The 110,214-nt window shown below is 70.6% G+C and carries 107 protein-coding genes, 2 tRNA genes and 2 pseudogenes (2 of these 111 cut by a window edge); 47 read left to right on the forward strand and 64 right to left on the reverse strand.

What is annotated here, in order from left to right; all coding sequences use genetic code 11:
• Positions 1 to 221: the 3' portion of an alternative ribosome rescue aminoacyl-tRNA hydrolase ArfB gene (gene arfB / locus PGN25_16950; GenBank protein ID MEH3119224.1), read on the forward strand. 205 nt of this gene lie to the left of the window's left edge; 221 of the gene's 426 nt are visible here — the last part of the coding sequence; the start codon falls outside the window, past its left edge; its stop codon occupies positions 219 to 221.
• A gap of 73 nt (positions 222 to 294) precedes the next feature.
• On the opposite strand, the gene ntrC is transcribed toward arfB, so the two are convergent.
• Genes ntrC through dusB form a run of 3 tightly spaced genes read right to left on the reverse strand, consistent with a single transcriptional unit; the run spans position 295 to position 3,939 of the window.
• Positions 295 to 1,761 carry a nitrogen regulation protein NR(I) gene (ntrC, locus tag PGN25_16955; GenBank protein MEH3119225.1) on the reverse strand — a complete coding sequence of 489 codons (1,467 nt, stop codon included), beginning with the start codon at positions 1,759 to 1,761 and terminating at the stop codon, positions 295 to 297.
• 10 nt (positions 1,762 to 1,771) lie between these two features.
• Positions 1,772 to 2,905, reverse strand: a complete 1,134-nt coding sequence (locus PGN25_16960) for an ATP-binding protein (protein ID MEH3119226.1) — start codon at positions 2,903 to 2,905, stop codon at positions 1,772 to 1,774.
• Entirely contained in the window at positions 2,905 to 3,939 is a 1,035-nt protein-coding gene (gene dusB, locus PGN25_16965; GenBank protein MEH3119227.1) for a tRNA dihydrouridine synthase DusB, read from the reverse strand. Before dusB ends, PGN25_16960 begins: the two co-directional genes overlap by 1 nt.
• Before the next feature lie 126 nt (positions 3,940 to 4,065).
• Here dusB and PGN25_16970 point away from each other — a divergent pair, with 126 nt between their 5' ends.
• Both PGN25_16970 and PGN25_16975 read left to right on the forward strand, forming a co-directional pair.
• Complete coding sequence (locus PGN25_16970) at positions 4,066 to 5,355, forward strand: bifunctional 2-C-methyl-D-erythritol 4-phosphate cytidylyltransferase/2-C-methyl-D-erythritol 2,4-cyclodiphosphate synthase (protein ID MEH3119228.1); 1,290 nt, start codon at positions 4,066 to 4,068, stop codon at positions 5,353 to 5,355.
• Positions 5,352 to 5,867, forward strand: a complete 516-nt coding sequence (locus tag PGN25_16975; protein MEH3119229.1) for a CinA family protein — start codon at positions 5,352 to 5,354, stop codon at positions 5,865 to 5,867. The genes PGN25_16970 and PGN25_16975 overlap by 4 nt, the downstream gene beginning before the upstream one ends.
• A gap of 632 nt (positions 5,868 to 6,499) precedes the next feature.
• Here the strand turns inward: PGN25_16975 and PGN25_16980 are convergent.
• From PGN25_16980 to PGN25_17015, 8 genes are all read right to left on the reverse strand, one after another.
• Positions 6,500 to 8,743 carry a xanthine dehydrogenase family protein molybdopterin-binding subunit gene (locus PGN25_16980; protein MEH3119230.1) on the reverse strand — a complete coding sequence of 748 codons (2,244 nt, stop codon included), beginning with the start codon at positions 8,741 to 8,743 and terminating at the stop codon, positions 6,500 to 6,502.
• Entirely contained in the window at positions 8,736 to 9,785 is a 1,050-nt protein-coding gene (locus tag PGN25_16985) for a xanthine dehydrogenase family protein subunit M (protein MEH3119231.1), read from the reverse strand. Before PGN25_16985 ends, PGN25_16980 begins: the two co-directional genes overlap by 8 nt.
• Positions 9,782 to 10,279 (reverse strand): (2Fe-2S)-binding protein, encoded by a 498-nt coding sequence (locus PGN25_16990; GenBank protein MEH3119232.1) that lies wholly within the window; start codon positions 10,277 to 10,279, stop codon positions 9,782 to 9,784. The genes PGN25_16985 and PGN25_16990 overlap by 4 nt, the downstream gene beginning before the upstream one ends.
• Positions 10,280 to 10,726: 447 nt before the next feature.
• Positions 10,727 to 11,107, reverse strand: a complete 381-nt coding sequence (locus PGN25_16995) for a DUF305 domain-containing protein (GenBank protein ID MEH3119233.1) — start codon at positions 11,105 to 11,107, stop codon at positions 10,727 to 10,729.
• A gap of 28 nt (positions 11,108 to 11,135) precedes the next feature.
• Positions 11,136 to 11,435 (reverse strand): hypothetical protein, encoded by a 300-nt coding sequence (locus tag PGN25_17000; GenBank protein ID MEH3119234.1) that lies wholly within the window; start codon positions 11,433 to 11,435, stop codon positions 11,136 to 11,138.
• A 25-nt stretch (positions 11,436 to 11,460) separates the two neighbouring features.
• Positions 11,461 to 14,637 (reverse strand): efflux RND transporter permease subunit, encoded by a 3,177-nt coding sequence (locus tag PGN25_17005; protein MEH3119235.1) that lies wholly within the window; start codon positions 14,635 to 14,637, stop codon positions 11,461 to 11,463.
• Positions 14,638 to 14,649: 12 nt separating this feature from the next.
• Entirely contained in the window at positions 14,650 to 16,362 is a 1,713-nt protein-coding gene (locus PGN25_17010) for an efflux RND transporter periplasmic adaptor subunit (protein MEH3119236.1), read from the reverse strand.
• A gap of 67 nt (positions 16,363 to 16,429) precedes the next feature.
• Positions 16,430 to 16,870, reverse strand: coding sequence for a hypothetical protein (locus PGN25_17015; protein ID MEH3119237.1), 441 nt, complete (start codon positions 16,868 to 16,870; stop codon positions 16,430 to 16,432).
• A gap of 577 nt (positions 16,871 to 17,447) precedes the next feature.
• On the opposite strand from PGN25_17015, the gene PGN25_17020 reads away from it, so the two are divergent.
• From PGN25_17020 to PGN25_17060, 9 genes are all read left to right on the forward strand, one after another.
• Positions 17,448 to 17,936, forward strand: a complete 489-nt coding sequence (locus tag PGN25_17020; GenBank protein ID MEH3119238.1) for a MucR family transcriptional regulator — start codon at positions 17,448 to 17,450, stop codon at positions 17,934 to 17,936.
• A gap of 153 nt (positions 17,937 to 18,089) precedes the next feature.
• Complete coding sequence (locus PGN25_17025) at positions 18,090 to 18,590, forward strand: chemotaxis protein CheW (GenBank protein ID MEH3119239.1); 501 nt, start codon at positions 18,090 to 18,092, stop codon at positions 18,588 to 18,590.
• Between the two features lie 11 nt (positions 18,591 to 18,601).
• Complete coding sequence (locus PGN25_17030) at positions 18,602 to 20,065, forward strand: protein-glutamate methyltransferase (protein ID MEH3119240.1); 1,464 nt, start codon at positions 18,602 to 18,604, stop codon at positions 20,063 to 20,065.
• A complete protein-coding gene (locus tag PGN25_17035) occupies positions 20,062 to 20,637 on the forward strand; it encodes a chemotaxis protein CheW (protein MEH3119241.1) in 576 nt (191 codons plus the stop codon). The genes PGN25_17030 and PGN25_17035 overlap by 4 nt, the downstream gene beginning before the upstream one ends.
• 49 nt (positions 20,638 to 20,686) lie before the next feature.
• Positions 20,687 to 22,363: a methyl-accepting chemotaxis protein gene (locus PGN25_17040; GenBank protein ID MEH3119242.1), complete on the forward strand. Its 1,677-nt coding sequence runs from the start codon at positions 20,687 to 20,689 to the stop codon at positions 22,361 to 22,363.
• 24 nt (positions 22,364 to 22,387) lie between these two features.
• Complete coding sequence (locus PGN25_17045) at positions 22,388 to 24,634, forward strand: response regulator (protein MEH3119243.1); 2,247 nt, start codon at positions 22,388 to 22,390, stop codon at positions 24,632 to 24,634.
• On the forward strand, positions 24,631 to 25,719 hold the full coding sequence (cheB, locus tag PGN25_17050; GenBank protein MEH3119244.1) for a chemotaxis-specific protein-glutamate methyltransferase CheB: 1,089 nt from the start codon (positions 24,631 to 24,633) through the stop codon (positions 25,717 to 25,719). The genes PGN25_17045 and cheB overlap by 4 nt, the downstream gene beginning before the upstream one ends.
• Positions 25,716 to 27,437 (forward strand): response regulator, encoded by a 1,722-nt coding sequence (locus PGN25_17055; protein MEH3119245.1) that lies wholly within the window; start codon positions 25,716 to 25,718, stop codon positions 27,435 to 27,437. The genes cheB and PGN25_17055 overlap by 4 nt, the downstream gene beginning before the upstream one ends.
• Positions 27,434 to 29,302, forward strand: coding sequence for a response regulator (locus PGN25_17060; protein MEH3119246.1), 1,869 nt, complete (start codon positions 27,434 to 27,436; stop codon positions 29,300 to 29,302). The genes PGN25_17055 and PGN25_17060 overlap by 4 nt, the downstream gene beginning before the upstream one ends.
• Positions 29,303 to 29,822: 520 nt before the next feature.
• Here the strand turns inward: PGN25_17060 and PGN25_17065 are convergent.
• The 4 genes from PGN25_17065 to PGN25_17080 all read right to left on the reverse strand — a co-directional run bounded on the left by PGN25_17065 (position 29,823) and on the right by PGN25_17080 (position 31,947).
• Positions 29,823 to 30,254: a DUF2442 domain-containing protein gene (locus PGN25_17065; protein MEH3119247.1), complete on the reverse strand. Its 432-nt coding sequence runs from the start codon at positions 30,252 to 30,254 to the stop codon at positions 29,823 to 29,825.
• Positions 30,238 to 30,486: a DUF4160 domain-containing protein gene (locus tag PGN25_17070; protein MEH3119248.1), complete on the reverse strand. Its 249-nt coding sequence runs from the start codon at positions 30,484 to 30,486 to the stop codon at positions 30,238 to 30,240. The genes PGN25_17065 and PGN25_17070 overlap by 17 nt, the downstream gene beginning before the upstream one ends.
• A gap of 192 nt (positions 30,487 to 30,678) precedes the next feature.
• Positions 30,679 to 31,176: an N-acetyltransferase gene (locus PGN25_17075; GenBank protein MEH3119249.1), complete on the reverse strand. Its 498-nt coding sequence runs from the start codon at positions 31,174 to 31,176 to the stop codon at positions 30,679 to 30,681.
• 108 nt (positions 31,177 to 31,284) lie between these two features.
• Positions 31,285 to 31,947: a phosphoribosylanthranilate isomerase gene (locus PGN25_17080; protein ID MEH3119250.1), complete on the reverse strand. Its 663-nt coding sequence runs from the start codon at positions 31,945 to 31,947 to the stop codon at positions 31,285 to 31,287.
• 347 nt (positions 31,948 to 32,294) lie between these two features.
• Between PGN25_17080 and PGN25_17085 the strand changes: the two genes are divergently transcribed.
• Together PGN25_17085 and PGN25_17090 are read left to right on the forward strand one after the other, a co-directional pair.
• Entirely contained in the window at positions 32,295 to 32,468 is a 174-nt protein-coding gene (locus PGN25_17085) for a metallothionein (protein MEH3119251.1), read from the forward strand.
• Positions 32,469 to 32,998: 530 nt separating this feature from the next.
• On the forward strand, positions 32,999 to 34,249 hold the full coding sequence (locus PGN25_17090; protein MEH3119252.1) for a molybdopterin molybdotransferase MoeA: 1,251 nt from the start codon (positions 32,999 to 33,001) through the stop codon (positions 34,247 to 34,249).
• Between the two features lie 158 nt (positions 34,250 to 34,407).
• On the opposite strand, the gene PGN25_17095 is transcribed toward PGN25_17090, so the two are convergent.
• Positions 34,408 to 36,066 (reverse strand): glucan biosynthesis protein G, encoded by a 1,659-nt coding sequence (locus PGN25_17095; GenBank protein ID MEH3119253.1) that lies wholly within the window; start codon positions 36,064 to 36,066, stop codon positions 34,408 to 34,410.
• Between the two features lie 34 nt (positions 36,067 to 36,100).
• Here PGN25_17095 and mdoH point away from each other — a divergent pair, with 34 nt between their 5' ends.
• The gene (gene mdoH, locus PGN25_17100; protein ID MEH3119254.1) at positions 36,101 to 38,035 is read left to right on the forward strand and encodes a glucans biosynthesis glucosyltransferase MdoH; all 1,935 of its coding nucleotides are present in this window, start codon (positions 36,101 to 36,103) and stop codon (positions 38,033 to 38,035) included.
• A gap of 18 nt (positions 38,036 to 38,053) precedes the next feature.
• Here the strand turns inward: mdoH and PGN25_17105 are convergent, their stop codons facing one another.
• Entirely contained in the window at positions 38,054 to 38,518 is a 465-nt protein-coding gene (locus PGN25_17105) for a hypothetical protein (GenBank protein ID MEH3119255.1), read from the reverse strand.
• Positions 38,519 to 38,608: 90 nt separating this feature from the next.
• A complete protein-coding gene (locus PGN25_17110; protein ID MEH3119256.1) occupies positions 38,609 to 39,829 on the reverse strand; it encodes a PLP-dependent aspartate aminotransferase family protein in 1,221 nt (406 codons plus the stop codon).
• 107 nt (positions 39,830 to 39,936) lie between these two features.
• Here PGN25_17110 and PGN25_17115 point away from each other — a divergent pair, with 107 nt between their 5' ends.
• Positions 39,937 to 40,452: a tryptophan-rich sensory protein gene (locus PGN25_17115; GenBank protein ID MEH3119257.1), complete on the forward strand. Its 516-nt coding sequence runs from the start codon at positions 39,937 to 39,939 to the stop codon at positions 40,450 to 40,452.
• A 4-nt stretch (positions 40,453 to 40,456) separates the two neighbouring features.
• Here the strand turns inward: PGN25_17115 and PGN25_17120 are convergent, their stop codons facing one another.
• Both PGN25_17120 and hpt read right to left on the reverse strand, forming a co-directional pair.
• A complete protein-coding gene (locus tag PGN25_17120; protein ID MEH3119258.1) occupies positions 40,457 to 40,822 on the reverse strand; it encodes a response regulator in 366 nt (121 codons plus the stop codon).
• Positions 40,823 to 40,985: 163 nt separating this feature from the next.
• Positions 40,986 to 41,555: a hypoxanthine phosphoribosyltransferase gene (gene hpt, locus PGN25_17125; protein ID MEH3119259.1), complete on the reverse strand. Its 570-nt coding sequence runs from the start codon at positions 41,553 to 41,555 to the stop codon at positions 40,986 to 40,988.
• Positions 41,556 to 41,906: 351 nt separating this feature from the next.
• On the opposite strand from hpt, the gene PGN25_17130 reads away from it, so the two are divergent.
• Together PGN25_17130 and PGN25_17135 are read left to right on the forward strand one after the other, a co-directional pair.
• Complete coding sequence (locus PGN25_17130) at positions 41,907 to 42,467, forward strand: MarR family transcriptional regulator (protein ID MEH3119260.1); 561 nt, start codon at positions 41,907 to 41,909, stop codon at positions 42,465 to 42,467.
• Between the two features lie 49 nt (positions 42,468 to 42,516).
• Complete coding sequence (locus PGN25_17135) at positions 42,517 to 43,215, forward strand: DUF4166 domain-containing protein (protein ID MEH3119261.1); 699 nt, start codon at positions 42,517 to 42,519, stop codon at positions 43,213 to 43,215.
• A gap of 3 nt (positions 43,216 to 43,218) precedes the next feature.
• Here PGN25_17135 and rsfS read toward each other — a convergent pair whose 3' ends face one another.
• The 4 genes from rsfS to proB form a co-directional block, all read right to left on the reverse strand.
• Complete coding sequence (gene rsfS / locus PGN25_17140; protein MEH3119262.1) at positions 43,219 to 43,521, reverse strand: ribosome silencing factor; 303 nt, start codon at positions 43,519 to 43,521, stop codon at positions 43,219 to 43,221.
• Positions 43,522 to 43,707: 186 nt separating this feature from the next.
• Positions 43,708 to 44,268, reverse strand: a complete 561-nt coding sequence (locus tag PGN25_17145; GenBank protein ID MEH3119263.1) for a nicotinate-nucleotide adenylyltransferase — start codon at positions 44,266 to 44,268, stop codon at positions 43,708 to 43,710.
• Between the two features lie 55 nt (positions 44,269 to 44,323).
• A complete protein-coding gene (locus PGN25_17150) occupies positions 44,324 to 45,622 on the reverse strand; it encodes a glutamate-5-semialdehyde dehydrogenase (GenBank protein ID MEH3119264.1) in 1,299 nt (432 codons plus the stop codon).
• A 136-nt stretch (positions 45,623 to 45,758) separates the two neighbouring features.
• On the reverse strand, positions 45,759 to 46,892 hold the full coding sequence (gene proB / locus PGN25_17155; GenBank protein ID MEH3119265.1) for a glutamate 5-kinase: 1,134 nt from the start codon (positions 46,890 to 46,892) through the stop codon (positions 45,759 to 45,761).
• A gap of 276 nt (positions 46,893 to 47,168) precedes the next feature.
• Here proB and PGN25_17160 point away from each other — a divergent pair, with 276 nt between their 5' ends.
• Positions 47,169 to 47,597, forward strand: coding sequence for a response regulator (locus PGN25_17160; protein ID MEH3119266.1), 429 nt, complete (start codon positions 47,169 to 47,171; stop codon positions 47,595 to 47,597).
• On the opposite strand, the gene PGN25_17165 is transcribed toward PGN25_17160, so the two are convergent.
• The 3 genes from PGN25_17165 to ftsE form a co-directional block, all read right to left on the reverse strand.
• A complete protein-coding gene (locus tag PGN25_17165; protein ID MEH3119267.1) occupies positions 47,581 to 48,273 on the reverse strand; it encodes a YdcF family protein in 693 nt (230 codons plus the stop codon). The genes PGN25_17160 and PGN25_17165 overlap by 17 nt on opposite strands.
• A gap of 250 nt (positions 48,274 to 48,523) precedes the next feature.
• A complete protein-coding gene (locus tag PGN25_17170; GenBank protein MEH3119268.1) occupies positions 48,524 to 49,531 on the reverse strand; it encodes an ABC transporter permease in 1,008 nt (335 codons plus the stop codon).
• Positions 49,528 to 50,229, reverse strand: a complete 702-nt coding sequence (gene ftsE / locus PGN25_17175) for a cell division ATP-binding protein FtsE (GenBank protein ID MEH3119269.1) — start codon at positions 50,227 to 50,229, stop codon at positions 49,528 to 49,530. Before ftsE ends, PGN25_17170 begins: the two co-directional genes overlap by 4 nt.
• Positions 50,230 to 50,397: 168 nt before the next feature.
• Here ftsE and PGN25_17180 point away from each other — a divergent pair, with 168 nt between their 5' ends.
• A complete protein-coding gene (locus tag PGN25_17180) occupies positions 50,398 to 51,150 on the forward strand; it encodes a zinc-ribbon domain-containing protein (protein ID MEH3119270.1) in 753 nt (250 codons plus the stop codon).
• A gap of 84 nt (positions 51,151 to 51,234) precedes the next feature.
• Here the strand turns inward: PGN25_17180 and PGN25_17185 are convergent.
• From PGN25_17185 to PGN25_17200, 4 genes and pseudogenes are all read right to left on the reverse strand, one after another.
• Positions 51,235 to 51,348, reverse strand: a pseudogene (locus tag PGN25_17185) (type II toxin-antitoxin system RelE/ParE family toxin).
• 227 nt (positions 51,349 to 51,575) lie between these two features.
• The gene (locus PGN25_17190) at positions 51,576 to 52,628 is read right to left on the reverse strand and encodes a galactose mutarotase (GenBank protein ID MEH3119271.1); all 1,053 of its coding nucleotides are present in this window, start codon (positions 52,626 to 52,628) and stop codon (positions 51,576 to 51,578) included.
• A 77-nt stretch (positions 52,629 to 52,705) separates the two neighbouring features.
• Positions 52,706 to 54,496: an ABC transporter transmembrane domain-containing protein gene (locus tag PGN25_17195; GenBank protein MEH3119272.1), complete on the reverse strand. Its 1,791-nt coding sequence runs from the start codon at positions 54,494 to 54,496 to the stop codon at positions 52,706 to 52,708.
• A 92-nt stretch (positions 54,497 to 54,588) separates the two neighbouring features.
• On the reverse strand, positions 54,589 to 55,125 hold the full coding sequence (locus PGN25_17200) for a Spy/CpxP family protein refolding chaperone (protein MEH3119273.1): 537 nt from the start codon (positions 55,123 to 55,125) through the stop codon (positions 54,589 to 54,591).
• A gap of 191 nt (positions 55,126 to 55,316) precedes the next feature.
• Here PGN25_17200 and PGN25_17205 point away from each other — a divergent pair, with 191 nt between their 5' ends.
• Positions 55,317 to 56,237, forward strand: coding sequence for a metal ABC transporter substrate-binding protein (locus PGN25_17205; protein ID MEH3119274.1), 921 nt, complete (start codon positions 55,317 to 55,319; stop codon positions 56,235 to 56,237).
• A gap of 213 nt (positions 56,238 to 56,450) precedes the next feature.
• On the opposite strand, the gene moaD is transcribed toward PGN25_17205, so the two are convergent.
• The 4 genes from moaD to PGN25_17225 form a co-directional block, all read right to left on the reverse strand.
• Positions 56,451 to 56,702, reverse strand: coding sequence for a molybdopterin converting factor subunit 1 (gene moaD / locus PGN25_17210; protein MEH3119275.1), 252 nt, complete (start codon positions 56,700 to 56,702; stop codon positions 56,451 to 56,453).
• A gap of 261 nt (positions 56,703 to 56,963) precedes the next feature.
• Positions 56,964 to 57,563: a CDP-diacylglycerol--glycerol-3-phosphate 3-phosphatidyltransferase gene (pgsA, locus tag PGN25_17215; protein ID MEH3119276.1), complete on the reverse strand. Its 600-nt coding sequence runs from the start codon at positions 57,561 to 57,563 to the stop codon at positions 56,964 to 56,966.
• Between the two features lie 85 nt (positions 57,564 to 57,648).
• Positions 57,649 to 59,706, reverse strand: a complete 2,058-nt coding sequence (gene uvrC / locus PGN25_17220) for an excinuclease ABC subunit UvrC (GenBank protein ID MEH3119277.1) — start codon at positions 59,704 to 59,706, stop codon at positions 57,649 to 57,651.
• 56 nt (positions 59,707 to 59,762) lie between these two features.
• Entirely contained in the window at positions 59,763 to 60,488 is a 726-nt protein-coding gene (locus tag PGN25_17225; GenBank protein ID MEH3119278.1) for a chemotaxis protein, read from the reverse strand.
• A gap of 270 nt (positions 60,489 to 60,758) precedes the next feature.
• On the opposite strand from PGN25_17225, the gene PGN25_17230 reads away from it, so the two are divergent.
• Complete coding sequence (locus PGN25_17230) at positions 60,759 to 61,475, forward strand: L,D-transpeptidase (GenBank protein ID MEH3119279.1); 717 nt, start codon at positions 60,759 to 60,761, stop codon at positions 61,473 to 61,475.
• 191 nt (positions 61,476 to 61,666) lie between these two features.
• On the opposite strand, the pseudogene PGN25_17235 reads toward PGN25_17230, so the two are convergent.
• Together PGN25_17235 and PGN25_17240 are read right to left on the reverse strand one after the other, a co-directional pair.
• Positions 61,667 to 61,813, reverse strand: a pseudogene (locus PGN25_17235) (IS5/IS1182 family transposase).
• Positions 61,814 to 61,845: 32 nt separating this feature from the next.
• Positions 61,846 to 62,553 (reverse strand): sigma-70 family RNA polymerase sigma factor, encoded by a 708-nt coding sequence (locus PGN25_17240; GenBank protein MEH3119280.1) that lies wholly within the window; start codon positions 62,551 to 62,553, stop codon positions 61,846 to 61,848.
• A 390-nt stretch (positions 62,554 to 62,943) separates the two neighbouring features.
• On the opposite strand from PGN25_17240, the gene mscL reads away from it, so the two are divergent.
• Positions 62,944 to 63,369 (forward strand): large conductance mechanosensitive channel protein MscL, encoded by a 426-nt coding sequence (gene mscL, locus PGN25_17245; GenBank protein ID MEH3119281.1) that lies wholly within the window; start codon positions 62,944 to 62,946, stop codon positions 63,367 to 63,369.
• A 108-nt stretch (positions 63,370 to 63,477) separates the two neighbouring features.
• Here the strand turns inward: mscL and PGN25_17250 are convergent, their stop codons facing one another.
• The 6 genes from PGN25_17250 to PGN25_17275 form a co-directional block, all read right to left on the reverse strand.
• On the reverse strand, positions 63,478 to 63,768 hold the full coding sequence (locus PGN25_17250; protein MEH3119282.1) for a hypothetical protein: 291 nt from the start codon (positions 63,766 to 63,768) through the stop codon (positions 63,478 to 63,480).
• Positions 63,769 to 64,014: 246 nt separating this feature from the next.
• Complete coding sequence (locus tag PGN25_17255; GenBank protein MEH3119283.1) at positions 64,015 to 64,428, reverse strand: DUF1236 domain-containing protein; 414 nt, start codon at positions 64,426 to 64,428, stop codon at positions 64,015 to 64,017.
• A 525-nt stretch (positions 64,429 to 64,953) separates the two neighbouring features.
• Complete coding sequence (locus PGN25_17260; protein MEH3119284.1) at positions 64,954 to 65,145, reverse strand: hypothetical protein; 192 nt, start codon at positions 65,143 to 65,145, stop codon at positions 64,954 to 64,956.
• 131 nt (positions 65,146 to 65,276) lie between these two features.
• A complete protein-coding gene (locus PGN25_17265; GenBank protein MEH3119285.1) occupies positions 65,277 to 66,683 on the reverse strand; it encodes an ATP-binding protein in 1,407 nt (468 codons plus the stop codon).
• A gap of 7 nt (positions 66,684 to 66,690) precedes the next feature.
• The gene (locus PGN25_17270) at positions 66,691 to 67,419 is read right to left on the reverse strand and encodes a response regulator transcription factor (GenBank protein MEH3119286.1); all 729 of its coding nucleotides are present in this window, start codon (positions 67,417 to 67,419) and stop codon (positions 66,691 to 66,693) included.
• Positions 67,419 to 67,988: a MarR family transcriptional regulator gene (locus tag PGN25_17275; protein MEH3119287.1), complete on the reverse strand. Its 570-nt coding sequence runs from the start codon at positions 67,986 to 67,988 to the stop codon at positions 67,419 to 67,421. Before PGN25_17275 ends, PGN25_17270 begins: the two co-directional genes overlap by 1 nt.
• A gap of 220 nt (positions 67,989 to 68,208) precedes the next feature.
• Between PGN25_17275 and PGN25_17280 the strand changes: the two genes are divergently transcribed.
• Both PGN25_17280 and PGN25_17285 read left to right on the forward strand, forming a co-directional pair.
• The gene (locus PGN25_17280; GenBank protein MEH3119288.1) at positions 68,209 to 69,096 is read left to right on the forward strand and encodes a branched-chain amino acid aminotransferase; all 888 of its coding nucleotides are present in this window, start codon (positions 68,209 to 68,211) and stop codon (positions 69,094 to 69,096) included.
• A 97-nt stretch (positions 69,097 to 69,193) separates the two neighbouring features.
• A complete protein-coding gene (locus PGN25_17285) occupies positions 69,194 to 69,445 on the forward strand; it encodes a DUF3072 domain-containing protein (GenBank protein MEH3119289.1) in 252 nt (83 codons plus the stop codon).
• Positions 69,446 to 70,044: 599 nt separating this feature from the next.
• Here the strand turns inward: PGN25_17285 and PGN25_17290 are convergent.
• The 3 genes from PGN25_17290 to PGN25_17300 all read right to left on the reverse strand — a co-directional run bounded on the left by PGN25_17290 (position 70,045) and on the right by PGN25_17300 (position 74,530).
• A complete protein-coding gene (locus PGN25_17290) occupies positions 70,045 to 70,845 on the reverse strand; it encodes a DUF937 domain-containing protein (protein ID MEH3119290.1) in 801 nt (266 codons plus the stop codon).
• Between the two features lie 348 nt (positions 70,846 to 71,193).
• Complete coding sequence (locus PGN25_17295) at positions 71,194 to 72,639, reverse strand: MATE family efflux transporter (protein MEH3119291.1); 1,446 nt, start codon at positions 72,637 to 72,639, stop codon at positions 71,194 to 71,196.
• Complete coding sequence (locus PGN25_17300; GenBank protein MEH3119292.1) at positions 72,632 to 74,530, reverse strand: monovalent cation:proton antiporter-2 (CPA2) family protein; 1,899 nt, start codon at positions 74,528 to 74,530, stop codon at positions 72,632 to 72,634. Before PGN25_17300 ends, PGN25_17295 begins: the two co-directional genes overlap by 8 nt.
• A gap of 310 nt (positions 74,531 to 74,840) precedes the next feature.
• Between PGN25_17300 and ispH the strand changes: the two genes are divergently transcribed.
• Entirely contained in the window at positions 74,841 to 75,863 is a 1,023-nt protein-coding gene (ispH, locus tag PGN25_17305) for a 4-hydroxy-3-methylbut-2-enyl diphosphate reductase (GenBank protein MEH3119293.1), read from the forward strand.
• An 89-nt stretch (positions 75,864 to 75,952) separates the two neighbouring features.
• Positions 75,953 to 76,927: a homoserine kinase gene (gene thrB, locus PGN25_17310; GenBank protein MEH3119294.1), complete on the forward strand. Its 975-nt coding sequence runs from the start codon at positions 75,953 to 75,955 to the stop codon at positions 76,925 to 76,927.
• Between the two features lie 40 nt (positions 76,928 to 76,967).
• On the opposite strand, the gene PGN25_17315 is transcribed toward thrB, so the two are convergent.
• Complete coding sequence (locus PGN25_17315; protein ID MEH3119295.1) at positions 76,968 to 77,450, reverse strand: peroxiredoxin; 483 nt, start codon at positions 77,448 to 77,450, stop codon at positions 76,968 to 76,970.
• Positions 77,451 to 77,573: 123 nt separating this feature from the next.
• Here PGN25_17315 and PGN25_17320 point away from each other — a divergent pair, with 123 nt between their 5' ends.
• Complete coding sequence (locus PGN25_17320) at positions 77,574 to 78,182, forward strand: YqgE/AlgH family protein (protein ID MEH3119296.1); 609 nt, start codon at positions 77,574 to 77,576, stop codon at positions 78,180 to 78,182.
• 168 nt (positions 78,183 to 78,350) lie between these two features.
• On the opposite strand, the gene PGN25_17325 is transcribed toward PGN25_17320, so the two are convergent.
• The 3 genes from PGN25_17325 to PGN25_17335 all read right to left on the reverse strand — a co-directional run bounded on the left by PGN25_17325 (position 78,351) and on the right by PGN25_17335 (position 83,052).
• Positions 78,351 to 79,415, reverse strand: coding sequence for a putative zinc-binding peptidase (locus PGN25_17325; protein MEH3119297.1), 1,065 nt, complete (start codon positions 79,413 to 79,415; stop codon positions 78,351 to 78,353).
• Positions 79,416 to 79,540: 125 nt separating this feature from the next.
• Positions 79,541 to 82,228, reverse strand: a complete 2,688-nt coding sequence (alaS, locus tag PGN25_17330) for an alanine--tRNA ligase (protein ID MEH3119298.1) — start codon at positions 82,226 to 82,228, stop codon at positions 79,541 to 79,543.
• Positions 82,229 to 82,323: 95 nt separating this feature from the next.
• Entirely contained in the window at positions 82,324 to 83,052 is a 729-nt protein-coding gene (locus tag PGN25_17335; GenBank protein ID MEH3119299.1) for a YafY family protein, read from the reverse strand.
• A 74-nt stretch (positions 83,053 to 83,126) separates the two neighbouring features.
• Here PGN25_17335 and PGN25_17340 point away from each other — a divergent pair, with 74 nt between their 5' ends.
• Positions 83,127 to 83,729, forward strand: a complete 603-nt coding sequence (locus tag PGN25_17340; protein MEH3119300.1) for a glutathione S-transferase N-terminal domain-containing protein — start codon at positions 83,127 to 83,129, stop codon at positions 83,727 to 83,729.
• 80 nt (positions 83,730 to 83,809) lie between these two features.
• Here PGN25_17340 and recA read toward each other — a convergent pair whose 3' ends face one another.
• Positions 83,810 to 84,910: a recombinase RecA gene (gene recA, locus PGN25_17345; GenBank protein ID MEH3119301.1), complete on the reverse strand. Its 1,101-nt coding sequence runs from the start codon at positions 84,908 to 84,910 to the stop codon at positions 83,810 to 83,812.
• A gap of 504 nt (positions 84,911 to 85,414) precedes the next feature.
• Here recA and PGN25_17350 point away from each other — a divergent pair.
• Entirely contained in the window at positions 85,415 to 85,627 is a 213-nt protein-coding gene (locus PGN25_17350; GenBank protein MEH3119302.1) for a hypothetical protein, read from the forward strand.
• Positions 85,628 to 85,931: 304 nt separating this feature from the next.
• Here the strand turns inward: PGN25_17350 and PGN25_17355 are convergent, their stop codons facing one another.
• From PGN25_17355 to flgB, 7 genes are all read right to left on the reverse strand, one after another.
• A complete protein-coding gene (locus tag PGN25_17355) occupies positions 85,932 to 88,628 on the reverse strand; it encodes a response regulator (GenBank protein MEH3119303.1) in 2,697 nt (898 codons plus the stop codon).
• Positions 88,629 to 88,772: 144 nt separating this feature from the next.
• A complete protein-coding gene (gene flhB, locus PGN25_17360) occupies positions 88,773 to 89,840 on the reverse strand; it encodes a flagellar biosynthesis protein FlhB (protein ID MEH3119304.1) in 1,068 nt (355 codons plus the stop codon).
• 24 nt (positions 89,841 to 89,864) lie between these two features.
• On the reverse strand, positions 89,865 to 90,641 hold the full coding sequence (gene fliR / locus PGN25_17365; GenBank protein MEH3119305.1) for a flagellar biosynthetic protein FliR: 777 nt from the start codon (positions 90,639 to 90,641) through the stop codon (positions 89,865 to 89,867).
• 48 nt (positions 90,642 to 90,689) lie between these two features.
• Positions 90,690 to 90,956 carry a flagellar biosynthesis protein FliQ gene (gene fliQ, locus PGN25_17370; GenBank protein MEH3119306.1) on the reverse strand — a complete coding sequence of 89 codons (267 nt, stop codon included), beginning with the start codon at positions 90,954 to 90,956 and terminating at the stop codon, positions 90,690 to 90,692.
• A gap of 90 nt (positions 90,957 to 91,046) precedes the next feature.
• Positions 91,047 to 91,370, reverse strand: a complete 324-nt coding sequence (gene fliE, locus PGN25_17375; protein MEH3119307.1) for a flagellar hook-basal body complex protein FliE — start codon at positions 91,368 to 91,370, stop codon at positions 91,047 to 91,049.
• Between the two features lie 5 nt (positions 91,371 to 91,375).
• The gene (flgC, locus tag PGN25_17380) at positions 91,376 to 91,786 is read right to left on the reverse strand and encodes a flagellar basal body rod protein FlgC (GenBank protein MEH3119308.1); all 411 of its coding nucleotides are present in this window, start codon (positions 91,784 to 91,786) and stop codon (positions 91,376 to 91,378) included.
• 21 nt (positions 91,787 to 91,807) lie between these two features.
• A complete protein-coding gene (gene flgB, locus PGN25_17385) occupies positions 91,808 to 92,224 on the reverse strand; it encodes a flagellar basal body rod protein FlgB (GenBank protein ID MEH3119309.1) in 417 nt (138 codons plus the stop codon).
• 461 nt (positions 92,225 to 92,685) lie between these two features.
• Between flgB and PGN25_17390 the strand changes: the two genes are divergently transcribed.
• Both PGN25_17390 and PGN25_17395 read left to right on the forward strand, forming a co-directional pair.
• The gene (locus PGN25_17390) at positions 92,686 to 93,858 is read left to right on the forward strand and encodes a hypothetical protein (GenBank protein MEH3119310.1); all 1,173 of its coding nucleotides are present in this window, start codon (positions 92,686 to 92,688) and stop codon (positions 93,856 to 93,858) included.
• Between the two features lie 35 nt (positions 93,859 to 93,893).
• A complete protein-coding gene (locus tag PGN25_17395) occupies positions 93,894 to 94,988 on the forward strand; it encodes an NAD(P)/FAD-dependent oxidoreductase (GenBank protein MEH3119311.1) in 1,095 nt (364 codons plus the stop codon).
• A 2-nt stretch (positions 94,989 to 94,990) separates the two neighbouring features.
• On the opposite strand, the gene PGN25_17400 is transcribed toward PGN25_17395, so the two are convergent.
• On the reverse strand, positions 94,991 to 95,830 hold the full coding sequence (locus PGN25_17400) for a transglutaminase family protein (protein MEH3119312.1): 840 nt from the start codon (positions 95,828 to 95,830) through the stop codon (positions 94,991 to 94,993).
• A gap of 414 nt (positions 95,831 to 96,244) precedes the next feature.
• Between PGN25_17400 and PGN25_17405 the strand changes: the two genes are divergently transcribed.
• The 11 genes from PGN25_17405 to PGN25_17455 all read left to right on the forward strand — a co-directional run bounded on the left by PGN25_17405 (position 96,245) and on the right by PGN25_17455 (position 103,398).
• Entirely contained in the window at positions 96,245 to 97,051 is an 807-nt protein-coding gene (locus PGN25_17405; GenBank protein MEH3119313.1) for a heme ABC transporter permease, read from the forward strand.
• An 83-nt stretch (positions 97,052 to 97,134) separates the two neighbouring features.
• Entirely contained in the window at positions 97,135 to 97,287 is a 153-nt protein-coding gene (gene ccmD, locus PGN25_17410) for a heme exporter protein CcmD (GenBank protein MEH3119314.1), read from the forward strand.
• On the forward strand, positions 97,284 to 97,889 hold the full coding sequence (locus PGN25_17415) for a DsbE family thiol:disulfide interchange protein (protein MEH3119315.1): 606 nt from the start codon (positions 97,284 to 97,286) through the stop codon (positions 97,887 to 97,889). Before ccmD ends, PGN25_17415 begins: the two co-directional genes overlap by 4 nt.
• 121 nt (positions 97,890 to 98,010) lie before the next feature.
• Complete coding sequence (locus tag PGN25_17420) at positions 98,011 to 98,754, forward strand: (Fe-S)-binding protein (protein MEH3119316.1); 744 nt, start codon at positions 98,011 to 98,013, stop codon at positions 98,752 to 98,754.
• The gene (locus PGN25_17425; protein ID MEH3119317.1) at positions 98,751 to 100,325 is read left to right on the forward strand and encodes a lactate utilization protein B; all 1,575 of its coding nucleotides are present in this window, start codon (positions 98,751 to 98,753) and stop codon (positions 100,323 to 100,325) included. The genes PGN25_17420 and PGN25_17425 overlap by 4 nt, the downstream gene beginning before the upstream one ends.
• Positions 100,322 to 100,927, forward strand: a complete 606-nt coding sequence (locus tag PGN25_17430; GenBank protein MEH3119318.1) for an LUD domain-containing protein — start codon at positions 100,322 to 100,324, stop codon at positions 100,925 to 100,927. Before PGN25_17425 ends, PGN25_17430 begins: the two co-directional genes overlap by 4 nt.
• Positions 100,928 to 101,015: 88 nt before the next feature.
• The gene (locus PGN25_17435; protein ID MEH3119319.1) at positions 101,016 to 101,219 is read left to right on the forward strand and encodes a hypothetical protein; all 204 of its coding nucleotides are present in this window, start codon (positions 101,016 to 101,018) and stop codon (positions 101,217 to 101,219) included.
• Between the two features lie 417 nt (positions 101,220 to 101,636).
• On the forward strand, positions 101,637 to 102,098 hold the full coding sequence (gene rplM, locus PGN25_17440; protein ID MEH3119320.1) for a 50S ribosomal protein L13: 462 nt from the start codon (positions 101,637 to 101,639) through the stop codon (positions 102,096 to 102,098).
• 2 nt (positions 102,099 to 102,100) lie between these two features.
• Positions 102,101 to 102,586 carry a 30S ribosomal protein S9 gene (rpsI, locus tag PGN25_17445; protein ID MEH3119321.1) on the forward strand — a complete coding sequence of 162 codons (486 nt, stop codon included), beginning with the start codon at positions 102,101 to 102,103 and terminating at the stop codon, positions 102,584 to 102,586.
• A 147-nt stretch (positions 102,587 to 102,733) separates the two neighbouring features.
• On the forward strand, positions 102,734 to 103,105 hold the full coding sequence (locus tag PGN25_17450) for a DUF2293 domain-containing protein (GenBank protein MEH3119322.1): 372 nt from the start codon (positions 102,734 to 102,736) through the stop codon (positions 103,103 to 103,105).
• 83 nt (positions 103,106 to 103,188) lie between these two features.
• Positions 103,189 to 103,398, forward strand: a complete 210-nt coding sequence (locus PGN25_17455) for a TOBE domain-containing protein (protein MEH3119323.1) — start codon at positions 103,189 to 103,191, stop codon at positions 103,396 to 103,398.
• Here PGN25_17455 and PGN25_17460 read toward each other — a convergent pair.
• Together PGN25_17460 and PGN25_17465 are read right to left on the reverse strand one after the other, a co-directional pair.
• Positions 103,382 to 104,296 (reverse strand): aldose 1-epimerase family protein, encoded by a 915-nt coding sequence (locus PGN25_17460; GenBank protein MEH3119324.1) that lies wholly within the window; start codon positions 104,294 to 104,296, stop codon positions 103,382 to 103,384. The genes PGN25_17455 and PGN25_17460 overlap by 17 nt on opposite strands.
• 50 nt (positions 104,297 to 104,346) lie before the next feature.
• Complete coding sequence (locus tag PGN25_17465) at positions 104,347 to 106,131, reverse strand: ABC transporter ATP-binding protein (protein ID MEH3119325.1); 1,785 nt, start codon at positions 106,129 to 106,131, stop codon at positions 104,347 to 104,349.
• A gap of 435 nt (positions 106,132 to 106,566) precedes the next feature.
• Between PGN25_17465 and PGN25_17470 the strand changes: the two genes are divergently transcribed.
• Positions 106,567 to 107,049, forward strand: a complete 483-nt coding sequence (locus PGN25_17470) for a hypothetical protein (protein ID MEH3119326.1) — start codon at positions 106,567 to 106,569, stop codon at positions 107,047 to 107,049.
• Between the two features lie 788 nt (positions 107,050 to 107,837).
• Here the strand turns inward: PGN25_17470 and PGN25_17475 are convergent.
• The 3 genes from PGN25_17475 to PGN25_17485 form a co-directional block, all read right to left on the reverse strand.
• A tRNA-Phe gene (locus PGN25_17475) sits at positions 107,838 to 107,913 on the reverse strand.
• Positions 107,914 to 108,249: 336 nt separating this feature from the next.
• Entirely contained in the window at positions 108,250 to 108,456 is a 207-nt protein-coding gene (gene yacG, locus PGN25_17480) for a DNA gyrase inhibitor YacG (protein MEH3119327.1), read from the reverse strand.
• On the reverse strand, positions 108,453 to 109,124 hold the full coding sequence (locus tag PGN25_17485) for a Maf-like protein (GenBank protein MEH3119328.1): 672 nt from the start codon (positions 109,122 to 109,124) through the stop codon (positions 108,453 to 108,455). Before PGN25_17485 ends, yacG begins: the two co-directional genes overlap by 4 nt.
• Before the next feature lie 143 nt (positions 109,125 to 109,267).
• On the opposite strand from PGN25_17485, the gene PGN25_17490 reads away from it, so the two are divergent.
• From PGN25_17490 to PGN25_17500, 3 genes are all read left to right on the forward strand, one after another.
• Positions 109,268 to 109,343, forward strand: a tRNA-Thr gene (locus PGN25_17490).
• 135 nt (positions 109,344 to 109,478) lie between these two features.
• Positions 109,479 to 109,634 (forward strand): hypothetical protein, encoded by a 156-nt coding sequence (locus PGN25_17495; GenBank protein MEH3119329.1) that lies wholly within the window; start codon positions 109,479 to 109,481, stop codon positions 109,632 to 109,634.
• Positions 109,635 to 109,833: 199 nt separating this feature from the next.
• Positions 109,834 to 110,214: the start of an IS481 family transposase gene (locus PGN25_17500; GenBank protein MEH3119330.1), read on the forward strand. It continues 612 nt past the right edge of the window; the window shows 381 of its 993 coding nt (coding positions 1–381); it begins with the start codon at positions 109,834 to 109,836; its stop codon lies beyond the right edge, outside the window.

Genomic DNA, 110,214 nt, shown 5'->3' on the forward strand with positions numbered 1-110,214 from the left:
AGGGGGTGCTCGTCATCACCGCCCAGCGCTTCCGCACCCAGGAGCGCAACCGCTCCGACGCCCGCGATCGCCTCGCGGCGATGGTCGCGGAAGCGGCGGTGCCGCCGACGCCGCGCCGCGCGACGCGGCCGACGCTCGCCTCGAAGAAGCGGCGCCTGGACGAGAAGAGCCGCCGCGGCAGCGTGAAACGGCTGCGCGGCGGCCCCGGTGACGACGGTTGATGACTTCGGCCTGTCCTGCGTCCTTGCGAGCCGTCAGGCGAAGCGATCCAAGCGACGCTGCCGGGTGTGGAGGTCACCGTGAGGTGCGAAACACCTGCAGGTCGAGATCCCGCACCTTCTTGCGCAGTGTGTTGCGGTTCACGCCCAGCAGCTCCGCCGCGCGGATCTGGTTGCCGCGGGTGGCGGCGAGCGCCGCGCCGATCAGCGGGCCTTCGATCTCGCGCAGGATGCGGTGATAGAGGCCGGGCGGGGGCAGGGTGTCGCGATACCCCGAAAAGTAATCGGCGAGGTGTCGTTCGATCGCGCCCGACAGCGTCTCGCTGTCGGACGCTCCGTTCTTGCGGGCCGCGCCGTTGCCGGCGGAGGCGGGCTGGGCCAGCGGAAGGGTGTCAAGTTCGGCTTCGATGACGGGCCCGGTGATGGTCTCCTGCGGGTAGAGCGCGGCCAGCCGCCGGACGAGGTTTTCGAGCTCGCGCACGTTGCCCGGCCAGCGGTAGCGCTTCAGCCGCTCCATGGCGTCGGCGTCGAGGGTCTTGCGGGTCAGGCCCTCGCGCTCCACCAGGACGAAGAAGTGGCGGATCAGGTCCGGTACGTCCTCCGAGCGCTCGCGCAGGGCCGGCAGCCGCAGCGGCACGACGTTGAGGCGGAAGAACAGGTCCTCGCGAAAGATGCCCTGCTGGATCGAGACGCGCAGATCCTTGTTGGTCGCGGCGATGATGCGCACGTTGGTCTTGATCGGCACGCGTCCGCCGACGGTGGTGTACTCGCCCTGCTGAAGCACGCGCAGCAGCCGGGTCTGCGCCTCCATCGGCATGTCGCCGATCTCGTCGAGGAACAGCGTGCCGCCCTCCGCCTGCTCGAAGCGGCCGGCCGAGCGGGAAAGCGCGCCGGTGAACGCGCCCTTCTCGTGGCCGAACAGTTCCGATTCGATCAAGTCGCGCGGGATCGCCGCCATGTTGACGGGCACGAACGGCCCGGTGCGGCGGCGGCCGTAATCGTGCAGCGCGCGGGCCACCAGTTCCTTGCCGGTGCCGGATTCGCCCGTGATCATCACGGTGAGATCCGTCGGCATCAGCCGGGCGAGCGCGCGGTAGATCTCCTGCATCGCCGGCGAGCGGCCGACCAGCGGGATGTCCTCGTTCTCCGGCCCCGCGCCCGGGGCGGGCGCGCCGCGCGGCCGGGAGAGCGCGCGGCCGACGATCGCCGTCAGCTCCTTCAGGTCGAAGGGTTTGGGCAGGTACTCGTAGGCGCCGCGCTCGGAGGCGCGGATCGCGGTCATGAAGGTGTTCTGCGCGCTCATCACGATGATCGGCAGTTCCGGCCGCACCCGCTTGATGCGCGGCAGGAGGTCGAACACGTTCTCGTCGGGCATCACCACGTCGGTGATGACGAGGTCGCCCTCGCCCTGGGCGACCCAGCGCCAGAGCGTCGAGCAGTTCGAGGTGGTGCGCACCTCGTAACCGGCCCGGGAGAGGGCTTGGTTCAGCACGGTGCGGATGGCGGCGTCGTCGTCCGCGACGATGATGTGGCCGTTGGGCATGGCTCTCGCCTCAGCGCTCCGCGGCCGATTCACGCCCGTCGCGGGCGCTCGACATGGGAAGCAGGATCCGGAAGGTGGTGCGGCGGGGAACGGGATCGCATTCAACGATGCCCCCATGATCACCGACGATCTTGGCCACCAATGCAAGTCCGAGGCCGGACCCCTGAGCCTTGGTGGTGACGAAGGGATCGAACAGGTCGGACAGCATGTCGGGCGGGATGCCCGGCCCGTTGTCGCGCACCGCCACCTCGATCGGCAGGCTGACGCGCTCGCGCGACCCCGGAATCTGGAGGCGCAGGCCGGTGCGGAAGGCGGTGGAGAGGGTGATCTCGCCCTCGACCGTGTCCGTGCCGATCGCCTCGGCGGCGTTCTTCACGAGGTTGAGGATCACCTGGATCAACTGGTCGCGGTTGCCGAGCACGGGCGGCAGCGAGGGATCGTAGTTCTCGATGAAGCGGATGTGACGGGCGAAGCCCGACTGCGCCGAGCGCTTCACCTGATCGAGCACGCCGTGGACGTTGACGGGGCCGCGCTCGACCGGCCGCTCGTCGCCGAACAGCTCCATCCGCTCGACGATGCGCACGATCCGGTCCGATTCGTCGCAGATCAGGCGGGTCAGGAGCCGGTCCTCGTCGTCGCGCTCCTGTTCGAGCAACTGCGCCGCACCGCGGATGCCGGCCAGCGGGTTCTTGATCTCGTGGGCGAGCATGGCACCGAGCGCGATCATCGAGCGGGCGGCGCCGCGATGGGTGAGCTGGCGGTTCATCTTGTCGGCGATGGTGCGCTCCTGAAGCATCAGCACCACCGAATCGTCCTCGTCGCGCAGGGGCGTGGCGAACACGTCGACGCTGCGCTCCTGCCCGGAGCGGGGCTGAACCAGTTCGACCCGGTATTCCGAGACGCTGGAGCGGCGGCGGCGCACCTCGGCGACGAGGGCGATGATCGGCGAGGAGAACGGGATGATGTCGCGAAGCCGCCCGCGCAGCATCAGCCGGGCGGAGGCGTCGAAGAACAGTTCGGCGGCGTGGTTGACCCGCAAGATCCGCTCGTCCGGCCCGATGGTCAGCACCGGCAGCGGCAGCGAGTTCAGCACCGCTTCGGCCGGCGGCAGGAATTCGGGGGCGGGCTCGTCGGAAAAGGGCATCAGGCCGCCTCGCCGAAGGGCGTCTTCGCCGCTCCGGCCGGTTCGAGAAACGCGCGCCGCAGGAAGCGCAGCGCCTCCGCCGGATCGGTGGTGGTGACGAGGCGGCGCCGGTCGTCGGGGTTCAGGGCGTTCGCGCCGGCCGCGTCGGCATAGGCCGCGAGGTGCTTGCGGGCGTGGCGCACGCCCATCGCCGCGCCGTAGAGGGCGATCAGCCCCTGGTAATGCTCCGCCGCCACCGCCGCGCGCCGCTCGGCCGGGAGCGGGACCACGGGGCGCCCGGCCAGACCGGCGGCGATCTCGCCGACGAGCCACGGTCGCCCGACCGCCGCGCGTCCGACCATCACGCCGGCCGCGCCGGATTCGCGCAGGCAGGTCCGGGCCGCTTCCAGGCCGGTGACGTCGCCGTTGGCGATGACGGGAAGGCGCACCGCCTCGACCACGGCCCGGATCGCCGACCAGTCGGCCCGGCCCTTGTAGAATTGCTGCCGGGTGCGGCCGTGCACCGTCACCCCGTCGAGACCGAGCGCTTCGGCCCGCCGCGCCAGTTCCGGCGCGTTGAGGCTGGCGTGGTCCCAGCCGAGGCGCATCTTCACGGTTACCGGCACGTCGACCGCCCCGCGCACGGCCGCGAGCAGACGGGCGGCGTGGTCGAGGTCGCGCATCAGCGCGGAGCCCGATTCGCCACCGGTCACGGTCTTGGCCGGACAGCCCATGTTGACGTCGATGGCGTCGGCCCCGTTCGCCACGGCGATCCGGGCGGCCTCGGCCATCGGCTCGGAGGCGCAGCCGGCGAGCTGAACCACGTGGGGATTCACGCCGGCGCCCTCGGCCCGCACCTGCGATTCGGCGTCGCCCTTCGCGAACTCCGCCGCGGCGACCATTTCGGAGACGACGGCGCTGGCGCCGAGCCCCTGCGCGAGGCGGCGCATGTGCAGGTCGGTGACGCCCGACAGGGGCGCGAGCAGCACCGGCGGACTGATCGTCCCCCGGTCGGCCCCACGGCGCAGCGCGCTCAAATAATGGTCAGGTGTCATTGTGCACAATAAATAGCCAAATGCCGGCGGGACGCAAGCGCGGTGTCGTTTGCCTTCGGGCATGACGATGCCTAAGAGCGCGACGATCCCATCCATCCCCAGATGATTTCAGTTCGAGGCCCCAGCATGTCCGATGAAGCCGCACGGCAGCCGGGGAACGAGAAAGTCGCGGCGGTGGTGGTGGCCGCCGGCAAGGGCCTGCGGGTCGGCGGCGACCTGCCCAAGCAATACCGCCGCGTCGGCGGCCGGGCGGTGCTGACGCGGACGCTCGCCGCTTTGGCGGACTCGCCCCGGATCGCGCGCATCCAGCCGGTGATCGCGCCCGACGCGCGCGATTTCTTCCGCGAATGCCTCGCCGACCTCGAACCGGCCCAGCGCGGGAAGCTGGCCGAGCCGGTCCCGGGCGGGGCGACGCGCCAGCAATCGGTGGCGGCGGGCCTCGAAGGGCTGGCCCGCGCCGCCGCGCCCGACCTCGTGCTCGTCCACGACGCGGCGCGCCCCTTCGTGGACGAGGCGCTGATCGCCCGCGCGGTCGCGGCCGGGGCCGAGCACGGCGCGGCGGTGCCGGGCGTGGCGGTCTCCGATACGATCAAGCTGGTGGAGGCGATCGCGCCGGGGATCGGCCGCGTCCACGAGACGCCGGCCCGCGAGAACTTGCGCGCGGTGCAGACGCCCCAGAGCTTCCGCTTCGGCCTGCTTCTCGACGCGCACCGCCGGGCGGTGGCCGAGGGGTGCGACGGCTTCACCGATGACGGGGCGCTCGCCGAATGGGCCGGGCTGCCGGTCGTGGTGTTCGAGGGCGATGCCCGCAATCGCAAGATCACCCAGGCCGCGGACCTGATCGAGGCGGACCGGGCTTTCTCCGACACCGCGCCCGCGATATCTGGTGCTCCCATGACCACCTACGTGACCCGCCTCGGCACCGGCTTCGACGTCCACGCCTTCACGGAGGGCGACCATGTCTGGCTCGGCGGCGTGAAGATCCCCGCCGACCGCGGCGTGCTCGCCCATTCCGACGGTGACGTGGCGCTGCACGCGCTCACCGACGCGCTGCTCGGCGCCATCGCCGACGGCGACATCGGCACGCACTTCCCGCCCTCCGACGAGAAGTGGCGCGGCGCGTCCTCCGACCGGTTCCTGGCCCATGCCTGCCGGCTCGTGCGGGCGCGCGGCGGCCGGATCGACCATCTCGACGTGACGGTGCTGGCCGAGGCGCCGCGCATCGGTCGGCACCGCGACGCGATCCGCGCGCGCATCGCCGAGGTCGCGGGCGTGCCGCTCTCCTCCGTGTCGATCAAGGCGACCACGACCGAGAAGCTCGGCTTCGTCGGCCGGGCGGAAGGCCTCGCCGCCCAGGCGGCCGCGACCGTGCGCCTGCCGGAAGTCTGCGCCGAGACCGACGAGCGGCGTTCGTGATCGCGGACGCCGCCCTGCTCGCCCGTGCCGAGGCGCTGGTGCGGGCCTATGCGGCGGCGGGGCGTAGGATCGCGACGGCCGAGTCCTGCACGGGCGGGCTCATCGCCGGATTGCTGACCGCGGTGCCCGGCTCGTCGGCGGTCGTGGAGCGCGGCTTCGTCACCTATTCCAACGAGGCCAAGGCCGAATCGATCGGCGTGCCGATGGACCTGATCGCGGCGCACGGCGCGGTGAGCGAGCCGGTGGCCCGCGCCATGGCGGAGGGGGCCCTGCGCGCCTCGCGGGCCGATGTCGCGGTCTCGGTGACCGGCATCGCCGGGCCGGGCGGCGGCAGCGCCGGGAAGCCGGTCGGCCTCGTCCATTTCGGGCTCGCGGTGGAGGGCGGATCGACGCGCCACGCCGAGCGCCGCTTCGGCGACGTCGGACGGGCAGAGATCCGGCGGTCGTCGGTGGCGGAGGCTTTGGCACTTCTGGAGGAGGCGGTTGGTCTTCCGCACCGCGGCGAGACATGAGCCGATATCCGGCTGATGACTTCGGCCTCTTCCTGCGTCATCGCGAGGCGAAGCCGTGGCAATCCAGGGCGCGCCCTTTCCGGATCTGTCGCGCCTTGGATCGCTTCGCGGCCGCTCGCGATGACGGAGGGGGCCAAACCCGAAGCGATCAAGCGGAAACGGTATGATACGGTTTCCGGTTGATCGGCTCGGTTCCTCACCCGTCATCGCGAGCGAATGCGAAGCGATCCAGGCCGCCGCCCTATCCGGAGGTGTCGCGCCCTGGATCGCCGACGCCTCGCCTCGCGATGACGGAGCATGGCAAAGACCGAAGCGATCCAGGCGCGACCTGTCCGGAAAGGGCGCGCCCTGGATTGCCACGGCTTCGCCTCGCAATGACACACGAGAGGCCGAGGTCATCAACCGGATGTCGTATGAGACGCAGCGTGGCTGCATCACGCCAGCCCACTTCCGGCACCGTCGCGCTCCTGGATCGCTTCGCCTGACGGCTCGCGATGACGGTGAGGGCCACCCTCTTCGTCATTGCGAGGCGAAGCCGAAGCAATCCAGTGCTCGACGTCAGCCGGCTCGGCGCTCGGTCGTCCCCATTCGCCAGCGACCTCGGCCGACGTCGTAGGATGGATGCGTCAGCCTCACACCAGCAGCCGGTCCAGCGTGATCGGCGTCTTGCGCACCCGCACGCCCGTGGCGTGGTAGACCGCGTTGGCGATGGCGCCGGCGGTGCCGGTGATGCCGATCTCGCCGACGCCCTTGATGCCGAGCGGGTTCACGTGCGGGTCGTGCTCGTCGACGAGGATCGCCTCGATCGAGGGCACGTCGGCGTTCACCGGCACGTGGTACTCGCCCAGATTGGCGTTCATCACGCGGCCCGAGCGCGGATCGACCACGGCGTTCTCATGCAGCGCGAAGGACACGCCCCAGATCATCCCGCCGTAATACTGGCTGGTGACGAGGCGGGGGTTGACGATCCGCCCGGCGGCGAAGGCGCCGACGAGGCGGGTGACGCGGATCTGGCCGAGATCGGGATCGACGCCGACCTCGGCGAAGACCGCGCCGTGGGCGTGCATGGCGTAGGCCTCGCGCGCGGCGGCATCGGCCGCGCCCTGGCCCTGCGCTGAAACGGAGGCCCGCCCGGCCCGCGAAAGAATCTCGGAGAACGACTCGCTGCGGCCCTCGTCGTCGCGGCGCACCAGCCGGCCGCCGCGGGCGTAGACGCCGGCGTTGCCGGCTCCGTAGAGAGCCGAGCGTTCGTCGTCGGTGGCGAGATCGGCGAGCTGCGCCAGCACGGCCGCCGCGGCGGAATGGATCGCCGAGCCGGCGGTCGCGGTATGGGCCGAGCCGCCGGCGATGCCGGCATTCGGCAGATCGGACGTGCCGCTCCGGAAATCGAGCCGGTCGAGTTCGATCCCGAGCCCGTCGGCGGCGATCTGCGCCAGGGCGGTCCAGGCCCCCTGGCCCATGTCGTGGGCGCCGAGCGCCACGGTTCCCGTGCCGTCGGCGCGGATCTCGGCCCGCGCCTCGGCCTGCATCATCAGGGCGGGGAACAGGGCGGTGCCGATGCCGTAGCCGATCAGCCGGCCGGCCGCATCGCGCATGGAGCGGGGCGCCTTGCCGCGCCTGTCCCAGCCGAAGCGGGCGGCGCCTTGCGCGTAGCATTCCCGCAGCGCCTTGGAGGAGAACGGCCGGCCGGAAATCGGCTCGGCCTCGGCATAGTTCTTCAAGCGGAATTCGAGCGGGTCGAGGCCGCAGGCCTCCGCCATCTCGTCGATGGCGCCCTCCAGCGCCACGCTGCCCGAGGCCTCGCCCGGCGCCCGCATGAACAGCGGCGTGCCGGTATCGACCCGCACGCCCGAATGCCCCGTCGAGACCGCGGGCGCGGCGTAGAGGTAGCGGGACAGCGCGCTGGCCGGCTCGTAGAAGTCGTCGAAGCGGCTCGTCGCCGTGAGCGTGTGGTGGTCGAGGGCGGTCAGCGCGCCGTCCGCGTCGGTGCCGAGCCGCAGCGTCTGGCGTGTCTCGGCCCGGTGGCCGACCGGGCCGAACATCTGCTCGCGGCGCAACACCAGCTTCACCGGCCGTCCGACGAGCCGGGCCGCCATCGCGCCGAGCACCTGCGGCCCGGACAGGAATCCCTTCGAGCCGAAGCCGCCGCCGAGGAAGGGCGAACGCACCAGGACGTTCTCGGGAGCGATGCCGAACAGGCCGGCGAGCCGCATCTTGGCCATGGCGAGGCCCTGGCTCGGCGTGTCGACGGTCAGCCGGTCGCCGTCCCACCGCGCGACGACGGCGTGCGGCTCCAGCGCGTTGTGGTACTGCGCGGCGGTCTCGTAGGTCGTCTCCAACCTCCGTTCGGCCTGCTTCAGGCCGGCCTCGACATCGCCGCGGGAGACGACCGCCGCGTCGCCCGCGCCGACCGCTTCGGGTTCCTGCGGCGCTTCCGCGTCGAGCCCGATCCGGACGGGCTCCGCCGCGTAGCGCGGCGCCAGCAGTTCGGCGCCCTCGGTCGCGGCCTCCAGCGTCTCGGCGATCACCACGGCGATCGGCTGGTGGGCGTAGCGCACGCGGTCGTTCTGGAGCAGGTCGAGCCGGAACATGAAGGGGTTGTCCTTCGCATCCGGGTCCTGGGCGAGCTTCGGCGCATTGGCGCCGGTCATCACCTCGACCACCCCGGGATGGGCCCTGGCCGCCGCCACGTCGAGGCCGGTCACCCGGCCGCGGGCGATGCGGCTCACCGCCATCACCGCGTGAAGCAAGCCTTCCGGCCGGTTGTCGGCGGCGTAGGTCGCCTGCCCCGTGACCTTCAGGAAGCCGTCGCGGCGCGTCAGCGGCTGGCCGACGCTCGACCCGTGCCGGGCCTGCTCGGTGGCGATGTCAGGCATGGAGGGCGTCTCCCGAGAAGGCGGAAGCCGGAAGCGCCGGCATGCGCTCCGGCGTGCCGGCGGCGGCGAGGACGAGCGTCCGCACGATCAGGCGGCGGGCCAGCTCGATCTTGAAAGCGTTGTCGCCGGAGGGTCTCGCCTCGGCGAGCGCCGCGTCGGCGGCCGCGCGGAAGCTCTCTTCGGTCGGCTCGACGCCCGCCAGAACGGCTTCCGCCGCGCGGACGCGCCAGGGCTTGAGCGCGACGCCGCCGAGCGCGAGGCGTGCCTCCCCGATGCGTTCGCCGTCGAGCCGCAGCAAGGCCGCGGCCGAGACCACGGCGAAGGCGTAGGAGGTGCGGTCGCGGACCTTGAGGTAGCGCGAATGCGCGGCGAAGCCCGCGGCCTCCGCGGGCAGGCGCAGGGCGACGACGAGGTCGCCGGGCTCCAGCACCGTCTCCCGATCCGGGCTCTCGCCCGGCAGGCGGTGGAAGGCCTCGAGCGGCACCGCGCGGGCCCCGGCCTTGCCCTCGATCTCGACGGTCGCGTCGAGGGCGACCAGCGGCACGCAGAAATCCGACGGGTTGGTGGCGATGCAGCGCTCGCTCCAGCCGAGCACGGCGTGGAGCCGGGTCTCGCCGCCGCGCGCGTCGCAGCCGGCCCCGGGATCGCGCTTGTTGCAGGCGCTGGCCGGGTCGTGGAAGTAGGGGCAGCGGGTCCGCTGCATCAGGTTGCCGGCGACCGTCGCCGCGTTGCGCAACTGCGCCGAGGCGCCCGAGAGAAGCGCTTCGGCCACCGACGGATGGGCCGCGGCGAAGCCGGGATCGTAGGCGAGGTCGCTGTTGCGCACGAGCGCGCCGATGCGGACACCGCCGCCGGGTTCGTGTTCGATCCGGTCGAGGCCGGGCAGATGGGTCACGTCGACGAGGCGGCTCGGCCGGGCGATGCCGCCCTTCATCAGGTCGAGCAAGTTGGTGCCGGCGGCGAGGTAGCTCGCGCCGGGCTCGGCCGCCGCGGCCACGGCCTCGGCGACGCTGGCGGGGCGGACGTAGTCGAAGCGGTTCACGCGGCCTCTCCCTGCTCGGTGGCGGAGAGGCGCGCCTGCGCGTCGAGGACGGCCCCGGTGATGCCGATATAGGCGCCGCAGCGGCAGAGGTTCCCGCTCATCCCCTCGCGCACCCGTTCGGGATCGTCGCCCGCATGGCCCTCGCGGATCAGCCCGACGGCACTCATGATCTGGCCCGGGGTGCAGAAGCCGCACTGGAAGCCGTCATGCTCGATGAAGGCGGCCTGGACCGGGTGCAGCCGATCGCCGCGCGCCAACCCTTCGATCGTCAGCACGTCGGCGCCGTCGAGGCTCACGGCGAGCGCGAGGCAGGAATTCACCCGGCGCCCGTTCACCAGCACGGTGCAGGCGCCGCACTGGCCGCGGTCGCAGCCCTTCTTCGACCCGGTGAGGTCGAGCCGCTCGCGCAGGAGATCGAGGAGGGTGACCCGCGGATCGTCGAGCGCGATCGCGCGGGTCTCGCCGTTGACGGTGAGGGTCAGGCTAAAGCTCATGGAATCGCTTCCTGTCTGGAAGCGTTTCAATTAGCCCGGCCGTCCCGCGCGACCAGTGCGGCGTGCTGCACCGACGGCAGGCGGTTCCACCGGCCCTCGGGCGGCTCTCCGCTTCGTGAAGGGTCGAGAGAGCGGCTTCGTTCACGCGGGGATTTGCCCGCGCCGTCGGGGAGGCCATGCGAAGCCGGCAACCGCAGCGGTCCGGCTTGCTTCGGCTGAAGCGATCCTGCCGGCGAATAGGTCATGGATGACGCGCGTGCCTCATCCGGCCTGCGTCGCGCCCTGGATTGCTTCGCTCCGCTCGCAATGACGGTGCGGGAAACCCTCTCCGTCATTGCGAGCCGTCAGGCGAAGCGATCCAGGACCGCGACGGTGCCGGGAGAAGCCGGATCGTCGAGACGGCACGTCGCCAGTTGCTGAAGAGGCTCCCGCCCTCCTTGGGCCGCCCTACCTGGCCTCTGCCGCCTTCTTCTTCAAGAAAGCTTCCATCTGCGCGATCTCGGTGTCCTGCGCCCGGACGATCTCCTCGGCGAGCCTGCGGATCTCCGGATCCTTCGAGTGTTCGAGGGCGATCTTCGCCATCGCGATCGCGCCACGGTGATGCGGGATCATCCCACGCACGAAATCGACATCCACGTCGTTGGTGTAGCGGATGTCCATCTCGCGATGCATGCGGGCATCCGCATCGCGAAACGCCCTGGTCGCCGGGCTGTCACCGGCGCCCGTCTCCGAGCCGGATGCGCCGTGTCCGTGATGGGGTGCGTCCTCGGCGAACGCGGCGCCGGACAGGGCGCAGGCGACGAGGGCGGCGGCGATCGATTTCATCATCGGTGATGCTCCTGAGTTGAAAGGTCGATCAGTCGAAGCGGGCGTTGGCGGTGGCGCCGTCGGGGGCGAGGGGGATGCGAACGGCTCTGGAGCCGGACTTCAGGACCGCGACCGCCTTGAAGCCGTCGACCGGCAGCGGCGTGCCGTCGCCGTCGCTGAGATAGACCGCGACGGCCTCGGCCCTCGTCACGAGTTCGGCATGCCACTTCCCCGCATCCTCGACACGCCCGCCGTTGGGGCCGGGCGGGTGATCGTGGGCGTGGCCGTGCCGGGCTCCGGCGGCGAACAGGGTCAGCGCCAGGGCGGCGCATCGCGTCGCGCGGTTCATCGATCGTCTCCTCGGTTCGGTTTCGTCAGAAGGCCTCGCGCGCGGGCGCCTGGAGGCTGTCGCGGGATGCCGGCTCGTGGAGCCGGGCGAAGGCGCCGCGCCCGAACCTCAGCACGAGCACCGGCGTCAGCACGGCGTCGAGCAGCGTCGCGCTCATCAGGCCGCCGAAGATCGTCACCGCCACCGGATGCAGGATCTCCTTGCCCGGCGCGGTGCCGTCGATCAGCAGCGGCACCAGGGCGATGCCGGCCGACAGCGCCGTCATCAGCACCGGGGTCATCCGTTCCAGGCTCGCCCGGATCACGAGATCGGGGCCGAGCGGCAGGCCCTCGTCGCGGCTGAGGTTGAGCATGTGGCTGATCTTGAGGATGCCGTTGCGGGCGACGATGCCGGTGAGCGTGACGAAGCCGATCATCGAGGCCACCGAGAGCGGCAGGCCGGCGATCCCCAGGGCGGCGACGCTGCCGATCAGGGCCAGCGGGACGTTGCCCATCACGATCAGCGCCAGCGGCACCGAGCGGTAGCGCCCGTGCAGCAGGGCGAAGACGAGGGCGAGCGAGACGAGGCTGAGCCCGCCGATGGTGCGCACGGCCTCCCCTTGCGCCTCGTCGGTGCCCTCCAGACGCGCGCTCACGCCCTCCGGCAGGCGCGTCCCGTCGAGGACCCGGCGGATGCCGGCGACGATTCCGCCCATGTCGGTCCGGCCGTCGGAATTGGCCTGGACGACGATGCGCCGCCGCCCGTTCTCGCGAAGGATCTGGTTCGGACCGTCGGTCTCGCGGATGTCGGCGATCTCGCGGGCGGGCACCCAGCCCGAGGGCGTCTCGATCAGCAGGTCGCCGAGCGCCTGCGGGCTGCGCCGATCCTCCGGCAGGCGCAGGGTCACGTCGAAGCGGCGCGGTCCGTCGGCGATGGTCGAGAGGGTGCGGCCGTTGGCGAGGCGCGCAATCGTCTCGACCACGCTCGACGGCGACACGCCGTAGAGCGCGGCGCGGCCGTGATCGACCCGGATGTCGAGCTGCGGCACCCGCACCTGCCGCTCGACCTGAAGGTCGGTGACGCCGGGCACCTCGGCCGCGATCCTCTCGCGGACGCCCTCGGCCGCGGAACGCAGCGCGTCGAGGTCGTCCCCGAACAGCTTGAGCGCGATCTCGGCGCGCACGCCCGAGAGCATGTGGTCGAGCCGGTGCGAGATCGGCTGACCGACATTGACCGTCACCGGCAGGGCGGAGAGCCGCTCGCGGATCTCGGCGATCACCGTCTCGCGGGGCCGGCCGGCCTTCAGACGCACTTCGAGATCGGAGGAGTGGACGCCCTCGGCATGCTCGTCGAGTTCGGCCCGGCCGGTGCGGCGCCCGACGGTCGCGGCCTCGGGCACGTCGAGGACGAGCCGTTCGGCGATTCCTCCGACGCGGCTGCTCTCGGCCAGCGAGATGCCGGGACGGAAGGTGACGTTGATCGTCAGCGAGCCCTCGTTGAAGGCCGGCAGGAAGGCGCGGGGCAGGTGCGCGGCGGCCACGCCCGCCCCGACGACGCAGAGCGCGACGCTCGCGACCAGCGAGCGCGGATGGGCGAGGGCCCCCTTCAGCAGCGCCGCATTGCCGGCCTTCAGCCGGCGCACCAGGGCCGGCTCGTGCCCGGCCGGCGAGCGCAGGCCCGGCAGCAGCCAGGAGGCGAGCACCGGCGTCAGGGTGACCGAGACCAGCAGGCTCGCCAGGATCGCGACGATGTAGGCCTGCCCCAGCGGCGCGAACAGCCGGCCCTCGATGCCCGACAGCGCGAACAGCGGCACGAAGACGAGCACGATGATCGCCGTGGCGTAGACGATGCCCGAGCGCACCTCGCCGGAGGCGGCCACCACGACATCGAACACGCTGCGGGGCGAGCCCTCGGCCCGGTTCTCGCGAAGCCTGCGAAAGATGTTCTCGACGTCGACCACCGCGTCGTCGACCAGCTCGCCGATGGCGATGGCGAGCCCGCCCAGCGTCATGGTGTTGATCGAGAAGCCGAGTCCCCAGAACACCAGGGCGGTGGTCAGGATCGACACCGGAATCGCGGTGAGCGAGATCAGCGTGGTGCGGGCGTTCATCAGGAAGGCGAACAGCACCACCGCGACGACGGCGACCGCCTCGATCAGCACCCGCTCGACGTTGCCGAGCGAGGTCTCGATGAAGTCGGCCTGCCGGAACAGGATCTTTTGGGCATCCATGCCCTTCGGCAGGGTCGGCGCGATCTCCTTCAGCGCCGCCTCGACCGCCTGCGTCAGGCGCACCGTGTCGATGCCGGGCTGCTTCTCGACCGAGAGGATCACGGCCGGTTCCCCCCGGTAGCCGGCGTCGCCGCGCTTCGGCCGGGCGGCGAAGGCCACCTCGGCGATCTGGCGCAGGTAGACCCGGCCCTCGATCGCCGGGTTGCCGGTCCCCGGCAGGTCGGCCGCCGCGGTCGCCCCCTGCGGGCCGGTCGGGATCGTGAGGTTGCGCAGATCTTCCAGGCTCAGGGTGCGGCCGATGTTGCGGATCAGGATTTCGCGGGCGTCGGCATCGCTGAACCCGCCGCCGGCATTGGTGCCGAAGCCGGAGAGCGCGTTGGCCAGAGCCTCGTTGCCGACGCCGAGCGCGCGCATCGCCGCCGGGTTCGGGCTGACGCGGAACTGGCGCACCTCGCCGCCGATCGGGATCACCTGGGCCACGCCGGGGATCGAGAGCAGGCGCGGCCGCAGGGTGAAATCGGCGGTCTCGCGCACCTGCATCGGGCTCGAACCCTCGCCGGTCACCGCGACGAGCAGGATGCCGCCCATGATCGAGGCGACCGGGCCCATCTGCGGGACGACGTTCGCGGGCATTTCGGAGCGGATCAGGGCGAGGCGCTCGGCCACGAACTGGCGGTCGCGGTAGAGGTCGGTCTCCCAGCCGAACTCGACCGTGACGATGGAGAGCCCGGCGCTCGACACCGAGCGCACGCGGGTGACGCCGGGCAGGCCGTTCATCCGGGTCTCGATCGGATAGGTCACGAGTTGCTCCACCTCCGGCGGAGCGTAGCCCTCGGCCTCCGTCATCACCGTGACGGTGGGGCGGTTGAGGTCGGGCAGCACGTCGACGGGAAGCCGCGTCAGCGCGAGGCCGCCCGCCAGCACCAGGGCGAGGCAGATCGCCAGGACCAGCACCCGGTTGAGCAGGGCACCGCGGACGAGGAGGGCGAACATGGCGCGTCTCCCTCAGCGGACCTGATCGAGCAGTTCGGCGCCCTGCACCACCACCCGCCGGCCGGCGGGCAGGCCGCCCGCCACGATCACCTGGCGGGCATCGAGCGGCTCGACGCGCACGGCCCGCGGCTCGAAGCGCTCGGCGGAGACGTGCTCGTAGACGACCGCGCCGCCCTCGCTGCGGACCACCCCGGAGCGGGGCAGGGCGAGGCCGGCGGTCGTCTCGCCGGTCGGCGCCAGCACGGTCACGAACTGGCCGAGCCGCACGCCCGCGGCGGAACCAGTGATCGCGAACTGCACCGGCACCGCTTGGTTGCGGTCGGCGAGACCCGCGCCGCGGGAGGCCAGCGCGAGGATGCGCCCGTCGGGCAGCCGCGCGGTCGCCGCGGCGCCGGGCTCCAGGCCGACGAAGCTCAAGGCCTCGACGTAGAGCTTCTCCGGATCGACGATGCGGAACACCATGGTGCCCGGCGCGGCCATCTGCCCGGCCACCGCCGCGCGCTCGGCGACGACGCCGTCCACGGGAGCGGTCAGTTCTTCCGGCGCGCGGCGGATGGCGTCGAGGGCGGCGCGGCGGTCCTTCAGGCCGGCGAGTTCGGCGCGGGCATCCTCCAGCGCCGTCTGCGCCACGGCGCCGGTCGTCGCGAGCCGCTCGTAGCGGGCGACCTTGCGGCCGGTGATGGCGATCTGCTGGTCGAGATCCCCTTGCGTCTGGCGCATGTCGGAGAGGTCCACCGCCTGGACGGGGGGAGTGACGGTGGCGAGCACGTCGCCCCTGCGGACCCGGGCGCCGAGATCGGGAAATCCGCCGGGCGGCGGCGCCAGCCGCCCCCCGACCGAGGATTGCACCACGCCGCTGGCGTTCGGGTCGGCGATGACCCGGCCCGGCAGCTCGACCGTGCGGCGATGGTCCGCGGTCGCGGTGACGCCGGTGCGCAGCCCGAGCAGGCGCTGCGTCGATTTCGGCACGAACACCGCCCCGTCCGGCAGGCGCCGCGCCCGCTCGATCCCCGACGCGGGCGGCGCGACGAGGGCGGAACCCTGAACCGGCGCCTCCTCTCCGGCCCCCCGATCGTGGCCTTCGTGCGCGAGCGCCGCGCCCCCGAGCAGCAGGGTCAGGGTCAGGGCGAGCACCGCAAAGGCCGGCAGCGTCCGGCGGGCGCGCGCGAGCATGATCACGGCGAGCCCGAGCAGGAAGCCGCCCGCGGCGGCCCCGATCGGCCCCTGATGCGTCAGATGGCGGCGGAAGTTGGCGAGCCAAGCCGGCGCTTCGGCCGCGACCGGTGGGGTGGCCGCCGGTGCGGGGAGATGCAGGTCGAGGGCGAGCACGTCCGCCGCATCGCCGGCCGTCACGGTGGCGAGCAGGTCGTGCCGGCGGCTGCGTCCGAGCCAGGGCGCGGGGATCTCGTAGACGCCGTCGCCGAGCGCCGTCGCCTCGACCGCCCCGTCCGGCGTCTCGACCGCGAGATCGGCGCCGGTCACCGGCTCGTTGGTGGCGAAGCGGTCGAGATAGAACCGGATCCTGCCGCCGGCCGCCACCGCCACCAGCTCGAATGCGGTCGAGGCGGCCTCCGCCCGGGGAGCGGCTTGCGCGGGGGCAGGCGGCGGCTCGGCGCCGTGATCGTGACCCTCATGGGCGAGCGCCGCGCTGCCGGCGAACGATGCGGCGACCAGCGCGAGCCAGACGGCCGACGCGCGAAGCGTCGCCGCGAGACGAATGGACATGTCGGAGGATGCCTTCGCAGAAGCGATGATGTCACCCGGCGCAAGGGCCACCGGGCGGGTTCACGCGTCAGGCGAAGGATCGTGGAGGCTCGGCCTGCGCCTCGGGCACGATGCCCGACAGGCACGGCCCGTCGCGGGCCGGGGCGCGGCCGCTCGTCGCTGGAGGGACGACCCCGGGAAGCGGGCAGGGGGTGAGCCCGACCGCGCAGCAGGAGGACGGAGCGTGCCCGCAGGCCGCGCAAGCCGGACAGGCGCAGACGAGACGGGCCTGCCCGATCGCCGTCGTCACCGCCCGCCCGCCCCCGACGGCGGACGCCGTGATCCGAATTTCGGTGAGGGCCGCGACGGCGCCGGCGGCGGCAGGCGCCGCGGCGTTGCCCGGCTCCGCCCGAACCGGATGCTCATGGGCGTGAGCCTCGTGCGCGCGTGCGCCGGACGGCATCAGCGCGGCGGCGACCGTCACGATCACCGCGGCGAGCCAGAGCGCTATGTGGCGGGCGGGCTTCATGGTGCGCCACGCTTAGCATGGGAAGACGAATTCCGACAGGGGGCCGCGGGCTTTCATGAGTTTTCAAGACGCGCTCGTCGGCCGAACCTCTCTTGCGAGCCGAGCGGCGGCCCGGCTCGATCGAAGCCGAACGCCCGGCGCCGGCGCGGCAGATCGTCTCGCAGGCGTTGCAGGGACGCGGGTCGGGGCACGCCGGGGAGGTCGTTCTTCCGGTCCATCGGACCGGCCGACCGGGCCGTGCGGAAGGACGGGCCTCGACGCTTCGAGAATCCCGGGCGGATTTGCGAACGAGACTTCGAATCTCATGCTCCTGCCGCCGTTTAACCGCGTCCGCGGGCGACGCAGCGCCCGTGATGGGTCGGACAGGCCGGGCCGGGCGAAGCCGTACTCTGATCCACCACTGCACCGTGCAAGCTTATCCTCCATTTTGCCTTCTACGCTTCATCGCCAGCATTGGACTTGAGTGTTTCGGCCTCAATACCCACAAGGCATACGTCGTTTTTTAGATTCGTCTCTTGCATCGCTGCGCCCTGCGTATGATCCTGGCCCCCGGGGGCCCTCGGAACGGAAAAGCAGGATGACGGAAGAAAACCAAAAATCGTTCAACGACTTCGTCGAGTTGGCGAGTGACATCGTTTCGTCATATGTGTCGAACAATTCAGTGCCCGCCTCCGAGCTTCCGGGCCTGATCGTCAACGTCCATGCGGCGCTGACCGGCCTCAGCGGCCCCGCGGCCGCGTCCGCTCCCGCCGAGGAAGTCATCGAGAGGCCGAGCTCCGCTCAGGTCCGCAAGTCCGTCACGCCGGACGCGATCATCAGCTTCATCGACGGCAAGCCCTACAAGACCCTGAAGCGCCATCTCGGCACCCACGGCCTCGACCCCTACTTGTACCGCCAGCGCTACGGCCTGCCGAACGACTACCCGATGGTCGCGCCGAACTACGCCGCCCAGCGCTCCGCGCTCGCCAAGTCGATCGGCCTCGGCCGGCCCGGCGGCCGCATCGAGGAGGAAGAGGCGGAGCCCGCCCCCGAGCCGAAGTCCCGCTCGCGTCAGAAGGTTGCCTGATCCGGCATTCCCCCCGCATGGGCGGGCTATGTATGGGCGGGCGTTCACGTTCGCCGTCGCGCAACCTTTGCCTTCCGCAGGCGTCAACCGCATGATCGAGACGATGAGGCCCTCATCGTCCGCCCCCGCGACGAGTCGCCCGAAGGACCTGCGATGGCGCGTTTGGCGACCCTTCTCCTGGACATTGCCGGGACGACCTGCGCGCTGCCGCAGGCGGAGATCCGCGAGATCCTCCCGCTGCCGCGCCTGCACGCGCCGCCGGCCGCGGGCGGTCCGCTCGCCGGCTTCCTCGACCTGGCCGGCGAGCCGGTGCCCGTGATCGACCTCGCCGCCCTGTTCGACCTTCGGAAGAGCGGGAGCGGCGACGATCCGTACCGGCACGTCGTGCTGGCGCGCCAGGGCGGCATCGCGCTGCTCGTGGATCGCGCCCTCGACCTCGTTCAGGTCGGGGAGGGCGCCCTGCGGCCGGTCGAATCGGCGCGCAGCCTGAACGGCTGCGTCGTCGGCGAGTTCGCCCAGGGCGGCCGGCTCGTCCATCTCCTCTCGCTCGACCGTATCCTCACCCTGGAGGAGCGGGCCCGACTGGACGCGCTGACGCAGCAGGCCAGGACGCGGCTTGCCAGGTTCGCACCGGAAGAGGCACGGGCCGTCTGAGGCTGCCGACCGTGACCGATCCCGCCGAAAGGACCCGGCGCGCCGCGGGTGCGTCGGCCGATCCGGGTTTCCCGGCATTGAAGGAGCGGGTGATCGCCCGCACCGGGCACGATTACTACGAGGACAAGGACGATCTGCTCTATGACCGCCTGCGCAAGCGCATGCGCACCCGCGGCGTCGCCGACTGCACCGCCTACCGCCTCCTGCTCGACGGTGCCGCTGGGCGGGAGGAATGGGCGGCGCTGGAGGCCGAGATCACCATCGGCGAGACCTTCTTCTTCCGCTACGCCGAGCAGTTCGCCGCCCTGCGCAAGACGATCCTGCCGGCATTGATCGAGGGGCGCGGTTCGATCCGCAGCCTGCGGATCTGGAGCGCGGGCTGTTCGACCGGGGCGGAGCCCTACTCCCTCGCCATCCTCGTGCACGACCTTCTCGGCGAGCGGCTCGCCGACTGGTCCGTGACCATCCTCGGAACCGATCTCAGCGCCGCGGCGCTGGCCACCGCCCGCGAGGCCGAGTACGGCCCCTGGGCCCTGCGCACCCTGGACACGGAGGAGCGTGCCCGCTGGTTCCGCCGCACACCGGCCCGGCCGGGGCGGCCGCACGGCGGCTACGCCCTGCGCCCGGCCTTCCGCCGCATGGTGCGGTTCGAGCGGCAGAACCTGATGAGCCTGATCGACGGGTCGGAGCGCGGACAGGACGTCTTCGACCTGATCCTGTGCCGCAACGTGCTGATCTATTTCCGTGCCGATCACGTGAACCGGATCGTGCGGGCGCTGGCCGAGCGGCTCGACCCGCAGGGCTGGCTCCTGGTCGGACATGCCGAGCCCAACCCCGCCTTCTCCCAGTGGCTGCGGCCGGTGGCGCTGCCCGGAACGGTGGCCTACCGCCCGGCCGACACGCCGACGGCCGAGCCGCCGCCCGTGCCGATGCCTGCGATTCCGGATGCCCTGCCGGTGCCGCTCTCCCTGCCGCAGGCCGAACCGGTCGCCACGGTTCCGGTGCCGGCCGCAACGCCGGCCGCCGTACCGATTCCCGTCCCGCCCGCCACGGACCATCCTCTGTCGCCGGGCGACCTGCTCGCCGAGATCCGCGTGCTCGCCGATGCGGGCGAGACCGCCCGGGCCTGGCGCCGGCTGCACGAGGCGATCGGCGGCTACGCCACCGATCCGGCCCTGCGCTACTACGAGGGGCTGCTCGCCCTCGACCTCGGGCGCGAGCGGGAGGCCGAGCGGGCCCTGCGCGGTGCCCTGTTCCTCGACCGCGGCTTCGTCATGGCGCATTTCCAGCTCGGCCTGCTGCTCGCCCGCGCCGGACGCACCGCGGAAGCCTCCCGCGCCCTCGACAACGCGCTGCGCCTCGCGCAAGGACTGCCCGCGGACACGGTTCTGCCGGAGGGAGACGGGGTGAGCGCCGCACGCTTGGCCGAGAGCGCACGCCGGGCTCTCGCTGGAATCGGGATCGGCGACGCATGAAGATCGGTCTCACCGCCGGAGCCGACCCGAAGGCGCGCACCGCCGCGCTGCTCGACGCGCGCGCCGCGGCCCTCGCCGGCCGCAGGGCGGCGCAGGAACGGCCGGTCGAGACGAGGGCCTATCTCGTCTGCGCCTGCGGAGCGGAGCGCTACGGCCTGCCGCTCGCGGCGGTCGCGGGCGTGAGCCCCGAGCGGCCCTGCACGGCCCTCCCCGGCGCGCCGCCGGCCTTGCGCGGCATCACCGCGGTGGCGGGCGCCATCGTCAGCGTGCTCGACCTCGCCGCCTGCCTCGGGCTCGACCGGTCGGCGGCCGATGGCGGCGGCCACGTGGTGCGCCTGCGCGGCCAGGAGCCGCCCGTCGCCCTCGCCGTCGACCGGGTGATCGGCATCGCCCGGATCGACGCCGCCCTCGCCGGGGCCGGCGCGTCGGGGGGCTCGGCGGGAAGCTCGGAGGGTTTGGGAGGCGGCCCGCTTCTGGGCTATGCCCCGCCCGGCTCGGACGGGACGGGAGACGTCCGCGAGGGTTTCTCGCTCGTCGATCCGCCGGCCCTGCTCGCCCGCTTCCTCGCCTGACCTCCCGCCTTCCGCCTTTCCCGCACCGCCTGCCGGAGTCCTGTCGCCCGTGTCGCTCTCGATCGGAAAACGCATCCTCCTCGGTTTCGTGGCGGCCAGCCTGATCGTGGCGGCGCTCGGGGCCTACGCGCTGCGCCAGATCGGCACCGTGCGCGACATGACCGATCTGATCGTCTCCCGCGACATCGGCGTGCTGCGCCAACTCGACGATCTCGGCAACGTCGCCCGCAACATGGGCCTCGTGCGCCGCAACGCGGTGATCGCGGTGCTGACGCAGGCGCAGGGCTCCTCACCCAACCGGCAGGACGACTTCCTCGGGAGCTGGCGCCAGAACGTGTCCGAGCTGGAGCGTCTGCTCAACACGATCGCCGCCGAGGTGCGGGAGTACCGCGGCACCGCCATCTCGCCCGATCGCGTGACGGCCTGGACCCGGCTCGGCGTCGTCGTCGACGAGACCGGAGAGGCCTTCCGTCAGGTTCGCGGGGCGAGCGAGGTGCAGTTGCGCGCGGTCGACGCCCGGGACGTGGCGACGGTCGAGTCCAGGAACGACGAGATCAACCGGCTCCACGACAGCCTGCTGCGCAGCATCGCCAAGGCCCGCACGGCCCTCGACGGCGTGATCGGCGCCGGTCAGCGAAGCGTGGCCGACGTCTACGCCGACAGCCGCCTCTCCATCGCGATCACCGTCGCCGCCTCGATCCTGCTCTCGATCCTGGTGACGGTGCTGATCAGCCGCGCCGTGGTGCGCCCGCTGGAGGACGTGATGGGCTTCGTCGCGCGCATCGGCGCGGGCGACCTGACCGGGCGGCTGGAGCGGACCGGCGACGACGAGATCGGCCGTCTCGGGGCGACGCTCAACGAGATGGCGGCCGGATTGTCGGACCTCGCCCGCACCAACCGCGCCGCGACCGCCGACCTCAACGCCGCGGCGGCCGAGATCCGCGCCTCGGCCCAGGAGCAGGCGGCGAGCGTCGAGGAGCAGTTCGCCGCCGTTCAGGAGACCGCGGCGACCGTGGACGAGATCACCCATTCCGGCGCGCAGATCTCGAAGCGCGCCACCGAGGTGATCGCCAGCGCCCAGGCCGCGGCGCAGACCGCCCGCTCGGGCCTGCGTGCGGCCACCGACACCGCCAAGGCCATGGAATCGATCCGCGAGCAGGGCGAGGCCGTGGCCGGCAACATCGTCGCCTTGAGCGAGCGGACACAGGCGATCGGCGAGATCATCGTCACCGTCAACGACATCTCCGAGCGCACCCACCTGCTCGCCCTCAACGCCGCCATCGAGGCGGCGGCGGCCGGGGAGGGCGGGCGCAGCTTCGCCATCGTCGCCGCCGAGATGAAGCTCCTGGCCGATCAGGCCAAGGCCGCGACCACCCAGGTGCGCGGCATCCTCGGCGAGATCCAGCGCGGCATCAATTCCTCGGTGATGCTGACCGAGGAGGCGGTCAAGCGGGCCGCCGCCGGCAAGTCCCGCACCGATTCGACGGTGCGCACCATCGAGGAGATGGCCGCGCGGGTGGAGGAGGGCGTGCAGACCTTCCAGCAGATCGTGGCCTCGACCAACCAGCAGCAGCTCGGCATCGAGCAGGTGATGGGCGCGCTCCAGAACATCCGGCAGGCGAGCCAGCAGACGGCGGCCGGCACCCGCGAGGTCGAGACGGCCTCGGCCAACCTGACGGAGCTGGCGCAGGGGCTGATGGCGCTGGCCGAGCGCTACCGGCTCTAGCGGTTCGCACGGGCCGCCCGCCGCATGGACATCCGCCAGCAGCTTCTCGCCGCCTTCGAGGTCGAGCACCGGGAGCATCTCGACGCGATCCGCGCCGCCCTCGCGGCCGACGGTCCGGTCGATTGGCACGACGTGTTCCGCCGCGCCCACAGCCTGAAGGGGGCGGCCCGCGCCGTCGACCTGCCGCCGGTCGAGGCGGTGTCGCACCAGCTCGAAACCCTGTTCGAGCGCATCGGCACGGGCAAGCGTCCCCTCGACCGCGCGGCGCGGGCGGCGACCCATCTCGCCCTCGACCGGATCGAGGCCTACGTCGCCGCGAGCGCCACGGGGCACGCCGTGATGCCGGACGACGCGCTCGCCGCGCTGAACGCCTGCCTCGACCCGGCCGCGCCGGCCCCTGTTTCCCCGCCGCCGGATGACCCCGTCACCGCCCGGCCCGCCGCATCCGCGGCGGCGCCCACCGCCCCGGCGACGGCGGAGCCCGCGACGGAGCCGTCGCACGCGGTGCTGCGGGTGCCGGCCGCGGTGGTGGAATCGCTGTCGCGGGCGAGCCACGGCCTCTGGGCGGTTCTTCCCGGTCAGGCCGCGCTCGCCGAGCGGATCGCGCGCCTCTCGGCCAACGCGGGCGAGCTGCGCCGACGCACCGAAGCCGCCCGCCGCGTCTCGGGCGCGGCGGGCGCCGGAGAGGGCGAGACGGAGACCGCCGCCCTGCGCCGGGCGCTCGCCGGGATCGAGGCGGGGCTCGCCGCCCTGACGCGCGAGGCGTCCGATCTCGCGCAGGGGCACAAGGCCGCGGTGCTGTCGATCGAGACCGCGGCGCGGCGGCTGCGGGAGGAGACCGAGCGCCTCGCGCTGGTTCCCGCCGAGACCGTGTTCGGCGGCCTCGCCCGTGCGGTCCGCGACATGGCCCGGACCGACGGAGCGGAGGTGGAGGTCGCCACCCGCGGCCTCGACCTGCCGGTGGAGCGCTCCATGCTCCAGGCGCTCAAGGATCCGGTGCTGCACGCCCTGCGCAACGCCCTGAGCCACGGGGCGGAGAGCCCGGAGGCGCGCCGGCGGCTCGGCAAGCCGGCGGCCCTGTCGATCCAGCTCGGCGTCGAGGCTCGGGGCGGGCGGCTCGTGCTCGGCATCCACGACGACGGAAAGGGGCCGGATCTCGCGGCGATCGAGGCGACCGGGCGCGCCCGCGGCCTGATCGCGCCGGGCGAGCGCCTCGACGCGGACGCGCTGCTCGCCCTGCCGTTCGAGCCGGGTTTCTCGACCGCGGCTGCGGTCGACGCCCTGTCGGGCCGCGGCATGGGCCTGTCCGTCGTCGCCGAGGTCGCGCGCGCCCTGCACGGGGAGGTGCGGCTCGCCCGCCGGACCCCGCACGGCACCTCGCTGATCCTCACCCTGCCGCTCTCGGCGGCCCGGCGCCCGGTGCTGATCGTCGAGGCGGGCGGTGCCCGCTACGCCCTTCCGAGCGGGGCGGCGGAAGCGCTCTCGCGGCTGGACCCGGCCTCGCTCGCGACGGCCGGGGGGCGTCCGGTGGCGCAGGTGCCGGGGGAGGGGAGCGAGACGCCGAGCCTGCCGTTCGCCGAACTGAGCGATCTGCTGGGCCTCGGCCCCGGCCGCGTGGAGGGCGCGACCGTTCCCGTCATCCGCCTGCGCGGGGCGCGGGGGCGCTGCCTGCTCGCGGTCGACCGGCTGGAGGAGGTGCGCACGCTCCTCGTCCTGCCCGCGCCCCCCATCGGCGTCGATCCGACCCTCGTCACCGGCACGGTGATCCTCGGCACCGACACGCCGGTCCTGGTGCTCGACCCCGACGGGCTGATCGACCGCCTCGGCCGCGCCGGTCCGCGCCCGGTTCGGCCTCCGTCGAAAGGACGGGCGGACGGCGACGGAACGATGCCGGAAAAGCGACGTTCGACGATTCTCGTCGTCGACGACTCGATCACGACCCGCACTCTGGAGAAGAGCATCTTGGAAGCGGCGGGCTACCGCGTGATCGTCTGCGTCGACGGGCAGGAGGCACTCGAGCGTCTCCGCGCGCGCCTCGACCCGGTCGATCTGGTCGTCGCCGACGTGGAGATGCCGCGGCTCACCGGCTTCGGCCTGGTCGAGGCCCTGCGGGCGGAGGAGGACTTCGCCCGCCTGCCGGTGGTGCTGATGACCTCGCGCGGCGACGAGGAGGACGTGGCGCGCGGGCTCGCCCTCGGGGCCGACGCCTACCTGACGAAGCAGAAGTTCGATCAACGCGAATTGCTGGACACCATCGGTCAATTGCTGTGAACGGGGGAAGCGAGCTTTCGTCGCGGGTGCGCGTGCTGGTGGTCGAGGATTCGCTCGTCGTGCGGATCCTCCTGACCCACATCATCGCCCGCGACCCGCGGCTGGAACTGGCCGGTGCGGTCGAGTCCGGCGAGGCGGCGCTGGCCGCCATCGAGACCGTGCGGCCCGACGTGGTCTCGATGGACATCCGCCTGCCCGGCATCGACGGGCTGGAGACGACGCGGCGGATCATGGCGAGCCGGCCGACGCCGATCGTGGTCATCGCCGATTCGGTCGAGGACGCCTCGCTCAGGATCTCGATGAACGCCCTGCGGGCCGGGGCGCTCTCGGTGGTCGAGAAGCCGGTCGCCACCACGAACGACGGCTACGAGGCGGTCGCCGGCCAGATCTGCACGCAACTGCGCATCATGGCCGCGGTCCCGGTGATCCGCCGCCGGCCGATCGGTGCGGAGTGGAATGCGCGCAAGGCCGGTCCCGCGCCCGAGTCGTTGCCGTCCTTCGAACCGGAGGCCGCCCCGAGCGTGCTGGCGGTGGCCGCCTCGACCGGCGGTCCGCCGGCGCTCGCCAAGGTGCTCGGCGGGTTGACGGCGGATTTTCCGCTTCCGGTGCTCCTCGTCCAGCACATGGGCGCGGCCTTCATGGACGGATTCGCCGATTGGCTCGACGGCGTGGTGCCGCTGCCGGTCGGGGTGGCGCGGGACGGCCAGACCATGCAGCCCGGCCACGTCTACGTGGCGCCCGGCGACCGACATCTCGAACTCGGCGCGAACGGCACCCTGCGGGTCGGCGACGCCGCCCTCGTCGGCGGCCAGCGCCCGGCGGCCACCGTGCTGTTCCGCTCGGTCGCCCGGCAGGCGGGGCCGCAGGGCATCGGCGTGCTGCTCACCGGCATGGGCGAGGACGGCGCGCAGGGCCTGCTCGACATGCGCCGGGCCGGCGCCGCCACGGTGGCCGAGCACGAGAGCAGCGCGGTCGTCTACGGCATGCCGGCGGCGGCGGTGCGGCTCAACGCGGCCGCCCGCGTGCTGCCGATCGACCAGGTGGCGCCGCATCTCGTCCGGCTCGCACAGCGGAGGCCGGCATGACGGCGGGCGCCGCCCCGGGTTCGGCGCCGGGCCACCGGCTGCTGCTGGTGGAGGATTCGGAGACGCAGGCGCTGGAACTGCGCCTCCAGCTCGAAGCGCAGGGCTTCGCCGTGCAGCGCTGCGCCACGGCGGAGGCCGCGCTCGACCTGCTCAACACCGACCTGCCGGACCTCGTCGTCGCCGACCACCACCTGCCGGGCATGAACGGCGACGAGTTCACCCGGCAGATGCGCCTGTCGCTGCGCACCCGGGCGCTGCCGGTGGTGATGCTCACCGGCGCGCGGAACGGCGAGCGCCACGGCTTCGAGAGCGGCGCCGACGCCTATGTCGAGAAATCCGCCGACCGCGACCTCCTGGTGCTGCGCATCCGCGCGCTGCTGCGCGAGCGCCGGGGCGGGGCGGCGGAGGGGCCCTCCGGCGCCGCCTTCCGCCGCGGCCGGGTGCTGATCGTCGACGGCAGCGCGACCTATCGCGCCTTCTTCACCGGCCTTCTGACCCAGGAAGGCCACACCGTCGTGGCGGCGGCCGACCGCTCGGCGGCGCTCGCCGCCCTGGACGAACCGGGATCGGGTTTCGACTGCGTCACCCTCGACCTCGTCGGCAGCGCCTATGACGGCATCGCGCTGTGCACGGAGATCGCCGAGCGGCGCATGCAGGCGACGGAAGCCGGCGGCAACGCCTTCCCCCTCGTCGGCATGGCCGGCAGCAAGCCCGACAAGAGCCTGCTCGTCGCCGCCTTCGCGGCGGGGGCCGACGACGTCGTCTCGAAGGCCGACGGCGAGGTGTTGGCGATGCGGGTGCGCGGCCTCGTGCGCCGCCGCCTGCTCGAGGAGGACAACCGCCGCATCTCCGGCGAGTTCGGCGACCGCGAGCGCGCCGTCGAGCGCGCCCGCGCCGAGGCCGAGGCGGCGGCCGCCCGCGCGGCGCTCGCCGACGCCCTCGAACAGGCCAACCGCGATCTCGAAGACGCCAACCGCAAGCTCACCGAGGCTCAGGCCAAGCTCGTCCAGGCCGCCAAGATGGCCTCGCTCGGCGAGCTGGTGGCCGGCATCGCCCACGAGATCAACAACCCGCTCGCCTTCATCCTGGCGCACCAGGGCACGGTCGAGCGCCTGCTCGGGGAATTGCCGCCGCCGGAAGCCCCCGAGGGACGGCGGGCGCTGGCCAAGGCCCGTGACAGGATCGGGTCGATGCGGCTCGGCCTGACCCGCATTCGGGATCTCGTCCTCAACCTGCGCAAGTTCTCCCGCCTCGACGAGGGCGAGCGCAGCCTCGTCAACGTGCCGGAGGCGATCGAGACGGTGCTGGCGCTGATCCAGCACAAGCTCGGCACGCGGCTCACGGTGATCCGTGATTTTCGCGGCCGCCCGGAGATCTCCTGCACCCCCGCCCTGCTGAATCAGGTCGTGATGAACATCCTCGGCAACGCGGCGGACGCGATTCCCGGCGAGGGCACGATCACGGTCGCGACCTATTCGGATGCGGAGACCGACATGATCCGCATCAGCGACACCGGACCCGGCATACCGGACGAATTGCGCGAAAAGATCTTCGAGCCGTTCTTCACGACGAAACCGGTCGGTTCCGGGACCGGACTCGGCTTGGCGATTGCGTACAGCGTCGTTCAGGCGCATAGCGGCTCGCTGACCGTCGAGACGGCGCCGGGCGGCGGCGCGAGTTTCCTCATCGGCATTCCGAGGCAACCGGCACCGGTATGAGCAAAGGCACGATCCTGGCCGTCGATGACGAGCCGGACATCCTGATCGCTCTGGAGGATCTGTTCGAGGACGAGTACCGGGTGCTCACCTCGGCCAAGCCCGAGGAGGCGCTGGAGATGCTCCGCGCCGATCCCGACATCGCGGTGGTCGTCTCCGACCAGCGCATGCCGGGCATGACCGGTGACGCCCTGCTCGCCGAGGCCCGGAGTTTCCACGAGGCGCAGGCGATCCTGCTGACCGGCTACGCCGACATCTCGGCGGTGATCGCCGCGCTCAACCGCGGCGGCATCATCGGCTACGTCGCCAAGCCGTGGGACCCGACGCTGCTGCGCGCCACCGTGCGCAACGCCTACGATCGCCACCGCCTGGGCCGCGACCTCGCCACCGAGCGCGCCCTGCTGCGCGGCCTGCTCGACCATGCCGAGGAGGCGATCTCGTTCAAGGACGCGAAGGGGCGCTTCGTGCGCCTCAACGCCCGCAAGGCCGCCCTCGTCGGCGCCGCGGTCGAGGCCTGCCTCGGTCGTACCGAGACCGAGATCGCCGGAACGTCCGAGGCCCGCGAGGCGGAGGCCGCCGACGGCCGGGCGATCGCGGCCGGGGAGGCGGGCTCGACGGTGATCGCCCGCGGCGCGCTCGGTGCCGAGCGCTGGTCGCACGTCATCCGCGTGCCGATCCGCGGCGGCGCCGGAGAGGTCACCCACCTCGCGACGATCGAACGCGACGTCACCGAGCAGAAGAGCCTGGAGGCGCGGCTGCGCCAGTCCGACAAGATGCAGGCGCTCGGCACGCTGGCCGGCGGCATCGCCCACGATTTCAACAACCTGCTCACCGCGATCCTCGGCAGCCTCGAACTGGTCGGTCCGAAGATCGCCGACCAGCCCCGGGTCAAGCGCCTCGTCGACAACGCCACCGGCGCCGCGCAGCGCGGCTCGGCGCTGACCAAGCGGCTCCTGAGCTTCAGCCGCTCCAACGACGCCCATGCCCGTCCGGTCGATCCGAACGCCTTGATCGAGGGCATGAGCGCCCTGTTCGGGTCGAGCCTCGGCAGCTTCGTGCGGGTCGAGCGGAATCTGGAACCCGACATGCCCTTCGCGCTGGTCGATCCCGACCAGCTCGAACTGGCGATCCTCAACCTCTGCATCAACGCCCGCGACGCGATGCCGGACGGCGGCACCGTCACCATCTCGACCCGCAGGGCCGAGATCCACGACGATCCCGACCTCGAGCCCGGCACCTACGCGGTCGTCACGGTGGCCGACGAGGGCACCGGCATCCCGCCGGAGATCCTGGAGCGGGTCTGCGAGCCGTTCTTCACCACCAAGGCGGTGGGTCAGGGCACGGGGCTCGGCCTCGCCATGGTGTTCGGCCTCGCCCAGCAGGCGGGCGGACGCCTGCGCATCACCAGCGAAGTCGGACAGGGCACCCGGATCGAGCTGTCACTGCCGCGGGCCGACGGCGCCGCGGAGGGCACCGAGATTCCTGCCGCCCCGGCCGTCCCCGCAGCGGCCGGTCCGGCCCGCATCCTCGTGGTCGACGACGACGCCGAGGTCCGGCACGTCACCGCCTCCTTCCTCAACGATTTCGGCTACACCGAGACCGAAGCCTCGGACGGGCGCGCCGCGCTCGCCCTGATGGAGCAGGGCCACAGCTTCGACCTCGTGGTGGCCGACCTCGCCATGCCGGGCATGACCGGCGTGGAACTCGCCACCGCGATCCGGCAGCGCTTCTCCGGCGTGCCGGTGCTGCTGCTGACGGGCCATGCCGAGGCGGTGCAGATCCCCGACGACCTGCCGGTGATGACGAAGCCCTTCGCCTCGGCCGAACTCGCCGCGCGGGTCTCGCAGCTTCTGGAAACCACGGCCTGAGATCGTTTCCGATTGATCGCTTCGGGTTTCGCCCCCCCCTCCGTCATCGCGAGCGGCCGCGAAGCGATCCAGGGCGCGACAGGTCCGGAAAGGACGCGCCCTGGTTTGCCACGGCTTCGCCTCGCAAGGACGTAGGACAAGCCGAACTCATCAACCGGATTCGTATGAGATCGTTTCCCGTTTTCGTCGTTGCAGAGCAGGCGGATCGTGGAAGCGATCGAGGGGAGCCCGTCATGGCTTCGCCTGACGGGATACGGCCGGCGAATGGTTTTGGATGACGCGAGCGCCTCATCCGGCCTGCGGCGACGCCAACCGGGGGCCGGTGAGAGGAAGGTCGAAAACGTACGCTAAGGCCCGCCGTTTGCGGCCCATAGATGGCGTTACGGGTTAGGTGACGCGGATCGGCCGCGATCGAGCAAAACCGGCGATTGTCACTCAAACGCCCGTTTGCGGAGCGTCACAGCCGCGATCGGCAGCGGGACCGACAACACGACCACGACATTGGGTTCGGGCGGTAGCGTCAGGCCTGCGCGACCTTGCGGGGGCGACCGCCCTTCGCGCCGTTTGCACGCGCCGCTGCGGCCTTTGCCGGCGAGGTCGCCTGACCGGCACGGCGCGCCAGCTCCCGCGTCATCCAGGCGCGGGTGCCGAATACGCCGGACACCAGTGCCGGCACGTAGAGGTCGGCATCCAGCGCCGGCCAATGAAGGTTGAAGCCGAGGCCATCAACCTCGACGCCGGCGAGCTGATCGTCGGTTGCGCCGTTGAGGTCCTGCACGAGCTGGGCCGGGAAGGCATAGGCGCAGCCGTTGGTGAGGTCGATCACCACCCGGCCGGTCGCACGATCGTAGCGGGCTTCCGCCGCCCGCATCGCCGTCTCCATCAACTCGCGTCCGCGTGCTTCCGCCGCGTCGAACCGGGCTTCCTGCTGCGGGTCAGTCTTGTGAGCCATGAATCTTCTCCCACTCGGCGAGGAAATGCGCCTGATGCTCCGCCACCTGGTTCATCAGCCGACGCATGTCGGAGCGCTTGATGCCGATGCTATAGACCTCTTCCGGCCTGCCTTCCGCGCCAAGGAGATTGACCTTGGCCTGTCCCGCTCCGGTGATGTGGACATGGGCGGGTTCGTGATCGAGCGTGTAGATCACGAACCGGAAGCCGTGGGCGCGGTGAACGACAACCATGCCTGCATATAACCCATCTGATGGGTTTATTCAACGCTGCGCCATTCCCTTTTCTCCATGTGCATCATGGTGTTTTGAGAAAATCGAATTGGGAACGGGATTTGGGAAAATCGCGCCCTATGACCAGCTATCCGGCTCATGCTGGCATCGGCGTTCCCACGCGACCTTCCCAATCGGGAAGGTTCTGACCAGCTATCTAGCGGCGAAGCCCGGATGATATGCCACCAGCCCATTTGGCTTCTCGCCACCAAATACGAGGCTTTGGAAATACGGTGCTGGCACCCCCTCGTAAGTCAGGTCGGAACCACTGACAAAGCCAAAGCGCCCATAGTAATCGGGATCGCCAAGGACGACACACCCATCCGCGCCGAATGAGCGAAGCTGATCCAGCCCGGCACAAATAAGCGCTTTGCCAATTCCACGTCTCTGCCTGTTAGGCTCAACAGACACCGGCCCTAGGCCGAACCATTTGCCGGACTTACCGTCGATAGTAACAGGCGAGAAGGCGACGTGGCCGATCACCTCGCCATCGTCATCGGCAACGAGAGACAACGACAGTGCATCAGCTTCGCGCAGCGCAGTAATTATAGCGGGCTCCGTCTGCTCGCTATATGGTGCATCTTTAAACGCTGCCGCTGTAACTGCTTGCACGTCTGCTATATCGTCGGGACGTTCAGGCCGAATGTTCATTCATCTGCTCCATACATTGTGGCGTTAAAAACCGCATAGCATAGATTCTATAATCGCGATCGTTGATCGGGAACGGAAGTCTGCGTCAGACAGCCCGGCTTATAATGACTATTCTGCGTCCGTCTGCTCGACTGCCAGCACGAACGCGGCCAGCTTGTCTGGATCGAGCTGGCCGTTGGTCCGCACCCCGGAACATAGGTCCAGCCCATAGGGCCGAACCTGTTTGATCGCATCGGCCACGTTCGCGGCCGACAAACCGCCCGCGAGAAACACGGGTTTCTCGGTCGCTTGCACGAAGGCGGCGCTTACCGCCCAATCGTGGGCGCGGCCGGTTCCGCCCAGCTCCGCGACTGCTGCGTTCGGCCTGCCCGAGTCCAACAGGAAAGCATGGACGTGCGGTTCATAGGCTGGAATCAGGTCGAGTGCTTCCGGTCCCTCGACGTGAATGACCTGGACACGGCGCACATGCGGTTCCAGCGCCGCCAGCTTCTCGGACTCCGCCGGATCGATGTGCGAGACGACCTGAACCGTAGATGGGTTGGTAGTGCGTATATGGGCGGAGATGGCTTCGGCAGTCGTCTCGGAGGTCAGCAAGAAGGTAGCAACAGGTGGCGGAACGAACGCCGTCACTTCGGCGATCGTGGCGTCAGCGATGGGACCGGGACCGGAAGGCATACGCGCCACTAGCCCCAGCGCGTCGGCGCCCGCCTCGATTGCCATGCTCGCTTCGCTTGGCGAAGCGATGCAGCACACCTTGATCCGCGTCCTCATGGTGAAAGTATGCCGTCGCGCCAAAGCGGCAGCAATCGGCCAGCCTTCCCACTTGGGATCCCAATCGGGACGGATTCCGACGCTTATGGTGTCATTCCGCCCTTAGCTGGAACGGACCCTTAGCGTACGTTTACAACCATCCTCTAGCCGGCCCCCCAACCGGCCTCACTCGAAGTGTGCGGACTTCACCGGCCGGCCGACGAAGTCGAGGCACGATGAGGCACCGGCGCCACGTTCGGCACAGTCTTGCGTGCAAGGATTGCGCTGCCGTCGCGGTCGGACGAAGATGATCCCGCGCCGTCCCCGTCGGCGCGCGACAAGAATCTTCCGATCGAAGGATGGCCCCGATGGCGAGCGTCGATGTCGAGATGGTGAAGTGCGCCTGCCCCGACTGCGTCTGCGTGGTCTCGCTCGCGAAGGCGGTGACGCGCGACGACAAGGCCTTCTGCTGCGACGAGTGCGCCGAAGGCCATCCGGACCACGCCGGCTGCGACCACGCCGGCTGCACCTGCCACGGCTGATCTTTTCACGCTCGACTCAGGCGCGTTTCGGTTCGCGCCGGTCGCCGGATCGGTCGCTTTGGCCGGGGCTGCGAACTCGGGTTCACGCTGCGACCGTCCCTTTCCGGTCCCTCGCCGCCGTCATTCCGGGGCCGCGCAGCGGACCCGGAACCCACCCGTGATGCGTCGCTCGAACAGGGCGCCGCGGCCGGTCATGGATGGCACGCCTCCGGGTGCGCTTGCCGGCGCTCCGGAACGACGATCGTCCGGTGTCGTGGCAGCGACGCCGCATCCGGAAGGCGCATCCCGTCGACCCGAGTTCGCAGCCCTGCCCGGACATCCGCGAGCCTTGATCCGCGACCGGCCATGGCGCATCGCTCGCGACGATGAGACGGTCGGGCGCCCAACGGAACGACATCGGGCTCGCCAGAGCATCGTCCCGAAAGGTGGCCTCCGGCTTGTCTGAAAAGACGATGCCAAAACAAGCGTCGAGCGCATCGTCCGGGAGCCGGTTTCCAGGACGATGCGCCAAGCGGGAAACCCCCTGAGCCATGGCACAGCTCACCGACGATTGCTTCGCCTTCGGGAACGGGCCGATGCGGATCGAAGAGGCGGTGGCACGGATCGCCGAGCGTTTTCCCGTGGTCTCGGGGACCGAGACGGTCCCGCTCGGCCTCGCCGACGGGCGGATCGCGGCCGAGGACGTCTTCGCCGGGCACGACCTGCCGCCCTTCGCCAACGCGGCGGTCGACGGCTACGCCGTGCGCTTCGCCGACCTGACTCCCGGCGCCGAGACGGTGCTGCCGGTCGGCGGCCGGCTCGCGGCGGGCGCCGCGGCGGGGACGGCGCCGCCCGGCACGGCGATCCGCATCTTCACCGGCGCGCCGATGCCGCCGGAGGCCGATACCGTGTTCATGCAGGAGGACGTGCGCCGCGAGGGCGACCGGGTCGTCCTGCCGCCGGGGCTGAAGCCGGGCGCCAACGCCCGGCCCGCGGGTGAGGATCTCGGCCGGGGCGGCCTCGCGATCCCCGCCGGGCGGCGTCTGCGCCCACAGGATCTGGCGCTCGCCGCCGCCACCGGCCACGCGCGGATCGCCGTGCGCCGCCGCCTCAGGGTCGCGCTGTTCTCCACCGGCGACGAGTTGAGCGAGCCCGGCGCCCCCCTGCGGCCGGGCGCGATCCACGATTCGAACCGGGTGCTGCTCGCGACCCTGCTGACACGGCTCGGCGTCGCCGTGGACGACCTCGGCATCCTGCGCGACGACCCCGCCGCCCTGCCGGCTCGCCTCGCGGCGGCCGCGCGGGATCACGACCTGATTCTCACCTCCGGCGGCGTCTCGATCGGCGAGGAGGATCACGTCAAGGCGGCCGTCGCGGCGCAGGGCCGGCTGATGCTCTGGCGCCTCGCGATCAAGCCCGGCCGCCCGGTGGCGGCGGGGCTCGTCGCCGGCACGCCGTTCATCGGCCTGCCGGGCAACCCGGTCGCGGCCTACGTCACCCTGCTCTTCGTGGTGCGCCCGCTGCTCGCCCGCCTCGGCGGCGCGCTCTACCAACCGCCGCTGCCCTGGCCGGTGAAGGCGGGATTCGCCTACCGCAAGAAGGCGGGCCGCCGCGAATTCGTCCGCGTCAGCCTCGCCCGAACGGCCGGGGGCGGCCTCGAAGTCCAAAAATTCCCCCGCGACGGCGCAGGCATGCTGACCTCGCTCACCGAGAGCGACGGCCTCGTGGAATTGCCCGACGACGCCACCGGCATCAGTCCCGGCGACACGCTCGCCTACTATCCGCACGGGCTGGCGTGGTAGGCGAATCCTCCGGCCCGGCCCGGAGGAGAACGCGGACGGAACCGGCGCGATGCCAAGCCGGACCTTGGCCAAGCCGGGCCTTGCTCGGGCACGCCTCGGCATGGAACGGATCGCTGCCGACCGGCGCCGCCGCGGGGGCGTCGGCGATCCGATACCGCTCAGGCCACCGCGTCCCAGGTCTCGGTGATCACCCGCCCGGCATGGGCGAGATGGGCACGCAGCACCACGTCGCCCGCCGGCCGGCGCTCGGGCGGCCGGAACTCGGCGTAGAGCCGCCAGCCGCCGGTCTGCGGCACCCGCTCGGCATAGGGCTCGACGAGGGCCCCCGCGCTCGCCGACAGTGCGACGTCGATCACCGCCTTCGGGTCGTCGGGCAGGCCCGGCCCCTCGAAATCGATGGCGTAGAGCCGCCGCTGCGGCGCGGGCGGGGCGGTCGGGCGCAGCCGCTCGGCCGATCCGACGCGGGTCGAGACCACCCGGGCGAGCGGCGGAGCGACGGCCGGCACGGGCTCGCGGCCGACGGTGACGAGGGCGTAGGTCAGGCGCAGCGGCTTGCCGGCCTCGACCGGCGCCTCCGGCACGAAGGCCGCCACGACGTTGTCGGTCGCCTCCGTCCGCGACGGGATCTCGAACAGCCGCACCGCGCCCGCGCCGAACCCGTCCCCCCTCGGTACGACCCACAGGCCCGGCCGATCCTCGTGGCGGGCCTGAACGTCGAGATAGGCCGCGAAGCGCCGCTCCCGCTGCAACAGTCCGAAGCCTTCGAGCGGGGCGGCGCGGAAGGCCGAGATCTGCGCCGCCGCGCGCCCGTTCGCGAGCGGGCGCCACAGCCGGTCGCCGGGCACCTGCACCAACAACCCGTCGGAGTCGTGCACCTGCGGCCGGAAATCGTCGAAAGGTTCGGCGCCGCGCACGCCCGGCCCGTTCTCGCCGTGGAGGAACATGCTGGTGAGCGGGGCGAGGCCGAGCGCCGCGATCGCGCGGCGGGGAAACAGCGCCGCCTCGACCGCGACGGTGGAGGGATCGCCCGGCGTCACCGTGAAGCGGTAGGCCCCGGTCAGGCTCGGCCCGTCGAGGAGCGCCAGGATCGTGATCGAGGCTTGGCCGGCGCCGGACTCCTCGATCCAGAAGGCGGTGAAGTCGGGAAACTCCTCGCCCTGCGGCAGGCCGGTGTTCACGGCGATGCCGCGCGCCGAGAGGCCGTAGACCTGATCCCGGCCGCGAATCCGGAAGTACGAGGCGCCGAGGAAGACCAGGAACTCCTCGTGGTTCTCCGGGCGGCCGGCATCGAAGCCGTGCGCGATGCGAAACCCCGCGTAGCCGAGCGAGGCGGGATAGGGGCGGCCCCGCAGGTCCGGCCCGAGATCGAACAGCTTCGGATCGTAGCCGAAGAGCCGTGGTGCGCCCTCGGGCGGCTGCAGGACGATCTCCACCCGCTTGGTGTGCGGGCCGCCGCGGTGGAACGGCTGCAGCGAGAAGCGCGGCCCGAGTGCGACCGTCGCTTCGGGGCGGAAGCGAAGCGCCTGGAGCCCGTCGTAGCCGAGCCCGGCCAGTTCCGGCGGGAGATCGCCCGGCGGCGGGCGGTACGCCTCGCGCGCGAGCCGCTCGGCCCGCGCCGCCACCGCGTCGAAATCGACCCGCCGCCCGGGGGCTTGAACCGCGTCCGTCGATTGGGCCATCGTTCCGTCGGCATTCAGATCGAGAAGGGTAGGAAAGCCCAGGCTGGCCGAACCGGCGAGAGCGCCACGGACGACGTCGCGCCGCGAAACCCGGAGACCCTCGGTCGCCCCGCCGTCTGCGTCCGATGGTCCTTCCATCCGTTCATCCCTCCCGCGAGTGTCGACGCCGATCATGTCCACCCCAGACTTGCCGCAGGCAGAGCGCTCCGTCGAGACAGGGGCCGATGCCCACGCCCGGCCGAGGGGCGCGGGCCCCGCGCCGCGGCCGGCCTCGTTCGGGCTGCGCCGCCTCGCGCTGGCCCTGCCGACGCTGGTCACGGCGGCCGCCATCGCCGCCCTGGCGCTCGCCGCCTACGGCCTGCCGGAGACGTGGCTCGGACGCGTGGTGCTCGGGCTGTTCGTGGTGCTGATGGCGTGGCAGTCCTTCACCGCGTGGCAGTACGTCTACGGTCTCGTCGCCGCGCTGATGGGAGAGCGCGCTCTCTCGCCCCTGGAGCGGCGCGCCGCCACGATCCCCACCCGCCCGACCGGCCTGAGCCGCACCGCCGCGGTGGTGGCGATCCACGCCGAGGATCCGATCGCGGTGTTCTCGGCGATCCGGGTGATGGCCCGTTCGCTCCAGCGCGAGGGCGGCGACGGCTCGGACATCGACATCTTCGTCCTCTCCGACACCCGCGAGGGCGCGATCAGCGCCGTCGAGGAGCACGAATTCGCCCGCATCCAGGCTTGGGGCCGGCGCGAGGGCCGCGGCCTGCCGCGCATCCGCTACCGGCGCCGGGCGGAGAACGCCGGACGCAAGGCCGGCAACATCGCCGAGTTCTGCGCCACCTACGGGCACGAATACGACTTCATGATCGTGCTCGACGCCGACAGCCTGATGACCGGCGCCGCCATGCGCCGGCTCGCCCGGCTAATGGAGGAGAACCCCCGCACCGGCCTGATCCAGACGGTCTCCTACGCCGCCGGCCGCGACACCCTGTTCGCGCGCATCCAGCAATTCGCCGTGCGCCTCTACGCGCCGTTGTCCCTGCGCTGCCTGGAGACGTGGCAGGGGCCGGACGGCTCGTACTGGGGCCACAACGCCATCCTGCGGATCGAGGCCTTCGCGAACAACGCCGAGCTCCCCGTCCTGTCGGGCAAGCCGCCGCTCGGCGGCGAGATCCTCTGCCACGACATCGTCGAGGGCGCCCTGCTGCGCCGGGCCGGCTGGGAGGTGCGCCTCCTGCCCGAGATGGGCGGGACCTGGGAGGAGATGCCGACCAACCTCATCGACCTGCTCGGGCGCGAGCGGCGGTGGTGCCAGGGCAACCTCCAGCACATCCGCGTGCTGCCGACGAAGGGGTTGCGCGGCGCCAGCCGCTGGCATCTCGGCGTCGGCATCCTCGGCTACGGCGTCTACCCGCTCTGGATCGCCTTTCTCGGCCTCGGCACGTGGCAGGCGGCCCGGACCGGCGAACTCGGCCTGGTCGGCTACGGGCTCGACGGCGACGGCCCGGCGGCCCGGGCTCTCGCCGCCCTCGTCGTCGCGGCGATGGCTCTGCCGAAGCTCCTCAGCCTCGGCTATGTGCTGGTCTCGGCCCGGCGCCGGGCGGATTTCGGCGGCACCGCCTCGCTGCTCGCCAGCGCCGCGCTGGAACAGGCGATCTGGGTGCTGCTCTGGCCGGTGATGGCGCTGTTCGCCGCGGGTGCGGTGGTGACCACCCTGTTCGGCCGGGTGGTGCGCTGGGACGCGCAGGCCCGCGACGACCGCAGCGTGCCGTGGACGGAGGCGTTCCGCCTGCAGAGCGACGCGGTGGCGGCGGGCGGGGCGCTCGCGGTGCTGCTGGCGTTTGCCGGCGACCCCCTGCTGGCGCTGTGGATGGCGCCGGTCGCCCTCGCCCTGCTGACGAGCCCGGCGCAGAGCGTGCTCACCGCCAGCACGCGCCTCGGCCTCGCCTCGAAGGCCCGCGGCCTGTTCCTCACCGAGGACGACACGCGCCCGGCGCCGGAACTGCTGGAGCTGCACCAGAGCCGGGCGGACGGCACCGCGCCGACGGCGACCGCGGGCGGGCCGGCCGCCTGGCTGCCGGTCGCCCTCGACGAGGCCGGTGCGCCGACGCTGCGCTGAGAGGCGGGCGCCGAAACGCTACCTGTTGTGCAGCACGTCGATCGGGTCGGTGCGCTGGGCGGGCGAGGGTTCCCGGGTGAGGCGGCTGCTCTCCTTGCCGCCGCCCCCCGACCCGCCGCCGACATCGGAGTGCGCCGGTCTGTCGTGGGCCGGCTGGGACGGGACCGTGCCGCTCGCGAGTTCGAGGCAGGTCACCAGCTCGACATAGGACGGGTAGCCGCCGGCCTGGAACTGCTGCGAGCACTGCTTCTTGGCCGAGGCCGGGAACTCGCTCCAGCGCTTCTTCAGGTCGGCATGGGCCCCCCGCTCGGAGTTGAGGCAGGCATCCTTGTTGGCGTTGTCGTCGAGGCTCACCTGCGCCCGCTCGGCGGACTTGCAGGTCGATTCGATGTCGAGCTTCGGCGGACCGTCATCGGCACGGGCGGCGCCGGCGAGGACGCACAGCGAGACGGCGGCGAGGAGCAGGGGCGTGCGGTTCGTCATGGCCATTCACGTCGCGGTTCGGGGCTGGTCGCCCCGACAACGCGCGGCGGGGCGCAACCGCCCTGCGCCGTCCACGAAATTCGTGAACGCTCAAGCGGCCGACCCGTGCGCGGCCCTGAGCGCCGCGTCGAGATCGCGAAAGAGGTCGTCCGGATCCTCGATGCCGGTCGAGAGGCGCAGCAGGTCCGGCGGGCAGGGCGTGCCCGGCCCCTCGATCGAGGCACGGTGCTCGATCAGGCTCTCCACGCCGCCGAGCGAGGTCGCCCGCTTCCACAGGGCGACCCGTGCGGCGGTGTCGATCGCCGCCGCCTCGCCGCCGGCCGCGCGGATCGACAGCATGTAGCCGAACCCGCCTTCCATCTGCCGCGCGGCGATGGCGTGGCCGGGATGCCCCGGCAGACCCGGATAGAGCACCGCGCTCACGAGCGAATGCCCGAAGAGGCGTTCGGCCAGGCGCAAGGCCCCGGCGCTCTGGGCCACGGCGCGCAAGGAAAGCGTGCGCAGGCCCCGCATCAGCAGATAGGCCTCGAACGGCCCGAGGATCGCGCCCCATTGACCGCGGATCGCGGCCAAGCGCTCCCAGAACGCGTCCCGGCGCGCACCGGCCAGCACGCCGGCCACCACGTCGGAATGGCCGTTCAGGATCTTGGTGGCCGAGTGCATCACGATGTCGGCGCCGTGCTCCAGCGGCCGGGTCAGGATCGGGCTCGCGGCGGTCGAATCCACCGCGACGCGGGCGCCGGCCGCCCGGGCGATCCCGGCGATGCGGGCGATGTCGGTGACGGTGCAGAGCGGGTTGCCCGGGGTCTCGATCCAGACGAGTCGGGTCCTGCCGGGCCGGATCGCGGCCCGCACCGCCTCCGGATCGTCCATCGCCACGAAGTCGACGGAAAGGTCGAGGCGCGGCGCCTCCTGGCGCAGCCAGCGCCGCAGGCCCCAGTACATCACCTCGGGCGCCAGCACGTGATCGCCGCGCTCCAGGGCGCAGAACACCGCCGCCGCCGCGGCCATGCCGGACCCGAACAGCAGCGCGCCGGCCTCCGCCCGTTCGAGCGCGGCGACGACATCCTCCGCCTCGCGCGTCGTGGCATTGTCGGGCCGGGCATAGGAGAAGCCGGAGCGGTAGGCGTTGTCGGGGTCGCGCAGATAGGTGGTGGAGAGATGGAGCGGCGGCACGATCGCCCGCGTCACCGGGTCGATCCGCCCGAGCGCCTGCGCCGCCAGCGTGCGCGGGCGCCACGCCCCGCTCGAAAGCCCATCCGTGGACGGCGCTGCATCGGAATCGCCGTGAGGCGCGTTGGACCGGCTCATGTTCGTCCTTGGAAGTCCGCGTCCGAAGTCGGGATCGGTTTTCCGCTTGAGCGAATCCGTCGCGCCGGGCAAGGCAAGCGGACGAATCACGGAGGATCGCACAGCGCATGGGCGCCCTGGACATCCCCGAGCGGCCGGCCCTGCCGCCGATCCCGCGGCTCGCCGCCGCGATCCTGCCCGTCGCCCTGGTGACGGCGGTCGGCACGCTCTCGACCGGCTCGAACATCGAGGACTGGTACACGACGATCCGCAAGCCGGCCTTCAACCCGCCGAACTGGGTGTTTCCGCTGGCCTGGACCGTTCTCTACACGATGATCGCGGTCTCGCTCTGGCGGCTTCTCGGCGCGCGTCCCGTGCCGGGGCCGGCCCGGAAGGCGTGGTGGCTGGCGCTCGCCGCCTTCGCGGCGCAGCTCGCCCTCAACGCCGCCTGGACCCCGGTCTTCTTCGCCGTCCACCGACTCGGCCTCGCCCTGATCGTGGCGCTCGCGATGCTGGCGATGATCCTGTGGGCGATCCGCCTCTCCTGGCGCTTCGACCGCGCCGCGGCGTGGCTGCTCGTGCCCTACGCCGGATGGGTGGCGTTCGCCTGCCTGCTCAACGGGACGATCTGGCAGATGAATTGAGCGGTCAGGCCGCCAGCGCCCGCGTCACCGTCGAGCGCAGGTCGGCGAGGGAGAACGGCTTGGTCAGCACGTCGGTGACGATGGCGTCGAGGCCGCGGGCGCGCTCGCGCTGGTCGGCGAAGCCCGTCATCAGCAGGATCGTCAGGTCGGGATAGTCGCGCTTGGCCGCGAGCGAGAGCGCGATGCCGTCCATCAGTGGCATGCGGATGTCGGTCAGCATCAGGTCGAAGCCGCCGCCGGCCTCGGACAGGCGGTCGAGGCCGTCGCTGCCGTCGATGGCCGTGATCACCGTGTGACCGTCCAGTTCCAGCCCCCGCTTGAGGAAGCCGCGAACCGTATCCTCGTCATCCACGAGCAGGATGCGCGCCATGACCGGGCGTCCTCTCCCATTCTTGCGATGTGGGTCGCGTCGCCCGAGTGACCGCGCGGAAGCGTGGCCTGTCAAGCATCGAACGGCGGCAGAGTTCCATCGGCCGCCGATTTCAGGCAAGTGTCGCGAATTTATCAGGAATTTCCGAGACCGGGATTGCGCCTCAGGCGCCGCCGAACAGGTCCGCGTCGCTGCTGTCGTAATCGACCAGACCGACGAAGGGCAGTTGGCGGAAGGCGTGGGCCGCGTCCATGCCGTAGCCCACCACGAACACGTCGGGGCAGGTGAAGCCGACGAAATCCGCGTCGATGGTCACGGCGCGCTTGCCCGGCTTCTCCAGGAGCACGGCGGTGAGCACCCGCTTGGCACCGCGGGCCATCAGCAGGTCCTTGGCGAAGACGACGGTGCGGCCGGATTCGAGGATGTCGTCGATCAGGAGCACGTCGCGCCCGCGCACCTCGCTCTGCACGTCGCGCAGGATCTCGACCTGCCCCGAGGAGGCCGTCGAGGTGCGGTAGCTCGACAGGTGGACGAATTCGACCTGCGGCGAGAGTCCGGCCCGATGAAGCGCCCGCAGCAGGTCGGCGGCGAACATGAAGCTGCCCTTGAGCACCGCGACGACGAGCAGGTTCTCGGGATCGGCCGCGACGATCTCCGCGGCCAACTCCTCGTTGCGCTTGGCGATGGCCGCCTCGTCGAACAGGACGCGGACGCGTTTGGATGCGGTGCTCATGCGGCTCGTGACGGTTTCGCTGGATTTTCGACGGCGCGGGCCACCCTCGGCCGTCCCGTCCCACCATACCATGAGCGGCCGGCTCCGCCAGCGCCGCGGTTCGGCGGAGCCGGGACGCCGGTTGACGGCTTGGGCTTTGCCTCTTCCGTCCTTGCGAGGCTCGGCGCAAGCAATCCAAAGCCCGACGAGAGCCGAACCATGTGCGCGCGCTTGGCTGCCCTCCGTTCGCAAGCGGTGTCCCTTCAGGCGAAGCGATTCGGAAGCGCGGCGCTGAAACGTCGAAAAGAGAACGCCCCCGACCCATCCGCATGGCCGCTTGACGCACGGTCGATTTTGTCTGAAATTTCCGTCATGACGGAAATTTCAGACCGATCGGAAAAGCTCGCGCCCGCGGTGGAGCGCTTCATCCTGCACTGGGGCGATCTCGGCGGGCAGTGGGGCGTCAACCGTTCCGTCGCGCAGACCCACGCCCTGCTCTACCTCTCCGACAAGCCGCTCGCCGCGGAGGACATCGCCGGCACGCTCGGCATCGCCCGCTCCAACGTCTCGACCTCCCTGAAGGAACTGGCGGCCTGGAACCTGATCCGGCGGGTGCCGGTGATGGGCGAGCGGCGCGACTTCTTCGTCGCCGAGACGGACCTGTGGGAGATGGTCACCCGCATCGCCGCCGGCCGCAAGGAGCGGGAGATCGATCCGGCCCTCAAGGCGCTGCGGGAATGCGTGGCCGAGGCCGAGGGCGATCCGCGGATCGGCGCGGTGGCCTCCCGGCGCCTGAAGGCGATGCTCGACTTCACCCAGACGCTCGACGGCTGGTACGCGCAGATGCTGAACGTGCCCCACAACACCCTGGCCAAGCTGATCCGTCTCGGCGGACGGATCGTCCGCTACCTGCCGGTCAAAGCCGACACCTGACCGATCCGTTCGATCGTCATCCGGAAGGATGCTCAAGGAGGCTCATCCGATGCGCCGCGTCGCCGAAATCGCCGTCCCGGCCAGCGCCCCGGTCCGCCCGGCGGACCTGTTCGACCTGCGCTTCCGGGCGCTGGTCCCGGAGACGGACTGGGCCCGGCTGCCCCCGGCCGTGCGGCGGCGCTTCTCGAAGCGGCTCGGCGACGGCGAGAGCGCGGTCTATGCCGGGCGGGTGGTCGGAACGGAACTGACCTGGGCCGGCTGGCTGCTGGCGCAGGTCCTGCGCCTCGTCGGCGCGCCGCTGCCGACGACCCGGGTCGCCAACGTGCCGAGCGTCGTCGCGGTGACGCGGGACGGCGCGGGCGGCGGCCAGATCTGGACGCGGCTCTACGCCCGTGGCTCCGGCTTCCCGCAGGCGATCCACTCGGCCAAGCGCTTCCGGGGTCCGACCGGGCTGGAGGAGCGGGTCGGCGCCGGGCTCGGCATGAGCCTGCGGGTTCTGGTGGAGGATCGCGCGCTGGTCTTCCGCAGCGAGCGCTACTTCATCGACCTGCCGGGTTTTCGCCTGACGCTGCCGGGCTGGCTCACCCCGGGCATCCTCACGGTCAGCCACGGCGCCACGGGTCCGCGCGGTTTCCGCTTCGTGCTGGAGATCCGCCACGCCCGCCTCGGTCGCCTGCTGCGGCAGGAGGCGGAATTCGTCGATCAGACCGAGGCGCGCGACGACGTCGCCCCCTCCTCGCTGCCGTAGGGGTCAGCCCGCGAGGCGGGCGCCCGTCGGGCGGTCGGCGCCCCAGATCTTCTCGAGGTTGTAGAAGCCGCGCACCTCGGGACGGAAGATGTGGACGAGCACGTCCCCCGCATCGATCAGCACCCAATCGCAGGCCGGAAGGCCCTCGACGCGGGCATTGCCGAAGCCCTGGGCCTTCATCTCCTGGATGATCTTGTCGGCGATCGAGCCGACATGGCGCTGCGAGCGGCCGGACGCGATGATCATCGTATCGGCGAGGGAGGTCTTGCCCGCGAGATCGATCTCGACGGTCTCCTCGGCCTTCATCTCGTCGAGGCACCCGAGGGCCAGGGCCTTCAGGGCGTCGGAGGAAGCAGGCTCGGCATCGGAGCCGGCGGCTCCGGGGTGAAGGTGTGCGGACAGGGTCTCGGTTCCCGGTGAGCGGCTTGTGGCAACACCGCCACCCGGCGAAATTGGCGGCTTTCGGCCCGCTTTTCAAGCGGGCGCAACGCCCTACGCACCCGCCCGCAGCGCGGTCGAGGACAGATCGGAGCGCGGACCGTGCAGGAAGGTCCAGGCCGGCGGCCGGCGGCCCGCGAGCGTGACCGCCGCCGCTTCCGGGATTCGCGCGCCGGCGTAGGCCCGCGCCGCCCGCGCGGCCGGCGCGGTCAGGGTGTGTCCCGGCCGGTCGATCACCGCGACCGGAACCAGCGTGAGGATCTCCTCGAAGCGCTGCCAGCGGTGGAGGGTTCCGAGGGAATCCGCGCCCATGATCCAGACGAAGCGCAAGGTCGGCCGCCGCCGGACCAGCCAGCGCAGCGTGTCGACGGTGTAGCGGCTGCCGAGGCCCGCCTCGAAGGCGGTGACGGCGATGCGCGGGTCCACCGCGAGTGCGCGCGCCCGGGCCGTCCGCTCCGGCAGCGGCGCGAGCAGGCCGCGGTCCTTCAGCGGGTTGCCCGGGGTGACGAGCCACCACACCCGGTCGAGCCGCAGGCGCCGCAGGGCGGTGCGGCTGACATGGAGATGGCCGGCATGGGCCGGATTGAACGAGCCGCCGTAGAGCCCGATCCGCATGCCGGCCGCCGCGGGCGGAAGCGTGTCTTCGCGCAGGGGAAGAACCGTCAGCGCGTCACGGCCGGGTCTGGCCGCTGCCGTGGACCCGGTACTTGAAGGTGGTGAGCTGCTCGACGCCGACCGGGCCGCGGGCGTGCATCCGGCCCGTGGCGATGCCGATCTCGGCGCCGAAACCGAACTCGCCGCCATCGGCGAACTGGGTCGAGGCGTTGTGCGTCACGATCGCGGAATCGACCTCGTTGAGGAAGCGCGTGGCGGCTTCCGTGTCGTCGGTGACGATCGCGTCGGTGTGGTGCGAACCGTTGGCCTCGATGTGGGCGATGGCCGCGTCGAGCCCCTCGACCACCTTCGCCGAGATCACCGCGTCGAGATACTCGGTGCGCCAGTCGGCCTCGGTCGCGGGCGTCACCCGCGGGTCGACGCCTTGCGTCGCCGCGTCGCCGCGCACGGCGCAGCCGGATTCGAGCAGCGCCTCGACCAGCGGCTTGAGATGGGTCTTGGCCACGGCGGCATCGACCAGCAGCGTCTCGGCGGCACCGCAGATGCCGGTGCGGCGCATCTTGCTGTTGAGGAGCACGGTGCGGGCCATGCCGAGATCGGCGCCCTCGGCCACGTAGACGTGGCAGATGCCATCGAGATGGGCGAAGACCGGCACCCGGGCCTCGGCCTGAACCCGCTCGACGAGGCTGCGCCCGCCGCGGGGCACGATCACGTCGACGCAGCCGCCGAGGCCGGTCAGCATCAGGCCCACCGCCGCCCGGTCGCGGGTCGGCACGAGTTGGATCGCGTCCGCCGGCAGGCCGGTGCGGGCCAGACCCTCGCTCATCGCCGCGGCGATGGCGGTGGCGGTGCGGTGCGAGTCCGAGCCGGCGCGCAGGATCGCGGCGTTGCCGGCCTTGAGGCAGAGCGCGCCGGCATCGGCGGTGACGTTGGGGCGGCTCTCGAAGATGACGCCGACCACGCCGAGCGGCACCGAGATGCGCTCGATCAACAGGCCGTTCGGCCGCTCGAAGGCCGCGAGCTGGCGCCCGATCGGGTCGGGCAGGGCCGAGACCTTCTCCACCGCCTCGGCGATGGCCGCGACCCGGCCCTCGTCGAGTGTCAGCCGGTCGAGGATCGCCTTGGTCTGGCCGGCGGCCCGGGCCGCGGAGACGTCGCGGGCGTTCTCGCGCAGGATGGCCGGGGTGCTCGCGCGGATCTGCTCGGCGATGGCGCGCAGGGCCAGATCCTTGGCCTGCGCCGGGGCAAGCGCCATCGCCCGGCCGGCGGCGCGGGCACGGCGGCCGATCCCGGCCATCAGGGTCGCGAGGTCGTCGGCGTCCGCGACATCGGATTTGAGGTTCAGGACAGGCACGGTCCCGCTTCCCGTCTGGCGCCGGAAGAACGGCGCGATGGTGCATGTGAATGCATGTCGTCCCCCGCCCCTTCGCACGTCGCGGCAGGGTTGAACAAGCGCGGATGTTGCTCCGTCCGGGCCGACGGCCGGAGGATCAGACGCCGATCATCGCCAGATCGTCCCGGTGGATCATCTCCGTACGCCCGGCCTGAGCCGAGGCGGCGGCGATCTCGCGGCTGGAGCGGCCGATGATGGCGGCGGCGTCCGCACTGTCGTAGGCGACGAGGCCGCGCCCGAGGATACGCCCCTCCGGCCCGCGGATCAGCACGGCGTCGCCCTTGGCGAAGCTGCCCTCGATGGCGGTGACGCCGACCGGCAGCAGGCTCGCGCCGCCTTCGAGGGCGCGGGCGGCGCCGGCATCGACGACGAGGGTGCCGGAGGTCTCCAGCGAGCCGGCGATCCAGGTCTTGCGCGCGGCGGTCGGAGTCGAGCCCGACAGGAACCACGTGCAGCGCCCGCCCTCGCGGACGGTGCGCAGCGGGTTCTTCCCCCGCCCGTCGGCGACGACCATGTGGGTGCCGCCGCTCGCCGCGATCTTGGCCGCCTCGACCTTGGTGCGCATGCCCCCGCGCGACAGCTCGGAAGCGGGACCGCCGGCCATCGCTTCGATCTCCGGCGTCACCCGCTCGATCACCGGCAGATGGCGGGCCTGCGGGTCGGTGTGCGGCGGGGCGGTGTAGAGGCCGTCGATGTCGGAGAACAGCACCAGCACGTCGGCGCCGATCATGGTGGCGACCCGGGCGGCCAGCCGATCGTTGTCGCCGTAGCGGATCTCGGCGGTGGCCACCGTGTCGTTCTCGTTGACGACCGGCACCGCGCGCACCTCCAGGAGCTTCTGTACGGTCGCGCGGGCGTTGAGGTAGCGGCGGCGCTCCTCGGTGTCCTTGGGCGTCACCAGCACCTGTCCCGCCACGATGTCGTGGTGGCCGAGCGCCTCGGTCCAGTGGCGGGCGAGCGCGATCTGGCCCACCGCCGCCGAGGCTTGGCTCTCCTCCAGGCGCAGGGTTCCGGGAGGAAGGCCGAGCACCGTCCGCCCCAGGGCGATGGCGCCGGAGGAGACGACGACCACGTCGACGCCGCGCCCGTGCAGATCGGCGATGTCTTCCGCCAGCGCGGCGAGCCACGCGTGGCGCAGGCGCCCGCGCGCACGGTCCACCAGCAGGGCCGAGCCGACCTTGAGGACGACGCGTCGGAAATCTTCGAGGGCAGGGGAGAGAACCACGGTCATGCGGCAGTCGTTACGGCGGTCGTGGCGGGAGGGCTGATGCGAAAGCCCGCTTCCTCTGCATGAAGCGGCCGGCCTTGGCCAGGGCCCGATCCACGCGACGCCTGTTCCCCGGCGAATGGCCGTGTCTGCAACTCATGCGCGCATATGCCGCAAATCGATGATGTAAAATTGAGATTTGCGCATGTTAATTGTAGACAATCGAAGAACGCCGCCGGAGACTCCGAGTTCGCCGGTGGGCACGATTCTCGGCCGCATCGAACCGCAGGAAGAGCGTCGTTGCCGAACCGTCTCCTGATCGTCGAGGACGACTACTTCTGGGCGGATGAACTGAGCCGGGGTCTGGCGAGCGCCGGGGCGATCGTTCTCGGCCCTGCCGCGAGCGTCGCTGCGGCGCTGGAGATCCTCGATCGGGAGCCCTGCGTGGACGCGGCGATCCTCGACATCAAGCTCAGGGGAACGCGAGCCTACGCCGTCGCCGACAGGCTGCTCGAGCGGGCCGTGCCCTTCCTGATCCTGAGCGGCTACGACAGTTCGGACCTGCCGACCGCATACGCCCGCACTCCCTGGCTCGAAAAACCGGTCAGCCTCACCGTAACGCTGAAGGCGCTCGATGCCTTGCTGCCGAGTGATCGGCGCATGCCTGAGCCTCCAGGTTCGCGGCTTCATGGGCGCCGACGGCCCTCCGTCATCAATTCGTCTCCCTGAGCAGCCGCTCGGCGACGACCTTGACCGGCGCGCGCCGACCGATCAGCACCGCGAACCGCGACTGCTCCGGATCCGATTCGAAGCGGGTGCGGGCCCAGGCGACGAGGAATTTCAGGTACTCGGCCCCGAGCAGGCGTGCCACGGAGGGATCGGCCCACCAGCGGCCGAGATCGAGTCCGTCGGCGACGACGGGATAGGGAATCACCGTCTCGTCCTCGTTCAGGGCGTGCCGCAGCTCCACCAGGGTACGGGGCATGTGGTAGTTCGAGGTCACCACCGCGATGATCTCGAACCGGTGACGGCGCATCCAGCGCCGGGTCTCGATGGCGTTGCCGATGGTGTTGCGCGCCCGGTAATCGAGATCGACGCAGCAACTGATCCAGTGCTCCTGGGCCGGGTTGAGCCGCACGATCTCCTCGCGGGTGGTGCGCTCGTTGACGCCGGAGATCAGCAACCGCCGGCCGTGGCCGCCCGCGAGCAGGTCGATGGCATCGCCGATGCGCTGCGAGCCGCCGGTCATGGCGACGATGCCGTCGGCGCCGTCGAGGCTCGGCCGCTCGGCCCGCTCGACCACAGTGACGAAGGCGAGGAAGCCGCCGGCCAGCAGCACCAGTCCGGCCAGGGCGAAACCGAGGAAGGCCCGCAGGGCCCAGGCGCGCCGCCGCGGCGGGACCATCGCCTCAGCCATCCGCGCGATGGGACGCTGCGAAGGGCCGCCGGCCGAGAACGCCGCCCAGGGCCAGCCGAACGCTTCGCAGGCGGCGGCGGAGGGGGTTGCGCCCGGGGACCGGGCCGGGCCGGCCGCCTGTCGGCGGGGCACTTGCGGAGACATGAGGGTCGAGACTGAGGCTCATGAGGGTGTCGTGCGAGGAACTCTCGATCCCCAATGGTTGACGAAAGGTAAACCGGCCCGGGAAGGCGCCGGCCTAACGGAGGAAGCGGCGCACCGTGAACCGCGACACGGACGCCGTGACGACCGAGGCGATCACCCCGATGAGCACGATCAGCGCGTAGCCCTGCCAGCCGATCTGGAACGTGCCGAACAGGGCCTCGATCTCTTCCCCCGCCGGTCCGGAGCGCCACATCCGGGTGACGAGGCCGGCCAGCGCACAGGTCAGCAGCGCGGCGCCGGCGCCGATCGCCCCGCCCCTCAGGCCGAGGCGGAAGAACCGGCTCTGGAAGGCCTTGGCGATGTAGTCGTCGTCGGCCCCGACGAAGTGCAGCACCTCGACCACCTCGCGGTTGCCGGCCATGGCGCCGCGGGTGGCGAAGATCACGGCGAGGCCGGTGGCGAACAGCACCAGCAGGACGACGCCGATGCCGATGCCGGCGAAGGTGTTGGCCATGGTCGAGAGGCGCTGGAGCCAGAGCGCGTGGTCGTCGAGGCTGGCCACGCCCGGCAGGGCGTCCGTGAGCGCGGTGCGCAGGGCGCCGAGATCGGGGTTTCGACCGCTCGCGAGGGTCAGCGCGATCAGCCGCGGCACCGGCAGGTCGGACAGGTCGAGGCCGCTGCCGAGCCAGGGTTCGAGCAGCCGCTCCGACTCGGCCTTGGTGAAGACCCGGGCGCCGACGATGCCGGGTGCCGCGCGGGCGAGCGCCTCGGCCCGCTTCACGTCCGCCTCGATGTCGCGTCCGGCGCCCGGCCGGATCTGCACCGTGACCTCCTGCGCCACGCTGCCCTGCCACTGGGCCGCGCTGGAGACGGCGATCTCGGCCGCGCCGGCGCAGAGCGCGGCGAGGAAGGTGAGGATGGCGATGACCGCGGCGAGCGCCCGGCTCGCCGCGGAGTCCGTCGGGACGAGGGGGGCGTTGCGGCGCAGGTTGGCCGGCAGCGGCGGCTCGGAGGCAGGCTGCGCATGAGCCTGCACATGCGCCTGCGCCTTGGCCGGACGGGCCGAGGACACGGCCTCGGCGGGGGAGCGGACCTCGCTCATCGGCCCTCCACCCGCAGGCGGCCTTCGGACAGCACCATGCGGCGCGCCTCGACGAGATCCATCAGGCTGAAATCGTGGGTGGCGATCACCACCGAGGTGCCGAGCCGGTTCAGTTCCATGAACAGCCGCAGCAGGCGCCGGGCGAGGCTCGGGTCGACGTTGCCGGTCGGCTCGTCGGCGAGCAGCAGCTCCGGCCGGGCGATCAGCGCCCGCGCGATCGCGGCGCGCTGCTTCTCACCGCCGGACAGGAGCGGCGGCAGGACGTGCATGCGCTCGCCGAGTCCGACCCAGCGCAGGAGTTCGACCACCTCCGCCCGGTAGCTCGTCTCGGCCCGCTCCTGCACCCGTAGGGGCAGCGCCACGTTCTCGTAGGTGGTGAGGTGGTCGAGCAGGCGGAAATCCTGGAACACCACGCCCATGCGGCGACGCAGGCCGGTGAGCGCGTCGTTGGAGATGCCGCTCACTTCTTGGCCGAACACCGACACGAGCCCGCGGGTCGGATGCACCGAGAGCAGGATCAGGCGCAGGAGCGTGGTCTTGCCCGCGCCCGAGGGGCCGGTGAGGAACTGGAAGGAGCGCGGCGCGATCTCGAAGCTGACGTCGGACAACACCTCCGGCCCGAGGCCGTAGCGCATGCCGACGCTCTCGAACCGGACGACGGGCTCCTCCGCGCCGGACAGGAGGCTGCCCGTTTTCATCGAAGCCGACAACGCCCGCTCACTCCACGCTTTCGCCCGCACCCGGGTTCCCGTGCCGCATCCGGCTTCACGGCCGGTTAACCCTACTCGGGGAGAACGTTTGTGTCCTTTTCGAGAGCGCGGCAACCCGCTGCCGGGCCCTGGACCTCACTCGAGCCCTCCGCCGCCATGCTGATCGTCTGCCCGGCCTGCGCCAGCGAGTATCGCATCGATGCCGAGCGCGTCGGCACCGCGGGCCGCTCGGTGCGCTGCGCCGCCTGCCGCGAGACGTGGTTCATCTCCTCCGACGAGGTGGTCGCGGCGATGTTCGACGAGATGTCGGACGAGGCCGCCCCGGCGGCGGCGCCCCCGGAACCGCCGAGCGCTCCCGACGCCGGGGCGCCCCCCGAAGAGCCGCCGCGCTCCCGACCGGTCGCCGCGAAGGCTGCCGGGCGGGCCAGGCCGAAGCGCGCCGCCCGGCGGCTCTCGCCGGCGCTGGCCGCCGGTCTCGTCCTCGCCGCCGCCCTGCCGCTCGCGCTTCTCGGACGCGTCGGCGTAGTGCGGGCGATGCCGCAGACGGCGGCGCTGTTCGCCCGCGTCGGCCTGCCGGTGAACCTGCGCGGCATCGATCTCATCGACATCGCCGCTTTCCAGATCCCGGCGGAAGGAAGCTATCCCGCCCGTCTGGTGGTGGAGGGGGACATCGTCGGCGTCGCCCGCGAGCGCGTGGCCGTGCCGCCGATCGAGGTCGAGGTGCGCGACGCCGGGGGACAGCCGCTCTACCGCTGGAACGTCCCCGGCCCGCGCGCCGCCCTGGAACCGGGCGAGCGGGCGCGTTTCAAGGCGAGCCTCTCGGCGCCGCCCGAGACGGGGCGGCAGGTCGAGGTACGATTCTCCGCCGACGGTGCCGCCGGCGGGGCGCCGGGGAACGAGTCGCGCTAGGATTTCGATGTGCGGGCTTGAACCCTTCAACCTCCGATGCTTCGCCACGATACAGCGCCTCGCAATCCCGGCCGCCGTAGAAACAGCCGAAGGCTCGAACGGCACGATGCGCAGGCCAGGTTCCAGATCGTCGCGGGGACGGCCGCCATGGGGTGCGCCGCCGATCCGTGCGCAGTGTTTCCTGATGTGTCGAACGAAGCCTTTACCTTTGGCGACTGAAAGCCTGTTTGACAGCAGTGATCCCCTCTCGCCCCTCATCCTGAGGTGCCGCGTGAGCGGCCTCGAAGGGTGCTCCAGGAATCGCGCGGAACCTGGAGACCCCTTCGAGGCCTCCGCTGCGCTCCGGCACCTCAGGATGAGGGTTCAGGATGGGAGCAGGGCTTTCCTCTCGCCTTGCCGTTGCCTGACGAAGATACGTCGGCCGGTCAGACAGACTCTCGGACGGCCGAGAACCTGTAGGTCGTGCTCGCCGCGAAAACGTCGCCCGGCCGCAGCACGGTGCTCGGAAAACCCGGATGGTTCGGTGCGTCCGGAAACCCTTGCGTCTCGAAGCAGACGCCGTCGCCGGAGCGGTAGGCACGCCCCGAGGGACCGACCAGCGTGCCGTCGAGATTGTTGCCGCTGTAGAGCTGGAGCGCCGGCTGGGTGGTGGCGATGTCGAGCCGGCGTCCGCTCGCCGGGCAGTGGCAGGACGCCGCCGGCCGCAGGGAGCCGGTGGCGCCGCGCAGCACGAAGTTGTGGTCGTAGCCCTTGGCGATGACGATCTGCGGGTGACCCTGGCGGATGCGCGCGCCGAGGGCGACGGGTTCGCGGAAGTCGAGGGGCGTGCCGGCGACCGGGGCGATCGCCCCGGTCGGAACCTGCGTCGCGTCGGTCGGCGTGTAGGTGTCGGCGAAAACGTGCACCACGTGATCCATCACGCTCCCCATACCCTCGCCGGCGAGGTTGAAGTAGCTGTGGTTGGTCAGGTTCAGCACCGTCGGGCGGTCGGTCTCGGCGCGGTAATCGATGCGCAGCGTGCCGGGCTCGGGCAGGCTGTAGGTCACCGCGACGTCGAGATTGCCCGGGAAGCCCTCCTCGCCGTCGGGGCTGCGCCGCCGCAGGACCAGACCGGTCCCGTCGGCGTCGGTGACGGTCCAGAGGTGCCGGGCGAAGCCCTGCGGGCCGCCATGCATGGTGTTGGGCGGCTCGTTGATCGGGAGTCGGTAGCTCCGCCCGTCGAGCTCGAAGCGGCCCCTCGCGATGCGGTTGGCGTAACGCCCGGCGATCGCCCCGAAATGCGGGCTCACCGTCTCGTAGCCCTCGACCGTATCGAGCGCGAGGACGACGTTGGCGAATCGTCCCTCCCGGTCCGGCACCTCGATGGCGGTGACGACGGCGCCGTAATCGATCACCCGGACGCGGATGCCGTCGCGGGCGAGGGCGTGGCGGGTCACCGTCTCGCCCGCCCGCGTCGATCCGAAGGTTTCCGCATTCATTCGCCGCTCTCCTCGCGCCCGGAGCGTCTACGCACGAGATCGGGTTGGGTGGCATCCAGGCGCCGGAATCCGTGCCGCTACTCCGAGGCCGCGACGGGCCGGGTCGATTCCGAATCGTCCGACAATTGCAGCCGGTGCAGCCGCGCGTAGGTGCCGCCGGCCGCCGCCAGTTCCTCGTGGCGGCCGAGCTCGATCACCCGGCCGGCCTCCATCACGGCGATGCGGTCGGCCTCGCGCACGGTGGAGAGGCGGTGGGCGATCACCAGCGTCGTGCGCCCGCGCATCAGCCGCTCCAGCGCCTCCTGCACCAGATGCTCGGATTCGGAATCGAGCGCGCTCGTCGCCTCGTCGAGGAGCAGGATCGGCGCGTTCTTCAGGAAGGCGCGGGCGAGCGAGATCCGCTGGCGCTCGCCCCCAGAGAGCCGACCGCCGGCCGGCCCGACGCGAAACGCGTAGCCCTCGGCCAGCCGCGAGATGAAACCGTGCGCCGCCGCCGCTTCGGCCGCCGCCTCGATCTCCTCGCGCGCAGCGCCGGGGCGGCCGAAGCCGATGTTGGCGGCGATGGTGTCGTCGAACAGCACCACCTCCTGCGACACCACGGCGACCGCGGCGCGCAGCGAGCCCAGCGTCACGTCGCGCAGGTCGGTGCCGTCGATCAGCACGCGCCCCGCCGTCACGTCGTGCAGCCGCGGCACGAGGTTGAGCAGCGAGGATTTGCCCGAGCCGGAGCGGCCGACCAAGGCCGTGGTCGCGCCGGCGGGCACCACGAGGTCGATGCCCTCCAGCGCCGGCGCGTCGGCGCGGTAGCGGAAATGCACGCCCTCGAAGCGGATCTCGCCTCGTGTCACGTCGAGCGGCCGGGCGGACGGGGCTTCGCGGATGGTCGGGCGCTCGTCCATCAGGGCGAAGTAGCGGGTGAGCGCGGCGGCGGCCTCCTGAAGGATGGCGTTGAGGGTGCCCAGCGCCCGGGCCGGCTGCGCCGCGAGCAGCAGGGCGGCGACGTAGCCGGTGAAGTCGCCGACCGTGCGGTCGCCCGACATCACCCGCTGGCCCACCAGAACCAGCACGCCGGCCACGGCGAGGCCGCCGCCGATCTCCATCAGCGGGTCGAGCCGGCCGCGGGCATTGGCCGCCTTCATCTTGAGGCGGCGCACCTCGTCGAGCGCCTGCACCGCGCGGCCCTTGAGGTAGCCTTCCAGCCCATAGGTCTTGGCGACGCGGGCGCCCTGAAGGCTCTCGGTGATGAGGCTCGCGGTGGCGCCCATCTGCTCCTGCGTCGTGGTCGAGACCTGACGCAGCTTGCGGCCGATGCGGTTGACCGGGCCGGCCACCAGCGGCGCCGTGACGGCGGCGGCGAGCGTCAGCAGCGGGTCCATCCAGATCAGTGCGATCACCAGCGCCACCAGCATGGCCACGTCGCGCAGGAGCACGGTGGAGATGCGGGTCAGCGCCTCCTTGATGAAGGCGAAGTCGGTGGTGAAGCGCTGCGTGAAGGCGGCCGGGCTCTCGCGGCCGAGCTGGGCCAGATCGGCATCGATCAGGTGGCCGTAGAGCGCCGCCTGCATGTCGGCCTCGACGCGGGTGACGACCCGGTTCGTCAGCACGGTCTGGCCGTACAGGGCGAAGCCGCGCACGGAGGTGACGGCGATGACGACCAGCGGCCCGTAGGCCAGAGCGCCGGTGTCCTTATGATCGAAGGCGTCGAAGGCGGCCTTGATCAGGGCCGGATAGAGCCCGGTCGCCGCGCCGACGATGGTGATGAGCACCAGCACCACGGCGAGCGTCGCCCGGTGGGGGGAAAGCCATTCCCGCCAGAGCCGCCCGAGCAGGGGGAGGGTGTCGCCCCTCAGGAGCGGCCGGCGCGCCATCGTGTCCCGTGTCGATGCTGACCCCGGCGGAAGCGCCGGGGCCCGCGGTGTTTGCCGCCGCGCGGGCGAACGATCAAGCGCCGGCCTCGATGCTACTCGTCACCGCCGCCCGGCCCGTGGCCATGCGGCCCCTCGCGCCAGCCCTTGTGCGGCCCGCCGGACGGGCGGAGCGGCCGGGCGAGCACCATGGCGCGGTGCTTCTGGCCGTCGTCCAGGCTGGCGAAGAGGGGCGTCGTGGCGTCGGCGAGCTTGCGCAGGGCCTCGCCGCGTGCCGTCGAGGCATCCGCCATGGCGCGCAGGGCGCCGGGCGCATCGTCCTCCATGCGGCCCCGCGCGCGCCGGGCCTCGCGCTGCGCGTCCCGCTGCCTGGCGAGATCGCGAATCGCGGTCTCGACCGGCGGCCACAGCTTCTCCTGGTCCGGGTTCAGCTTGAGGCCCGCATGCAGGCCGGCGATGCGCGCATCGGTGAAGGCCGCGCGGTCCTCGGGCGAGAGCGCGGACCAGCGGCCGTGCCGGTGGCCCCACGGACCCTCGAACGGTCCGGCCCGCACCGCCGCCGACCCGATCCCGGCGGCGCCGAGCGCCGCGAAGCCCGCCAACAGAAGACCCGTTACCCGTCGCTTGGTCATCGGTGCATCTCCAGACATCCGGGACGGACGGTCCCGAGCCCGATGAGAATGCCGCCCCTCGTGTCTCTGCGATGTGTCCGGCCGTCTCCGGTTCGTGTCTGGAACATGAAACCTTGTCCATGATTCCCGTCACCGGCTTGGCGATGTGATAATGTTACATTATGACCCCTGCCGAACGGAGGGTTTTCGGCATGGGTGCGGGTGTGGGGCGTCGGATCGCGGCTTTGTTGCTGATGCTCTTCGGCCTGATGCCGTCGGCGGCGTTCGCGGCGGAATCGAAGCTGAAGGCCGTGGCGACCTTCTCGATCCTGGCCGATCTCGTCACGCAGGTCGGCGGCGAACGGGTGGCGGTGACGAGCCTCGTCGGGCCCGATGCCGACGCCCACGGCTATTCCCCCGCGCCGGGCGATGCCCGCCGGGTGGCCGAGGCCGACCTCGTCGTCGTCAACGGTCTCGGCTTCGAGGGCTGGATCGAGCGCCTGATCAAGGCGTCGGGCACCAGGGCACCCGTCGTCGTCGCCGCGAAGGGGGTGAAGACGATCGCCGGCAGCCACGACCACGACGACCACGGGCACGACCACGGCGATCATGCCGACCCGCATGCGTGGCAGAACGTGGCGAACGTGAAGCTCTACGTCGCCAACATCCGCGACGGCCTGAGCACCGTCGATCCCGCGCACGCCGCGCTCTACGCCGCCAACGCCGCCGCCTACACGGAAAAGCTCGACGCGCTGGACGCGGAGATCCGTTCGACCCTCCAGACGATCCCCGCCGAGCGGCGGCGCATCATCACCACCCACGATTCGTTCGGCTATTTCAGCGACGCCTACGGCATGCGCTTCCTGGCGCCCCAGGGCATCTCGACGGACAGCGAGGCCGGCCCGAGGGACGTCGCCCGCATCATCCGCCAGATCCGCAGCGACAAGGTGCCGGCGGTGTTCGTGGAGACCATCGCCGATCCCCGGCTGATGCAGCAGATCGCCCGCGAGAGCGGCGCCAAGGTCGGCGGCCGGATCTATTCCGACGCGCTGAGCGGACCGGCCGGCCCGGCGCCGGGCTATGTCGAGATGATGCGCGCGAACCTGCGGGCGTTCCGGGAGGCGTTGGGCTGACGGGGCTTGTTCTGCAAGGCACCCACGTGGGTCCATCCAACCTCCTCCCTCATCCTGAGGTGCCGCGAAGCGGCCTCGAAGGATCTTCCAGATCCCGCGCGCCCTGGAACACCCTTCGAGGCCTTCGCGGGGCTCCGGCACCTCAGGATGAGGGAACTGGTGGGACGTTCGCGGCGAGAGCCCTTTGCACCCACAGCCGGCCGGTCGGTGGCGCTATCCGCCCGTCATCGGCGGGAAGAACGCGATCTCCCGCGCGCCCGCGATGGCGCTGTCGGCCCTGGCATGGACCCGGTCGATCGCCGCACGCACCACGCCCTCGTTCTCGAAGGCGTGGGCGTATTCCTCGCCGCGCGTCTTGAGCCAGCCGATCAGGTCGGCCACCGTGGCGATGCCGTCGGGCGGCGTCACGGTCTCCTCGGGCTTGCCGACGCGCTCGCGCACCCAGGCGAAGTAGACGAGCTTCATCATCTGACACCGTTTCCGCTTGATCGCTTCGGGTTTGGCCACACACCGTCATCGCGCGCGGCCGCGAAGCGATCCAGGGCGCGGGCAGGTCCGGAAAGGGCGCGCCCCGGTTTGCCACGGCTTCGCCTCGCAAGGACGCAGGGCAGGCCGAACGCATCGACCGGAGGGCATATTACACCGTTTCCGTTGGTGCGGGCGGACGCATCGCGTAGAACCCTGGGTGTCGTCCTTGCGAGGCGAAGCCGAAGCGATACGGACGCGTCAGCGCGGATCGTCGATCACGTGCCGGATTCCGGCCCTCATGTAGTCCCAGCCGGTATAGAGCGTGAGGGCGGCGGCGAGCCACAGCAGGACGATGCCCGCCTTGAGGCTGCCGGGGATCAGGGCCTCGCCGGCCGGCCCGGCGACGAGCACGCCCAGCGCGACGAGCTGCACCGTCGTCTTCCACTTGGCGATGCGGCTCACCGGAACGCCGACCTTCAGCTCGGCCAGATACTCGCGCAGCCCCGAGACCAGCACCTCGCGGCACAGGATGACGATCGCGGCCCACAGGGACAGGCCGGCGATGGTGCGGTCGGCGGCCAGCATCAGCAGGCAGGCGGCGACGAGGAGCTTGTCGGCGATCGGGTCGAGCATCCGCCCGAGTGCCGAACTCTGGGCCCAGGCCCGCGCCACGTAGCCGTCGAGATAGTCGGTGATCGCGGCCGCCGCGAACACGCCGAAGGCGGCCCAGCGCGCGGCGATCTCGTCCGGCCAGAACAGCAGCACGACGACGACGGGGACGGCGACGAGGCGGCCGTAGGTCAGGCAGTTCGCGAGCGTCCAGGCCTGCGACCGGCGTCGGGGGAGGACGGCGTTCATCGGCGCGGTGAAACCATGGGCGGCTTGGGGCGTCAACCGCGTCGGGATCGTGTCGGGCACAGGCTCTGTCGGCACGGGGCTCGGCTCAAGCATTGGCGTGGAAGAAGTCGTAGACCGCCCGCGCGGTGGCGGCGTTGACGCCCGGCGCCTTGGCGAGATCCTCCAAGGCGGCCCGCTGGATGGCCTTCACGGTGCCGAAATGGTGCAGCAGCGCGCGCTTGCGAGTGGGGCCGATGCCGGCGATCTCGTCGAGCGGGTTCCGGGTCATCTCGCGCTTGCGCCGGGCCCGGTGGGTGCCGATGGCGAAGCGGTGGGCCTCGTCGCGCAGGCGCTGCACGAAGTAGAGCACGGGGTCGCGCGGCGGCAGCTTGAACGGCGTGCGGCCGGGCACGAAGAAGGTCTCGCGGCCGGCGTCGCGGTCGCGGCCCTTGGCGATGCCGACCAGCGGCACGTCGATCACGCCGATCTCCGCGAGGGAGGCGCGGGCGGCCTCCAACTGGCCGGCGCCGCCGTCGATCAGCACGAGGTCGGGCCAGGCGGGAAAGGCGTCGGGATCGTCGGCGACCGTCTCGGTCGCGACGGGCACGGCCTGATCGTCGACGGCCGCCCGGGGCTCGCGGGCCTCCGCTTCCCTCGGCGTGCGCGGCGCCTCCTTGGCCAGCCGCTTGAAGCGGCGGGTCAGCACCTCGCGCATCATCCCGAAATCGTCGCCCGGCGTCAGCTCCTCCGACTTGATGTTGAAGGTGCGGTAATGCGTCTTCATGAAGCCGCTCGGGCCGGCGACGATCAGGCCGCCGACCGCGGCCGTGCCGGAGATGTGCGAGTTGTCGTAGACCTCGACCCGGCGCGGCGGCCTGTCGAGGCCGAAGGACTGCCCCAGGGCGGCGAGCAGCTTGCCCTGCGAGGCGGTGTCGGCGAGCCGGCGCCCGAGGGCTTCCTTGGCGTTGCGCTGGGCGTAATCGACGAGGTTCCTGCGCTCGCCCCGCTGCGGCTGGTGGATCTCCACCCGATGCTCGACCCGGCTGGACAGCGCGGCGGCCACGAGTTCCGCGTCCTCGATGGCGTGGCTCACCAGGACGAGGCGCGGCGCGGGCTTGTCGTCGTAGAACTGCGAGATGAACGAGGCCAGCACCTCGTCGGCGCTCATCGAGCGGTCGGCCTTGGGGAAGTAGGCGCGGTTGCCCCAGTTCTGGAAGTTGCGGAAGAAGAACACCTCGATGCAGAACTGCCCCGCCTGCTCGTCGAGGGCGAACACGTCGGCCTCCTCGACGCCTTGGGTGTTCACCCCTTGCGTGCCCTGGATCGCCGAGAGGGCGGCGATGCGGTCGCGGAAGCGCGCGGCGCGCTCGAATTCCAGCGCTTCGGAAGCGCGCTGCATTTCCTCGCGCATCCGGTCCTTCACCGCGTTCGACTTGCCCGAGAGGAAGGCGCGGGCGCTGTCGGCGAGACCGGCATAATCCTCCAGGGCGATCTCGCCGGTGCAGGGGCCGGAGCAGCGCTTGATCTGGAAGAGCAGGCAGGGCCGGGTGCGGTTCTCGTAGTAGCTGTCGGAGCAGGTTCGCATCAGGAAGGCGCGCTGGAGGGCGTTGACCGTGCGGTTGACCGCCCAGACGCTGGCGAACGGACCGTAGTAGTTGCCCTTGCGGCGGCGGGCGCCGCGATGCTTGACGATCTGCGGTGCCGGGCCGTCGGCGGTGAGCAGGATGTAGGGGAACGACTTGTCGTCGCGCATCAGCACGTTGAAGCGCGGCTTCAACTGCTTGATGAGGTTGGCCTCCAGCAGCAGCGCTTCGGTCTCGGTCGCCGTCGTGACGAACTCCATCGCCGCCGTCTGCGCGATCATGCGGGCGATGCGGTTGGAATGCGCCTGGCCGCGGGCGTAGGAGCCGACGCGGGCCTTCAGGTTCTTGGCCTTGCCGACGTAGAGCACGTCGCCCTTGGCGTCGAACATCCGGTAGACGCCCGGCGAGGTCGGCAGGGTCGTCCAGAAGCGGCGGATGATCTCGGTGCCGGCCTTGACCGCGCCCGGCTCGAAATCGAAGTCGATCTCGGGCGCCTCGTCGAGGGCGAGGGCGTCGGTCTCGTCCTCGTCGAACCCGTCGGGCGGGACGTCGTCGAAGGCGGATCGGGTCGCGCGGCTCATGGGCCCGATGTAGGCTGCGGCGATTCCGGTTGGAAGGGCCGCAGCGACGCCGGGCGTCAATCGAACAGGGCGTCGATGTCGGACTGGTCGACGTGGCCGGGATCGTCCTGGAGCTTCGGCCCGTTCAGCAGCGCGCTCTCGTCGTCCTCGGCCGGGGCGGCGGGATCGACCGCCAGCAGGTCGCGGAAGCCTTCGAGCCCGCTCCAGACTTCGATGACGCGGTCGAGATGCTCCTCGACGAACTTGAGCACGCCGACGATCTTGCTGATGCGCTGGCCGGTGAGATCCTGGAAGTTGCAGGCCTCGTAGGCGGTGATGACGTTGTCGAGGATGCCGTCGACGTTCTCCTGCGCGGCCTTGGGCAGGCGCAGGCCGCGCATCATGTTGGCGTTGGTCTCGATCTTCTCGATGCTGCCGAGAATCGTCGAGGTGGCCTGCTCCGTCGATTCGACCACCGCATCGAGTTCGCCCGCGACGCGGCGCATGCCCTTGCCGGTGTTCTCAGACCGATGGAGGCTGGCGATCTCCGACTTGGTGCGGGTGATCGCCTCCTTCATCACTTCGAGTTCGCGGCGCATGGCGAAGGCCTCGCCGAGTTCGCGGCGGCAGGCCTCGATGGTCTCGCCGGCGCTCGCCTGCGTGAGGCGGCGCAGGTCGTTGATCGCCGAGAGGATCTCGTCGAGGCGTGGGTTCGGCAGGGTTTCCGGCGCGGCCGCGGAGACGCCGGCCGTCGGCGCGGCGAGGCCCAGGCTCTCCTCGATGCGGTAGCGCTTGGTGATCATCGGTCGGGCGGGCTTTCGAGTGGAACTGCCCCGCTACAATCTCGCGCAGTGGTTTCGATTTGCTGAAAGTTTTTTCCCACAACCCGCCGTCACGGCGATGCGGTGACCGTGGAGGGGCGAGACGGCCACCCCTTTACCGGCCGTTGACGATGACGCGGGGTGAGCGGGGGGCGAGCCCATCGGCGGAGGCGATTCACCACGTTCGTTCACCGTCCGCAGGCAAAGCCCGCCAAACATCTCTCGATCGCGAGCGATGGGCGGGAGTGAGGAATGCGGGCGAAGTGGAGCGTGGCGCTGGCGGCGCTCGCCGTGGCCGGGACGAGCGGAGCGGCATCGGCCCAGGCCGGACCGGGGCGCTACGGCGGCGGCTTCATCGAATTCCTGATGACGGGCGACGCGCATGGACCGCTTCGCCGCCCCGCCGTCGATGGATACGGCGCGCTCGGCGAGGCGCGGCCGGCGGCCACCCCCCAGCCGCGCGCCCGCTTCGCCGCACTGCCCACCGGGCCGGCGGCCGAGGAGAGCGCCATCGCCCGTGCGGTCGATCCCCGCTACGCGCGGCAGGTGGTGGCCTATGACGGGCCGGGCCGGGCCGGACAGATCGTGATCGATACCAGTGCCAAATACCTCTACCTGATCCAGCCGGGCGGGCAGGCGATCCGTTACGGCATCGGCGTCGGGCGGCCGGGCTTCGTCTGGACCGGCGCCAAGACCATCACCGCCAAGCGCGAATGGCCCGATTGGACGCCGCCCGAAGAGATGTTGCGCCGCCGCCCGGACCTGCCGCGGCACATGGCCGGCGGTCCGGCGAATCCGCTCGGCGCCCGGGCGATGTATCTCGGCACCTCGCTCTACCGCATCCACGGCACCAACGAGCCGCACACGATCGGCCAGAACGTCTCCTCGGGCTGCATCCGCATGATGAACGAGGACGTGATCGACCTCTACGAACGCACGTCGGTCGGCACCCGCGTCGAGGTGATCTGATACGACATCCGGTTGATGACTTCGGCCTGTCCTGCGTCCTTGCGAGGCGAAGCCGTGGCCAGCCAGGGCGCGCCCTTTCCGGACAGGTCGCGCGTCCTGGATCGCTTCGCTGCCGCTCGCGATGACGGAGTTGTGGCGAAACCCGAAGAAGCGATCAATCGGAAACGGTATGACGCCGCGTGCGGATGCGGGAAGTCTTTCTCGATCACCCAGCGCCGGGGTTGCACGGCAAAGCCTTCCCGCCCCTTGTCGGGCCTGATCGGTGAAGCCGTGCGCCAGGAACGGCCAGAGGCGGCGCGAGGCGCACGGCAACGCAACGCCGCCGGGCTATCGTGCCGGGTATATGCGTTACGGTCCAGGTGGCGCGGGATCAGGCCCGCGCCGCCAACAACCCGTTCGGCAAGCCCTCGAACGATTCCATCAGGAAGGCCCGGGCCCGGCTGACGCGGCTCTTGACGGTGCCGACCTGACAGCCGAGGCGCTCCGCCGCCTCCTCGTAGGTGAAGCCCTCGGCGCCCACGAGCAGAAGGGCCTGCCGCTGCGGCAGCGGCAACGTGCCGATCAGGTTCATCACCAGCCGCAGGCCCACCGCGTGCTCCTGATCGGGATGCGCCGTAAGCGTATCCGCATGGACGCCGTCGGGGTCCTCCACCTCGCGGCGCCCCTTGCGCACCTCGGTGTAGAACTGATTGCGCAGGATCGTGAACAGCCACGCGGTGAAGTTCGTGCCCGGGGTGAAGCGCTCGCGATTCGCCCACGCCTTGACCATGGTCTCCTGAACCAAGTCGTCGGCGCGGGTCGGGTTGGCGGTCAGCGAGATCGCGAAGGTGCGCAGCATCGGCAGCGCCTTCACGAGGTCGTCGCGGAACACCGGCTCGATCCGTCCGCCCTGCACGGCGAGCACGGCTTCGAACTGGTGCAGGAGTTCTGCCAGCCGGCCGGGCAGAGGCGCCTGGACGGCGAGATCGAAGTAGTCGCGCAGCGCCAGAGTCAGGTGCCCCGGCACAGCCTTTGCTGCTTCACCCGGTTTTACAGCGGGATCTTCCGGCAATTGGATGTGAATCGGTTCGTCGGGCATCCGAACGGGACCCTCGAGCTAGGCAGGAGCATGCGAAGTAGTCATCAATCGGTAGCAATTGAAAAATGAACTGACTCTAAACGGCCCGTAGAGCGAATGAACCCGACTGGTGTGTCTCAGCAGATCGCGTTCGTGATGGAATCCTATGTTTCTGAAGTTTTCTGCGGGATTGCCGGCTCACATCATCGCTGCGGCCATTGACTGCAACGCGGCGGCGATCACGCTCCGAACTTGGCCGATGCCGATCGGACCTGCCCAGGCGCTCGACCCACCGTCGCGCCGAGAGACCGATGATGGAGGCCGCGCCCGAGATCCCTTGGCAGCTTGGCCGTCCGGCATAGCTTTGCAGGCGGCGCGAAGCGTCGACGCCGCAGTGACAGGAGGCCCGGCATGCTGGAGGAATTCAAGAAATTTGCGCTACGCGGCAACGTGGTCGATCTCGCCGTCGGCGTGATCATCGGCGCGGCCTTCGGCGCCATCGTCAATTCGCTGGTGCAGGACGTGATCATGCCGATCATCGGCGCGATCACCGGCGGCCTCGATTTCTCGAACCACTACATCCCGCTTTCGTCCAAGGTACAGGCGGGCATGCCCTATGCCGAGGCGAAGAAGGTCGGCGCGGTGATCGGCTACGGCCAGTTCCTGACCCTCGCCGTCAACTTCACCATCATCGCCTTCGTGCTGTTCATGGTGATCCGCGCCATGAACGCGCTGAAGTCGAAGGAGGAGAACAAGCCGAAGCCCGACGCCGACGTGCCGGCCGACGTGAAGCTGCTCGCCGAGATCCGCGACCTGCTGGCGGCGCGCAAGGCCTGAAGCGGCCTAGAGCATCGTCCTGGATATCGGATCCAGGGCGATGCTCTAGGTTTTTGCTTTTGCATCGTCTTTTTCCGAAAGCCGGCAGCCACCTTTCGGGACGATGCTCTATCGCTTCGCGCCGCCGTCGCCCGGCGTCACGCCGAAGGCATCGAGGATGCGGTCGAGCGCGTGTTCGACGGCTTCGGTGCCTTCCTCGTGCGTCTTCAGGCGGGTCTCCAGTCGACGGATCTGCGGCTCGAACTTTTCCGGCACGGTCGGCTCGTCGCCGAGGAAGCGCGGCTCGGACGCCGGCTCGGTGTAGACGCCGCGCAGCTCGTGGCCGAGATGGTCGCGTACCGATTCCGGCAGGGGTGGATTGTCGACTGTCTTCTCGGGTGTGGTGTCGGGGCCGCTCATCGTCAGTCCTGATGGTGGTCGTGGATCATCTCGGGGTGATCAACGACCGAAGACGTGAAGCGTTGCCTGCGATGTCGTCTCTCGGCCGTACTGGCGGCCGAGAGACAGAGTTGAACGCCGGTGCTCGAACACTGCGTTGCCCTCGCGAGATCTCGAGAACGAGGGAGATCGCAAAGAAAAGGCCCCGGCATCGCCTGCCGGGGCCGGATGGTGCCGCCCGTCACGGGCGGCCCAGACGGGGGCGGGTCAGTCGAGCACCTCGATGATCCGGTGACGGCCGTCCACCAGCACCGGGCGGTCGTTCACGACCGTGTAGCGGGTGCCGCGGGTGACGTTGTACTCGGACGGGACGTCGTAATAGGTCACGCCGGAGGCCGGCAGGGTCGAACCCACGACCACGCGGCCGTCGTAGTCGTAGGAGCGGACGTTGCGCTCGCGGACGTAGGAGCGGAAGCGCGGACGGTCCTCGACGCCGAGAATGCCGCCGATCGTGCCCGTGGCCGCGCCGACGGCACCGCCGACGATGCCGCCGATCGGGCCGGCCGCATCCGAGCCTTCCTGAGCGCCGCGCTCGGCGCCGCGCAGGGTGCCCTGAGCCTGGGCCGCCATGGGCAGGGCGAGGGCGATGGCCGAAGCGGCGAGAAGGGTGTTGATCTTCATTCCAGCATCTCCGTCGTTGCGAGATTCGCCGCGCGCCGAAGCACAGCGAAACATGGGCCGGTAACGCCCGAGCCTCGAATTCGGATGCATGAAAAATCGCGAAAGGCCGAGATTGCCCGAATCTGCCCGAATCGGAGGCGGATCTTTCCGAAACCTGCCATCGGCGGGGTCGGGCTCTTCCGCGAGATCAGCCGGCGCGGGTTCGGAGGGGAGTCGGCCGATGCGCTCCAGGGCGCGGGCGATGCTCTCGGCGGAGTCGGCCTGGGACAGGCGCGGAGAGGGCAGCGTGCCGGAAGGTGGTTGCCGGCTCGTCTGAAAAGACGATGCAGGATCGGAAACCGAGCGCATCGTCCCGGATCTGATTTTCAGGACGATGCGCCGGAATGTGTGGAAGGCCTCGATCCCGCCTCGACGATGTCGCGCCCTGGCGCCACCGGCGCGGGCGTTCTCCTCGCCGATCGGCCGAAGGCGGGCACGACGTGCGGCATGGCCTCGGCTCTCCCTCCGGCGTCGGCCGGAACCGGATCAGCCCTGCGAGCGCGCGGCGAGACGGCTGGCCGCGAAGGAGATCGCGCCGCCGACGACGAACAGGATCGCGAAGGTCTTGACCGCCGCGTAGAACAGGGCCGGCTCGATCCCCGTATCCGTGAACAGCACGGCGCACACCGCGGCGATGGGAAGGAGCAGAACGACGGAAAGCGGCACCAGCGGGTTCATTCGACGTCACTCGCGTTCGTTGACGGACCGCGACGCGGCCCGAAGAATAATGCGGGGTGGTCTTAGCATCGCCGTTCCGCCGGAGGAAACTCCCGCGCTTCAGAATCTCCGGCCCGCCGCCCGGAGATCGATCAGGCGGGGATGCGGACCGTCGCCCGCAGGCCGCCCAGCGGGCTGTCGTGGAGCGCGACGTCGCCCCCATGGGCGCGGGCGATGTCGCGGGCGATGGCGAGCCCGAGGCCGGAGCCGCCGGCATCCTGGCGGGCGTCGTCCAGGCGCACGAACGGCTTGAACACCTCCTCGCGGCTCTCGGCCGGGATGCCGGGCCCGTCGTCGTCGATCGCGACGAGGAAGGCGCGGTGTTCGCGCTTGCCCGAGATCGCCACGGTGTCGGCGTAGCGGGCGGCGTTGGCGGCGAGGTTGAACAGGCAGCGGCGCATCGCGTCGGACCGAACCGTGACGAGCGGACTGCCCTCGATCTCCACCGCCTCGACATGGGCGCCGAGCCGCTCCACGTCGCTGCGCAGGTCCTCCAGCAGGGTGCGCATGTCGGTCTCCGCGGCGGTCTCGGCGGAATCGCCGCGGGCGAAGGCGAGATAGCCCTCCAGCATCCGGCTCATCTCGTCGACGTCGCGCTGGAGATCCTCGACCTCCGGGGTCTGCTCGACCAGGGCGAGGGAGAGCTTGAAGCGGGTGAGGATGGTGCGCAGGTCGTGGCTCACCCCGTTGAGCATCGCCGTGCGCTGCTCCATCGCCCGCTCGATGCGCCGCCTCATCTCGATGAAGGCGTGGCCCGCCTGCCGGACCTCGCGGGCGCCGCGGGGCTTGAACTCGATGTCGCGTCCCTTGCCGAACCCCTCGGCCACCGCCGAGAGCCGCAGGATCGGCTTGATCTGGTTGCGCAGGAACAGGATCGCCACGCCGAGCAGCACCAGCGAGGAGCCGGTCATCCAGAGCAGGAAGATGTGCGAGTTCGAGGCATAGGCCTGGTTGCGCCGGGCGGTGACCCGCATCACCCCCTCGGGGATCGCCACGCGGATCTCGATGAGGCTGGAGCGGCCGACCGTATCGATCCAGAACGGGCGCCGGATCTGGCGGCGGATCTCGTCCGACAGCACTTCGTCGAGGATCGAGAAGAACGGCCGCGGCCCCGGGCTCGGCAGCTTGGCGCCCTTGAGGATGTCGACGTCGAGGTTCAGGCGCTCGCCGGCGATGCGCGCCAGCGTCTCGGCGTCCTTGTCCTGCGGATAGGACTCGTAGATGTCCATCAAGGCGGCGACGTCGGCGGTCACCGCCGCGGAGAGCCGGCGGGTCACGAGCTGCCAGTGCCGCTCCATGAAAGTGTAGGCGATCACCGACTGGAGCAGCACCATCGGCGCGATGATGATGATCAGCGAGCGGGCGTAGAGCCCCTTCGGCAGGGCGTCGCCGATGATGCGGCCGAGGCGCCGCCAGATCGTCCGGATTCGGCCGAAGGTTCCGCCGAGCGCACCGGTCCGGCGGGATTCGGTCGGGGAAAGGCCGGCGGGCGCTGCCATGGTTGTCTCAATCGATGGCGAGGCGGTAGCCGATGCCGCGAACGGTGTGCAGGAAGCTCGGATTGGCCGGGTCCGGCTCGATCTTGCGGCGCAGGCGGTTGATCTGCACGTCGATGGTGCGCTCGGCGGCCAAGCCGCCGTTGCCGGCCAGCGTCTCGCGCTCGACATTGCCGCCGCGTGCCTGCGCCAGGACGGTCAGGATCTCGCGCTCCCGCTCGGTGATCTTCACCGGTTCGTTCTCGCGCCGCAACTCGCCCCGGTCGGCGCGGAAGCTGAAGGGGCCGAAGCTGACGGCATCCTCGCCGGAGAAGCGGGCTTCCGGCACCGCCGCGTGGCGGCGGATGATGTTGTTGAGCCGCAGGATCAGCTCGCGCGGCTCGAAAGGTTTGGGCAGGTAGTCGTCGGCGCCGATCTCCAGGCCCGTCACCCGGTCGTTGGGGTTGGAGCGCGCGGTCAGCATCAGGATCGGCACCCGCGAGGTCTCGCGCACCGAGCGGGCATAGTCGAAACCGCTCTCGCCCGGCATCATCACGTCGAGGACGAGGGCGTCGAACACGAAGCACTGGCCGCGCAGGCGCGCTTCGGCCGCGCTCGCGGCGGCGGTGACCCGGAACCCCTGTTCGGAGAGGAAGCGGGAGAGGAGTTCGCGCACCCGCCGGTCGTCGTCGACGAGGAGGATGTGGGGGGCGTGGTCCGGAAGCTCCGGGCGCGGCCTGACGGCACCGCCGGCCGACATCAGGCGCGCACCGTCGCGCGGCGGGCCATCAGGCGGCGGATGGCGGCGCGCTCCGTCGGCTCGATCATCGCGAGAAGGAAGTCCTGCGCCGAGGCCGCGCGGGTGCCGCGGCCGTCCTGGCCGTCCTCGGCCGGCGCATCGAGCGCCCGCACGATGCGCCGGACCTGGACGCGGGTGAGGTCGGCCGTCAGCGTCCGCCCGGACGGCGTGCAGAACAGGAGCCGCTGGCGCCGGTCGCTGGTGCCGGTCTGCTGCTCGACGTAGCCCTGGTCGATCAAATCCTTCAGCACCCGGTTGAGGCTCTGCTTGGTGATGCGCAGGATATCGAGGAGTTCGGCGATGGTGAGGCCGGGATAACGGTCGACGAAGTGCAGCACCCGGTGATGCGCCCGACCGAAGCCGTACTGCGCCAGGATCCGGTCGGGGTCGCCGACGAAATCGCGGTAGGCGAAGAACAGGAGTTCGATCAGGTCGTCGCTGTCGCCGCCCGCGGCCGGCCGATCGGAGGACAGAGCCTCGCCGGCCGTCTGTACGGCCATGTCGGCATCTGGCGTCATCGCGCGGTCCACGTCGTGCAAACCTCGGTCGGCGGCGGAGTCCGGGGCTTCGGCACGGCGTTCGGGCGGCCCGGGAAGATAAGTCAGTGTTATTGACATATCTCAGCCCCGTTGCTACCCGTCAACCCTGCCGGTACAGCCGCCCGCTGCATCGTTCTGCGTCCGCGCGCCGGCTCCTGCCCCACCCTGCGACCCCGTGCTTCGCCGAGGCCGCGCAGAGGAACTTCAAGAAATGTCCGTGATTCCCTTCGATGAGCGCGAGGGCACGATCTGGTTCGACGGCGTGATGGTGCCGTGGCGCGAGGCGAAGATCCACGTGCTCAGCCACGGCCTTCACTACGGATCGGCGGTGTTCGAGGGCGAGCGGGCCTATGGCGGCCGGATCTTCAAGAGCCGGGAGCATTCCGAGCGCCTGCGCCGGTCGGCCGAGCTGCTCGATTTCGAAGTCCCGTACGCGGTCGACGAGATCGAGGCGGCCAAGGCCCGGGTTCTGGCGACCAGCGGCCTCAAGGACGCCTACCTGCGGCCGGTGGCGTGGCGCGGCTCCGAGATGATGGGCGTCGCGGCGCAGAACAACACGATCCACCTCGCCATCGCCGCCTGGGAATGGCCGAGCTACTTCGACCCGGCCACCAAGATGAAGGGCATCCGCCTCGACATCGCCGATTACCGCCGGCCCGATCCGCGCACCGCGCCCTCGACCTCGAAGGCGGCGGGCCTCTACATGATCTGCACGATCTCCAAGCACCGGGCCGAGAACAAGGGCTATGCCGACGCCCTGATGCTCGACTGGGAGGACAACGTCGCCGAGTGCACCGGCGCCAACGTGTTCTTCATCGCCGACGGCGTGATCCACACGCCCCTGGCCGACCGCTTCCTCGACGGCCTCACCCGCCAGACGGTGATCGAGTTGGCCAAGCGCCGCGGCATCCCGGTGATCGAGCGGCGCATCCGCCCCGAGGAGATGGCGAGCGTCTCCGAGTGCTTCATCACCGGCTCCGCGGCCGAGGTGACGCCGGTGGCCGAGATCGGACCCTACCGCTTCACCCCCGGCAGCCTGACCAAGACGCTGATGGACGATTACCTCGCCGAGGTGCAGCCGCGGGCGGTCGCCGCCTGATCGAGGCCGATCGACATTCCGGGTGTTCGACAGCACCCGGAACTTCGCCGCAGCCCCTGCGTTCGGAAGAACGATTCATGAACGATGTGGGTGCGTGATGACGGGCAAGACGACCAAGGACCGGACCACGGCCGAGAACCCGAAATCCGATCCGACCGACGAGTCGAACCGGATCAAGGATCCCGACGAGTGGACCACCGGCGCCGAACCGATGACGGGGGCTCAGGCCTCCTATCTCAAGACTCTGTCCGAGCAGGCCAAGGCGCCGGAGGCCTTCGAGGCCGATCTCGACAAGGCCGAGGCTTCGAAGCGCATCGACGCCCTGCGCAAGGAGACCGGCAAGGCCTGATCCGGTCGGCGCTCCGCGGCACTCTCGCGCCGCGGAGGCGGTCGAAACCTGTCATGATGACGGGGCAACGGCCCTCGAAGACGGGTTGGTCTGCACGTTCGTCGCCCTGGCGACGATCACCGCGATGCGCCCGTTCGGGACGGCGATGACGGAAGCCTTTGCCAGCCTGCACGCAATTCCCGGCGCTGCGATAGCGCGTCGTCTCAGAGCCTGTTTGACAGCGGTGATCCCCTCTCGACCCTCATCCTGAGGTGCCGCGTGAGCGGCCTCGCAGGGTGCTCCAGGAATCGCGCGATCCCTGGAGCACCCTTCGAGACCTCCGCTGCGCTCCGGCACCTCAGGATGAGGGTTCAGGATGGGAGCAGGGCTTTCCTCTCGCCTTGCCGCGGCCTGACGAAGACAGGTCGGCCGGTCGAACAGGCTCTCACCGGCCGTGCCGCCCGCGGTTCTTCATGGCGGCGTTGCGGCTTTCGTGCCCGGCATGTCCCGACCCAGCTCGTCGGAAGCCGTTGCGGCGCTTTCCGCCGATTGGCAGCGGACCGCTTCGGATGCACCTTCCGCAACCCATCCGTCAGCAGCACTCTCCGCAGCGCGCCCTTTCAGTTCCTGCCGTTCGGCCTGCGCTTCGGCGGAGCCGGCTCCTTGGCTGAGTTGACGGCGGCGGAGGGCGCGGGAGCGGAGGCGGCTTCCGCGTTCGGCGCGCCGGCTTCGGGCTTCGGCTGGCTCCAGAACGCGTCGAACACCTCCTTCATCGCCTTGACGTTCTGCTCCTGAACCTCGGCCCCGGTCAGGAGCATCTGCTGGATCACCTCCAGCGAGGCCTTGGTCGCGTCGGGGGCGGGCGCCGCATCCGGCTTCCGGCCGGCAGGGCGCGTCTCCGGCCGGCGGGTTGACGGTTGCGAGGTGGGGGGCGCCACCTGGGCCGCCGCGGCGCTGAGCCCGTTGAGCCAGTCGGTCCAGAACATGCCGACCGGGGAGGGGGGCGGCTCGGCGGCCGGTGCCGGGGCGGGTGCGTTGAGAAGCAGATGGACGATCCCGGCCACGATCATCCCGGCCATGATCGGCAGCATCTGCCGCAGGGCCTGGGCGCCGACCCCGCTCGCCGCCGCCGCCTGCTGGATCACCGCCTGACCCAGCAGGGGGGAGCCGAACAGGCCGGTCAGAAGATCCGGACCGCCCGCGGGCTGCGCCGTCGGCCCGGCGCCGGGCAGGTTCAGGCCGAACAGGCGCCCGAGGCCCATCGGGTCGATGCCGGCATTGCGCTGCATCCCCATGGTCAGGGCCGGCAGCAGGGCTTCCATGGCCCGGCGGGTCTGCTCCGGGCTGAGGCCGAACTGCTGCCCGAACGCCCGCACGCTCGCATCGCCCTGACTCTGCAGGATGTCGAACATGTTGTACATGGCCGGGCGCCTCACGGGAGCAGCAACGGTCCGGATGCCGGACGCCTCCGGGCCTCGTCATGACGACGAACGCATGACGCGGGCCATCTCGTCCCGGATCGCACGTGCCGACCCCGCACGGCGCCCGGAGGCGCGCCGGAACGGCCTCTCGGCATGAATGTGTCGCATCGGACCGGCACTGACCAGCCGTCGGCCCGGTTTCGCGTCAGATTTCCCTAGGGATCGAGCATCGTCCCGAAAGGCGGCCTCCGACTTTCGGGAAAAGACGATGCCAGAACAAGAGTCCAGCGCCTCGTCCTGGGGCCGGTTTCCAGGACGAGGCGCACCCGGCATCCGCCCGGCCCCTCGTCACAGCGACATTCCGCTCGACGGGGCGGCCTGCACCGCCTCGTCGGCAGCCGGCGGTTCGAGGACGGGCGCTTCCTCGGGCGTTCCGCCGCGCTCCAGGCGGCCCACGGTGCGGAAGGCGAGGGCGAGGCCCGTCACGCCGAAGGCGACCGAGCCGAGACCGATGCCGGCGATCACGCCCTCCGGCCCGTACCACGCCGCCCCCGCCAGCGCGGGCGGGACCGTGCCGAGCGTCGCCCGGCCCCAATTCAGCACGGTCGAGACGAAGGGAAATCCGAGGTTGTTGAACGAGGCGTTCGACAGGAACAGCAGCCCGTTGAAGAACCAGACCGGCCCGCTGACGAGACAGAAGAAGCCGAACAGCTCGGCCGCCACGCCTTCGAGCCCGAAGGCCCGGGCCAGCGGCCCGCGGGCGAGCGCGAGGAGAAGCCAGACGGCGAGCACGTAGAGCGCCGTCACCAGCGCCCCGCCGCGCAGGACGCTGCGCATCCGGTCGAAGCGCCCCGCGCCCCAGTTCTGGCCGAGGATCGGGCCGATCGAGCCCGACATCGCGAACAGCCCGCAGAAGGCGACCGGGGCGAGGCGGTCGATCACCACGTTGCCGGCGATCGCCGCGGGACCGAAGCCCGAGAGGGCGTGCGCCACGAAGGCGCTCGCGACGGAGGGGGCGAGGTTGGTCAGCACCGCCGGCAGCGCGATGCGCGCGACGACGGGAAGGTCGCCGAGGACGGCGGCGAGACCCGGCGCCTGGAGCAGGCGGTAGCGCCGTACCCCGGCCCAGCCGATGGCGACGAAGGCGACCCGGGCGACGCAGACCGCGAGCGCCGCGCCGTCCACGCCGAGGCCGACCCCGAAGATCAGCAGCGGATCGACGAAGACCGTGACGACGGCGCCGCCGAGCGTCACGTACATCGCCTCCCGCGCGGCGCCGACGGCGCGCAGGAGGCCGGTGAACAGCATGCCCGGCCCGAGCAGCAGGTTCGAGGGCAGGCTGATCCAGAGATAGCGCTTGGCCACCGCCAGGGTGTGCCCCTCGGCGCCGATGGACGCGAGCAGCGGATCGGCCACCGTGAGGAGAAATGCGGCGAGCAGGGCCGACGCGATCAGGCCGTGGACGGTGACCGAGGTCGCGATCCGCCGCGCGCCGGACGGATCGCCCGCGCCGGTCGCCCGCGAGACGAGGGCGCCGGCCGCGATCATCAGGCCGATGCTGATGGCGATGGCGAAGAACTGGACGATCGAGGCGAAGCCGACCGCGGCGGTGAGCGCCGGATCGCCGAGCTTCGAGACGTAGAACAGGGACAGGAGATCGACGGCGAAGATGGCCATCAGCCCGACCGAGCCGGTGGCGCTCATCACCACGACGTGGCGCAGGATCGAGCCGGAGACGAAGCGCGCCGCGCCGCTCTCCCGACCCGGCCCGGTGGCGGTGCCGGCCTCAGGCATCCGGCTCGGCGTCCTCGGGTTCGAGCACGCGGGCGGCGGATTCGTGGGGCTGCGACTCGATCAGGCCGCGGGTCTCGGCGCTGAGCGCCCGCGAGGAACTCTTCGGTGCGGTGAGCGGCTCGGGCCGCACCTCCGGCGCGCCGCGCAGCCAGCCGGTTCCGTCGGGCATCGCGCCGGCCTGCTGCAGCACGAGCCGGGCGACGTCGCGCTTGCGCACGTCCTCGACGCGGCGCGCGGCGGCTTCCGCGGACAGTCCCAGGCTTTCCAGGGTGGCGCGGCCGAAGCCGAGGGCGGATTCGACGGTTTCGCGGAGCTGGAAGTCCACGTCCCGGTTCATCAGCTCGATGGCGTGGGTGCGGTCGTAGGCGCGCACGTAGGTGCGCACGTTCGGGAATTCCTCGTGGACGATGTCGACGATCTTCAGGGCCGCCTGCGAATCGTCGATGCAGACGCAGATCAGCTCCGCCTTGGCCAGGCCGGAGGCGCGCAGCACGTCGAGCCGGGTGCCGTCGCCGTAATAGATGCGGAAGCCGAAGCTCGTGGCGGCGCGGATCTGCCCGACATCCTTGTCGATGACGGTGATGTTGATGCCCTCCGCCAGCAGCACCTGCGCCAGGATCTGCCCGAAACGGCCGAAACCGACGACGAGCACGCGGGTCTCGCCGGAATCCGGCGCCTCGCCGACATCGGAGGGCGGCTCGGCCTCCTTCGGGCGGCGGGCGATCACGGCGTCGAGCCCCTTCGCCGCCACGGGGCCGACCAGCATGGTCAGCGCCGCGAGCGCGACGCAGAAGCGGGTCACCTCCGAGCCGAGGATGTGCAGGTCGCCCGCCGCCGGCAGGATCACGAAGGCGAACTCGCCCGCCGGGGCCAGCACCGCCGCGCCGCGCAGGGCGTCGAGCCAGGGCGAGCCGAACAGGCGGAACAGCCCGGCGACGAGGGCGATCTTCACCGCGATCGCCGCCGCCGTCGCGGCGACGAGGGCCAGCCAGTGGTTGGCGAGCAGGCCGCCGTCGATCGACATGCCGACGCTCATGAAGAACAGGCCGAGCAGCATGCCGCGGAACGGCTCGATGTCGGCCTCGAGCTGGTGGCGGAAGTTCGACTCGGCGAGCATCACGCCCGCGAGGAACGCGCCCATCGCCATGGAGAGGCCGGCCTTCTCCATCATCAGCGCCGTGCCGAGCACCACGAGGAGGGCGGCGGCCGTCATCACCTCGCGCCCGCCCGCCGCCGCGAGCAGGCGGAAGAACGGGTTCAGGCCGTAGCGCCCGACGACGACCACCCCCGCGACCGCCACCGCGGCGCGGCCGGTGGAGCGGAGCCCCTCGTCGAGCCAGCCGTCCTTCGGCGTGGCGCCGGCCGAGGCGAGCAGCGGCAGCAGCGCCAGGATCGCCACCACCGAGATGTCCTGGAACAGCAGCACCGCGAAGGCGCGGCTGCCGTAGGCGCTGCCGAGGTCGCCGCGCTCTTCGAGCAGTTGCAGCGCCACCGCCGTGGCCGACAGCGCGATGGCGATGCCGACCACCCCCGCCGCGGCCGGCGTCAGGCCGTAGGCGAGCGCCGCGCCCGCGATCACCAGCGCGCACAGGATCAACTGGGCCGTGCCGAGGCCGAAGATGTCCCGCCGCATCGAGACGAGCCGGGAGATTTCGAGTTCCAGCCCGACGATGAACAGCAGCAGCACCACGCCGATCTCGGCGACGCTCGCCGCCGTCTCCGGCTCGGCGATCAGCGAGAAGCCGGCCGGGCCGATCACCACGCCCGCCACGAGATAGCCGAGCACCGCGCTCTGCCCGAGCAACCGCACGAGCGGCACGCCGATCACCGCCGCCGACAGGAAGGTCAGCACCGGCGGCAGGAAGCTGGCGTGGTCCGTGGCACTCGCCATGAAAGCCCGTTTCCTCGCTGGTTCCGAAGGGGGGGAACGGCTTCCCCTTAGCCCGCCGGTCCCGTCATCGCGAGGGCGATTCACGTGTCGTTCGTCACATGACCACCCCCCGGCCGAGCCGAGGCGCCTCCCGGGCATGGGGATCGCGAGGCCGCGGGGACGGCCCGCGCGGCTGCCGGATCGGGGATGGGGGTCACGCCGCGCGCAGGATGTGCTATGTAGAAGGACATGGACAGGCCCCGACCTGTCGCGGCTTTCGGGCTGGCCGCCGTTGACAGACCCGGCCATCCCTCTCCACATCCCCCGGATCATGAGCGCCGACACCATCAACCTCACCGCCGACCCGAACCGGGTCCCGCAGCCGGCCGTGACGGGCGAGAAGCCGCCACTGGAAATCCTGCTGTGCGCCCCCCGCGGCTTCTGCGCGGGCGTGGTGCGCGCCATCGACGTGGTGGAGCGCGCCCTCGCGATCTACGGGGCGCCGGTCTACGTCCGCCACGAGATCGTCCACAACAAGTACGTGGTCGAGACGCTGAAGCGCAAAGGCGCGGTGTTCGTGCGCGAGCTGGACGAGGTGCCCGACAGCAACGCCCCGGTCATCTTCTCCGCCCACGGCGTCGCCAAGACCGTGCCGCGGAATGCCGACGCGCGCGGCCTGACCACCATCGACGCCACCTGTCCGCTGGTGACCAAGGTCCACCGCGAGGCCGAGATCCATCACAAGCGCGGGCGCCATGTCCTGCTCGTCGGCCATTCCGGCCATCCGGAGGTCGTCGGCACCATGGGCCAATTGCCCAAGGGCTCGATCACGCTCGTCGAGGACATCGACCAGATCGAGGCCCTCACCCCGCCGCCCGACCAGGAACTCGCCTGGGTGACGCAGACCACGCTGTCGATCGACGACACCAAGCACATCGTCGAGGCGCTGAAGGCGAAGTTCACCGGCATCCACGGGCCTCACAAGGACGACATCTGCTACGCCACCACCAACCGCCAGGAGGCGGTCAAGGAGGTCGCGCCGCGGGTCGACGCGCTGATCGTGGTGGGCTCCTCGAACTCCTCGAACTCCCAGCGCCTGCGCGAGGTCGCGGAGCGGGCCGGCTGCCCGATCACCCGCCTCGTGCTGCGCGCCGAGGAGATCGACTGGGACGCCTTCAAGGACATCCGCCGCCTCGGCCTCACCGCCGGCGCCTCGGCGCCGGAGGTGCTGGTGGAGGAGATCATCGACGCCTTCGCCGCGCATTTCGACGTGACGGTGGATCAGGTCTCGGTGACGGTCGAGGACATGTCCTTCCCGCTGCCGCGCGAGTTGCGCAGCGAGGCCGCCGAGTAGGGCGGGCATTCCGGCCGAGACCGGCTGAACGACCATCAGAGGGGCGCCCACGGCGCCCCTTTCCTTTGCGCGAACCGGCAGCACGACACGTGGCGGTCTACACCGATGTTTCCGACGAGGCGCTGCGCGCCTTCCTCGAAGAGTACGAGATCGGCGATCTGCTCTCCTGCAAGGGCATCGCGGAGGGCGTCGAGAACTCGAACTTCTTCCTGCACACGGGCAGCGGCAACTACATCCTCACCCTCTACGAGAAGCGGGTGAGCGAGGCGGACCTGCCGTTCTTCCTCAACCTGATGGGCCATCTCGCCCGCGCCGGGCTCGCCTGTCCGCAGCCGGTGCGCAACCGGGCCGGCACGGCACTCGGGCGCCTCTGCGGCCGGCCGGCGGCCATCGTCACCTTCCTCGAAGGCGTTTCGTTGAGCCGCCCGAACGCCGGGCATTGCCGCGCGCTCGGGGCCGCGCTGGCCGGGCTGCACGCCGCGGGCCGCGACTTCCCGATGGTGCGCGCGAACAACCTGTCGGTGGCCGCGTGGCGCCCGCTCTTCGCGCAGGCCGAGGCGCAGGCCGACACGGTGGCGCCGGGCCTCGCGGCGCGGACCCGCGCCGACCTCGACCGGCTCGAAGCGTCCTGGCCGCAGGGCCTGCCGGGGGGCGTGATCCACGCCGACCTGTTCACCGACAACGTGTTCTTCGTCGGCGATGCGGTGTCGGGCCTGATCGACTTCTATTTCGCCTGCACCGACGCCTTCGCCTACGATCTGGCGATCAGCCTCAACGCGTGGTGCTTCGACGCCGACGGCACCTTCCACCGCGACAAGGCGGGGGCGATGATCGCCGGCTACGACGCGGTGCGCAAACTGGAGTCGGCCGAGGTCGCGGCGCTTCCGGTCCTGGCGCGGGGCGCGGCCATGCGCTTCATGCTGACCCGCCTCGTGGACTGGCTCAACGTGCCGCCGGGGGCGCTCGTCCAGCCGAAGGATCCGCTCGAATACGACCGCCGGCTCGGCTTCCACCGCACGGCCGGGGACGCGCGGGATTACGGTTGGGCGGGATCCGCACGATAAGGCCCTCCCCCGCGGAGGGGAGAGGGCTCAGGCCTGCCGGTCAGAGCGCCTTGAGCAGCGCTTCGGCGCCCGACACCTCCGCCTTGGAGGGCGTGTCCTCGACGTTGAGCAGACGCACCACGCCGTCCTCGACCAGCATGGCATAGCGCTGGGAGCGCGGGCCGAGGCCGAAGCCGGAGCCGTCCATGTCGAGGCCGACCGCCTTGGCGAACTCGGCGTTGCCGTCGGCCAGGAACTCGATGCCCTCGGCGCCGCTCTGCTGCTGCCACGCGTTCAGCACGAAGATGTCGTTGACGGAGGTGACGGCGATGGCATCGACGCCGCGGGCCAGGATCTCGTCGCGCTTGGCGACGTAGCCCGGCAGGTGGTTGCGGTGACAGGCCGGCGTGAAGGCGCCCGGAACCCCGATCAGCACGACGCGCCGCCCCTTGAACACGTCGTCGGTCGTCTTGGCTTGCGGACCGTCCGGACCGCTCACCCGAAAGGTGACCTGGGGCAGGTGGTCGCCGACCTGAATCGTCATCCTTGGTCTCCTCGCAGTTGCGCCGAACCGTTAGACCCGCCGCAGGCCAGTGTCGAGGCACGGCCGGCCCGCAGGTGCGTTTGCCTTATGGATCAACCGTCGCCGCCGGATTAGCATAGCCTCATGCAGAGACCCGACCCCTCGCTCAACGACCCGGCCTATCTCGACGGCCAGTTCCTCGTGGCCATGCCGGGGATCGGCGACGAGCGTTTCGCGCGCTCGGTGATCTATCTCTGCGCCCACTCGGCGGACGGGGCGATGGGCATCATCGTCAACAAGCCGGTGGCCGATCTCAGCATGCCGGATCTGCTGATCCAGCTCGACATCGCCAGCGAGGCGGACGCGATCCGCCTGCGCGAGCGGGTGGGGCACATGCCGGTGCTGATGGGCGGTCCCGTCGATGCCAAGCGCGGCTTCGTGCTCCATACGGCCGACTTCCACATCGACCAGTCGACGCTGCAGATCGACGAAGGCGTCTGCCTGACCGCGACGGTGGAGATCCTGCGCGCCATCGCCGATGGCCGGGGGCCGTCGAACGCGGTGCTGGCGCTCGGCTACGCCGGATGGCAGGCGGGACAGCTCGAGAACGAGATCCTGGCCAACGGCTGGCTCAACTGTCCGGCCGACCCGGAGCTGATCTTCGATCCCGGCCTCGGCGCCAAGTACGATCAGGTGCTCAGGGCCATCGGCATCGATCCCGCGATGCTCTCGGCGGAGGCGGGGCGAGCCTGAGTCCCTTCCGGCGTCGTCGCGGCCCTGGATGGCTGCGGCTCGCGATGACGGTGCGGTATCCTCTTCGTCATTGCGAGGCTTCAGCCGAAGCCATCCAGCAACGCGACGATCGCCGGCTTCGCACGCCGTCCCCGGTATCCGCCGCTCCGAGAGCAGGCCGCGGAGCGATCACACCCGCCCGTGCACGAGGTCGTGGATGAAGCCGAGCTTCGCCACCACCGCCGGGGCCAGGACGAAGGGATAGAGGTCGCGCTCGCCCATGGCCCGGCTGACGCTGTTCATCGCGAACACGAAGGGCAGCCACGCATCGATGATCCGCTCGATCCCCTCGGCCCGATAGGGATCGAAATCGACCCGCGTGGCGAGGTCGCCCTCGACGTCGGCCTTGGGCTTCACCTGCATCCCGAAGGCGCTCGCCATTTCGAGGGTGTCGACGATGTGAAGGTAATGCGCCCAGGTCTCGGCGAAATCCTCCCATGGATGGGTGGTGGCGTAGGCCGAGACGAAGTTCTCCTGCCAGTTCGCGGGCGCGCCCTGGTCGTAATGGCGCTGGAGCGCCTGGCCGTAATCCTGGGAATCGTCGCCGAACACCGCACGGCAGGGCGCCAGCTTGCCCGCGTCGCGCACCAGCAGGTCCCAGTAATGATGGCCGACCTCGTGGCGGAAATGGCCGAGCAGCGTGCGATAGGGCTCGCCCATGGCGGCGCGTCGCTTCTCGCGCTCGGCCGGATCGGCCTCGATCAGCGCGATGGTGACGACGCCGTTGTCGTGGCCGGTCATCACCTTCGGCCCGTTGGCGTCCGGCGGGTCGGCGAGGAAGTTGAAGATCAGGCCGTGCTGGGGATCCTCGGCGCGGGTCTTCAGCGGCAGGTTCCAGCGCAGCAGGGTGTAGAACAGCCGGTGCTTGGCGTGCTCCATCTCGCGCCAGCGCCCCAGGTTCACCGGGTCGCTCACGTCGGGCACGATGCCGTTGTGGCGGCAGGCGAGGCAGAAGGCGTCGGTCGTGCCGGGCGGAACCAGCCAGTTGCAGGTGTCGTGCGCGGCGTTGGTGCACAGGAAGCTGGGGCGGTCCGGCGCCGCCAGCGGCGTCCAGGCATGGTTGTCGCCTGCCGGCTCCAGGGCCGAGATCCGGCCGAGCTGCGGCAGGTAGGCGAGCCGGTGGCCGCAGCGCCCGCAGGAGCGGTTCTCGAAATACAGGACGTTGTCGCAGGACTGGCAGCGGAAGAGTTTCATCGGTTCACGGATCGGTTGAGGTCTGGCCTGCCCGGCGGTGGGCGGGATCGCGGCCAATCAAGCCGCGATCCGCCGTACCGTTCCGTGATTCCCGATGTTTTTCTCGGGCCTGCCGCGGCAGGGCCTCACGCCGCCGCGAGCGCCTCGGTGATGGCTGCGAGGGCGGCCTCCGCCCCGTCTCCGTTCGGGCCGCCGGCCTGGGCCATGTCGCGGCGGCCGCCGCCGCCCTTGCCGCCGAGATGGCCGGCGCCGGCACGCACGAGGCCGACCGCGTCGTAGCGCGCGGTCAGGTCGTCGGTGACGCCGACCACCAGCCCGGCCTTGCCGTCGGCGGCGACGCCGACGATGGCGACGATCCCTGAGCCGAGGCGGCTCTTGCCCTCGTCGGCCAGCCCCTTGAGGTCGCGCATCTCGACGCCCTCGACCACCCGGGCCATCAGCCGCACGCCGTTGACTTCGCGGGCCTCGCCGCCGCCCGAGGCGCCGCCCATGGCGATCTTCTTGCGCGCGTCGGTCAGTTCCCTTTCGAGCCGGCGGCGGTCCTCGATCAGGGCCGAGAGGCGCTCCGGCGCGTCGCCGACCGGCGCCTTGAGCAGGCCGGCGAGCCGGCTTAGCGCGCGGCTCTCGGCGGCGCGATGGCGGCGGGCGGCGGTCCCGGTCATCGCCTCGATGCGGCGCACGCCGGCCCCCACCGCGCTCTCGCCGAGCACGGTGATCTGGCCGATCTCGCCGAGTTGCGAGACGTGCGTGCCGCCGCACAGCTCGACCGAGAAGTTCGGCAAGCGGCCTTCTGTCTCGCGACCCTCGACCTCGCGGCCCGCGTCGTCCACGGGCCGGCCCATGGAGACGACGCGCACCTCGTCGCCGTACTTCTCGCCGAACAGGGCACGGGCTCCCGACTCGATCGCCTCGTCCACCGCCATCAGCTTGGTCACGACCGGCGCGTTCTGGAGCAGCACCGCGTTGGCGATCTCCTCCACGCGGGCGAGTTCCGCCTCGTCGATGGGCTTGGGGTGGCTGATGTCGAAGCGCAGGCGCTCGGGCGCGACGAGCGAGCCCTTCTGCGCCACGTGGTCGCCGAGCACCTGCCGCAGCGCCTCGTGCAGCAGGTGGGTCGCCGAGTGGTTGGCGCGGATCGCGGCGCGGCGGGCGCGATCGACCTTCAACTCCACCGCGGCGCCGACGGCGAGGCTGCCTTCCTCGACCGTGACGTGGTGCACGAACAGGTCGCCGAGCTTCTTTTCCGTGCCGGTCACCCGCGCCTTGAGGCCGGAAGCGCCGACGGTGCCGGTATCGCCGACCTGACCGCCGGATTCGCCGTAGAACGGCGTCTGGTTGACGATGACGAGGCCGCTCTCGCCGCCCAGCAGCGCTTCGACCTCGTGACCCTCGCGCAGGACCGCGCCGACGACCGCCTCGGCCGACTCGGTCTCGTATCCCAGGAACTCGGTGGCGCCGGTGCGCTCCTTGATGCCGAACCAGACCGTTTCGGTGGCGGCCTCGCCCGAGCCCTGCCACGCGGCGCGCGCCGCCTGCTTCTGGCGCCGCATCGCCGCGTCGAACGCGTCGGTGTCGACGCCGATGCCGCGAGCCTTCAGCGCGTCCTGGGTGAGATCCAGCGGGAAGCCGTAGGTGTCGTAGAGGGTGAAGGCCGTCTCGCCGGAGAGGTTCCGTCCGGCATCCAGATCGCGGCTCTCCGCATCGAGGATCGCGAGCCCGCGTTCCAGCGTCTTGCGGAAGCGGCCTTCCTCCAGCCGCAGGGTCTCGGAGATCAGCGCCTCGCTGCGGACGAGTTCGGGAAAGGCCTGGCCCATCTCGCGCACCAGCGTCGGCACGAGGCGGTACATCGCCGGCTCGCGGGCGCCGAGCAGTTCGAGGTGGCGCATGGCGCGGCGCATGATCCGGCGCAGCACGTAGCCGCGGCCCTCGTTCGAGGGCAGCACGCCGTCGGCGATCAGGAACGAGGTCGAGCGCAGGTGGTCGGCCACGACGCGGTAGGAGGCCCGCGTCGCCGGCTCGGGCGCGCGCGACACGGCGTGGGCCACCGCATCGATCAGCGCCCGGAACAGGTCGGTGTCGTAGTTCGAATGGACGCCCTGGAGGATCGCGGCCATCCGCTCCAGGCCCATGCCGGTATCGATCGAGGGCCGGGGCAGGGGGGTGCGCACGCCCGGCTCGACCTGATCGTATTGCATGAACACGAGGTTCCAGAATTCGAGGAAGCGGTCGCCGTCCTCGTCCGGGGAGCCGGGCGGGCCGCCGGCGAGCGCCGGGCCCTGGTCGATGAAGATCTCCGAGCACGGTCCGCAGGGGCCGGTATCGCCCATCTGCCAGAAGTTGTCCGAGGTGCCGATCCGGATGATCTTTTCGTCGCCGAAGCCGGCGATCTTCCGCCACAGGCCCGCGGCCTCGTCGTCGTCGGCATAGACCGTGACCAGCAGCCGCTCCGGCGTCAGCCCGAACTCTTTCGTGATCAACGTCCAGGCAAGTTCGATCGCATCGGCCTTGAAGTAGTCGCCGAACGAGAAGTTGCCGAGCATCTCGAAGAAGGTGTGATGCCGCGCGGTGTAGCCGACGTTGTCGAGGTCGTTGTGCTTGCCGCCGGCGCGGACGCATTTCTGCGAGGACGTCGCCTTGACGTAGGGGCGCTTCTCGACGCCGGTGAAGACGTTCTTGAACTGCACCATGCCGGCGTTCGTGAACATCAGCGTCGGGTCGTTCTTCGGCACCAGCGACGACGAGGGCACGACGGCGTGCCCGGCATCCCGGAAGGTGTCCAGGAAGGTCGATCGGATCTCGTTGACGCCGCTCATCGGATAGGCTCGGAAATCAAGTCGCGTCGGGGGACCGGCTGACGGGCAGCACGGCGGGAAGTCTTGGGCCCTCATACGGGCCGAAGCTGTGCGAGTCACGTCGGCTCGTCGTACGGGGGGCCGACCGACTCCGGTCTCGACCGGCTGGCCTTCAACGCGGCAAGATAATCGCGCAGCAGCGCCACGCGCCGCGGCCGGAAGCTCCGGCCCGTCGCCCGCACCTCCCTGACGCGATCCAGCCGGAACATCCGGAACGCCTCCCGCAGGCAGCACCACGCCAACAGCGTCATCTTGCTGTCGAGGTAGACGATGGAGAGCGGCAGGATCGTGCGCTCGGTCAGCGTGCCGTCCTTGTCGGCGTAGCCGATGGCCAGCGCTTCCTCGCGCCAGCACCCGGTTCGGATCGTGGCCATGTCGGGGATGGCGGGGAAGCGCCTGCCGAAGCGGCGCACCTGCGAGACGGCGTGGAGCAGGTGCCGCTCGCCCCGGTCCGGCAAGGTCGCGGCGACCTTGGCGAGCACCGAAGCGGCCGCCCGTTCGAGGGCCGGGTCGCCGATGTGGCGAACCTCGGCCAGACCCAGCACCAGCGCCTCGATCTCGATCCGGTCGAAGGTCTGCGGCGGCAGGGCGACATCCTCGACCAGCCGGTAGCCGTAGCCCCGCTCGCCCTCGATCCGGGCGCCGGCCGCGCGCAGGCTGTCGATGTCGCGATAGAGGGAGCGCAGCGACACGCCGGTCTCCTCGGCCAAGCGGGCGGCGGTGACGGGTTGGGGCAGGATGCGCATCGCGTGCAGCAGCCGGAAGAGTCGATCGGTCCGCGCCATCGCCCAACTGACGGAAACTGACAGGTGGGCTTGGCTACAACGTCCCCCGTCAACCCGCCAGCCGGAGGCCGACGATGATCACCCTGTTCCACGCTCCGAAAAGCCGCTCGACCCGCATCGTCGCCCTCCTCAAGGAACTCGACGCCCTGGATACGGTGCGGATCGAAACCGTCACGATCCCGCGCATGGACGGGTGGGGGGGCCGCGACGCGCGCAATCCCCATCCGGAGGGCAAGGTGCCGCTCCTCGAGCACGACGGTATCCTGGTCCGGGAGTCGAGCGCGATCGTCCAGTATCTCGCCGAGCTGTTTCCGAAGGCCGGCCTCGGCGTCCCGGCCGGTGACCCGCGGCGCGGCGCCTATCTCGGCTGGCTCGCATGGTATGCCGGCGTCGTGGAGCCCGTTCTGACGCTCGAAGCCATCGGCCTCGATCATCCCGCCATCGCCCGGACCTTCCGTACGGGCGCCGAGGTCAGGGCCCGGCTCGCCGATGGGTTGAAGGACAAGCCCTTCCTGCTCGGCGACCGCTTCACCGCCGCGGATCTCCTGCTGCACTCGCCCTACGCGTGGTTCGGCAAGCCCGGAGTGCCGGACATCGATGCCTGGATCGACCGCTGCACGGATCGGCCGGGCACACGCTTCGCGGCCGAGTTCGACGCGGGCCACGCACCGGGCTGATCGCCTCTGACGAATCCAAGAAAAAGCCCGCCGCGCTCACGCGCGGCGGGCTTTCCCGACTTCGGATGTCCAGGCGGTGCTCACGCCTCGCCCGCGTCGAGGTCGTCGGCGGTCGGCTTGGCGTTCTCGAGGATGCGGTCGGCGACCAGTCCCGAGTTCTGGCGGATCGAGGCCTCGATCTTGGCGGCGATGTCGGGATTGTCGCGCAGGAACCCCTTGGCGTTCTCGCGGCCCTGGCCGAGGCGCTGGCTGTCGTAGGAGAACCACGCGCCCGACTTCTCGACGATGCCGGCCTTCACGCCGAGATCGACCAGCTCGCCGACCTTCGACACGCCCTCGCCGAACATGATGTCGAACTCGACCTGCTTGAAGGGCGGCGCGACCTTGTTCTTGACGACCTTGACGCGGACGTTGTTGCCGATGGCCTCGTCGCGATCCTTGATCGTCGAGACGCGGCGGATGTCGAGGCGCACCGAGGCGTAGAACTTCAGCGCGTTGCCGCCGGTCGTCGTCTCGGGGCTGCCGTACATCACGCCGATCTTCATGCGGATCTGGTTGATGAAGATCACCATGCAGTTCGAGCGCGAGATCGACCCGGTGAGCTTGCGCAGGGCCTGGCTCATCAGCCGGGCCTGAAGGCCCGGCTGGCTCTCGCCCATCTCGCCCTCGATCTCGGCGCGGGGCGTCAGGGCGGCGACCGAATCGACCACGAGCACGTCGATGGCGCCGGAGCGTACCAGCGTGTCGGTGATCTCCAGGGCCTGCTCGCCGGTATCGGGCTGCGAGATCAGCAGGTCGTCGAGATTGACGCCGAGCTTCCTCGCATAGACCGGATCGAGGGCATGCTCCGCGTCGACGAAGGCGCAGACGCCGCCCTTCTTCTGGGCTTCGGCGATGGTGTGCAGCGCCAGCGTCGTCTTGCCCGAGGATTCGGGCCCGTAGATCTCGATCACGCGGCCGCGCGGCAGGCCGCCGACGCCGAGCGCGATGTCGAGGCCGAGGGAGCCGGTCGAGACCGTCTCGACCTCCTGCACCTTGTCGGCCTTTCCGAGCCGCATGATCGAGCCCTTGCCGAAGGCCCGCTCGATCTGCGTCAGCGCAGCCTCGATCGCCTTCGACTTGTCCTTGTCCGCTGCTGCCATCGTCGGGGAATCCACCATCTTCAGCGCAGGCTGGGCCATCGCTCGGCATCCTTATGCATGGGAGGGGCGCGGCGCTCAATCCGCCGGGGCTGACGCATTTCGTACTTGCTTTGTTCTTGATGCGCAAGGCCTCGACCCGCCGTTTCGAGGCGATCCCGATCGATCCGCCGTCGATGGAGCCGCTTCCGGTCGGACTGCCGAGACGGTGAAGGGACACAAACAACCACACCTTTTTGTAGAATTGTCATGCGATAAGCAACTTAGAGTAGTGTTTCAGAGGCGTCGAGCGAGTGGAGCGTTTTCAATCAATAAATACGTTTGGAATTTTCCTTCCTGGCAAAAATTTTTTGCTCAGTAAGTTTTTAAAGAAAGATCGCATGGCGGAAAGAGATATCCAAGTCGTCATTGCGGCGAGGAATGAGCCTGAGAGGAATCCATAAAATCTACGGCAGGCGTGCACACGACAGAAGATCGCACTTCCTGGCCCGTCTAGCCGTGCGGCAATCCCCATGCTTCTATCGCGTGCATGACGGGGCGGTCTCCATGCCGAATGATCTCGACGAACTTCGTGAAATCGAGCAACTCTTGCGTGAGGCGGAGGCGCGATTGGGTTCTGCCGGCACGTTCCGACAACGGACGCTCCTGCAGATGGCCTTGTTCGAGATCCAACGCGACCTGCAGGCCCGTGAGGCCTATGAGCAGAACGAGGAGCGACAGGGGCCGAAGGGTACGAAGAACGAGGATTCCACGCCCTGAACCGTCTGGAGACGGTTACAAAACGAGATTTTGAAATCGCCGATGGTCTGCCGGGGGTTCGAACTCGTGTTGCCGCAAAAAGCCTTCGGGTGCCAATCCGCACGCTGCGTCGTCATTCCGGGGCGCTGAGAGCCTGTTTGACTGCAGTGATCCCATCTCCCCCTCATCCTGAGGCGCCGCGAAGCGGCCTCGAAGGGTGTTCCAGATCCCGCGCGGGTTCCTGGAGCACCCTTCGAGGCCTCCGCTGCGCTCCGGCACCTCAGGATGAGGGTTCAGGATGGGATGATCCCAGTCAAACGGACTCTCAGTCGGCCATCGTGCGTTTCACGGTCTCGACCAACTGCTTGAGGCTGAAGGGCTTGGGCAGGAAGTTGAAGGTCTCGCCCTCGGGCAGGTTCTTGCGGAAGGCGTCTTCAGCGTATCCCGAAACGAAGATCACCTTGAGTTCGGGGTAGTGCTTGCGCAGTTCGCGCAGCAGGGTCGGCCCGTCCATTTCCGGCATCACCACGTCGGAGACGACCACGTCGATCCCCTCGGCGTGCTCCTCGATCAGGCGCAGCGCCTCCACGCCGGAGGCCGCCTCCAGCACGGTGTAGCCGCGGGCGGAGAGCGCCCGCGAATTCACGGCGCGGACCGGATCCTCGTCCTCGACCAGAAGGACGGTGCCCTGGCCGGTATGGTCGGTCGCCGGCTTCCGAGGCGGTTCGGGTGCATGCGGGGCGGCGGGGTCCGCTGTCGCCTCGTCCGTCTTCGGGTCGGACGTATCGGCGGGATCGCGCGGCTCCGGCACCTCGACGGCCCTCGGCTCGGGCGGACGGGCCGGCAGGGTAGGGGGCGCCGGTTCGGGCAGGGTCTCCGCTTCCGGCTCGTGGCGCGGCAGGTAGATGCGGAAGGTGGTGCCTTCGCCCACCGTCGACTGCACGTCGACGGCACCGCCCGACTGGTTGACGATGCCGAACACCGTCGAGAGGCCGAGGCCCGTGCCCTTGCCGATCTCCTTGGTGGTGAAGAACGGCTCGAAGATCTTCTGGCGCACCTCCGGCGGAATGCCCTCGCCGGTGTCGGTCACCTCGACCATGACGTGATCGCCCGCCGGAATGCCGACCGGACGCTCGGCATCGACCGGGCAGTTGGCGGTGCGGATCGTCAGGCTGCCGCCCCCCGGCATGGCGTCGCGGGCGTTGACCGCGAGGTTCACGATCACCTGCTCGAACTGGTTCACGTCGGCCTTGATCGGCCAGATCTCGCGGCCGTGGCGAAAATCGAGCTGGACCCGCTCGCCGAGCAGCCGCTTCAGCAGCAGCGTCAGGTCGGACAGCGCCTCGCCGACATCCATCACCTCCGGCCGCAGGGTCTGACGGCGCGAGAAGGCCAGCAACTGGCGAACCAGGCTGGCGGCCCGGTTCGCGTTCTGCTTGATCTGCATGATGTCCTGGAAGGCGTGGTCGGTCGGCCGGTGGCTCGCGAGCAGGAGGTCCGAGTAGCCGATGATCGCCTGGAGGACGTTGTTGAAGTCGTGGGCGATGCCGCCCGCGAGCTGGCCCACCGTGTCCATCTTCTGGGTCTGGGCGACCTGCTGTTCGAGCTGGCGCTGGGCGGTGGTGTCGAGGGCGTAGAGGATCACCCGCTCCCGGTCGCCGCCGGACTCGTCCGCGGGCGCCTGCGTGCCGTCGGCGTCGGCCGGACTCATCCAGACCCGGGCCGAACGATCGCCGGGGCCGGACAGGCCGACCTCGATCGGGTCGAGGCCGCCGAAGCCGTTGGCGGCGCGGGCGAGCGCGCCCTCGATCGTGCCCCGATCCTGCTCCAGCACGGCGTCGCGCATCATCGGATCGGGCGCCTCGCGGCCGGCCTCCGCCGCGGGCTGGCGCGGCATGCCGGCAAACAGGCGCACGAAGGAGGCGTTGGCGCGGGTCACCCGCCCGTCGCGGTCGAGCGTGGCGATGGCGATCGGGCTGCTGTTGAGGAAGCGGGCGAGGCGGACTTCCGCCGCGCGCTGCGGCTCGTCGGCGTCCGAGCCGGCGGAGCGGTTGAGCACGAAGGTGCGCGAGGGACCGGGCGCCCCGTCCTGGCCGTAGGCGACGCGGTGGTAGAGCCGGGTCGGCAGCGGCTGGCCGTTGCGGCGGCGCAGATCGATGTCGTAGCGATCGGTGCGGACCTCGCCGGGCAGGCCGGGCGCGGCGGTGAGCACGTCGGCGCCGGGGGCGATCTCCAGGAGCTTCAGGCCGCCGGAGCCCACGGTGGCGAGGTCGTAACCGAGCCAGGAGGCGAGCGTCGCGTTCATGTAGACGATCGAGCCCGCGGCATCGATCGACAGGAAGCCCGCCGGGGCGTGGTCGAGATAGTCGATCGCGTGCTGGAGTTCCTGGAAGACGTTCTCCTGGCGCTCGCGCTCGTGGGTGATGTCGCTCACCGTCCAGAGCGCGGCGGAGCCGCGGTGGCGGGCGATCGGCCGCACGGCGATGCGGTACCACGCGAAGTCGCGGTCCGGGGCACCGCCCGGCGGCGGCGACATCCGGATCTCTTCCGTGTAGGCGCGGTCGTCGCGCGCCGCCTGCGCCAAGCGATAGACGGCTTCGGAGACTTCGGGCGCGCCCACGAAGATGCGTTCGATGGAGCGCAAATTCGAGAAACTGTCGCCGCCGGCCAGCCGCATATACGCCTCGTTGGCGTAGATCATCCGACCGTTGTCCTCGACGACGAGCTTGCCCGCGGGCGCCGCGTCGACGATGGCGCGGGTGATGTCGTCGCGCGAGGCCGGACCGGCGAGCTGGAGCGCGCCGATGGCCAGCGCGAACAGGAAGAACACGCCCGCCATGGCGAGCAGCGCCAGCAGGGCGAGGATGAGCGGCTGGGCCTGCTCGTTGGCGACGAAGGACAGCCCGACCGCCGCGCCGACGAGCAGCCCCGCCAGCATCAGCAGCAGGCCGACCCGGCCCGGCCGCTCCGAACGGTCGATCGAACCGGACGCCGGCACCGCTGGTCCGCTGACCTCAGCCATCAGGCCCTACCCATCCCGCGCACGCCGCCCCGGGCGGTGTGCGGCATCAATCGTCGCGCGTCGTGCCGGAGCATTGCCGGACAATGGTGCATAAACCGTGGCCGCTGAGGCACTTCGCCGTCCCGAGCGGAAGCGTGTCGGCGCTCAGGCGGCCCGGCGGCGCAGGCGAAGCACGAAACCGATGACCTCCGCAACCGCGCGATAGTGCTCGGCGGGAATCTCGGCATCGACCTCGACCGTGGCGTGCAGGGCGCGCGCCAGCGGCGGGTTCTCCATCACCGGCACGTCGTGCTCGGCGGCCACCGCGCGGATGCGCAGCGCCAGCGAGTCGACGCCCTTGGCGACGCAGACGGGGGCGGCCATGCCGGTCTCGTAGCGCAGGGCCACGGCGAAGTGGGTCGGGTTCGTCACCACCACGGTGGCGGTGGGCACCGCGGCCATCATCCGCTTCTTCACCCGGGCCTGCCGCAACTGGCGGATCCGGGCCTTCACCTCCGGGCTGCCCTCGCTCTCCTTGTGCTCCTGCTTCATCTCTTCCTTGGTCATGCGCAGCCGGGCACGCCAGCGGTGGCGCTGGTAGAGCGCGTCGCCGAGCGCGATCACCGCGTAGGCGGCGAGCATGCCGCCCATCATCTTCAGGGCGAGCGACAGGGTGCCGGCGAGGGCGGCGCCGGGGTCGAGCTGGACGTAGGATTCGGCCCGGTCGTGCTCGTTCCACAGGATGGCCCCGGCCACCGTGCCGACCACGACGATCTTGGCGAGCCCCTTCCCGAAATTGACCCAGGCCTCGACACCGACGAGGCGCTTGGCCCCGGCCATCGGCGAGATGCGCGCGAATTTCGGCATCAGGCTCTCGGCGGTGAAGATCGGCCGATGCTGGATCAGGCCGGCGGCGATGGCCGCGAGCACGGCGATGCCGAGCGGCACGGCGAGCGCCTTGACGCAGACCAGCCCCGCGCGGAAGGCGACGCCGCGATAGGTGCCGGCATCGGAAGGCAGGCCGCCGGCATGTTCGAGGAAGCCGCGCATGTCGCGGCTCAGCCCCTCGGCGACCGGGTGCGCGGAGAGCATCAGTGCCAGGGTGAAGGCCGCCAGGATGAAGAAGGTGTTGATCTCGGGGCTGTTGGGGACGTCGCCGCGCTCGATCGCCTGCTCGATTCGCCGCGGCGTCGGGTCTTCGGTCTTGTCCTCGTCGTCGCTCTCGTCGGCCATCGGTTCAGGCTCCGTCGTTCCCGATCAGCGCCCGAGGAACGCGCCGAGATAGCGGCCGAGATCGTCCAGGAACACCCCCATGATCAGACCGAGCGCGCCGACGAGCATCATCATGCCGATCAGCACCGAGGCCGGCACCGCGAGGAAGAACACCTGAAGCTGCGGCATCAGCCGCGACAGCACGCCGAGGCCGAGGTTGAACAGGATGCCGAAGACGATGAACGGCCCGGAGATGCGCACCGCGAGGGCGAAGCCGCGGCTGAAGGCGTCGAGGGCGAGCTTGGCCGCATCCGCCATCGCCGGCACGCCGGAGGGCGGCAGGAGCAGGTAGCTGCGCCCGATCGCTTCGAGGGCGAGGTGATGCAGGTCGGCCGCCATCACCAGGGTGACGCCGAGAAGCGCCAGAAAGTTGCCGAGCGCCGCCTGCTGCCCGCCCATCGTCGGGTCGACGGTCATGGCGTAGGACAGGCCGAGCTGCTGCGAGATCACCACGCCCGCCGTCTGCAGCGCGGCGACGATCATGCGCACGCACAGGCCCAGCATCAGGCCGATCAGGATCTCGCCGAACAGCAGCCCGATGAGGGTCGGCGCCGCGAGCGCCGCGTTGCCGGTCGGCAGCATCGGGCGAACGGTCGGGAACAGCACCAGCGTCACCAGCAGGGCGAGGCCGAGCCGCAGCCGGGCCGAGACGAGCTGCTCGCCCAGCCCCGGCATCAGCATGATCAGCGTGCCGACCCGGGCGAAGGTGAGCAGGAAGGCCGCCGCGAGGCCGGGCAGCAGCAGGTCGAGCGGCGTGGTCATGCCGGCCCTTCCTACACGCTCGCGGCCCCGCGCGCTGCCCGCGAGCCATCACCCGCCCGCGGCGATGCGGGCGGCGATCCGGGCCATGTAGGCGGCCATGGCGTCGCCCATGAAGGGCAGCATGAGGAGCATCACGCCGAACACCGCGACGATCTTCGGCACGTAGATCAGCGTCTGCTCCTGGATCTGGGTCAGCGCCTGGAACAGCGACACGATCAGGCCGATCACGAGGGCGACGATCATCAGGGGGCCGGCCACCTTCAGGAAGACGAAGATGCCGTCGCGGGCGATGTCGAGGATGGCGAGGCCGGTCATGGGGCTGTCGGCTTTTCGTCTGCTCTGAGGGACGTTGACATGGGCATCTCCTCGCCGCGCTTGCAGGGAGAGGGGAAAAACCGAAAGGAACTAGATCGGCATGCGCATGATCTCCTCGTAGGCGGAGATCACGCGGTCGCGCACGGCGACCAGGGTCTGGAGGGCGGTCTCGCTCTCGGCCACCGCCGTCACGACATCGACGACGTTGGCCTTGCCGGTGGCCGCCGAGAGGGCGGCGCGGTCGGCCTGGGCGCCGGCCTGGGCCACGCCGTCGAGGCTCTGCTGCAGCAGGCCGCCGAAGCCGCCCGGCGCGGACGACCCCTGCACCATGCCCTGGACGGGCTTCTGAGCGCCGGGGCGGGCGATGCCCTGGGCGGCGGCGTAGGCGCCGGCGGCGAAGGCGGAGGTCGTCATCGGGCTCACGCCTTCAGGATTTCGAGGGTGCGGGAGATCATCCGCCGCGTGGCGGTGACCATGTTGAGGTTGGCCTCGTAGGAGCGCTGGGCCTCGCGCATGTCCATGTTCTCGACCAGCCCGTTGACGTTGGGCAGGCGCACCTCGCCGCGCGCGTCCGCGGCCGGGTTGCCGGGGTCGTACTTGGTGCGGAACGGCGAGGGGTCGCGCCGGACCCGGCCGGCCTCGATCACGCTCGCGTTCAGTTCACGGTCGAACCGGCTGGTGAAGGTCGGCACCTTGCGGCGGTAGGGATCGCCGCCCGCGCTCGGGGCGGTGGAATCGGCGTTGGCGATGTTCTCGGCGATGATGCGCATCCGGCCGGACTGCGCCTTGAGGCCGGAGGCGGCGATGCCGAGGCTCTTCAGGAAATCCATGGCGGTGCCTGCTCAGACTCTTCAGCGCTTGCCGACGGCGATCTTCAGGGCGTCGAGGCTCTTCTGGTAGAGCGAGGCGACGAGCTGATAGTCCGACTGGTTGTCGCCGGCCTTCATCATCTCCTCCTCGAGATTGACCCCGTTGCCCGAGGGGCGGACCTCGAAGCCCTTGAACCGGCGCGGGTCGGCGTTCGGCCCGCTGCCGGCCGAGAGCCCGATATGGCCGGAATCGGTGCGGGCGAGCCCGTCGCCGCCGACCGAGGCGCCGAGCGGCGCGGCCAGACCCGCCGACGCGGCGGCGGGTTCGGCCAGATCGCGCGGGTGAAACCCCGGCATGTCGGCGTTGGCGACGTTTTCCGCGAGCAGCGCCTGACGGGCTTGGTGCCAGTGCATCCGGGTGCGCAGCATGCCGAGCAGGGGCAGGTCGGTGAGCGACATGGTGCCTCGGGCGGCCGGCGCGGCGGGATGGGGGATCGCGGTGAGCCGCGGGTCCGGACCCGGCAGAACTTGCCGCCCGCATGGTTAAGGAGCCGTTAAGCGGGCAATTCCTGCCGGGTATCCTGCGGAGCCGATGCGGCCGACCGCATTCATACCGACCGGCGATGATCCCGGCTCATCGACGGTTGCCCGCGCGAAGGCGCGGCGGCGGGCGTCCGCCGGACGCAGGGAAGCCGACCATCGGTCGGCTTCCCTGCGGCTTGGTATCGAACGTGAATTGCACCCGACCCGCCGCACCGAGTTGTTAACGAAGCGTCAGCCTTTGTTGCCGGGACCGCGGCCGGCGGCGATAATCGAGGCCTGTATCGCGTGGGGCCGAGTTCGCGTCTCCCGAAGGCTCCGGTCCTGGCCGGATGCTTCGCGCGGCGTCGAAGGAGCCCCGACCACGAGAGACCCCGGTCTTGCAAGCGTTCTTCAGTTCCGAGGGCTCCTACGCCCTGCAGTTCCTGGTGATCTTCCTCGTCATCCTGGTGCTGTTCCTGGTCGCGGCGATGCTGTTCATGCGGCTGTCCGGGCGTGGGCTGTCGCTCGCCGCGAGCCCGGGCCAGCGCGGACGCCAGCCGCGGCTCGGCATCGTCGACATCTACGAACTCGACCGGCAGCGCCAACTCATCCTGCTGCGGCGGGACAACGTCGAGCATCTCCTGCTCGTCGGCGGGCCCAACGACGTGGTGATCGAGCGCCACATCCAGCGCGGCGCCGGCAGCCGCTACGCTCCGGAAGGATCGGGCCGGTCCGAGAGCGGCGCGGCCGAGGCCGGCGCCCTGGAGCCGCCGCGCACCGATCCCTTCCTCGACAGTCCGGCGCCGCCGACCTTCACCATGCCGGAGGTGGTTTCCGCCTCCGCGCCGAGTGCGCAGCCGGCAGCCGACCGGACGCCGTCCCTCGATCCGGGTCTGTTCGAGCCCGAGATCTCGCCGGCCGACGCCCGGCCCCGGCCGGCCTCGCCGGTCAGCCGCCTGATGCGACGGACCGCGCCGACCGTGGTCGGCCCGCGCGCCGAGACGGCCTCCGAGCGGGCTGCCCGTCCCGATCCCGTGCCGCCGCCGCCCACCCCGCCCGGGCCCGCATCGGAGCCGCCGCCCGTCATCGCCGGCCGAGAGCCTCGGGTGGTCGACCCGGCGGTGCTCTCGGATATGGCCCGACAGCTTCAGGTCGCGCTGAAGCGGCCGTCCTCGGCCGTGACACCGCCGCCCGGCGCGCCCGTCGCGCCGCCGCCTCCACCGCCCGCTCCGAAGCCGGCCGAACCGACCCCGCCGACGCAGCCCGATCCGGTCGCGGCGGCGATGGCGACGGCACAGCCCGAGCCGCCATCTCCGGCCGCGCCGCCCGCACGGCAGGAGACGCAAGCGGCTCCCGCCGCGGCTCCGCCGAGAACCGAGCCTAGGCCGGCGGCGGCTCCGAAGCCCGCCGCGCCGACCGGGGCCGGATCGTCCAGATCCGAAGCGGCGGAGCCCGAACCGAAGGCGGAGTCGGCCGAATCCGGCGGGCAGGGACAGAACCCGTTCTCGGTGGAGGAGATCGAGGCGGAGTTCGCCCGCTTGCTCGGGCGCCCGCTCGACAGCAAGGGCTGACGGGGAGCAGGATCACCAGCCGGGTTGGCAGGGGCATGGAAGCGCTCGTCGTCGGAGCCGGTGTGGTCGGACTCGCGGTCGCGCGGGCGCTCGCCCTGCGCGGGCATTCGGTCGTCGTGGCGGAGGCGGCGGAGGCGATCGGCACCGGCGTGTCCGCCCGCTCCTCCGAGGTGATCCACGGCGGGATGTACTACCCGCCGGGCTCGGTCCGCGCCCGCCACTGCGTCGAGGGAAGGCGCCGCCTCGTCGGATTCTGTGAGAGCCACGGCGTCCCCTATCGCCCGTGCGGCAAGCTGATCGTGGCGACCCGCGACGAGGAGCGCCCGGCGCTCGAAACCGTTTTCGCCCGCGGCGTCGAGAACGGTGTCGAGGGTCTCGCGTGGCTCGAACGCGACGCGGCCGTCGCCCTGGAGCCGGCCCTGTCCTGCGTCGCCGCGCTCCACTCGCCCGCCACCGGCATCGTCGACAGCCATGCCCTGATGCTGGCCCTGCTCGGCGACATCGAGGATGCGGGCGGCGTGCTCGCCCTGCGCACGCCGATCGAATCGGCGGAGCCGAGGCAGGGACGCTGGCATGTCCGTTTCGGCGGCCGGACCCCGGACACGCTGTGGGTCGACGGGATCGTCAACGCCGCCGGTCTCGGCGCGCAGGCCTTCGCGCGCCGGATCGGGGGACTGGCGCCGGGATGCGTGCCGCGGCAGGTACTGGCCAAGGGCAGCTATTTCGGCTGCACCGGCAAACCCGCCTTCGCGCGGCTGATCTACCCGGCCCCGGTCGAGGGAGGACTCGGCATCCATCTGACGCTGGATCTCGCCGGCCGGATGCGCTTCGGCCCCGATGTCGAGTGGGTCGAGACGCCCGACTACGCCGTCGATCCGGCGCGGGCCGAGACCTTCGCGGCGGCGATCCGGCGCTACTGGCCCGGCCTGCCGCAGGGACGCCTGACGCCGGACTATGCCGGCATCCGCCCGAAGCTGACCGGCCCCGGCGAGCCGCCGGCGGATTTCCGCATCGACGGACCGGCCGAACACGGCCTCGCTCGGCTGGTGCAGCTCTTCGGCATCGAGAGCCCGGGCCTGACCTCCGTGCTCTCGCTCGCCGAGGCGGTGGCAGACCGCCTGACGGCTTGAGCTCAGGCGGCGCGCATCAGGTCGGCGGGCACGCCGTCCGCGACCGCGTCGGTGTGGACCTCGAAGCGGACGAGCCGCGCCGCGCCGAAGCTCGTGGAGAGCGCGCAATCCGTGGCGTCGCGGCCCCGGGCCATGACGATGCGGCCGATCCGCGGCGTGTTGTGGCGGGCGTCGAAGGTGTACCAGCGCCCGCCGAGATAGACCTCGAACCACGCCGAGAAATCCATCGGGTCGGGCACCGGCGGCACGCCGATGTCGCCGAGGTAGCCGGTGCAGTAGCGCGCGGGGATGTTCATGCAGCGGCAGAAGGCGATCGCCAGATGCGCGAAGTCGCGGCAGACGCCGACCTTTTGGGTGTACCCGTCGAAGGCCGTGCGCGTGGCGTCCGCCCGCTGGTAGTCGAAGCGGATGTGCCGGTGCACGTAGTCGACGATCGCCTGCACCCGGCCCCAGCCTTCCGGCGTGCGGCCGAAGAGCTGCCAGGCGATGCCGCACAGCCTGTCCGTGTCGCAGTAGCGGCTCGCCATCAGGTAGAGCATCACCGCGTCGGGCAGGGCGTCGACCGGCACCTGCGCGGCATCGGCCGCCACTTCGTCGGGCCGCCCGGTATCCGCCACCAGGAAATCTGCCGAGATCGTCAGGCGCCCGGGCGGGGCGACGATGCGCGTGCAGACGTTGCCGAACGCGTCGAGCGTCTGGCGCTGCGGGATCGGCGGATCGAAATCGATCCGCTCCGGGCTGCGCAGGTCGCCCTGCCGCGAGGGGTGGACGCTGAGGAGCAGCGACATCGGCGTTGCGGAATCAGTCTCGAACGCGATGTCGTAACCGGTCTTGATCAACATGCGGCGGCCTGTGACTTCCGTCTTCAATTCCGGCAAGTAAAGATTTGCCGGATAGGGCGTTAAGCGGTGAGGCTTCGGACCGTTCCGGCGATACGCTGCACAAATAGTTCGCAGCGCGCCGACTTGCTCGGCAACGGAGAGACGGGACGCCAAGGCCGTCGCTCGAAGCCGCTTGAGCGGCTTCGCGGCGCGAAGGGACACGACCAAGAGCGCCGCGCGGAGCGGGCTTCTCAGGACCCTGGTCCTGAGAAGCATCGAGCGGAGTGAAACCCAAGGGGCCGAGATGTCCGCGGAGGCGGGCGCCGGCGACTGAGGCCAGCCAAGAAAACCAGGGCCATCGCTTGAAGCGATGGCCCTGACGGGACGCTGGCGCGCATTGCTGCTGCGGCGCACTCGGCGCTATGAAAGAATCCCATGTGGACCGCTCTCTGGAACCGCCTCGCCCATCCGGGCCACTTCCTGCGCTGGTCGGGCGCGGCCCTGCCCTGGCTCGCCGCGGCATCGGCCCTGCTGATCGCCGTCGGACTCTATCTGGCCCTCTTCGTGGTGCCGCCCGACTATCAGCAGGGCGAGACCGTGCGGATCATGTACGTGCACGTCCCCGCCGCGATCCTCGGCATGGGCTTCTACGGGGCGATGACGCTCTCGGCGATCGGCACGCTCGTGTGGCGCCATCCGCTCGCCGACGTGTCGCAACGCGCCGCGGCACCGATCGGGGCGGCCTTCACCCTGATCTGCCTCGTCACCGGCTCGCTCTGGGGCAAGCCGATGTGGGGCACCTACTGGGTGTGGGACGCGCGCCTGACCTCGATGCTGGTGCTGTTCCTGATCTATTGCGGCATCATCGCCCTGTGGCGGACCATCGAGGATCCGAGCCGGGCGGCCCGGGCGGTCTCGATCCTGACGCTGGTCGGCGCGGTGAACCTGCCGATCATCAAGTTCTCGGTGAACTGGTGGTCGACGCTGCACCAGCCGGCCTCGATCCTGCGCATGGGCGGCTCGTCGATCGATTCTTCGATGCTCTATCCGTTGCTCGAAATGGTGCTGGCGATGACGCTCCTCGGCGTCACCCTGCATCTCCAGGCGATGCGCACGGAAATCTACCGCCGCCGGGTGCGCACGCTGCTGATCCGGCAGGCCGAGCGGCTCGATGCCGGCGCTCAGAGCGCGGCCCGCGTCACCCGGGTGGCCACGGGCGTTCCCGTGGGCCAAGCGATCTAGAGCCTCGTCCCGAAAGGTGGCGGCCGGCTTGTCTGAAAAGACGGTGCACAATCAGAAACCGAGAGCCATCCGAGCGGAGCGTCATGGACTTTGGACCCTACACCGCCTTCATCGCCGGCTCCTACGGCTTCGCCGCGCTGGTGCTCGGTGCCCTGATCGTCAACGGCTGGTGGGATGGGCGGGTGCAGCGCCGGGCGCTGGCCGAGCTTCAGGACGAGCGGGGAGCGCGCCCGTGAGCGCGCCGTCGCCCGAGCTCCAGGGGCGTCCGCGCCGCTCGCTCCTCGTGCTGCTGCCGGTTCTCGTCTTCGCGGTGCTGGCCGTCGCCTTCCTCGTTCGCCTGCGCTCGGGCGCGGACCCGCAGGCGCTGCCCTCGGCCCTGATCGGCAAGCCGCTGCCTGCCTTCGCTCTCGGGCCGGTCGCGGGCCTTCAGACGGACGGAAAGCCGGTGCCGGGCCTGGCGAGCGCCGACCTGAAGGGGCAGGTGACGGTCCTCAACGTCTTCGCCTCGTGGTGCGCACCCTGCCAGATCGAGCACCCGATGCTGATGCGTCTGTCGCAGGAGCCCGGAATCCGGCTGGTCGGCATCGATTACAAGGATCCGGGCGAGGCCGGCCGGCGCTGGCTCGAGCGCCACGGCCTGCCGTTTTCCGCGGTCGGCGCCGACACCAGCGGCCGCGCCGGCATCGATCTCGGCGTCTACGGCGTGCCGGAGACCTTCATCGTCGGCCCCGACGGCGTGATCCGCGACAAGCTCGTCGGCATCCTGACGCCGGAAAACTACGCCAGCGTCCTGGAGCGCATCCGCGCCGCCGGCCGGGCCGCGGCCGTGACGAACTGACTGGAGCGACCGCCCGCGCTTGGAAACCCGGGATCGGAGGCGTATGCAGCCGGGGCCGGCCTGAAGCCGTTCCAAGGTGGAGAGCCAAGGCATCCGGCTGAAACCACGATCAAAGAGCGCCATGCGGATCGGGTTGTTCGTCCCCTGCTACGTCGATGCCTTCGAGCCGGAGGTCGGCATCGCCACGCTGGAACTGCTGGAGCGCTTCGGCCTCACCGTCGAATACCCCTACGACCAGACCTGCTGCGGCCAGCCGATGACCAATACCGGCTGCCACGGCGAGGCCGCCGCCACCGAGGCGCTGTTCGTCAAGAACTTTTCGGGGTTCGACTACGTCGTCGCCCCGTCCGGCTCCTGCGTGCATCAGGTGCGCGAGCATCTCACCGCCATCCCGCAGACCGACGAGGTCAAGGCGGTGCGTTCCAAGACCTATGAGCTGGTCGAGTTCCTGCACGACGTGCTCAGGATCGAGGCGCTGCCCTGGGCCGCGTTCCCGCACAAGGTCGCCTACCACTCGAACTGCAACGCGCTGCGCGGCATCGGCCACGCCCGGCCGACCGAGCTGAACCGGCCGTTCTTCTCCAAGCCCCTCAGCCTCCTGAAGAAGGTGAAGGGTCTGGAGATCGTCGATCTCACCCGGCCCGACGAGTGCTGCGGTTTCGGCGGCACCTTCTCGGTGTTCGAGCCCGCGGTCTCGGCCAAGATGGGCTACGACAAGGTGACGGATCAGGCCCGTGCCGGCGCCGCGTACGTCGTTTCGGCCGATTCCTCCTGCCTGATGCACCAGAAGGGCTGCGCCGAGCGCCTCGGCGTGCCGCTGAAATACATCCACATCGCCCAGGTGCTGAACGGAGCCGCCGCATGAGCGCCGACGACCTGACCCCGCGCCGGACCGGGGACGTGCTCCACCGCGAGGTGCGGGCTCCCTCCGACGAGAGCGAGCGCGGCCCCGGCGGCGAGCGCCTGCAGCACGCGGAAGCCGCCTCGAAGCCGATCCGCGCCGACGCCCCGCGCGAGCCGCAGCCCCGCGGCGCGCGGGTGCGCGGCAACCGGCCGATCGATCAGGCGGAAGCCGCCGAGCGCTTCCTCGCCGCGCCGATGCACCAGAAGGCCCATGACGAGCGCCTGTGGGACGTGCGCCGCAAGCGCGATGTCGCCGCCCACGGCATTCCGGAGTGGGAGGAACTGCGCGAACTCGCCTCGCGGATCAAGACGCACACGCTGACCCATCTCGACCGCTACCTCGAACAGTTCGAGGCGGCGGCCGAGGCCAACGGCGTCCACGTCCACTGGGCCGAGGACGGGGCGGCCCACAACCGCATCGTCCTCGACATCCTGAAGCGGCACGGCGCCAGGTCGCTGGTGAAGTCGAAGTCGATGCTGACCGAGGAGTGCGGCTTCCGTCACTTCATGGCGGCCCACGACATCGACGTGATCGAGACCGATCTCGGCGAGCGCATCCAGCAGCTCGACGAGGAGGAGCCGAGCCACGTGGTGATGCCGGCGGTCCACAAGACCCGCCTCGACGTCGCCGACGTGTTCGCCAGGACGCTCGGCACCGACCCCGACAACGACGATGCCCACTATCTCGCCGAGAGCCAGCGCGAGACGACGCGCCCGCTGATCCTCAAGGCCGATGCCGGGCTCACCGGCTGCAACTTCGCCATCGCCGAGACCGGCACGGTGGTCACCTGCACCAACGAGGGCAATGCCGACCTGTCGGGCAACGTCCCGCCGCTGCAGATCCACTCGATCGGCATCGAGAAGCTGCTTCCCCGCGTCGAGCATCTCGGCGTGTTCATCCGGCTCCTCTCGCGCTCGGCGCTCGGTTCGCCGATCACCCAGTACACCTCGCATTTCCGCAAACCGCGGACCGGCTCGGAAATGCACTTCGTGCTGGTCGACAACGGCCGCTCCGAGCGGCTGGCGATGGAGGAGTTCTGGACCTCGCTCAAATGCATCCGCTGCGGCGCCTGCATGAACACCTGCCCGGTCTACCGGCGCTCGGGCGGCCTCTCCTACGGCGCGACCTATTCCGGCCCGATCGGGCTCATCATCGATCCGACCTTCGACAAGCGGAAATATTCGACCCTGCCGTTCTCCTCGACCATGAACGGCTCCTGCACCAATGTCTGCCCGGTGAAGATCAACATCCACGAGCAGATCTTCGCTTGGCGCAGGGTCCTGGCCGAGGAGCACCGGATCCCGCTCCTGAAGCAGGGCATGATGAAGGCCGCCGGCGCCGTGCTGAGCCGGCCCGCCGCCTACCGCGCCGCGATCCAGACCGCCGATTCCGCGCTGCGCGTGCTGCCGCGCTTCGCCGTCTACAACCCGGCCAACACCTGGGGGAAGAAGCGCGAGATGCCCCACGCTCCGCGCCAGAGCTTCCACGCGTGGTACCGGCAGAACCGCATGAAGAAGGAGACGGACGCGTGAGCGCCCGCGACGCCATTCTCACCCGGCTGCGCGCCAACCGGCCGGCCGGCGACTTCCCGCTGCCCGAAGTGCCGACCTTCGCGCCCCTGGTCGGAGACGATCTCGTCGCCGGGTTCTCCGAGCGCCTGGGCAGGATGGGCGGCCGGGTCGAGCGGGCGGGTGGGCCGGCCGACCCGTTCGCGCCGGTGCGCCCGCGGCTGGACCGGGCGACGGTGATCGCCTCGGCGGTACCGGAGTTTTCCGGCAACCGCGATCTCGCCACGGTCCGCAAGCCCGCCGATCTCGCCGATGTCGACGCCGCGGTGGTGCGCGCCCGCTTCGGCGTGGCCGAGACCGGCTCGGTCCTGTTCACGGAAGGCGATCTGATCGTGAACGCGGTCGCCTATCTCGCCCAGCACCTGATCGTGCTGCTCGATCCCGCGGATATCGTCGTCGACATCCAGGCGGCCTACCGCCGTTCGGAGTTCGGGCAGGCCGCCTACGCCGTGCTGCACACCGGTCCCTCGGCGACCGCCGACATCGAGGGCGTCTTGATCCACGGGGCGCAGGGCGTGCGCTCGCTCACCGTGCTTCTGCTGCCGCGCAAGGAACGGGCTGCCTGAGCGCGGAGCCGGACGGCTGTCCGCGCGTTTGCGGCGCAATGCCCCGCGCGACCGGGGCTTTCTCCCCTGCGAAATCCGGAGCCGTCCCGTGCGATTCAAGCTCGGCCGCAGCCTTGCCTGCGAGGTCAAGGCGCCCACCACCTTCATCTTCAACGCCGAGGTCGCGCGACCGTGCAGTCTCGACGTGATCGACGGGACCCTGACGCTGGCGCCCGATCTCGAGCGCCGCGTCTCCGTCTCTCCCAACCTCGGGAACTGCTATCTCGGCGTCAACGTTGGGCCGGCCTCCTGAAGACTCGCTGTGCCGAACCGAGTTCGGAGCCTCGAGTTTGCAGGCGGATACCGACCCGAATCCGAAATTTTTTGCAAGGATGTCGGATGAAACGGCACGATAGCGCGTCGAAGATATGTTCAGGTTGAGACTGGACGAATCTCCAAACTCCACCCGCCCGGCCTCGCCGCGGCGGGTTCTTCCTTATCCGGCCGCGGCAGATTCCCGGAAGGCGGCGACGGTTTCCGAAACGGGGTATGCGGTATTGAAATACCGCAAAACCGAACCCGTTCGCATCATTGCGCTTTTCGCGATCAACGGCCGCAACCGCGTCTTGACGCGGGGGCGAATCCCCCGTAGTGACCCTCCCGCACGCCGCTGCGTCCTCACCGACGCGGCGGCGCCTTGTTTCAAACGTCACCGGCACGGGAATCGGCCATGAAGACCACTTCGCTGAAGCCCGCCGACGTCGACAAGAAGTGGGTCGTGATCGATGCCGAGGGCCTTGTCGTGGGCCGTCTCGCTTCGATCGTGGCGATGCGCCTGCGCGGCAAGCACAAGGCCGCCTACACGCCCCACGTCGATTGCGGCGACAACGTCATCGTCATCAACGCGGACAAGGTGAAGTTCACCGGCCGCAAGTACGACCAGAAGGTCTACTACCACCACACGGGCTATCCGGGCGGCATCAAGGAGCGCTCGGCCAAGTTCATCCTCGAGGGCCGGTTCCCCGAGCGCGTGGTCGAGAAGGCCGTCGAGCGCATGCTGCCCCGCGGCCCGCTCTTCCGCCAGATCCTCGGGAACCTGCGCGTCTACAAGGGCGCCGAGCATCCCCACGAGGCCCAGCAGCCGCAGGCGCTCGACGTCGGCTCCCTCAACCGTAAGAACGTGAGCGCTTGATCATGGCGACCCTTCAGTCCCTCGCCGATCTCAATCGGGCGAACACCCAGACCAGCAATCCCGAGAACGAGGCGCCCGTCCACGTTCAGAAGCTGGACGCCCAGGGCCGCGCCTACGCCACCGGCAAGCGCAAGGACGCGGTCGCGCGCGTCTGGATCAAGCCGGGCAACGGCACCGTCGTGGTCAACGGCCGCCCGGTCGAGACCTACTTCGCCCGCCCGGTGCTGCGCATGATCCTGCGCCAGCCGCTGGAGATCGCCGGCCGCGTCGACCAGTACGACATCACCGTCACGGTGAAGGGCGGCGGCCTGTCCGGTCAGGCCGGCGCCGTGCGCCATGGCCTGTCCAAGGCCCTGACCTACTACGAGCCGGAACTGCGCGCGCCGCTCAAGCGCGAGGGCTTCCTGACCCGCGACCCGCGCGTCGTGGAACGCAAGAAGTACGGCCGCAAGAAGGCCCGCCGCAGCTTCCAGTTCTCGAAACGCTAGAGCATCGTCCCGAAAGGTGGCTGCCGGCTTTCGGAAGAAGACGATGCAAAATCAAAAACCGAGAGCATCGTCTCGGATCATCGTGCGAAGGGCGGGGCCGCGAGGCTCCGCCCTTTCTTGCTTTCGGGCCCGACGCGAGGTCGCCGCATGACCAAGGGAGAGCCCCGGCCCAGCGCCGTCCCGTCGTGGGACCGCCGCGCCATGGTCGCCGAGGCGCTGGCCCGGCTCGCGCCGCGCCTGCCCGATTTCGAGGCGGAGGCGGTGCTCGACCGGGCGATGCGCAGCCCCGGCCTGCGCGGCGCGATGCCCGAGAACGCGGCGTGGCTCGCTCTGACGGCCTTCGCCCGGCACGCCTTCACCGAGTACGACGACCTGCTCGACGAGGGCTACGACCGCGACAGCGCCCGCCACTTCGTGCTCGACGACATCAACGCGGTGCTGGCCCAGTGGGGCTGCCGCCGGCGCGTCTCCGAAGAGGCGCAGACCGATCCGGCGGAGAACGATGTCCCGGAAGCGTGAGGGGAGAGCGGGTCGCCGACGCTTGCCGCCCAGGCATGGCTGGGGCAGGGAGAGCCCGATCCGCCAACGGAGGAAGCCGATCCATGAAGCTCAGTGCACGCAACGTCCTGAAGGGCAAGGTCGTCTCGGTCGAGAAGGGCGCGACCACGGCGCATGTGAAGATCGAGATCGCCAGCGGTCAGGTCGTCACCTCGGCCATCACCAACGAGTCGGTCGATGCGCTCGGCCTCAAGGTCGGCGGCGAGGCCTATGCCGTGATCAAGAGCTCCGACGTCATCATCGCCGTCGACTGATCCCCGTCGCAGGACGGTCCTCACCTTCGATCGCCAGCGCGATCCCGTGCCGGGCGGCCTCGCCCGGCGCCAGCAGACGCTGCGAATCGCGCTGCGCCAGTTCGCCGTCGAAGCCGGCCCAATCGGCGTGACCGGTCCAGGCTTCCAGCGACAGGAACGGTGCCGTCGGCTTGGTCCAGACGGCGAGGTGGGGGAAATCCTCCACCCGCATGGCGATGGCGCGGCCGTTCGGCGCCACGAAGCGCATCGCCCGGCTCTTCGCGTTCAGGAAGACCAGTGCCTCGGTGAACAGGTCGGGATCGAGGTCGAGGCGCGCTCCGTCGAGAGGCAGCTCGCGCTCGCCGCGAACCAGCAGGCCGCCGGCCCCGACCTCGGGCACGAAAGGCCGTTCCGCCGCCTCGAACAGCACCGCGTACCCGCCCCCGGCCCGCCGCTCGCCCCCGGCGAAGGGCCAGGGAAAAGCGGGATGGAAGCCGAGCGCGTAGGGCAGGGGGGCGTCCCCCGGATTCTCGATCCGGATCGCGAAGGCGAGGTTTTTCGCGCAGATCGCGACATCGATCGTCAGCCGGAACGGAAACGGATAGTGCGCCCGCGTCGCTTCGCTGTCGGAGAGACACAGGCTGACCGCCGCGTCGTCCCGTGAGACGACGGAGAAGGGCAGGTCGCGGGCAAAACCGTGCTGGGCCATCGGGTAGCGCCGGCCATCCACTCGGACGCCGCCGCCGCCGGAGGCGCCGACCACCGGGAAGAGCCAGGGCGCGTGCCGGTTCCAGTGCTCCGGGGCGCCGCTCCAGAGGTATTCGCGTCCCTCGACCTGCCAGGAGACCGGCTCGGCCCCGTCGAGCGCGATCCGCGCCGTGCTGCCGTCCTGTGCCCGGATCTCGATCGTCTCGGCCATGTCCGCACCTGTTCCGTCGCAGGATCGATAGCTTGGCCGGGACGGTCCCGCTACCCGATCGTCGCCGGGTTGCCGCGGGGGAGCTCGTCAGCCGGCTCCGTGATCACCTGCTCGGGCGGACCGGAGGCGACGATCCGGCCGTCCTCGATGACGTGCACCGTGTCGGCCCGGCGCAGCGAGGTCAGGCGGTGGGCGATCATGATGATCGTGCGGGTGCCGCCGAGTGCGCCGAGCGCACCCATCACCGCCGCCTCGGTCTCGCCGTCGAGGGCGCTGGTGGCCTCGTCGAACACGATCACGTCCGGGTCGTGATAGAGCGCGCGGGCGATGCCGATGCGCTGACGCTGGCCGCCGCTGAGGCGGGCCCCCCGCTCGCCGACGCCCGTGTCGTAGCCTTCCGCCAGAGCGCCGATGAAGTCGTGCGCCCCGGCAAGCCGCGCGGCGCGCTCCATCGCGGTGCGGTCGAGGGCACCCGGCTCGACCCCGAGGGCGATGTTCTGCGCGACGCTTCCGTCGATCAGGAACACGTCCTGCGGCACGTAGCCGATCCGGTTCTGCCAGGCCGGCAGAGTCGCGGCATCGAGCGGCCTCCCGTCGATCAGGATGCGGCCCCGCGTCGGCGTGAGGATGCCGAGGATCAGCCCGACCAGCGTCGACTTGCCGGACCCGGTGCGGCCGACGAAGCCGACGGTGGTGTGGGCGTGAATCGTCAGGTCGATGCCGTGCAGGATCGGGCGGCCGGGTTCGTAGTCGAAGCCCACATCCTCCAAGCGGATCGTCCCGGCGAAGGGAAGGCGCTCGGCGGTGCGCGGCGCGCGCGCGCGTTCGCCCGCCAGCGCATCGACGATGAGGCGCACGCCCGGCAGATGGAAGCGCAACTGCGAGACCGAGGTGAAGATATTCTGGAAGGCCGGCAGCATGCGGTAGCCGGCGAAGGCGAACAGGCCGAGCAGCGGCAGCATGCCGGCGGTGTCGAGCCCTTGCGTCAGCGCGAACAGGACCACCGCGATCACCCCGCCGAAGGCGAGCGACTCGATGACGAAGCGCGGCAATTGCCCGGTGAGCAGGCTCGCCGCCAGGGCGTGGGCGTAGGAACGGGCCGGTGCGTCGAAGCGGGCCGCGAAGGTTTCGGCGCGGCCGTAGAGCTTCAGCTCGGTCAGCGCCCCGAAGGTCTCCTGCACCACGCGGTAGCGCCCCTCGTTGCCCGACACCGCCCGGGTGCCGAGCCGGGCGAGCCGTGCCCGCATCACGAGGTAGATCGCGACGTAGAGCCCGCCGAAGCCGCCGCCGAGGATCAGCGCCAGCCGCGGCTGGTAGACGATCAGGAAGATGACCACCGCCAGCGCGGAGGCCCCGCGCGAAGCGATCACCATCGCAGGCGTCAGCACGCCGACCACGAGACGATCGGTTTCGCTCAGCACGTTCTTGGCCAGGTCCGCGCTGTTGGCGCGGGCGAAGAACAGCCGTTCGCGATCGACGTAGCGGGCAAGCAGGCGCCGGGCGAAGCCGTAGCCGGTCAGGTGGGCGAACAGGAGCTGCGCGAAGGCGAAGCCCGCATTGACCGCGCTGGTCAGGAGGATCGCGGCGAGCGCGGCAAAGCCCGTGGCGAGCAGGAAGGCGTGATCGTCGGTCAGGCCCAGCGCGTCGCGAAAACCGGCGAGATAGGGAATGCGCGCCGCCGCCCCCGGATCGCCGACCAGCGTCAGGAAGGGCAACACCGAGGCGACGCCGACCACTTCGAGCAGGGCGGCGAAGCCGAGTCCGATGCCGAGCAGCACGAGCCGCCGCCGATCGCGCCGCCGCATCACCCGCAGGAGATCGAGGAGGGTCCTCACACGGTCACCGGACGAGAGGGGGTGGGAGCGGGAACCCCGGTCCGGGTGATCAAGGCAGGACCTTCGGACTCGGAAGCGTCGGGCGCGGTCCAGGCCGATTTCGCCAGGGCGCGACTTAAGTGATTGAAGACAAAGAAAACCTCAAGCTTCTTCATCCCCGTCGAGAGCCCGGTGCTTAGCATGGCGGCCGGAGGGGGCGTCAAGGCGGATGCGGGATCGGTCGACGGTGCCGACGAAGCGCGCGAATCGGAAACGTCGCCGCGCGGTCCATGGCCCGGTTGAGGAGCGCGGCTCGAAGCATTCGCGTCTGCGATGGCCGTCCGCTGGCCGAATTCAATCATGTATTGATCGCCGGCAGCCGGCGGAACCGGAACCTTGGCGGTACGTTCTGCGAATATGGAACACTACAGATCCGTCTTCGCGACCACCGCCATCATGGTCATCGGTCTCGTCGCCTCCTCTCCCCTCGTGCGAGAACAGCATTCGGCGCAGGTTCGGCTGCAGCCGAATCTGGCCGCCTCCCGTCAGGTCGAGGGCGACGCCTGGATCGATCCGCCGCGAGCCAAGGTGCGGATCGCCTCGACCGATGCGGCGCGCAACGCCGGTGAGGGTAAGGATTCATCGCTGCAGGGACCTAAGCCCGCCTCTTTCACCCTGCTCTCGCCCGAGACGGTGGCGTTGCTCGCGGCAGGCGACACGAAGCCGACGATCGACCGGCCCGAAAGGGCGCAGGCGCCGCGGCGCCACCGGACCGCGAAGGTCGCCAGTCGCACGCGTCCGCCCGCAGCGGCCGATGTGCCCGCTGTCACGGCTCCGGCGGCCGGGCCGGAGGCGGTCGCACCGCAGCCTCAGAAGGCCGCGCGCATCGATCCGATCGGCGATCTGCTGAGAGGGCTCGGAATCGGCCGCGACAGTTGATGTCCTTCCGGGCCTTGTCCGATGAGATCAGGTCCAGGACGGCAGGACGCACAACCCTCCGTCCGATGCCGGTCTCGGTTGCGGCGTGACCGAATGCGGCTCGAAGACAGCCGCCATGACCTCCGGCGGAAAGCCAATTTGCCGCACGGCACAGGCCACCCTCCCGGCTCGTTGGTTTGCAGGATGATCCCGAACCCGTGCCCGGAGCAGTTGCCATGGTCCTTGCTGCTGCCATCATGCTGGTTGGAGCGGTCGGTGCGATCGCCCTCACCATCGCCGCGCGTCCGAGCGCGGACCGATTTCTGAAGTGGTGATGCCCGCTTCTTGCGGGTTCGCTGCAAGGGCGGCGCAGCGTGAGAAACTTGTGCGACCTGTCCCGAGTTATGCCTGCGCGGATATAATCCGGAGGGTCAGGGCCGTGGCGGCGATGGTGATGATGGCTGGTGTGGTCGGTGCGGCAGGAACACTGATCTGTCTCATGCCGCGGCTCGACTCGTTCTTCGAATGGTAAGCCTGCGAAGGAAGCCCGCCGTCCGAACCGACATTCCTTTCGGTTCAGGAACAGGCAGGTTCAGGGCACTGAACAGCCAGACTTGGCGATCGCGACAGGCTGCAAGCCGCCGCCATCGTTTCGATGGAGCGTCGCCCTTCTCGGCATGACCGGTATTCAGCGGACGGCCGGCGCTTCGCGGTGTCCAATGGAATCCGGCATCTGAAGAAGGGTGTTCTCCAGTCAAGCCGCAGATAGATAATGAGAGATAACCCGTTGGTCGGGTTCAGAAACCATATGGTGCCCAGGGGCGGAATCGAACCACCGACACTGCGATTTTCAGTCGCATGCTCTACCAACTGAGCTACCTGGGCATCGGCCGCTTCGCGCTGCGTCGGCGGCAGGCGGGGGTATAGTGAAGGCCTGAGAGCCTGTCCAGCCTCTCGTTGGCGAGAGGCGAAGCTTTTTTGCCGGGCATCCGTCTTCCGTCTCAGAGCCTGTTTGACCGGCCGACGTGTCTTCGTCAGGCAACGGCAGGGCAAGAGGAAAGCCATAACTCCCATCTCCACCCTCATCCTGAGGCGCCGCGAAGCGGCCTCGAAGGGTGTTCCAAATCCCGCGCGATCCCTGGAGCCCCCTTCGAGGCCTCCGCTGCGCTCCGGCACCTCAGGATGAGGGGCGAGATGGGATCACCGCAGTCAAACAGGCTCTCAGTGCGAGCGGTCCACGTCGTCGATATGCTCCGGGCGGGGCAGTTCCCCCTCCTCCGGTCCCGGAATGACGTAGCGCTCGCCGAGCCAGCGCCCGAGGTCGATGTCGGCACAACGCGCCGAGCAGAACGGCTTGGTCTCGGGCTGGGCCGGCTTGCCGCAGATCGGGCAGGGGGGAGCCGACGTTTTCGCGGGGTCCGCCTTCACGAGGCCGCTCCCCAAGCGCTGCGCACGGGGAAGCCCTCGCCTTCCAACAGGCTCATCGTCTCGTAGAGCGGCAGCCCGACGACGGCGCTGTGTGAACCGACGAGCTTCACCGCGAAGGCGGCGGCGAGCCCCTGGATCGCGTAGCCGCCGGCCTTGCCGCGCCATTCGCCGGAGGAGAGGTAGCCCTCGATCTCGCGGTTCGAGAGACGCTTGAAGCGCACGCGGGTCTCGACCATGCGCTCCCGGCGGCGATCTTTCGGGGAGAGGATGCAGACGGCGGTGTAGACGCGGTGCGCGCGGCCCGAGAGCAGCCGCAGACAATCGGCGGCCTCGTCGAGCCGTTCGGCCTTGGGCAGCACGCGGCGCCCCACGGCGACCACGGTGTCGGCCGACACCAGATAGGCTTCGCGCAAATCCTCGCGCCGCCGCGCCGCGGCCTGGGCCGCCTCCAGCTTCTCGCGGGCGAGGCGTCGGGCGAGGTCGCGCGGCGATTCGGATTTGCGCGGCGTCTCGTCGATATCGGCGGGCAGGAGTGCGTCCGGCTCGATCCCGACCTGCTGCAGGAGCGCCAGACGCCGTGGAGAGGCGGAGGCGAGCACGAGAGGCGGCCGGCCGCGCGCGGCGGAAACGTGCGGCTTCAATGCATCGGAGGGGGAAAGCGCGTTCATCGGCGAGGTCTTACGCACAAGCCCGCAGCCGCCGCAACGCGGCAGACCGGACGACGGCCCGATCCGAGGCTTGCCAAGGGGAGGACGGGCGTCTAAGACGCGGCACGTTCCGTCAGGCTTTCGCATAGGAAGCCGGAGGCGATGCCGCAATAGCTCAGCTGGTAGAGCACCTCATTCGTAATGAGGGGGTCGGGGGTTCGAATCCCTCTTGCGGCACCAGCACTTAGCTCTACTCTGCTTACCGAAAACCTTGTCCGGTAAGCACATAGTAAGTACCATGTCCTATCTGCCGCCGCCAAGGATGCGATCGAAGGCGACTTCCTCCTGCCGATCTGCGAGCCAAAGCCCGACCTGATGATGGGCGAGTCGCTGGCCGTGATCGTGCTGACCACCATCGAGGGCCAGCGCGTCGGCGTGCCGCTCGGGATGCAGGGGATGTCCGACCTGCACGAGGTCACCCGCGAAGCGCTGCGGCTCTTGCAAGCGAAGGATGGAGACAGCGTGCAGTGAGCTTGCCCGATCGCACCCGCAGCAACCTCTTCAAGCCCAAGGCCGCCACCGACGAGCGGGGTCTTGGTTGCAGATCAAATTTGTGCAATTTTGTTGGTAGGGCGTCGGTGACAGGCATCTCTTGCCACGTTTGCCACCCTAGCTGTTTGATCCCAGGGTTTGATGGTGCACTCTTCACGTTGGAGTGGAGGGACGCGCTATGGGCCAAGTTCTTCACGGCAGCGCCACCACGACGGAGGCAGTCCGTCGAGCGATCCAGCATAGTCAAGCGAGCCTGAGGGCGCTCTCGAAGCGCTACGGGATCAACCGGAAGACGGTCGCCAAGTGGCGGCAGCGGACCTCGGTCGCCGATCAGCGCACGGGTCCGAAGGATCCCCGCTCGACGGTGCTGTCACAGGAGGACGAGGCGGTCGTCGTCGCCTTTCGCCGCCATACGCTCCTGCCGTTGGACGACTGCCTCTACGCGCTCCAGGCGACGATCCCGCACCTGACCCGTTCGTCGCTGCATCGGTGCCTGCAGCGCCACGGCATCAGCCGACTGCCGGAGGTCGACGGTGACAAGCCCAAGCGGTCACGCTTC

Source organism: Methylorubrum populi (assembly GCA_036946625.1).
GTDB lineage: Bacteria > Pseudomonadota > Alphaproteobacteria > Rhizobiales > Beijerinckiaceae > Methylobacterium > Methylobacterium populi_C.

Excerpts from the sequence above, each read along its gene's own strand:
- recA (MEH3119301.1), bottom strand. The coding sequence starts at position 84,910 with ATGGCCCAGCCTGCGCTGAAGATGGTGGATTCCCCGACGATGGCAGCA.
- PGN25_17180 (MEH3119270.1), top strand. The coding sequence starts at position 50,398 with ATGCTGATCGTCTGCCCGGCCTGCGCCAGCGAGTATCGCATCGATGCC.
- PGN25_17250 (MEH3119282.1), bottom strand. The coding sequence starts at position 63,768 with ATGAGCGGCCCCGACACCACACCCGAGAAGACAGTCGACAATCCACCC.
- rpsI (MEH3119321.1), top strand. The coding sequence starts at position 102,101 with ATGGCGACCCTTCAGTCCCTCGCCGATCTCAATCGGGCGAACACCCAG.
- rsfS (MEH3119262.1), bottom strand. The coding sequence starts at position 43,521 with ATGAAGGCCGAGGAGACCGTCGAGATCGATCTCGCGGGCAAGACCTCC.
- PGN25_17405 (MEH3119313.1), top strand. The coding sequence starts at position 96,245 with ATGTGGACCGCTCTCTGGAACCGCCTCGCCCATCCGGGCCACTTCCTG.
- PGN25_17470 (MEH3119326.1), top strand. The coding sequence starts at position 106,567 with ATGGTCATCGGTCTCGTCGCCTCCTCTCCCCTCGTGCGAGAACAGCAT.
- PGN25_17005 (MEH3119235.1), bottom strand. The coding sequence starts at position 14,637 with ATGTTCGCCCTCCTCGTCCGCGGTGCCCTGCTCAACCGGGTGCTGGTC.
- PGN25_17400 (MEH3119312.1), bottom strand. The coding sequence starts at position 95,830 with ATGTTGATCAAGACCGGTTACGACATCGCGTTCGAGACTGATTCCGCA.
- PGN25_17145 (MEH3119263.1), bottom strand. The coding sequence starts at position 44,268 with ATGCGGATCGGGCTCTACGGCGGCTCGTTCAATCCGGCCCATGCCGGC.
- PGN25_17085 (MEH3119251.1), top strand. The coding sequence starts at position 32,295 with ATGGCGAGCGTCGATGTCGAGATGGTGAAGTGCGCCTGCCCCGACTGC.
- flgB (MEH3119309.1), bottom strand. The coding sequence starts at position 92,224 with ATGTCGCTCACCGACCTGCCCCTGCTCGGCATGCTGCGCACCCGGATG.
- PGN25_17120 (MEH3119258.1), bottom strand. The coding sequence starts at position 40,822 with ATGGCGCGCATCCTGCTCGTGGATGACGAGGATACGGTTCGCGGCTTC.
- mscL (MEH3119281.1), top strand. The coding sequence starts at position 62,944 with ATGCTGGAGGAATTCAAGAAATTTGCGCTACGCGGCAACGTGGTCGAT.
- PGN25_17225 (MEH3119278.1), bottom strand. The coding sequence starts at position 60,488 with ATGATCACCAAGCGCTACCGCATCGAGGAGAGCCTGGGCCTCGCCGCG.
- PGN25_17455 (MEH3119323.1), top strand. The coding sequence starts at position 103,189 with ATGAAGCTCAGTGCACGCAACGTCCTGAAGGGCAAGGTCGTCTCGGTC.
- PGN25_17000 (MEH3119234.1), bottom strand. The coding sequence starts at position 11,435 with ATGAACCGCGCGACGCGATGCGCCGCCCTGGCGCTGACCCTGTTCGCC.
- PGN25_17105 (MEH3119255.1), bottom strand. The coding sequence starts at position 38,518 with ATGACGAACCGCACGCCCCTGCTCCTCGCCGCCGTCTCGCTGTGCGTC.
- PGN25_17065 (MEH3119247.1), bottom strand. The coding sequence starts at position 30,254 with ATGGCTCACAAGACTGACCCGCAGCAGGAAGCCCGGTTCGACGCGGCG.
- PGN25_17300 (MEH3119292.1), bottom strand. The coding sequence starts at position 74,530 with ATGGCGAGTGCCACGGACCACGCCAGCTTCCTGCCGCCGGTGCTGACC.
- PGN25_17205 (MEH3119274.1), top strand. The coding sequence starts at position 55,317 with ATGGGTGCGGGTGTGGGGCGTCGGATCGCGGCTTTGTTGCTGATGCTC.
- rplM (MEH3119320.1), top strand. The coding sequence starts at position 101,637 with ATGAAGACCACTTCGCTGAAGCCCGCCGACGTCGACAAGAAGTGGGTC.
- PGN25_17095 (MEH3119253.1), bottom strand. The coding sequence starts at position 36,066 with ATGGAAGGACCATCGGACGCAGACGGCGGGGCGACCGAGGGTCTCCGG.
- PGN25_17450 (MEH3119322.1), top strand. The coding sequence starts at position 102,734 with ATGACCAAGGGAGAGCCCCGGCCCAGCGCCGTCCCGTCGTGGGACCGC.
- PGN25_17285 (MEH3119289.1), top strand. The coding sequence starts at position 69,194 with ATGACGGGCAAGACGACCAAGGACCGGACCACGGCCGAGAACCCGAAA.
- PGN25_17320 (MEH3119296.1), top strand. The coding sequence starts at position 77,574 with ATGCAGAGACCCGACCCCTCGCTCAACGACCCGGCCTATCTCGACGGC.
- PGN25_17425 (MEH3119317.1), top strand. The coding sequence starts at position 98,751 with ATGAGCGCCGACGACCTGACCCCGCGCCGGACCGGGGACGTGCTCCAC.
- PGN25_16980 (MEH3119230.1), bottom strand. The coding sequence starts at position 8,743 with ATGCCTGACATCGCCACCGAGCAGGCCCGGCACGGGTCGAGCGTCGGC.
- PGN25_17485 (MEH3119328.1), bottom strand. The coding sequence starts at position 109,124 with ATGAACGCGCTTTCCCCCTCCGATGCATTGAAGCCGCACGTTTCCGCC.
- dusB (MEH3119227.1), bottom strand. The coding sequence starts at position 3,939 with ATGACACCTGACCATTATTTGAGCGCGCTGCGCCGTGGGGCCGACCGG.
- PGN25_17260 (MEH3119284.1), bottom strand. The coding sequence starts at position 65,145 with ATGAACCCGCTGGTGCCGCTTTCCGTCGTTCTGCTCCTTCCCATCGCC.
- PGN25_17020 (MEH3119238.1), top strand. The coding sequence starts at position 17,448 with ATGACGGAAGAAAACCAAAAATCGTTCAACGACTTCGTCGAGTTGGCG.
- PGN25_17055 (MEH3119245.1), top strand. The coding sequence starts at position 25,716 with ATGACGGCGGGCGCCGCCCCGGGTTCGGCGCCGGGCCACCGGCTGCTG.
- PGN25_17170 (MEH3119268.1), bottom strand. The coding sequence starts at position 49,531 with ATGAGCGAGGTCCGCTCCCCCGCCGAGGCCGTGTCCTCGGCCCGTCCG.
- PGN25_17115 (MEH3119257.1), top strand. The coding sequence starts at position 39,937 with ATGGGCGCCCTGGACATCCCCGAGCGGCCGGCCCTGCCGCCGATCCCG.
- PGN25_17195 (MEH3119272.1), bottom strand. The coding sequence starts at position 54,496 with ATGGCGCGCCGGCCGCTCCTGAGGGGCGACACCCTCCCCCTGCTCGGG.
- PGN25_17010 (MEH3119236.1), bottom strand. The coding sequence starts at position 16,362 with ATGTCCATTCGTCTCGCGGCGACGCTTCGCGCGTCGGCCGTCTGGCTC.
- hpt (MEH3119259.1), bottom strand. The coding sequence starts at position 41,555 with ATGAGCACCGCATCCAAACGCGTCCGCGTCCTGTTCGACGAGGCGGCC.
- fliE (MEH3119307.1), bottom strand. The coding sequence starts at position 91,370 with ATGACGACCTCCGCCTTCGCCGCCGGCGCCTACGCCGCCGCCCAGGGC.
- proB (MEH3119265.1), bottom strand. The coding sequence starts at position 46,892 with ATGACCGTGGTTCTCTCCCCTGCCCTCGAAGATTTCCGACGCGTCGTC.
- moaD (MEH3119275.1), bottom strand. The coding sequence starts at position 56,702 with ATGAAGCTCGTCTACTTCGCCTGGGTGCGCGAGCGCGTCGGCAAGCCC.
- PGN25_17035 (MEH3119241.1), top strand. The coding sequence starts at position 20,062 with ATGAAGATCGGTCTCACCGCCGGAGCCGACCCGAAGGCGCGCACCGCC.
- PGN25_17340 (MEH3119300.1), top strand. The coding sequence starts at position 83,127 with ATGATCACCCTGTTCCACGCTCCGAAAAGCCGCTCGACCCGCATCGTC.
- PGN25_17355 (MEH3119303.1), bottom strand. The coding sequence starts at position 88,628 with ATGGCTGAGGTCAGCGGACCAGCGGTGCCGGCGTCCGGTTCGATCGAC.
- flgC (MEH3119308.1), bottom strand. The coding sequence starts at position 91,786 with ATGGATTTCCTGAAGAGCCTCGGCATCGCCGCCTCCGGCCTCAAGGCG.
- mdoH (MEH3119254.1), top strand. The coding sequence starts at position 36,101 with ATGTCCACCCCAGACTTGCCGCAGGCAGAGCGCTCCGTCGAGACAGGG.
- ispH (MEH3119293.1), top strand. The coding sequence starts at position 74,841 with ATGAGCGCCGACACCATCAACCTCACCGCCGACCCGAACCGGGTCCCG.
- PGN25_17395 (MEH3119311.1), top strand. The coding sequence starts at position 93,894 with ATGGAAGCGCTCGTCGTCGGAGCCGGTGTGGTCGGACTCGCGGTCGCG.
- PGN25_17110 (MEH3119256.1), bottom strand. The coding sequence starts at position 39,829 with ATGAGCCGGTCCAACGCGCCTCACGGCGATTCCGATGCAGCGCCGTCC.
- PGN25_16990 (MEH3119232.1), bottom strand. The coding sequence starts at position 10,279 with ATGAGCTTTAGCCTGACCCTCACCGTCAACGGCGAGACCCGCGCGATC.
- PGN25_17350 (MEH3119302.1), top strand. The coding sequence starts at position 85,415 with ATGCCGAATGATCTCGACGAACTTCGTGAAATCGAGCAACTCTTGCGT.
- PGN25_17045 (MEH3119243.1), top strand. The coding sequence starts at position 22,388 with ATGGACATCCGCCAGCAGCTTCTCGCCGCCTTCGAGGTCGAGCACCGG.
- fliQ (MEH3119306.1), bottom strand. The coding sequence starts at position 90,956 with ATGACCGGCCTCGCCATCCTCGACATCGCCCGCGACGGCATCTTCGTC.
- PGN25_17335 (MEH3119299.1), bottom strand. The coding sequence starts at position 83,052 with ATGGCGCGGACCGATCGACTCTTCCGGCTGCTGCACGCGATGCGCATC.
- PGN25_17165 (MEH3119267.1), bottom strand. The coding sequence starts at position 48,273 with ATGGTCCCGCCGCGGCGGCGCGCCTGGGCCCTGCGGGCCTTCCTCGGT.
- PGN25_17240 (MEH3119280.1), bottom strand. The coding sequence starts at position 62,553 with ATGCCCGACGAACCGATTCACATCCAATTGCCGGAAGATCCCGCTGTA.
- PGN25_17135 (MEH3119261.1), top strand. The coding sequence starts at position 42,517 with ATGCGCCGCGTCGCCGAAATCGCCGTCCCGGCCAGCGCCCCGGTCCGC.
- PGN25_17325 (MEH3119297.1), bottom strand. The coding sequence starts at position 79,415 with ATGAAACTCTTCCGCTGCCAGTCCTGCGACAACGTCCTGTATTTCGAG.
- PGN25_17460 (MEH3119324.1), bottom strand. The coding sequence starts at position 104,296 with ATGGCCGAGACGATCGAGATCCGGGCACAGGACGGCAGCACGGCGCGG.
- flhB (MEH3119304.1), bottom strand. The coding sequence starts at position 89,840 with ATGGCCGACGAGAGCGACGACGAGGACAAGACCGAAGACCCGACGCCG.
- PGN25_17190 (MEH3119271.1), bottom strand. The coding sequence starts at position 52,628 with ATGAATGCGGAAACCTTCGGATCGACGCGGGCGGGCGAGACGGTGACC.
- PGN25_17075 (MEH3119249.1), bottom strand. The coding sequence starts at position 31,176 with ATGAACATTCGGCCTGAACGTCCCGACGATATAGCAGACGTGCAAGCA.
- PGN25_17200 (MEH3119273.1), bottom strand. The coding sequence starts at position 55,125 with ATGACCAAGCGACGGGTAACGGGTCTTCTGTTGGCGGGCTTCGCGGCG.
- ftsE (MEH3119269.1), bottom strand. The coding sequence starts at position 50,229 with ATGAAAACGGGCAGCCTCCTGTCCGGCGCGGAGGAGCCCGTCGTCCGG.
- PGN25_17290 (MEH3119290.1), bottom strand. The coding sequence starts at position 70,845 with ATGTACAACATGTTCGACATCCTGCAGAGTCAGGGCGATGCGAGCGTG.
- PGN25_17495 (MEH3119329.1), top strand. The coding sequence starts at position 109,479 with ATGATGGGCGAGTCGCTGGCCGTGATCGTGCTGACCACCATCGAGGGC.
- pgsA (MEH3119276.1), bottom strand. The coding sequence starts at position 57,563 with ATGAACGCCGTCCTCCCCCGACGCCGGTCGCAGGCCTGGACGCTCGCG.
- PGN25_17080 (MEH3119250.1), bottom strand. The coding sequence starts at position 31,947 with ATGAGGACGCGGATCAAGGTGTGCTGCATCGCTTCGCCAAGCGAAGCG.
- uvrC (MEH3119277.1), bottom strand. The coding sequence starts at position 59,706 with ATGAGCCGCGCGACCCGATCCGCCTTCGACGACGTCCCGCCCGACGGG.
- PGN25_17130 (MEH3119260.1), top strand. The coding sequence starts at position 41,907 with ATGACGGAAATTTCAGACCGATCGGAAAAGCTCGCGCCCGCGGTGGAG.
- PGN25_16970 (MEH3119228.1), top strand. The coding sequence starts at position 4,066 with ATGTCCGATGAAGCCGCACGGCAGCCGGGGAACGAGAAAGTCGCGGCG.
- fliR (MEH3119305.1), bottom strand. The coding sequence starts at position 90,641 with ATGACCACGCCGCTCGACCTGCTGCTGCCCGGCCTCGCGGCGGCCTTC.
- PGN25_17280 (MEH3119288.1), top strand. The coding sequence starts at position 68,209 with ATGTCCGTGATTCCCTTCGATGAGCGCGAGGGCACGATCTGGTTCGAC.
- PGN25_17270 (MEH3119286.1), bottom strand. The coding sequence starts at position 67,419 with ATGTCGGCCGGCGGTGCCGTCAGGCCGCGCCCGGAGCTTCCGGACCAC.
- PGN25_17255 (MEH3119283.1), bottom strand. The coding sequence starts at position 64,428 with ATGAAGATCAACACCCTTCTCGCCGCTTCGGCCATCGCCCTCGCCCTG.
- PGN25_17230 (MEH3119279.1), top strand. The coding sequence starts at position 60,759 with ATGCGGGCGAAGTGGAGCGTGGCGCTGGCGGCGCTCGCCGTGGCCGGG.
- PGN25_17295 (MEH3119291.1), bottom strand. The coding sequence starts at position 72,639 with ATGCCTGAGGCCGGCACCGCCACCGGGCCGGGTCGGGAGAGCGGCGCG.
- PGN25_17070 (MEH3119248.1), bottom strand. The coding sequence starts at position 30,486 with ATGGTTGTCGTTCACCGCGCCCACGGCTTCCGGTTCGTGATCTACACG.
- PGN25_17420 (MEH3119316.1), top strand. The coding sequence starts at position 98,011 with ATGCGGATCGGGTTGTTCGTCCCCTGCTACGTCGATGCCTTCGAGCCG.
- PGN25_17025 (MEH3119239.1), top strand. The coding sequence starts at position 18,090 with ATGGCGCGTTTGGCGACCCTTCTCCTGGACATTGCCGGGACGACCTGC.
- PGN25_17060 (MEH3119246.1), top strand. The coding sequence starts at position 27,434 with ATGAGCAAAGGCACGATCCTGGCCGTCGATGACGAGCCGGACATCCTG.
- PGN25_17015 (MEH3119237.1), bottom strand. The coding sequence starts at position 16,870 with ATGAAGCCCGCCCGCCACATAGCGCTCTGGCTCGCCGCGGTGATCGTG.
- ccmD (MEH3119314.1), top strand. The coding sequence starts at position 97,135 with ATGGACTTTGGACCCTACACCGCCTTCATCGCCGGCTCCTACGGCTTC.
- ntrC (MEH3119225.1), bottom strand. The coding sequence starts at position 1,761 with ATGCCCAACGGCCACATCATCGTCGCGGACGACGACGCCGCCATCCGC.
- PGN25_16995 (MEH3119233.1), bottom strand. The coding sequence starts at position 11,107 with ATGATGAAATCGATCGCCGCCGCCCTCGTCGCCTGCGCCCTGTCCGGC.
- PGN25_17315 (MEH3119295.1), bottom strand. The coding sequence starts at position 77,450 with ATGACGATTCAGGTCGGCGACCACCTGCCCCAGGTCACCTTTCGGGTG.
- PGN25_16960 (MEH3119226.1), bottom strand. The coding sequence starts at position 2,905 with ATGCCCTTTTCCGACGAGCCCGCCCCCGAATTCCTGCCGCCGGCCGAA.
- PGN25_17090 (MEH3119252.1), top strand. The coding sequence starts at position 32,999 with ATGGCACAGCTCACCGACGATTGCTTCGCCTTCGGGAACGGGCCGATG.
- PGN25_17265 (MEH3119285.1), bottom strand. The coding sequence starts at position 66,683 with ATGGCAGCGCCCGCCGGCCTTTCCCCGACCGAATCCCGCCGGACCGGT.
- alaS (MEH3119298.1), bottom strand. The coding sequence starts at position 82,228 with ATGAGCGGCGTCAACGAGATCCGATCGACCTTCCTGGACACCTTCCGG.